Below are 115,343 nucleotides of genomic sequence, written 5' to 3' on the forward strand. Positions count from 1 at the left end.
AGAAGATAAATGGGATCAAACGGTCATCGACTTACTGAAAGATGAAGATTATCGTGAAGATTTATTTCCAGTTGGTCGATTAGATAAAGATACAGAAGGGTTACTGTTATTGACAAATGATGGTCAGCTTGCACATCAATTATTATCACCCAAAAAGCATGTTGATAAAGAATATTTTGCAAAAGTTCAAGGAATCGTGACGGAAGAAGACGTTCGTCATTTTGCAGCAGGATTTGCTCTAACAAATAAGGAGCAAGTCAAACCAAGTCAGTTAATGATTGAATCCGCGGATGAAACAAATGAAATCTCAGAAATTCGCCTGATTATTCAAGAAGGAAAATTTCATCAAGTCAAACGCATGTTTGAAGCAGTCGGTAAAAAAGTTGTTTACCTGAAACGATTGCGGATGGGAAATTTATGGTTAGATGAAGAACTAGCTTTAGGAGAATATCGAATTTTGACTGAAGAAGAGCATGAAAAATTGAAGAAAAATCAATAAGAAAATGGAATGGAAGCTATTGTTTTTTTTAAACCAAGGTTTCCGTTACATTTTCTTTGACTCTTCAGTCAAGATAGCGATATACTTTGATTGACTAACTAGTCAATGAGGAGGAAGCGTACAATGAATGCCATTGAACTTAAAGGATTGACCAAATTATATAAAAAACAGCCAGCCATCGATCAAGTAGATCTTTCAGTAGAAAAAGGCGAAATCTACGGTTTTATCGGTCCAAATGGTGCTGGGAAATCAACAACGATCAAAGCGATGTTGAATTTTATTTACCCAGATCAAGGAACCGCTTCTTTACTTGGTTTGGATAGTATTAAAGATGCTAAAGAAATTCGCAAACGAACGGGTTATGTCTCAAGTGATGTCCGCTTTTATCCAAACATGACAACGGTTGAGGTGCTTAAATATGTGGCAGAATTTCATCAGTTAAAAGACAGTAAAAAGCAAATCGATTATTTTATCGAGTTATTCGATATCGATGCTCAGAAAAAAATGTCCGATTTGTCTTTAGGGAACAAAAAGAAAATCGCCATCACTGCAGGAATTTTACCAAATCCGGAGTTGTTGATTTTAGATGAACCGACGAATGGCTTGGATCCCCTAATGCAACATCGTTTATTTGAAGAGTTGGAAAAGTACAATAAAAAAGGCATGACGATCTTTTTGTCCAGTCATGATTTAAATGAGGTCCAACAACACGCACACCGAGCAGCGTTTATTCGACAAGGAAAAATTATTACGGTTCAAGATATTACAAAAGAAAAATCATTAGGCAAAGTCATTACATTGATTGGCGATCATATCCCGCTTTCGATAGTTGAAAAAATGGGTGCGGCTATTTTAAAACATCAAGGGAACGAAACACGTTTATTATATGAAGGAAACCTACAGGAGATATTACCGTTATTAGGAGATTCCTCAATTCAAGATTTTACAATCACAAATCCTGAATTGGAAGATCAGTTTATGGCATTGTATGAAGGAGGGGATGGAAAATGATTACAGCTAAAATTGAAAGTAAGTCTTTGGTAAAAGGATTGATCATTTGGACTATTTTATTTGCTGTTATTATTTTTGGCTTTAGTGCGGTGTATCCTCAGATGCACAGTTCAGCGATGGAAGATCTTTTAGGTGCGAAACTAGATGGGCTATCTCCGTCCTTATTAAAAACATTTAATATTAGCGTAAATGGACAAACAAGCTTTTTAGTCGCAACTGGTTTCTTCGGTTATTATTTTCAATATATGTTTTTGGCAGCATCAATTTATGCTATGATGCTCGGTAGTCAAGCGCTGATTAAAGAAGAGACAGATGGTACGATTGAGTTTTTATACGCGCAACCAGTAACACGTAGAGAAATCATTACGAGCAAATTTGCAGGAAATTTATTTATTTTAGCGATATTCTGGTTGATTTCATTGGGTGTTTCGGTGGGCTCCACATTACTTTATCGTCAGTCGACGGATTCAGCGGCGACGATCACTAGAGAAATTAGTAAGATATTTATGCAAGAAAGTTTGATTTTGCTATTTTTCCTAACGCTGGGCTTTTTTGTTTCAACCTTTTTAAAATCTAGTAAACAAAGTACCAGTATTTCTTTAGGTATTGTTTTTGGTTTTTATTTGATTGGGGTTTTTTCCGATTTGAATGACTCGTTTAGCTGGGCCAAAAATATTTCTCCCACACATATGGGCATTCCAGGTAACTTGTTGGATAAGGGATTATCCGCTGGCAATGTTATTTTATTAAGCATCCTGATTGCTTTATTCCTAGGCGGAACGTATATGGTTTATCAACGGAAGGATTTGAAGGTTTAGTGAAAGAAATCAACATCGATCGACAAAAATACGAACGAATTTTACAGGCGGCACTAAAGCAATTCGCAACGTTTGGTTACCAAAAGACAAATACAGACGATATAGCGCGTGATGCAGAGGTTTCTAAAGGATTGATCTTCCATTATTTTGGTAAAAAACAAGTGTTGTATGAGCGTACGATCAGTAGTGTGATTGATTTTCTAAATGAACGATCAAACAATTTATTTACAAAGAAATATACGGACTTGGTAGAAGTCGTTGTCGTATCGACTCGGTATAAAATGAAATTAGAACAGCAATATCCTGATCATGTTCATTTACTAATTGCAGCGTATGCGCAAAAACATAGCTTACCTAAGGAAATTCAAGCAAAGTTAGCAAAATATTTGGATGAAAATATGAAAATCGTACATCAGTTTTTGACTGATATTGTAATGAAGTTACCGATCAAAAAAGAGATTGCACATCAAGATGTTGTTCAGCTAGTATTGGGTGTTTTTAATCAAATTTCTGTGGAGAGCGTGCAGTTTTTGAAAGCTCATCCAGAAGTGACAGAGGTCAAACAGATGCAGTTTCTAGCAGAACGAGCAGAGATTTATATGAAGATTTTACAGACAGGATTTTTAAAAAATGAATAAGATAAGTCGACATCATCAAATAGAAAAAATAAACGTGTTTAACTTAAAAAGGAACCTAAAAGGATTATTATTTGTATAGGCTTGCTAATTTGCCTTGCATGGCTTATCGCCCAGCTTTTTTCCGATAGTGAATGAAAAACGGTGCAATAAAACCAATGCCAAACTGCAATTGCCAGAAAGTTTATTTTATGATAAGATGTAAGTGCTTTAATAAGGGAATAAAATGGCATAGTGATTGTTTATATAAATAAAACAAGCTAGACCCATTTGTCAACGAACAACGTGAGAGAGACACGTTTGTTTAGTTGTACAAGTGAGTCTTTTTTCTATGCACTAAGGAGGCCGAATAATGGGATTATCAAAGAATTTTTTATGGGGCGGTGCTACAGCTGCAAATCAGGTGGAAGGAGGCTATAATGAAGGCAATCGTGGGTTAGCTAATGTAGATTTACTACCTTTTGGATCTGATCGCGATGCAGTAATGAGTGGGGAACAGAAAAGTTTGTCCTTTGAAGATGGATATTATTATCCAGCGCAAAAAGGCATTGATATGTATCATCGTTTCAAAGAAGATATTGCGTTATTTGCTGAAATGGGCTTTAAAGTCTATCGCTTTTCGATTGCTTGGACACGGATTTTTCCAAAAGGGGACGAAGCTGTTCCAAATGAAGAAGGCTTGGCATTTTATGAAGCGATGATTGATGAGTGCTTGAAGTATGGCATTCAGCCATTGGTGACAATCTGTCATTTTGACTGTCCTATTCATTTAGTAGAAAAATTTGGCGGATGGAAAAATCGAAAGATGATCGATTATTATGTTCGCTATGCTGAGACGTTATTTACTCGTTTCAAAGGCAAGGTTCGTTATTGGATCACATTTAATGAAATAAATATGCTCTTGCATGCGCCTTTTATGGCAGCGGGATTAGTTTTTGAACCAAGAGAAGATCGTGAGCAAGTGAAATATACGGCAGCGCATTATGAGCTTGTGGCAAGTGCAAAAGCAATAGCTATAGCGAAACAAATAGATCCTGAAAATAAGATTGGCTGTATGTTAGCAGCAGGAGATAATTATCCTAATACGCCTAATCCAACTGACGTCTTAGCAGCCAAAATGGTTGATCGTGAAAGTTTCTTTTTCACAGATGTTCAAGTACGCGGTTATTATCCTGCTTATGCTTTAAAAACCCTGTCACAACAGAATATCCAATTGGATCTAACAGAAGAAGATACGAAATGCTTAGCTGCACATACAGTGGACTACTTGGCATTTTCTTATTACTCTTCCTCTGTAGCCAGTGGTGACCCAAAAGTCAATGAATTACGGGAAGGAAACTTGTTTCCTACGTTAAAAAACCCTTATTTGGAAGCAAGCGAATGGGGATGGCAAATCGATCCAGTAGGACTCAGAGTTACGATGAATACTTTATACGACCGCTACCAATGTCCGCTGTTTATTGTAGAAAATGGGTTAGGTGCCATCGATGAGCCTAATGAACAAGGAATCGTGACAGATACGTATCGAATTGATTATCTATCGCAACATATTAAAGAGATGATGAAAGCAGTCGAATTAGATGGTGTTGAATTGCTGGGCTATACAACATGGGGATGCATTGACCTGATCAGCGCAAGCACGGGTGAAATGAAAAAACGATACGGTTTTATTTACGTGGATGCTAATAATCAAGGTCAAGGCTCGTTTGATCGTATTAAAAAGCAGTCTTTTGAGTGGTATCGTCAGGTCATTACTACCAATGGTGAGTGTCTAAAAAATAGCTAGTTAAGGGATAACAACTAAACGAGAGGAGAAAACGGTGAAAATCAAACGATTATTTAATAATAATGCTGCATTGACTGTGGATCAATCAGGTTCAGAAATCATTGTTTTAGGCAAAGGCATTGCGTTTCAAAAGAAACAAGGGGATGTGATCGAAGAGGAAAAGATCGAGAAAATTTTTCATTTATCCAATACGGACGCATTTCTAAAATTTCAGGAACTATTAACAGAAATCCCGCTTCCTTATATGGAATTAAGCGATGAGATTATCACGATGGCAAAATCCCAATTAGGAAAAAAATTAAATGATAGTATTTATGTTTCTCTAAGTGATCATTTGTATAATTCAATGAAACGTTTTAAAGAAGGTATCAGTATTAAAAACGCATTATTGTGGGATATTCGCCGTTTTTATCCAATCGAGTATAAAGTAGCTATGGAAGCATTGGGATTGATTCACGAACAATTTGATTTGCAACTGCCTGAAGATGAGGCTGGATTTATCGCGTTGCACTTTGTAAATGCAGAAGACTTGGAAGAAAATCAAGACTCCTATCAGGTAACAAAAATAATGCAGGAAATCAGTAATATTGTCCGTTATTATTTCCAGATAGAGTTTGATGAGGAATCAGTTTACTACTATCGATTCGTCTCACATCTCAAATTTTTTGCGCAACGTTTGACTAGTAATAAACTACACAGTGACAAGTATGAAGAAGGATTGCTGGACGTAGTGAAGATTCGTTTTCAAAGTGCTTTTCGATGTGTTGAAAAAATTAGTGAACACATCGAACGTAATTATCAGTATACGTTGACCGATGAAGAAAAATTGTATTTAACGATCCACATTCATCGTGTTGTTTATAAAGATTAATTTAATGAGAAGGAGGAGCAAGAAACACAGTTCTTTTGGATAGTGACATTCAGTTGGCTAGACCTTCATTTTATATAATAATGGAGGAAAAAAACATGGGAAAATATCAACAATTAGCAGAAACAATCGTCACCGAAGTAGGTGGGAAAGAAAATATTATTAGTTTAACACATTGTGTGACACGTCTTCGTTTTAAATTGAAAGACGAAAGCAAAGCAAACGATGAAACAATCAAACAATTGGAGGGTGTCGTCACAGTAATGAAAAGTGGCGGCCAATATCAAGTAGTGATAGGTAATCATGTATCTGACGTATATGAAGACGTTATACCGTTGATTGGGGAAGTGAACGCTACGGCGCAAACGGACACAGGGAAAAAAGAATCATTATTTGATCGTTTCATCAATGTTATTTCAGGAATCTTCCAACCTGTACTAGGACTGATGTCTGCGGCAGGTATGCTAAAGGGACTAAATATTTTGTTTAGCATTTTAGGTCTATATTCTGAAACGAGTGGGGTTTACATTTTTTTAGCAGGTATCTCAGACGCATTATTTATGTATTTACCAGTGATTTTAGGGTATACTGCTGCAAAAAAATTCAATTTGAAACCACTCATGGGTGTATTATTGGGCTTAGCATTATGCTATCCAGCTTTGCAATTATCGACATTATCTGAGGTCGGAAAACCGTTGTATACGTTATTTGAGGGGTCAATGTTTAGTTCGCCTGTGTATTTGGATATTTTTGGTATTCCATTGATCAGTGTCGACTATACATCAACAGTGATTCCTGTTATTTTGATCGTCTATTTTGCCTCTTTCTGCCAACGTCTATTTGATCGGGTGATCCCGGATGTTGTCAAATTCTTTATTGCACCTATGTTGACGATGGTCGTGGCTTTGACGATTGGTTTCTTGGTGATTGGCCCAATCGCTACTTTTGGATCAAACTTGATTGCTGAAGGTGTACTAGCTGTACGTAATTTTAGTCCGATGCTCTCTGGCGCTTTGGTCGGTTTTTTCTGGCAAATACTTGTTATATTCGGGTTACACTGGGGGATCATCCCAATTTATGTGAACAATATTGCAACTTTAGGCTACGATAATGTAATGATGCCCTTTTTTGCAGCTACTTTTGCTCAGACGGCAGTCGTATTCGCTATGATGTTGAAGACCAAAGATAAACAATTAAAAAGAATGGCTTTTCCATCTGTGATTTCAGGGATTTTTGGTATTACTGAACCAGCAATTTATGGAATCACATTACCGCGAAAAACGCCTTTTATCATAAGCTGTATCGCATCAGGAGTTGCTGGAGCGTACTATGGTTTTGCTAACTTACGTGAATATATATTTGGTGGAATGGGGATTTTTGAGTTTCCAGCAATGATCAATCCTGAAACACACGGTATGGGAGATATTGTGGTTGGGGTGATTGGCTTGGCCATTGCGATTCCAATTGCTTTGATTTTAACGTTTATTTTTTATAAAGATCCAGAAGAAGTACACGAAGTAACAGCGGTACAAGATAACGCTGGGGCTGTTGAAACAACAATCAAACAGACAACAGTCTTTAGTCCGTTGACTGGAACCATTATTCCACAAGAAGAAATCAAAGATACTGCTTTCTCACAAGGATTACTGGGAAGTGGTGTAGGTATTTATCCGATGATAGGAGAAGTGGTAGCGCCTTTTGATGGAACCATTGTAACACTATTTCCGACTAAACATGCGTTAGGGATTGTTTCAGAAGAAGGGCTAGAATTATTGATCCATGTGGGGTTGGATACCGTCCAATTAGAAGGGAAATATTTTACTAGTCATATAGAACAAGGTCAGACTGTTAAAAAAGGACAAAAATTAGTGTCCTTTGATATTGCTGAAATCGAAGCAGCGGGCTTTAGTGTGGAAGTTCCGATCATTGTTACTAATACAGCGGACTATGAAGATATTGTTCTAACCACAGAAAAAGACCTTCAGCAGCAAGACTTTCTCTTATCTGCTTTGACCTAGTAAGGATAAGTTGAAAAGATAAATTTTTAATCAGTCGCTAAAGTGATTGGGTTGACCATGGATGATTACACTAATAATAGTTTAATATGTTCGAGGTTGAGGCAAACAGTTCATTTCTAAAAAGAGAACAGATCCGGTTTTGATACGTCAGGTCAAAATCGGGTCCGTTTTTTCTATGAAACACCAGAAAAGCATTGTCCAAGCCTCTCATTGTTCAAATTTTTTCATGTAATAAGGCAAATTCTTGCTAATTTCAGTTGGTAATACGACATACTGTTCTTTACCCAATTCTTCTCCAATTAAACTATGAAGATAAACCGCTGTACAAAGAGCCGCTTCTTTATCTTGAAATTGAGCTAGAAAACCAGTAATCATTCCAGCTAATGTATCACCCATTCCTCCAGTTGCCATAGCTGGAGTTCCTAGTGGATTTCTATATTGAAAAGAAGGAGTATAAATTTCTGTTCGATGGCTTTTTAAAACAATCGTTGCACCTAACAGCTTTTGTGCATTTTGATTGTTTACAACCGTTTGGGCAGTGATTTTGAGTCCGCTTAGACGTTCCCACTCCATTTGATGCGGCGTGAATACAACTTGTTGTGGATACTTCAAAGAATAATGATTTTGAGCAAATAATGTGATGGCAGACCCATCGATCACGAGCCACTGTGATGATTTTTGCTTTTGTAAGACGTTGTCTAAAATTTGCTGACTATGCGTAGCTAACCCTAAACCTGGTCCAATCAAAATCACATCCGCTGTATCGAGCAAATCATTGCATTCTTTGGTGAGCGTCCAATCAAGTACCATCGCCTCAGGTAAACGAGCATGAAGCGCCGTATGATTTTTTTCCGCAGTCACGACCGAAACCAAACCACTGCCTGCTTTGACACAAGCTTCAGCACTCATGATGATTGCTCCGCCATACAGGTTATTTCCGCCAATCAAAACAGAACGCCCAAAAGTTCCTTTGTGAGAATTTTGTGGACGAGTCTTGATCACAGCGGTCAACTCTTCTTGTGATAGTTCTTTCATCTGAGTCCCCTCCTTTAATGATTTAACTTTAGTATAAATCTATTTTGAATGAAGAGCAAAATACTACGGAAGATAGTTTTCACCTTTTTCTTTTAAGCCAGTTAGTGGTATGATGGAAAGGTAGAATAATGAATTGGAGTGACTAAAAAATGACAATTGATTGGCAAAAAGAAGTAGACGCGCGGAAAGATGCGCTATTAGAAGATTTACAAAATTTATTACGCATCAACAGTGAGCGTGATGATTCAAAAGTAACCCCTGACGCACCATTTGGACCTGGTCCGGTAGCAGGCTTAAAACATATGTTAGCGTATGGCGAACGTGATGGTTTTGTTGTGAAAAACGTGGATAACTATGCTGGACATATCGAATATGGGCAAGGCGATGAAACATTAGGCATTTTCGGACACATGGACGTTGTTCCTGCTGGTGACGGTTGGGATACGGATCCTTACGAGCCTGTCATCAAAGACGGTAAAATCTTTGCGCGTGGTTCAAGTGATGATAAAGGCCCAAGTATGGCGGCTTATTATGCATTAAGAATTATCAAAGATTTAGGGTTGCCATTATCTAAAAAAGTTCGTTTTGTTGTTGGTAGTGACGAAGAAAGCGGCTGGGGCGATATGGATTACTACTTCAAACATGAAGAAAAACCAGATTTTGGTTTCTCTCCAGATGCCGAATTCCCAATTATCAATGGTGAAAAAGGAAATGTCTCTTTATACGCTCGTTTTGGCGGATCAAGCGCAGGCGAGTATGATTTAGAAAGCTTTAATGCTGGTTTACGTGAAAACATGGTTCCAGGTACAGCAACTGCTGTGATCTCAGTTCCGACTGCCGAAGCGGCAGAAAAAATGCAAGGTGCATTTAGTGTTTTTGTGGATGAAGAACCAATTTCTGGGACCTTAGAAGCGAATGGTACATCCGTTACGATCCAAGTTATTGGGAAAGGTGCACACGGCGCTAGCCCACAATCTGGAATCAATGCGGCAACCTTCTTAGCAGTCTTCTTAAACAGCTATGCATTTGCTGGTGCAGCGAAAGAATTTATCCGAGTTGCAGCAACACTTGTTCATGAAGATTTCTATGGTGAAAAATTAGGTGTAGCCTTTGAAGATCCTAAAATGGGTAAATTAACAATGAACGCTGGTTTATTCGTCTTCAAGAAAGATGCTGAAGAAGGCAACTTTATGAGTTTGAATTTCCGTTACCCTAAAGGAACAACGGCCGCTGATCTAGAAGCGGGTGTGAATGCTACAGCAGGTGCGATCGGTGCAGAAATCGTCCAAGGAGGACGCAATCAAGAACCGCATTACGTGCCAGCAGATGATCCATTGGTTGAAACACTATTACAAGTTTACGAAGATCACACTGGTCAAAAAGGCCATGAACAAATCATCGGCGGTGGAACTTACGGACGTTTACTAAAACGTGGTGTGGCGTATGGCGCAATGTTCCCAGGTTACACAGATACAATGCACCAAGCCAATGAATTTATGGCATTGGATGATTTATTCCGTGCGACAGCTATTTATGCAGATGCGATTTACCGTTTGGCGAAATAATAAAAAATCATATTTATTTGGACTCAATCATGGTTTTTTTACATCGCTTTGAGTAAACGGGAAAAAATGAATAAAATGATGTTAAGTAGGGAACTTGACGGGACATTTCCATTAAAAATAGGAAATATCTCGTCAATTTTTTTATTTGATTACTCGGTTCCTTGATATTAAATATGTTGGAGGTTATTTTGTGTGTAATTCTTTGTAATAATGATGCTTTTTTATTTGGAATGGGATTTCCAGAATCATTGTTTTAGTTGTAAAGTTGTGTGAAGTATCACCTACATAGTTGTTTCTTTTAAAAATTAAAAAATTCATGATTTGCTTGAAATATATTAAACGAATATTTTGAAGGGACGCTTATTGTGAAATTTAACTTGGCAACTCGTGAAATGGAATTGAAGAATATAATTTTAAAATTGATACATAAAGGTTAACAAATTTTTCGAGCTAATATAGTTAGTATAATCTTATTGGGTATTTATTTATAATTGATATTGTGTTGGAATTTAATTTCAATATGTATTTTTTAGTTTATTAATTATAATTAGGTAGAAGGAGAGTAATACAATGCAATTAAGAGAACTGAAGATTAAAAATTTTGGATGTATTGGCGAGAATGAACTTATTATTAAGATTGATACAATTGTTGTTTTAATAGGCTCTAACAATGTTGGTAAGACAACTGTACTTGAGGCTTTTAGCAATAGATTCATTTCATCAATATGATAAAAATAATAGTATAGAAATTACTGGGAAATTCTCTGACATTACTGAGGATGATAAAATATTGATTGGAGAAAAATGGATACATGATGACACTGAGTATGGGGATTGCATAAAATACAGGTATATTTGGTTGACTCCTAATGCCAAAGGACAGAAACAGTTATAATAAGGAAAATAATGAATGGACGGATGGGACTCTAAAATACAAAGCTGTATACCAACATCATTGATAATTAATCCTTTGGACAATCCTGAGACTTTAGAAAAAACTATTATAGAGATTTTATCTTCAGCAGTTAAAGAGAGCTCAAAAATCTCTGGTTCGAAAATTAACGCATTAACAGATAGTCTTAATAAAACATTGCTGAAGAAATTCAAACGGAGATAAAATGCGAGCTAGATGAGGCTACAAGTGGGATTGAATTAAATATAAGGAGCATTTTTCCACATACTATTGAAGAACCCGAATCTTTTTTACATCCGCCAGCTATTAGGGAAGCAAGAGAGGCTTTGTATGATATAGCTAAGGCGGATAGTTGGCAAGTCATGATTACTACACATTCTCCAATATTTATTGATGTTTCTAAAGAACATACAACAATTATTAGAGTAGATAAAACAGAAACTGGTGAAACTAAAAAATTCTCTACAGAAATAGCTGAATTTAATGTAGAAGAACGTGAAAGACTAAAAATGATTAGAAATTGCAATCCAGAAGTTAATGAATTCTTTTTTGCTGATAAAATATTATTAGTTGAGGGTGAAACGGAATATTCTATTTTTAACGAATTAAAAAAAGATAATAGTGTCCACATAGTAAATTGCTTTGGTAAAGGTAATATTCTAACGTTTCAAAAAATACTAAATCATTTTGGTGTAACTTATATAGCTCTACACGATACTGATTGTCCTAAAGTTAAAAGAGTAGTAGACAAAAAAACTAAATGGTATAAAAATAGCGTTTGGACAATAAATGAGAAGATACTAGAAGAATCTTTAAAAAATGAGGGGAATATTATTTTAGCTAGTGTACCAGATTTAGAAATTAATTATTTTGGAAAACTACAAAAAGAAGATAAACCCTATCAAGCGATAAAAAAAATAAAAGATAAAGAATTTCAAAAAACGGATGCCTATTCTAAGTTAGTTCAAATCGCTAATGTAGAAGTGGAGTATTTCAAAAAAAACAAATTGAATTTAGAGTCTAAAGAGCAGTACAAAGAACAAGTAGAGGAATATGTTGAAAAACATGGACTAACTGATGAAAAGTGGATATTTGATTAAAAAAATGTAATTCATATAAGTAGCTTTTAGCAAAATAAAACTAAACCTTGACAGACAGTTGTCAGGTTTTTTTCTGTACAATAGAAACAAGTCGTTAGAAACATCGGACATTTTCAAGTATACTTATAAACATACTTAAAGATAATGAAAGATTACCTAAAAATAAATAGCATATGCATATAAGAAAAAAATGAGGTGAATAGATGATTAATTTTCAAAACGTATCAAAAAAATACAATGACCAATTAGTCTTAGAAGATTTCGACGTCTCGATTGAAGACGGTGAATTTTTTGTATTAGTCGGTCCAAGCGGCAGCGGGAAAACGACCACCTTAAAAATGATCAATCGTTTGATCGAACCAACAGATGGTGATATCTATTTTAACGAGCAAAGACTAATTGACTATAATCTAAAAGAGCTACGCTTAACGATCGGTTATGTCCTTCAACAAATTGCTCTTTTCCCAAATCTAACGGTTGCTGAAAACATTGAATTAATTCCAGAAATGAAACATTGGAGTAAAGCTAAAAGACGGGAAAGAACAGAAGAACTATTAAGAAAAGTCAGTTTATCACCCGAAGAATATCTACACCGAAAACCAGCTGAATTATCTGGGGGAGAGCAACAACGTATCGGAATTTTAAGAGCGATCGCAGCCAAACCAGATATCATTTTAATGGACGAACCATTCAGTGCATTAGATCCTATTTCTAAAGGTCAGCTGCAACAATTGATCAAAGAATTGCATAGAGAATTAGCTAGTACCGTCGTTTTCGTAACACATGACATGAATGAAGCGCTATTTTTGGGCGACAGAATTTGTGTTATGAAGGAGGGAAAAATTGTTCAAACGGACACACCCGAACAAATCAGAAGCAATCCAGTCAATGATTTTGTGGCACAATTTTTCCAACAAGATCATTCTAGTTTGGAAAATTATTGTGCAAAAGATTTGATAGAGTCTGGTTTTGTTGAAGACGGTCAAGTAGACAGCGAAATAAAGATCACCCTAGAAACGCCATTGCCGGCAATCATTCGTCTCCTTGTAGCTGGGGAAAAGGTCGTATTAACAGACGGAACCGGTCCAATCGGTGAAATTACGGATCGAACGATTTTACGTTTCTTAGAGACAAAGATAGAAGGTGATCAATAATATGGGAAAACTGATAGAAACATTCGTTGCCCGCAAAGAAGACTTTATTCAAGCGGTCGTAGAGCATATTCAATTATCGTTGCTGTCTCTATTGATTGCGATTCTTATAGCGATTCCATTAGCGATTTTATTGACGAATTATAAGAAAGCCGCTGAATTTGTATTGCAAATCACAGGTATTTTCCAAACAATACCGTCGTTAGCGCTACTTGGTTTATTGATTCCAGTGATCGGTATCGGCAGTCCCCCAGCAATCGTTGCCTTGGTGATTTATGCACTATTTCCGATTTTGCAAAATACCTACACAGGGTTGACTGAAATCGATCCTTCCTTAGAAGAAGCAGCCGAAGCATTTGGGATGAATAAACGAGAAAAACTAATCAAATTTGAACTACAATTAGCTTTACCTTATATCATTTCAGGGATTCGTACGGCGACAGTTATGATCATCGGAACAGCTACGCTTGCAGCTTTGATCGGTGCAGGAGGCCTCGGAACGTTCATCTTACTGGGAATCGACCGAAACAATGTCTACCTGATCTTGATCGGTGCCATATCTTCTGCTGTCTTGGCGGTCTTGTTTAACTTTGGGATTCATTTACTCGAAAAAGCTACAGTGAAACGCATCGTAGCGGCATTTATGGTCTTACTTGCGTTATTAGTGGGATCGTTTGTCTACACCCACCAAGAAGCAGAACAAAAAGAAATCACTGTTGCAGGGAAACTAGGTGCGGAACCGGATATCTTGATCAACATGTATAAACATTTGATTGAAGCAAATAGTGATATCCATGTAAACTTAAAATCAAATTTTGGGAAAACCAGTTTTCTATTTAATGCACTAAAATCTGGTGAAGTCGATGTCTATCCTGAATTTACTGGAACGGTTCTTGAAACATTTTTAAAGGACAATAAGAACACGTCGAAAGACCCAAGAGAAGTGTACGAATATGCACGAGATCAAATCAAAAAGCAAGAAAATATGGATTATCTAGAACCAATGCGTTATCAAAATACCTATGCTGTTGCGGTTAAACGATCATTTGCAAAAGAAAATGATTTGAAAACAATCGAAGATTTGAAAAAAGTTGAAAGCCAGTTGAAAGCTGGTTTTACGCTAGAATTTATTGACCGTGAAGATGGCTATAAAGGGTTACAAAAATTATATAATCTGAATTTAGATGTGAAGTCGATGGAGCCTTCTTTACGTTACCAAGCAATCAACAATGATGATGTCAATGTGGTGGATGCTTATTCGACAGATAGTGAATTGAAGCAGTATGATTTGGTGATTTTAGAAGATAATAAACAACTATTTCCACCTTATCAAGGAGCGCCATTGCTGAAAGCTGAAACGCTTGAGAAATATCCAGAATTAAAAGAATTATTACAGCCTTTAGTTGGTAAGATCACGGAAGAAGAAATGAGTGAGATGAATTACCAAGTCAACGTTGAGCAAAAAGATCCAGCGACCGTTGCACATGATTATTTGGTGGAGCATAAGATGTTGGAAAAATAGTAGTTGATAAATGAACAGGTAAAACGAGGAAGATGGATCGCTATCTTCCTTGTTTTACCTGTTCGGACTATCATAAGTTATTTTTTGTATGCTTTATAAGGTATAATAAAAAAGAAGGTAATCATTATTCATTATGATTACAAAAAAAGCCAGTGCGGATACACTGACTATGTTGAGTTTTGACTAAAGCTCGATAGTTTGTTGCAACGCCACTATCTTACTTTAGCGGGTCAGATAGTGGTCTTTTTTTACCTAAAAATCAAAGTGATAAAAAGTTTAATCCCTTCGACAATATAGTAAGCCACCAATGTAACAACTATTTTCGAAGCGATATCTTTTAACAAATCTTTCAAGGACCGCTTTTCCTATAAAATAAAGTAGTACAAAAGCGATAAAGACATATCTTTATGGCATCAACTCCTTTTTCAGAGCCTCAGCCGTTATTCAACTATTTATAGTATATCAAAGATTGTAGCGGTAATGTATTAAATGTTTTACAAAAATCAGTATGATAAGTTGCTTTTCAGAGACTTTATAAGGTATAATTGATGAGAAAGTAATCGATAATCATTACGATTACAAAAAAGTCAGTGCTGATAACACTGACTCTTTAGTTGAATATTGACTAAAGATTGATAAGACGAATTGCCACTATCTTACTTTAGTTGAGCAGATAGTGGTCTTTTTTTACTCAAAAATCAAAGTGATAAAAAATTTAACCACTTCGACAATATAGTAAGCCACCAGTGTGACGACTATTTTCGAAGCGATATCTTTTAACAAATCTTTCAAGGACCGCTTTTCCTATAAAATAAAGCAGTACGAAAGCGATAAAGACATATCTTTATGGCATCAACTCCTTCTTCAGAGCCTCAGCCGTTATTCAACTATTTATAGTGTGTCAAATATTATATCGATAATGTATTAAATATTTAATAAAAAAACGCACAAAGAGCATCAAGTCTGTTTTTCTTTCAACAGATTTGATGCTCTTTAACTTTTTAACCAGCTTTATCACAGCAGATAAAAGAACCACCTTCAATCCAAACGATTACGTTGTTTGCCCCTGAATTAATTTTACAGGCAACAGATAATTCTTCTCCAATTTTTTTTCAGGATTTTGTATCCTCTGCAATAACAGATCAACTAAAATATCCGCATAATCAGCCATCGGTTGAGCAATCGTCGATAATTGAGGAAAATAATTTTGAACGAATTTTGTCCCGTCATAGCCAATGATCTTGAGCTGTTCAGGTACGTTTATCTGTAATTGCTGGCATTGATTATAGGCAAGAATAGCGGTTAGATCATCTGTACAAAATAAACTGTCAATGTCTTCTGTCTCTAAAATATGCTTGATCTCTAAGTTTTTTAGCGTCGTTGATCGAGCCGTCGTTTGAATATGAAAAATTTTAGGTTCCAATTCATGTTCTTCTAAAAATTTTAAATACCCGTTTAAACGAAAATTTGTTGGGGAGTTCGATTCATGTGAACCTGTCAGGATCGCAATTTTTCTTGCTCCTCTAACGTATAAGGTCTCGGTCGCTAAATACCCACCTTGGAAATTGTCACTGCCGATAATGGGAATAGTATTCCCTAAAAATCGGTCAAAAGAAACAATCGGAAGTTCAACATCCTCATATTCAGTGATTCCTAAGTTGTGGGCACCAGCAATAATGCCATCAACTTTGTTTGCTGCAAGCATATTTATATAATGACGTTCTTTTTCCTTATTATTGGCACTATCACACAAAATGACCCGATACCCCAAATCAAAGAGTTTTTGCTCGATTCTTTCCACCAACTCACCAAAAAACGGGTTCGCAACAGTTGGGAAAATAAGCCCGATTAATTGTGTGTTTTTTCCTTGTAGTGAACGAGCTAAAGAGTTTGGTTGGTAATTAAGCTCTTTCATCGCACGATTTACCTTATCAATTGTCTTTTTGCTTAATGAGCCGTAATTATTAATAACACGGGAAACAGTCGTAGGAGAAACACCAGCTTTTTTTGCTACATCTGTTAATTTGACGACCATACAATTCCATCCTTTATCGGTTAGTTTTCCGCAGTTGCCAAAATTGTCCTTGATAGTCTCCGTCACACGTTAAATGAAATCCTGTGTGTCCTTTTTCTGGGAATACTCGCATGGTTGCCACTTTTTCACCATCGTTGATGAAAAGTTCAACAACGGAAGAATCGACAAAAATTTGTAAATTCAATGGTCTTTGCTCGATAGAAAATGATCGTATAACGCCATATTCTTCTCCAAAAGGAACACCAGCATGACTGCGGTCTATTGTCATTTTACCACGTTGGGAATCAAAATGAATCGTTAATCCTTGATTCTGTTCTTTATCTGCATATAAGGTAAGTGTTCCAGTGGATAGGGAATGAAAGGATAGTGCTAATTCATATTGATTTGTTGTCGTCTCATGAAAAGAATCCTTGCTGTTATCAAAATAAACCGCTTCGTCGATGCGTAGTTGCTTCATCTCTTCAACAGGACGTTGATATAATTTTTTATCCGTTACAATCAATTCCTTCACGATGCTTAAACAATGTGCCCATTCTTCTTGATCAGTGGGATAATCGATTTCAGGTAAACCAATCCAGCTGATCGATAATAAACGCTCGTCGGGTGCTTTAAATGCTTGTGTAGCGTAAACGTCAAAGCCTTCATCTAAGTTTTTCAAGCTAGAAGGATTTGTTAAACTGTTTGATTCAGACTGATAAGAGTCGCCAATGATATACATATTTGGATAGATATTTTGGTAAGGGCAAATATCAGGATCTAACCCTTGTGGACAAAAAATAAGTAGAGCAAATTCTTCCGTTAAAAGTAAATTGGGGCATTCGATCATAAACCCCATGTCCTGATCAGTAAACCCTAATTCACCTATACATTGCCAAGAAAGTAAGTCAGAACTTTGGTAGGTTAGAATTTTTCCTTTTTCTGCTTCATTTTGCGCTCCGATGGTCATTAGATAGCCAGACTTATAACGAAAGACCTGAGGATCTCTGAACTCAGACGTATAGCCGACTGGCGGTGCAGTAATAAGCGGTTGTTCGATTTTTTTAATGCTACCTGATTTATCCATCCAGGCGCCTAATTGATAAGAATGACGAGTCCAATCATCATCACGAACGTTACCTGTATAAGCAAGAAATAACTGATCAGAAATCGGCAGAGCAGTTCCTGAATAAACGCCATGGCTATCGTATAGGCTATCTGGGAATACTTTTGTTCCCTCTTCCTTCCAATCAATCAAATTATCAGAGGTCATGTGGTACCAAGATTTTATCCCATGAACTGGGCCCATTGGATAAGATTGATAAAAAACGTGCCACTGATCATTGAAAAATGAAAAACCGTTTGGATCGTTTAGCAACCCTGTAGCAGGTTGAATATGATAGCCTAAACGCCAAGTTGAGATGTCGATCTTCTGTTTTAGTGAGGCAAGGTGTTCAGGTCCCCATTCTTGATAAGGCTGATAACGTTCTTCTTTAGACCAAACTTTTTTTACGGACATATATATTCTCCTCGTAAGCGTATTCTCAGATATAGTGTAACTATTTTTTATTTAAATGTCAAACGTATGACAATTCAAGCGTTTTAATTTTATTTTCATTTGTTTGGTTATGATTAAAATTGATATACGTTTGACAATCGGTTGAAATCATGGCATACTTTGTAGGTGAAAAAGCGATTACATTTTTTGAAACACAGAATAGTTTCTTCTATTTCAGTAGCGCTTAAATGACAATTAGGGGGAAAGAAGATGGATTACAAAAAAGTAGCAAAGGAAATCAACGAAGCACTTGGTGAAGACAATATTCAAGCGGCCGCGCATTGTGCAACTCGTCTAAGGCTCGTTCTAAAGGATTCAAGTAAAGTGGATCAGAAAGCTTTAGATAATAATGAGGCTGTGAAAGGAACGTTTGAAGCCAATGACCAATTCCAAATTATCATCGGTGCTGGAGATGTAAATAATGTGTACGATGAACTTATAAAAATCACCAATGTTAAAGAAGCATCTACAGCTGACCTAAAAGCAGTCGCATCGAATGGTAAAAAAAATAATCCCATTATGGCCTTTATTAAGGTATTATCTGATATTTTTGTTCCGATTGTCCCAGCATTAGTTGCGGGTGGATTATTAATGGCTTTAAACAATGTATTGACTGCTCAGGATTTATTTGGTCCTCAATCAGTCGTGGAACTATTTCCGAATGTAAAAGACTTTGCGAGTATCATCAATCTATTAGCGTCTGCTCCATTTGCTTTCCTACCGATCTTGGTCGGTTTTTCTGCTACTAAGCGCTTTGGTGGAAATCCTTATTTAGGGGCTGCAATGGCAATGGCGATGGTTATGCCTGATTTAGTTAATGGCTATGGTGTGGCAAATGCAATCGCAGATGGAAGTATGCCGTATTGGCATATTTTTGGAATGGATGTTGCACAAGCCGGCTATCAAGGTTCCGTATTGCCTGTATTAGCGGTTTCGTGGCTTTTAGCGTCTTTAGAAAAATTTTTCCACAAACGGATTCCCAATGCATTTGATTTTACATTTACACCTATGCTGGCGATCATTATTACTGGATTTTTAACATTTATTGTTGTGGGTCCAATGATGAGAATTGTATCAGATGGTCTGACGAATGGGCTTGTTTGGTTGTATGATACAACAGGAGCAGTCGGCTTAGGAGTGTTCGGTCTATTTTATTCACCCATTGTAATCACTGGATTGCATCAAAGCTTCCCAGCTATTGAAACGACTCTGTTAGCAGATGTCGCACGAACTGGCGGATCATTTATTTTCCCAGTCGCGTCTATGGCCAATGTGGGTCAAGGAGGAGCGACGCTTGCGATCATGTTATTAACAAAAAATAAAAAGCAAAAAAGCTTAGCAACATCAGCAAGTATTTCTGCTATGCTAGGCATTACTGAACCGGCGATTTTCGGGGTCAATTTAAAGCTTAAATTTCCATTTATTTGTGGAATGATTGCGTCAGCTGTAGCCTGTTTATTTATCGGTGCTTTCCATGTACTTTCAGTAGCGATGGGACCAGCAAGTGTCATCGGATTTATTTCGATTGCACCAAAATCGATTTCATATTTCATGATCGGTATTGTTATCAGTATCTGTGTAGGCTTCGTGACAACTTATGTATACGGAAAACGTCATATGGCCATTTTTGTAGACGAAGATGAAACAGCTGGAGAAGTTGCCGTTGAAATCAACGAAGATCCTGAAGCAGGTGTGACAGCTGTCCAAGATGAAGTATTGGTTTCGCCTGTAAGTGGTACACCTATTTCCTTGAAAAAAGTAAATGATCCTGTATTTGCACAAGAAATGATGGGAAAAGGGATTGCAGTGATTCCTGAAAAAGGTATTATTTATGCACCTGCTGATGGAGAATTGACTGTTGTTTATGATTCAAAGCATGCCTATGGACTTAGAACAACAAATGGCGCAGAGGTATTGATCCATATCGGAATCGATACAGTTCAATTAAAAGGCGAAGGTTTTGAAACAAATAGAAAATACGGTGAATTAGTAAAAAAAGGTGATATTTTAGGTACAGTTGATTTAGAGAAAATCAAAGAGGCTGGTTTAGATAGCACCGTAATGATGATTATTACAAATACGGATGACTACGCTGCTGTAGAAGCGATTGATCTACCAAAAGTGGATGGAGGCCAAGCTCTATTGGCGATAAGTGCACATTATGAAAACTAATTGGTGGAAAAAAGCAACGATTTACCAAATCTATCCACGTAGCTTTCAAGATACAAATGCTGATGGTATCGGGGACTTAAAAGGGATCATTCAGCGTTTGGACTATCTGTCCCTTTTAGGGATAGAGGCCATTTGGCTGAGTCCTGTTTACCAATCGCCCAATGAAGATAATGGCTATGATATTAGTGATTATGAAGCAATTGGCTCAGAATATGGCACCATGGAAGATATGGATAATCTAATCGCTGAAGCACAGAAAAGAAAAATCAAGATTATTATGGATCTGGTCGTAAATCATACGTCATCAGAACATCCGTGGTTTCAGTCAGCACTTCAAAATCCTACGAGTGAGTATCATGATTTTTATATCTGGAGAAAAGGAAATGAAAGTGAAAAACCGAATGAACTTCAATCAAATTTTGGTGGTTCTGCGTGGACCTTTGTTCCAGCACTAGGGGAATATTATTTTCATTTACATGCAAAAGAACAGCCAGATTTAAATTGGGAAAACCCTGTGATGCGTCAAGAAATTTATCGTATGATGAATTATTGGATTGAAAAAGGGGTTGGCGGCTTTCGCTTAGATGTCATTGATTTGATTGGAAAAGAACCTGATCAGTTGATTACTAAAAACGGACCAAAGCTACATGAACTACTACAAGAAATGAATCGAAATACGTTTGGAGAATATGATTTAGTTACAGTCGGTGAAACCTGGGGGGCAACACCAGAAATCGCTCAGCTTTATTCCGATGAGAGCAGAGAAGAGCTATCAATGGTTTTTCAGTTTGAACATATCAATTTAGACAAGCAGGCAGGCAAAAGAAAATGGGATATCAAAAAATTAGATCCTAAAGAGTTGCATCAAGTGTTTTCTAAGTGGCAAACGGAATTAGCGGGGAAAGGGTGGAACTCACTGTTCTGGAATAATCATGATCTACCTCGAATCATCTCTCGTTGGGGAGAGGATCAGAAGTATCGAGTGATTAGTGGAAAAATGCTGGCTATCTATCTGTACTTCCTTCAAGGAACACCTTACATTTATCAGGGAGAAGAGATTGGCATGATCAACTACCCGATTAAAACGATCGATGAAGTTGATGATATCGAGAGTCGTAGAATGTATGATGAACGTATCAATTCAGGTTATACGAAAGAAGAAATTATAACATCGATCAATGCAAAAGGGCGGGATAACGCACGTCATCCGATGCAGTGGGATGATTCTGAACAAGCAGGTTTCACAAAGGGGATTCCATGGCTTCCAGTAGGGAACTCGAATGAAATCAATGTAGAAACGGCCTTAAATGATCCGAACTCTTTATTTTATACGTATCAAAAACTTATTCAGCTGCGTAAAGAAATGCCGATTATTATAGAAGGAACATTTGAAAGCATTCCAACTAATGATGCAACAGTTTTAGCCTATATTCGCGAGTATCAAGGTGAAAGAGTGCTCGTTGTCGTCAATTTCTCTGATCAACCAGCACATTTTGCTTTAGGAAAAATAGGAGTAATAAAAGAAATGATCATCCATAATGATGAAAAAGAGATCACAGATGAGCTACTAGCTTATGAAGCATATGCAGTCTATTTAAAGTAAGCAAAAGAGAAAAGCATATAGCCCAGAAAAATAGATGACCTCTACAAAGGATAGAAAAACGATTTTTGTAGAGAATATCTTATTTTTCTGGGCTGTTTTGATTCTGAAAAATTAGTATAGAAACTAGTTAGCTAATGAATCAAGAACGGTCCAATGTTTATAAAAGCATTGGAAATCTCCTTTTATTCTTGGAACTAGTATTCCGGCATGATTTAATTCACTACCACTGAATATGTTTCCCGTTTCCGTGTCTTTATAATGTGCAGATTCGTCTAAATAGTTTGTTTTTAAGTATTGAATAGGTTGAGCGGGCTTGGCAAGACCATTGGAATAAACAAGCAAAGCGTCTGTTTCATTTTTAAATAACCATGCAGTAGCATACGTTGAATCAATTTCTTTGATACGGTAGAATTGCCCAAATTGCAATAATCTCCGATGTTTTTTATAAAATGTAATTTGGTCTTTTATTTCAGCTAATGCTTGTGGAGACTGTTTTTCTATTGCTAGTTCGTAGCCGAAATTTCCACTCATAGCAATTAGAAAGCGACTTTCTAAGGGTGTATTTCGGCCTAGTTGATGGTTTGGGGTATCTGAAACATGCGCGCCCATCATGATAGGTGGATAAAGATAGCTGTATCCGTATTGGATTTTCGTCCGACATAACGCATCGGTGTTGTCACTTGCCCATGTTTGAGGCATATAAGCGACCATCCCCGGATCGAATCGTCCTCCGCCGCTCGAACAATTTTCAAATAATACGTGTGGAAATTGTTTTGTGATCTCAGATAAAATATGATACAACCCTAAAACATACCGATGACTCACTTCTTTTTGTTGATCATCCGGTAAAATAAAGCTGCCAACTTCAGTTAAGTGTCGGTTCATGTCCCATTTTATATAATCGATTTTATTTGAAGAAAGATAATTGCTTAATACCTGAATAAGATACTCTTGGACTTCAGGTAAGCTTAAATTTAAGACAAGCTGTTGCCTTCCTTGAGTTTGAGGATAGTCAGGGACTTGTAAACTCCATTCAGGATGTGCTTCAAATAAACGACTTTTCACAGAAATCATTTCTGGTTCAAACCACAACCCAAATTTCATATTCTGTTGATGTAGAATATCTGCAAACTGTTCAATGCCATTAGGTAGTTTGGTTTTATTGACAACCCAATCCCCCAAAGAGGTGGTATCATCTTCTCGTTGCCCAAACCAGCCATCATCTAAAACAAACAACTCTATTCCTAAATCTCGTGCCTGTTTTGCTTGGCTGATTAAGTCCTCTTCTGTAAAATCAAAATAATTTCCTTCCCATGAATTAAGCAAAATTGGCCGTTCCTGTTCTTGCCAATATTCTGGTATTAAATATGATTGGTACAGTTTATGAAATGTTTGAGAAAGGGCGTTGAATCCCTGATTGCTAAAATTCAACACGACTTCAGGTGTTTGGAAACTAGACTCAGGCATCAATTTCCACTCAAAAGTTTCTGGGTTGATCCCTATCTGAATTCGTGTACTGCCGTATTGTTCTACTTCGGCTTGGGCAACGAAATTTCCACTGTAAATGAAATGAAATCCGTAAACCTGTCCTTGGTCTTCATTTGTATAGTGATCGGCAAGTCCTAAAAACGGATGATGCTGTGGACTGCTCGTCCCTCTGGTCGAACTTATTTTTTGGCTACCTGGATGAAGTGGCTGCCGATGAATCGTTGCTTCATTTGTGTGTGAACCATTAAGTGTTATTAGATCAAAATCAGACCGCGGCAAGTCTAATAACATGGAGCCAGCATTTTCTAAATAAATAGGCTGTAAGCCATTATTTCGATACTCAACACTGCGTGTTATGACTGGAAGATCATCATAAATGGTATAGCGAAGAACCATCTCAAGAGATTGGATCGGATCGATAAGGTAGATTTCTAACGTTTGCTGCGTTTCCCCACGTAATGAAGGTAATTCTTTCAACGGACATTTACTTTGCAAAATTTCAAAGCGATCATACACAAAATCAGTGATTCGAAAACCATCTAAATTTCGAAACTGATAATTACTTACCCGATAATCTAAACTTCCTTGTGTACTCGTTTCAAGAGGCAAAGCGTTTAAAGAAAATGTTCGTTCTTCACTGATCGGATTCGTGGCAAAACCACGATCGATATACTGCAATTGATTGACTTGATGGTAATTGTTTAAATAGGGGCCAAAATATCTATGGGTAAGATATTTTTCTTTTTCAATGCCGATGATATAGCTTATTTTATTATTGCTTAGGTGGAAAATGTTTTGTGAATCATCGAAATAAATCGTCATATCAATCATTCCTTTTCGTTTATTATGTACATAGTATCGAGTATAATAGGAAGAGACAAGACAAAATAATTTTAAGGAGGGTAATAAATTGCGGAATTTTGTTCGGCAATTCCATTATACAGATGATCAACATTTGCCGATCATTCGTGGAGTTGGGATAAGTGAGGGCAGTAGTACATATAATTGGGATGCTCGTGTTCGAAAAGAACAGCTGATTGTTTTACAGGTGACATTAGCCGGGGAAGGTTTCTTAGAAATAGGCGGAAGAAGAATTTCTCTAACGAAAAACAAAGCCTTTTTTGCAAAAATACCTGGGAATTATCGCTATTTTGGTGAGGAGTGGCGTTTTTTATTTATCGAATTTTCAGCGATAATGACGCAATGGCTAGATACCTCACTTTCTATTATCGAATTATCAACGGATTTGATTGAAAGACTTAGAAGTATAGTCATTGATTTAAAAGAGCGTGAGTTGAGTGCAATGCAAAATGCTAAAATGGCATTTGCTCTTTTTTTAGATATTAAAGAAGCAATCCAAAACGAAATTCAACAAAAAACGGAGGGGATCCAGGCAGTAAAAAAATACATTGATACTTATTATTTTGAAGACATAAGTTTAGATTTCCTATCTGAAAGATACATGATGTCAAAGTATACATTGATTCGTCAGTTTGAAGAAGCCTACAAATCATCCCCCATAAACTATTTAAAACAGGTACGAATTATTCAGTCTCTTTCTTTATTATGGGAAGAAGAGGAAATTGGTGAGGTGGCAAGAAAAGTTGGCTTTTCAACGGGAAATTATTTTAGTAAAGTGTTTAAAAAAGAGATGGGGATGTCTCCTAGCGAATACAGAAATCAAAAAGAAATTTATTTTCCACACTAACCCACAAATCGAAAAGTGAATTCTGTAAAAGTAGAGTATTGAGAAATATTTTAGAGAAAAGTGGTGAATGATTGTCTGATAATCGCTGATTTTTTATAGATAAAGTAATTTTTACCAAAAAGAAATGCAAATTTTTCAAAATTTCGCTATAATAAACAACTTCCATAAAACAAGTTTTGCCATACTAAAAAATAATAAAATTTAAACTCAGTGAAAGACGAGCTTTTACAAAATAAGACGGATTGAGTAATTTCCTGATATAATAGAATTAAACGAAAGAAAAACATGCCCAAATTAACCGCACTTTATAGTCGCTCGGCGACTGACAACAAACAAGCTATAGATAACCAAATGGCTGAACTAAACAATTACTGTGAAGAAAAAAATATCCAAAATTTTAAGCATTACATAGATAATAACGAAAGTGGAGCTAATTTGAATCGTCTAGCTTTTAAAGAATTAATATAAGATTTAAAAACTGGAAAAATAGACAAAATTATCGTCACAAACAGCACTCGAATAAGTCGGAGCGTTCTAGAAGTAGCACAGATCATTCATTGTCAAATTAAACCTAATCAGGCAAAACTAATCACATTAGATAGTGGCGAATATTGGCTAGATGATTACAATCCAGAACAAGGATTTTTTACAGGTTTTACAAACAGTTTAAGAAAAAATTTAAAGCTCGGTGAGTGATGAACTTTTTTAATTGAGTAATTGCAAAATATGATAGTATTGAATCCTTCTAGAAATTCCTGAGATCAATAAAAAAACAAAGATTGTATGTGTACTGCAATCTTTGTTAATATTTGAAAGTTCTTGTATAAAAAATTAATATAGCCAACAGCCTATTCGTTATACCATTCCTTTTTTTCAAATTCATATTTTTTTCGAAAGTCTTCTGAATATCTCTGTAGAATTAATCCATCAGCGAGGATTTCTGAGTTCAAAAGAAGTGTGGGCAGTAATGTAATCGTACTTAATAAAAATATACCTATAAATACTGAAATGACAGATAATATATTTCCAATTACGGAACCATTTAATCCAGAAAGGAAATTAAAATCATTGTTATTTATCCACCATTTATTAAATCGGTAAAACTGTATTACGATAATTAATATAGCGATAAACGAAACTAATGTTGCTGAAAATACTCTTACAATTTTTATAATTCTTTTTTTAGATAACTTCTCATTTTTAGATAAATATTTGTCTTGTATACTATCAATTAGTTTTATTTTTACTATATAAAGTGACAGTGAGTAGCTCAGTATAATGTAAATTATAGACAGAGACCTGTTCAGAAGAACACTACTCGATATTTCTAAAGAACATATATAAAAAATAAACATATTTTGTGTGAAAAGGTAGATTACACTGTTGTAAGCTGCTTTTTTAAAGTATAGAGGGCTCTTAAAATAGAGCACTATCCCATAAATAATAATTAACAATGATAAAATAGGAAATATAAACCAATTTATACCTGAGAATAAGCTGATGCTCCAAGAAATACTTGCCAGTATTAGAACTTTAAGAGTTTTAGGAAATAACTCTTTTTTGGAATCATTTATAGTTTCATATACTTTATGAAGCGCATTTTTTTCTAAGGCATTTGAAAAAGATATGGTGTCTATTAATTTAGAAATATTTTTCATCTATTTATTCCCCCAATTATTTACAAAAGCCTTATTTTTAGATTGCTACTATCATTCACTGTACCATTCTTTTTTGGTATAGTTATACTGTTCCCTAAATTCTTCAGCATATTGCGAAATAACTTTCCCTTGAACATAATGCTTTGCATTAAATAAAAAATAGGTCGGTATCAAAGAGATGAGTAGAAGTAACGGAATTCCTACAAATATTCCTATAAGGTCATCCATTAAACTATTTTGAGCTAGTGGATTTTCGGCTATAGCATTGTTTAACCACCACTTATTTAATCGATACACTTGCATACCTATCAAAATCAATATAGCAACAACACCAGATACTTTTAACATGATGTTCATTACTTTTGACGTCTTATAATTCCTATTAAATGTTTTATTCATTTCTTCTAAAATCATATTTTGTTCTACTCTATAATAAAGAAACAAGAGCACTAATATACAGAAAGAAAATATAACGAACGTAACTTTATAGTCACCCTGATTCATTCCAAATCCTACAACAAAGTAGGAAATGTACGCTAACTTAGCGCTTGTATAACAATATTTTTTATAGCCCCAATTACGTAAAAAAATATTATATGGTTTTAAAAATTGATATACTATTGAACCGATAATTAGTAGTTCTAATACGATAACAATTACTTTAGGGTAAAAAGAATTATTTGTCGTGGTAACTTCTTGAATGAAGACTAGCTCCATAAAAACAGGAAAAAATAGTGCAGCGATTAAAATTAATAATTTCTTTATTCCCATAGAAAATTTCTGATCTTTCTTCCCATTCATAACTAAATCAACATCTTCCAAATTAATATATTTATTTGCTTCGTCTAAAGATATAGAATTTAAACATTCCTCTATTTTGTGATTTAACTTTTTATTCATATAATTTAATTCACTCCGTTCGGGAATATATTTCCACTATTGATATTAGGATTTGAATTAGGACTTCCTGAGTGTGAGGGAATACCTGGCTTATAGTCACTGTTGGGTATTTCAAAACCTGAATAATCACCAGTTTTTAATCCCTCATGTCTTTTGTCATAAATTTCATACTGTTCTTTTATCCAGTTTTCTTTGTCTTTTTCACTAATAAATGTGTGTTTTTCATCTATCTAATTTAGAGCATCCTTTATATAGGGAATTTTATTTACTCCAGGAACATCAGATAAACCACCGCCTTGACCAAAGTAATTTAGCGTCCCAGCTACTGCACCTATAGCGCCGCCATACTGAGCTCCTTCCAGAGGTCCACTATTTACTAAAAACTTATTAATACCACCATATAATGCTTTACTTTCATTTCCATAAGCAGGACTTTTAGGATTGGTATATTCTTCATAAGCATATCCAGTGATTGTTAATGCATCCCCACCATATAAGAGTCCCTCTCTTGCAGCTGGATGTGCTTTTATAAACTTAGAAACCGGTTCTAGTTTTTTAAACAATGTTAATCCAACTTTAGAGCCTGCAATCACTTTTGCACCAGCTTTTGATTTAGATAAAACACTTGTTACGTATCCTAGGGGAGCTAATACGTCCCAGCCTTTGTCACTTAAATGCAATAAATTACCATAAACTTTAGCTTGATTATCTAAAGATAATTTACTAACGTACAAACCAAATTTCGGATTATTTAATACCTTCTTCGCAATATTTTTAGGAAGTTGATTCCAACTTTCTTGCATAATAAATAGATTCAACGCAGCATCTTGAATTCCTTCTGGAAACTGATCTAGTGCCGCAATGACGTAACCAAATAAACGGTCATTATTTTTAATTTTTTCGATTGCAGCCGCTGGGTTTTTAGCAAACAAATCATTCAGCTCTTTAATTGCTAAATTCTTTTCTTTTTCTTCCATCTCTTTTAGCTTAGCTGTATTTTTAAGAGAATTAAACCAACTTCTATCTACCCCAGCAGGTAAAGTATATGAGCCATCAGGGTTTACAATCGTACCATTCAAGACTAGAACACCTTGCATTGCTATCTTTAAATCATTAAGACTGTTATTGAATAGCCCATTTGTTTGAGAAGAAAAGGTGTGCAACTTTTCTAATTTTTTTTGAAGTTGATCAATATCATCTTGAATACTATCTGACATCCGATTTAAATTCTTCTGAAAATCAAGTAAAGCATCTAGTACTGCTGCAACTGGATTATTGCTTGAAGCTGTTCTTGCGACAGATGAGGCAAAGTTTACAGAAGCTTTCATTGCTTTTTTTGTCGCAATTTGTTGATTTAAATTGTCTTCATTTAAATAGCCCTCACCTGAAATAGCTTGATCAGCTGATTGATATTTTTGTAATTCCTGTTCGATTGCTTCACAAGCGGTCGTTGCTCGTGTAATCGTTGGGATAATCAGATCGCTAAATAATCCTTTTCCAGCAGTATAAGCAGCTCCTGCTAGAGTGCGTCCATCCACGGCTGAAACTATTTTTTGACTGCCAGTTTTTAATTGATTGACTGCTTCTTTTCCACTCGCCAAATTACTGGTCAAGGCTTGAATCAATTCTGCAGACTCACCACTTGAATAAACTAATCCCAAGGAACATCACTCCGTTTCTTATAAAGCATTTCTCGTTCTTCATCCATCTTTTTTGTTTCTTTCTTATAAGCTAATACAATTTGTTCATTGGATTCGCGTAGTAATTGACGAAATGATCGCTCTTGTTCTTCGTTATTACATTGTAACCAACCAGTTTTGGAACCACTAAATCTTGAGTTTTCATCATTTAAACTATTTAGTTCCTGAAAACCTCTATGAAAGTCTTCTTCTAAGGTATAAATAGATTCTTCTATTTTTCTTTTTCCGTTATTAAGCTCATCAGTTAACTCTTCATTTTCTAAAATTAGACGATCATATTTCACACGTTCTTGTTCATTTGTCTTATTTTCCAATTCTTTCACCTCTTAAAACTTAATCTGGCTATCTCGAAGTGCAATAAGTTCTGCAATTTTTGGGAATTTTTCACTTTGAGTTGTTACACATTCAACTAATTGAGCTAAATCTGATAACAATTGGTTATTGACTTCCATTCCAGTTTTCATACTAGCTATTGTACTTTGCCCCAAAGAGACTTGTTGTCCTTTATTGATAGTGACCGATTTAACACCTGAAACAGCAGCGGTTGCTAAGCTAGTACTAGAAGCAATCTTGCTCATAAAAAAGCCTCCTCTCGTCATTTATTCTAAAGTTTCGTCTAATTTATTATAAAATTAGTATATCAAAAAAAGCTACATAATGTAAAAAAACTAAAGAATTTTTTTCTAGATGATTCATGATTTACCATATATAAGTAACACAAACTAATATATGGAGGTTTTTCAAATAATCAACTCCATAAAATAACTTCTATCAATAAAAGTAAGCTAAATAATACAGGGTATGGTGTAAATATAAAAATTTTATAATATACTTCAAACTTTTTTCTTTATCTGGATACAAGTTTATAACCAAGTTAACTCTATATCACCAATAGTTTTTCTATCAGTCCAATAGCTCCCCTTTAGAGTATTTTTTTCGATTTCCAATATTACACTTCCATAATGGATAGCGCTTCTATTACGGTGAACAGACTTTGGGATATTTATATAAGTATAAGTTAATTTGTTTTGTTGATTATCTTCATCAATAATATAATTACAGGAAATACTTTCACTTTTACTTTCATCAGTAGTCATAACACAGCTAATTTTAAATAAAGACTGTTTAATTTTTAAGGTTATACCAATAGGTTTAGAATCTTCCCAAGTAGGAATTAAAGTTCCTTCCCATGTTCCGTTCAGATTTGGAATTTGCACAAACCAGCTTTTGAAAATTTTTAATTTCCATAAATATGAACAAAATAAAACGGAAACTAAGCTACAGATAGTAACAGATGCAGAAAAACAGTCTAACAAAAAAGTAAAATTTCTTTCATTAGGATTTGTCATTAAAAATTTGAATATACATGTAAGAATCACCAATCCCACCAAAATATTGAATGCTACTGAACTTTTTATTGGTTTCATTTTAATACTCCATGAACATCCATAAAGAATTTATAAAGCTTTGAACATCATTAATGGTCCACTTTCTGCCACTGTGAAACATATATAGCATTTCGCTAACTTCGCCCCATTTTTCGTATGAGCTATCTTTAATTGATTCATTTAAGAATATTAGCGTTTGTTTAATTGTTTCGTCCCATGTATCGTAATTGTTAATATACTTATTAGGAACATTCCAAATAAGACATTCAATTAAGAACGATGTAATATTTTCATTATTAAAATAATTGTCTAAAGCCATTTTATTTCTCAAGCGTTTAATTACCCTAACTAATCTCTTATAGTTTCTACCTGTTTGTGTATTTTTTGCAATTCCATTTTTAATATGAACTTTAGGGTAATTAACCACAGAAGTATGGTCTGATGCGAAATACTTTATACCTTCAACAAAATTACGTTCTGAGGAACTACTATTATATTTATAATTTCTATATTGAAAACTTGGTATACAGTCAGCTTCAACTCTATAAGAATTTGAGTCAATCTTGATTGATTTATTGCCAACCGATAATTTGTCTGATCCAAACTTATTAATAAGTGCAGTAAGTACTAATTGCTTGTACTCATCATAAGATATACTTCCGTTGGTAAAACCATAGTTGGAGCCATCCTTACCTTCAGAATATTCAGGAAAAAAGGTACTGGTAAGCATGATATTCACATCAATATCACTGTTAACTCTAACATTAGTATTGTTTCCATAAGAACCTTGTACAAAAACTTCGTAGCTTAAATTATCAAAATTCGTGTCATTCTTGATGGCAGACTTTATCATACTAATCGCATTGTTAATCTTATCTTCTTCAGTGGTACTTGCTGGTTTTGTCCAACTACTTAATGTAGTTTCACTAAATTTGCTCAATATAATCTCTCCTTACATATTATTATTCTGATACTATCTAAATGTTGTTAGTGTTATTGAATCAGTTACATTTTTATTTTAGCAACACAAGCTTCACCTTTTTTCTACAACTAGCAACTAGAGAAATTATTTATTATTCATACGTTTTTAGCTTAATTCGCTTGCAGCCACAGATACCATGGCGTCTTTTCTGTAGTCTTCTTTAGTTTGAGTTTTCCCATATAAAATCCGATCGATAAGTTTTTGTATTTCCAGATTTCTATTTTTCCCAGAGAATAAGAGTATATTTTTCCCGTATTCTAAAAATTCTTCTTTCGTTATTCGGTGGATGTTATTTGTGCTACTGTTGTAATAATCAATATAAGGGTGCTTATATTTTCTATAGTCTATAATTTTATCTTTTAGATTATGCAACTCCCAAAAATATTTATCTTCATCAAAATATTTCAATCTTAATATTCTGTTTAGCTCATTCCTTAAAGTGATTGAATTGCTATAATTTTCATCTTTTATAATATCACTAATAGCTTTAGCAATCTGTTTATGTCCTAAAAACACATAATTTTCAATTATTTCTTCAAACTTTGATAGATTATCGTTCCTTGTTTTATATAGTTTTCTTATATTGGGTATGGCATATTTTAAAGGTATATAGAATAGAAAATCAGGATATTCACCTCTAGAAAAGAGCTTATATCGAATAGAAATATTATTATTGTAGCGGGCAATACTGCTCCAATTGATTGAGATTAAACGTTCTAGTTCATCTATTTTTTCCTTGGATGTCATTTTTCTTTCAAGTTTTTTTATTTGATTTTTTATCGAATTATTTAATTGACTATTTTTTTTCGAATACCAGGGAAAATATGTTGTATATCTTCTAAATTCCAGCGCTCACGATTATTTGTCACTAATTTTTTACTGCTTCTTGATATTTCGTCACCCAGTGTATCTATACATGTCGTACCTACATTAATTATTTTTTTCGTTTTCTTATTTTCAGCAATACACATTATATGATGTTTCTTATTGCATAAGTCGCAAGGGATTTTGTCTGGTTTTTTAAAAACATCAACTTGTTTCCATTGGTTTCTGGCCTCTTTTAGCCAAATATCCTTATTGTTTTTTATAAACTCTATATCACCATTAGAAAATCCACGTTTTTCGAGAATTTTTTTATTCAAAGCTAAGTTTCTTTTCTCGTTTAATATTTCTAATATCCAATAATCTCTGTCTTTATCAAAAATAGAACTATGTTGTAGCAGCCTGTACTCATTTAACTTCAAAATTGTTCCCACATATATACCTCTTTTCATAAATTTAGATTATTCTACTATTAGATAATTTTCAAAAAAGTCTAGAGATAGTCATTATATATTAAGTTTACCATTTTTTACATTTTGCTACAAACTGAACTTTTCCACTAGTTTTTTTAATTTTTCTATTTTCGTCTTACCATATATAGGTAACACAAACTAATGTATGGAGGATTTTTAAATGAAGAAACAGCAACAGGACAAGCAAATCAATTTAGAGAAGATGGAAAAAGTAAAGATTGGCTATACAAGAGTTTCTAGCCAAGTAGACAAACAACGTCTTGGAATGGAGGTTCAAAAATCCGCTTGAGCGACTGTGATGTTCTATTTACAGAAAAAGAAAGTGGTGGTAAAGATAATCGGCGGGAGCTCACAAGCGCTATTACATTAGCTAAGGAACTAGCAAGTAAAAAAATAGACGTTTCAATATGTGTTTATCGACTAGGCCGATTAACTAGAAGAATATTTACTCTAATATCTCTAATAGAAGAATTTAATGAACATAACATTCGACTTATCAGCTTACAAGAAAACTTAGAGTTGGTAAAATGCTTGTGTAGAGAGGTTTACTAACCTTCAAGGGTTTTGTTGTTTTACGGAAGATGCTATAATAAAGAAAATAACCAAAACAGGAAGTGGAAACATGAAAAAAACAGACCGACAACGGTTGATCAAACAATTGATCACAGAAAATGAAATAGAAACCCAAGACGACCTGATTGCACTTCTTGAAAAATCTGGCGTCAAAGCAACCCAAGCAACGGTTTCAAGAGACGTTCGTGAGATGAGCATCGTTAAAACGCACGGCTCAGATGGTCGAGTGAAATATGCGTTATTCTCTCAACAACAAGCATCCAGCAGTGAAGAAAAACTAAAAGAATCCGTGAAAGATTCAGTGATTCGCATGGAACGCGTGCAATTTATGGTGATCGTCCGCACAGACATGGGTGCAGCAGATGTAGTGACAAATTTTTTAGATGAAGTCAGTTATGAAGAAATTGCGGGAACAGTCGCGGGAGTTGATACGATCATTATCATTGCTCGTTCAGAAGATGACGCAATAACGGTAGTTGAACGTTTTGAAGCGATGATGGATTAAGCATAACCAATCAAAAAATGAAGGGAGATTTGGTTACATGGATTTGAAAGCGTTACAAAATGGGTCAGACATAAGAGGGATTGCGGTAGAGCATGAAGAGAAGACAGCGAACTTAACACCAGCGCAAGTCGGGAAAATTGCAGTAGGAATGGTTCATTGGCTTCGGGATGAAAAGAATTTAGTAGAAAAACATCAATCGAGAAAATTAAAAATCGGTATCGGTCATGATAGCCGTATTTCAGCTGATAGCTTGAAACAAGCATTGATCGACAGCTTCGTGGAACAAAACGTTGAAGTTTTAGATTTTGGTTTAGCTACAACGCCAGCAATGTTTATGGCTACTCAATTTCCTCAATACGATTGTGATGCAACGATTATGATCACAGCAAGTCATTTGCCGTATTATTTTAATGGACTAAAATTATTCACTAAATCTGGTGGTGCAGAAAAAGCGGACATTGCGTATATCTTAGAACACGCTGAACGACCAGCACTTAAAGCAAAAGGATCAGTAACCAAAACCTCGATTTTAGAGGATTATTCCGCTGACTTAACGGATAAAATTCGTAAAGGTATGAAAACAACAGAAGAAAAGCCTCTAAAAGGGTTTCATATTATAGTAGATGCTGGTAATGGCGCAGGTGGTTTCTTTGCTGAAAAAGTCTTAGAAAAGCTTGGCGCGGATATCACGGGTTCGCAATTTTTAGAACCTGACGGTATGTTCCCAAATCACATTCCAAATCCAGATAATAAAGAAGCCATGGCAAGTATTCAACAAGCCGTCTTAAAAAATAGAGCTGATCTCGGAGTGATTTTTGATACGGATGTGGATCGCTCGGCTGTAGTGGATGCATCTGGTGAAGTGATCAATCGAAATAATTTGATCGCTGTCCTGGCAACGATCGTTTTGGCAGAATATCCAGGTAGTAGCATCGTGACGAACTCACCAACGTCAAGTCACTTGAAGGAATTCATTGAGTCAAAAGGCGGCAAACAAGTGCGCTATATTTCTGGTTATCGTAATGTGATCAATAAAATGATCGAGCTCAATGAAGAAGATATCGATACCCAATTAGCAATTGAAACAAGCGGACATGCAGCCTTTAAAGAAAACTACTATTTAGATGACGGTGCCTATGTGATTGCCAAAATCCTAATGTTGTTGCCTAAATTAAAAAAAGAAAACGCCACTCTTGGTGACTTGATAAGTTCATTAAAACAACCAACAGAAACTCAAGAGCTGCGCTTTGAAATTCTAGCTGAAAAAGTCCGCGATTATGGTGAGCAAGTAATTCGAGATTTAAGTGGTTTTGTTTTAAGTCAAAGAGGGATGAAAGTTGACTCTGAAAATCATGAAGGAATTCGGGTGAATGTATACGAGGATTATGGAAGTGGTTGGTTTTTACTGCGGATGAGTTTACATGAGCCATTATTAGTTTTACAAGTAGAAAATGATCGATCTGGCATGAATCAGAATGTTTTAGAAGTCTTATCTGGTTTCTTTGAGGGGTACAAACAATTAGATTTAGCTAAATTAAATGAAGTATTGAATAAATAATAAAAGCTAGGAAAGAACAGAAAAGTTCTCTCCTAGCTTTTTTAGCTTACCATAGACTTGGAGAAGCAATTGCCACAATCGTTTGTCCAGTAAATGGATGAGTCAGATGTAGTTCATAGGCATGAAGCATCAAACGTCCTACAGGCTTTGAATGGTACAACGGATCACCAACGATTGGATGGCCAATACTTGCTAAATGAACACGGATCTGATGGGTTCGCCCAGTTTCTAAAACGCAGTATATAGTTGTTTTATTGGTTTTTTTCAAATAATTCGCAACATCAACATGAGTAACAGCCACGTCTCCGCGCTGTTCATCAATTACTCGTTTTCGGCGATCATGGCGATCACGTCCAATTTTTTTACGAATGGACAAAGACTCTTTTAAATGACCTGAAACTACCGCTTGATAGCGCCGATAGATTTCTTTACGCTCCAATAATCGACCTAAAATCGGCAATACAAAAGGATTTTTAGCAAATAAAATCGCACCACTTGTCTCTTTATCTAATCGATGAACCACATACGGAATTTGATCTTTAGCTGCTAGGTAAGCAGCTAAATGGTTAAGTAACGTATCATTTTCATCGGGTTGATTAGGGTGAGTTTTCATTCCAATTGGTTTATTCAAAATAATCAAGTGTTCGTCTTCAAATAATACATCAATAGTAGAAGCATCCCCTAAAAGAATCGCTGGTGTGGGGTAATCTTCTGGTTCAAACTGTAACGTAACAATATCACCACTCTTCACAGGAAAATGAAATAAAGCAGGCTCTCCATTGATCAAAACATTTTTTCGAGTTCTTAAAAAGTGACGTACTTTACGAGGAACTAACCATTCTTGTTCGAGTAATTCTCGGACGGTTTGTTCTTCAAAATTCTTAGGTAACTGGATGGATACTTCCATTTGTTTTCCACCTTTTCAATAGCATTCTATCTTAGTTTAACAAATGAAAGGATAAGTTCAAGTCGTTAGCTACAATTAAAGTGATAGAGGAGGAAGTTCGCTTGCTTTTTGAGATGTATGGTCACTTTGTACTGTAGCTTTCAGTTATTTGTGAAAAGGAAACGTCGCTCGCTATGTTGGCTAAATATTGTTCATCATTTGTTCTAACGGAGCTGCTACGGGTAGTGACAGGACACAAAGAACCCGTCCTTTGGGGAAGGACGGGAAAGGAGTTGAAAATGAAAAAGTGTTTTGTTAGGGTTGTTTGTTGGTATACATATATAATACAAATCAAATATGAATTTTTTGTGTACTAATTTATTCGAAACTGTAAAGCTTTTCTAAAGAAGTGTTTAAGTTTTACACGAAATTTCACTAACTAGTTGTTTTTCATTGAATTGATTAAACGGTTGGTCCAGCTAAAATCAGTTTTTGTGATCGTATCATCCCCGAATTGTTTGCCATCTCGATCGATCGCATAAACGAACATGCCGCCTTTTGGGCCATCTTTTGGATTCCATTTCGCATAAGAATATGCCCGACTTGTTTCATAAGGTTCTACAGTATCATTCCAACGATTACGATCTTGTTCTTCTGGGAAAGAGACTCCAGGAAGAATTTGTTGCGGTGTAATCGAAGTTTTATAAGTGTTCCATGTATTATCTAAAGAACTAGCTGACCGGCCGTATGCTTGGATAAATAGATAGTCAACATAAGAAGCAACTTTTTTAAATAAAGAATGATTATCTTTATTCGTATCATAAATCAACAACTTCCCAGTATTGGAATTTGGACCTAATTTTTTAGATAATGCTTTGAATGTACCAGCAGCCATTTCCTCTTGTTTAGCAGTTAAACTAGATTCCATATCAATATCCAGTCCGTCTAAGTTCCATGGAGTCAGATAAGTATCGATCAAGTGTTGTGCATATTTATCATATTCTGCAGCTGTTGGTGTTTGGCCGGTATGAGGGACAGCCCAAACTTCTCTAATATCAATCGTCCGAATGACACGAGTTCCTCTAGCATGTAATGTCGGAACATAAGTATCTTTTAATGTATCCCAAAATTTTTGTTGATTTGTCCCAGGATTGACATAATGGAAAACTGAGACAATATCTACGTCTTCAGGAATATCTGTCATCGCAGTAACATTTTGATCAGGTAATGTAGAATTTGCATTGTGAGGCATCGTAACGTCTCGCCATGTGCGATAATAAGCCATCATGATCGGATCTGGCGTTGTTTGCGCTGCATCTGACTGATCAGGTAGTAAACTAAAACTTAGTAAAAAGAAAACCGGAATAAGTAAAAGTGGAAGCTTTTTTAACATAAGAATTCTCCTTCTCTATTTTTTGTAAAGCGGTTACATTCTAAGGGAAGTGTACCATAAAAAAATCTATAATAGCAACTTGAAATGTTCTGACAGATGAGTTGAAAAGAAGTTTTATAACTAATTATAGCTGGAAATTTTCGCAGAACAAAAAGATGAGGCTAAACGGTGGGAGCAGAAGCAACTCCCTCTTATTTCTCGGAGTTAAGCACTTCTGTCCCAACCTCGAAAAGGAGTTAGAAAATGAAAAAGTGTTTTGTTAGGGTTGTTTGTTGGTATACTTGTATAATAAAGGGAAAATATGATTTTTTTTATGATCAAAGGATTGCTAAATCAGCATTTTTTTCAAGAAAAATAAGAATTTATCGTTCAAAACACGATTTTACTCTATACTACCATTGATTTCTTGAGGGATTCTTAAACTTTTCTACATAAAAATAAAAGAAAAGCATGGTAAAATAAGCAAAACAAAATTTATGTGCATTATTCATGCTAAAGCCGTATGAATAATAGTTACGATATATGTTAAAATGGCTTAGAAACTTTTATATAAAGAGGGAGCACTATGGACTTTAAAACAATTATGGGAAAAATAAAATCCGGTTTTCAGAGCTTTTGGGCTTGGATCAAACCGTATCTTGTTCGTTTTCATCACTGGAGAAAACGAATTTGGAAGAAATATCAAGTCAATAAAATCATTTTACTGCTAGGTATGGTCGTTATTTTAGTGACGAGTATCTATTTATTTACATTAGCGAAGTCAGCGAATGTGGGGTCGTTAAAAAAAGGACTGGAAGAATCAACTGTCATCTATGATAAAAATGGAGAGGTAGCAGGCAAGCTGTTTGGGCAAAAAGGAACCTTTGTGACTATAGACCAAATTTCTCCATATGTTAAAGATGCATTGATTTCAACCGAGGATCGAAATTTTGAGACGCATCATGGATATGATATCAAAGGGCTTTTACGGGCAGTCGTTGGAAAAGTAAGTCTTGGTATGATTGGCGGAGGCGGTGGTGGTAGTACGATTACTCAACAACTAGCTAAAAATGCCTATCTTACACAAGAACAAACGATGACGCGTAAAGCAAGAGAGCTATTTCTAGCAATTGAAATCGAGAAAAAATATGACAAACAACAAATTCTTGAAATGTATTTGAATAATTCATACTTTGGAAATGGTGTTTGGGGGATTGAAGATGCATCTCATAAATACTTTGGAGTCAGTGCAAGTGAGTTATCGGTTGGTGAAGCAGCGACTTTAGTTGGTATGTTAAAAGGACCAGGTATCTACAATCCGCTCGATTATATCGAAAATTCGGTCAATCGCCGCAATACGGTCTTACAATTAATGGTAGATAATGGCAAATTATCTCAAGGAGAAGCAGATGCTCAAGCAGGTGTCGATATGGCAAGCATCTTGGCGGACAATTATTCGGATCAAAATTCAGATTACAGATATCCTTACTATTTTGATGCGGTCATTGATGAAGCCGTAAATAAATATGGACTAAAAGAAGAAGATCTACTAAACAAAGGGTATAAAATATACACAGCATTAGATCAAAACTATCAAAAAGCGATGGAAGAAACGTATGCTAATGACGCATTATTTCCACCAAATGCAGAAGATGGCGCAATGGTTCAAAGTGGTTCTGTTGCACTTGATCCAAAAACTGGTGGTGTACAAGGTGTAGTTGGCGGTCGTGGCGAACATGTGTATCGTGGTTTTAACTTTGCGACCCAAACCAAACGTTCACCAGGATCATCTTTAAAACCAATTTCAGTTTATACACCTGCCTTAGAATCAGGAATGAAACCAAATAGTATCTTAGAAGACAAACCGCAAGATTATTACCCTGCTGAAAACTACAGCCGTACGAATAGTGGGGAAGTGCCGATGTACCAAGCGTTAGGTGAAAGTTTGAATTTACCAGCTGTTTGGACGCTGCATAAAATTGGTCTAGATAAAGGGTTTGAAAAAACAGAAAAATTTGGAATTCCTTTAGACAAAGAAGATAAATATTATGGATTAGCTTTAGGTGGTTTGAAAACAGGCGTATCTCCTTTAACGATGGCGAATGCATACAGCCCATTTGCGACTGGCGGTTCTCAGTCAGAAGCTCATTTGATTACGAAAATCGTTGACTCTACAGGAGCGGTAATCGAAGATAATACCAAGGCTAAAACAAAGCAAATTATTACAAACGATACTGCAGAACAAATGACAAGTATGCTTTTAGGTGTATTTAGTTCAGGAACAGGGATCAACGCTGATCCAGCAGGATATGTGATGGCAGGTAAAACAGGAACCACAGAAACCAATTTTGATACAGATAAAACAAATGATCAATGGGTCGTTGGCTACACACCAGATGTCGTTGTCGCAACTTGGTTAGGATTTGAACAAACGAGCGAAAATCATTATTTGCAAGGTAGTAGTGCGACACATGCGTCTACCGTTTTCAGCAGCCAAACCCAAGGGATTTTACCGTATACTGCACAAACACCATTTACGGTAGCTGATGCGTATGCAACAGGGGGCGTAGTACAACCGGCTGGAGAGGTTCCATCTACTGAAACGAACGAAGCTTGGAAAGATAGTGTCAAAGATATCGGTGGTCAAGTCACAGAGGGAGCCAAAGATATCGGCGGTAAAATAAAAGAAGGTTGGGATAATACCAAAAATGGACTGAAAAACTTCTTTGGTGGTTTAACAGGCGAATAATCGGTTTGAAAACCAATCAAAGAATGGTACAATCAAAGAGAAGAATTTATAGAAACGAGGGAGATTGCATGAGTAATATTTATGATACAGCCAATCAAGTAGAGCGTGAAATTCGTGATTTAGAGGAATTTAAAGCATTAGAACAAGCTTACGATGAAGTAAAAGCAGACGAAGAAGCGTATAAATTATTCAAAGAATTTCAAACGTTCCAACAAGGATTACAAGAAAAACAAATGCGTGGAGAAGAATTCTCAGAAGAAGATGCTGAAAAAGCTCAAGCTTTAGCAACAGAAGTTCAAAAAGCAGAAGTGATCAATCAATTGATGCAAAAAGAACAAGCTTTTAGCATGATTGTGAATGATTTGAATCGTATTATTATGACACCGATTCGTGATTTGTATAACGATTAATAGGCCAATATATAAGCTTTTAGAGACAATTGATAGGAAGTATCGTCAATTGTGTTTAAAGGCTTTTTTTATATACTTTAATCGTTGGTTTTAGGTGAAGGAAAGAATGATACATTTTATATTAAGTTAGTAAGTAGTTAAAAGTGATTTTGCGCAGATGCAGCGAGATCTCTTTTTTTTAATTTATATGTATGTGACTGATCAGTATTTACAAAAGTATGTTAAATCAGATTTTCTTAATTAGATGAGTCCTAAAAACAGTCATATTAGTAGAATTGAGAGTCATTGTCGGTTAAATGAATGATACAACATTATCAGTTTTAAAAAGAATTAGTAATTGTTGACAATAGGTTAGTCGATCAATTATTAATAAGGTATCTGTTGTTCTGTAGATAAGTAATTAATTAATATATAAAACAGAAAAATTATATTTTTATTCACAAAAAGTTGTGTATTTCGAATCATATCTTTTGACGTATAAAAATATAAGCTGTTATCTTTATATTAGAAATATAAATTAAATTGACAATAAAAGGAGAAAATTCAATGATTAAAAAATATTTTTTAGTTACTTTGTTAGGGACACTGCTGATTTCTACTTCAGTCATAAATATGACTACACAGGCTAATGCTGAAGAAGATTTTACTGGTTCAGGAAGAGCAACAACAGTAGTACCAGGTACGCAAGAAAGTCAGATTGAAACGGCTTTTAGAAACCCATCAACTTATTTTGATCCTACGGAAGGTATGGTTACAATAAGCAATTTTAATATACAAGGATATACGGATCGTTTAGTTGTTTCATTCGATCCTATTACTGAGAACTTGTATGGGATGAGAGTAAGTGCAGATGGTACAGTCCAGTCTAGAAATATTGTTGATAAAGCGAATACCAGTACATATGGTGAAAGTATTTTTGGTTTTAATACTAGGGCTCAGATTAAGTATAATAGGACTACTAACCAGTTTAATGTAAATACTAATAATAACGGAAATCATATTGCAAGAGCCTACACATTCACTGGTGCTGGTTCTACAAATTATGTTGGTATTGTAAATAATGCGATTCCCAAAATTCAAAAAGTTACTGTAAAATACGTTAATGTTGATACAAATGAAGAAATTAAGACTGAAACTGTTTTTAATGAATATGGTGCTCAAGACTACACAATAACTGTACCGCAAACAGTAAACAATTTAAGATATATAAAAACTGAGGACACCGGGAACGGCTATATATCAACAAAAGATATAGTAATCACAAATTATTATTCAGATTTAGCAATTAATCAACCAACAGAAGGCGAGTCTAACGTCACGGGAGTTGCTACACCGGAAGATACAATTAGGGTAACTGATGCAGATGGTAATACAATCGGTCAAGGAGTAGTAGATAGTGATGGGAACTATGCTATTACACCAACACGACCTCTCGTTGTTGGAGAAACTATAACAGTTACTTCATATGACCCTGATAACAATGAAGGACCTTCAAAAAATGCTACGGTTATTGCGTTCGATGCGAATGCACACAAACCAACAATCAATCAACCCAGTGCAGGAAGTGATCCAATTACAGGAACTGGTACACCTGGAGATACGGTTGTCATCACAGATGCGGATGGGAATACAATCGGTACAGGCACAGTAGATGGGGATGGCAACTACTCAATTACACCAACGCGACCAGTGGTAGAGGGAGAAACCGTTACGGCAACTCCAACAGATCCAAACGGGAACGAAGGAACGTCTACAAACACCAATGTAGGAACAGGTGATTTTGATGCGGATGCACATAAACCAACAATCAATCAACCCGGTGCAGGAAGTGATCCAATTACAGGAACTGGTACACCTGGAGATACGGTTGTCATCACAGATGCGGATGGGAATACAATCGGTACAGGCACAGTAGATGGGGATGGCAACTACTCAATTACACCAACGCGACCAGTGGTAGAGGGAGAAACCGTTACGGCAACTCCAACAGATCCAAACGGGAACGAAGGAACGTCTACAAACACCAATGTAGGAACAGGTGATTTTGATGCGGATGCACATAAACCAACAATCAATCAACCCGGTGCAGGAAGTGATCCAATTACAGGAACTGGTACACCTGGAGATACGGTTGTCATCACAGATGCGGATGGGAATACAATCGGTACAGGCACAGTAGATGGGGATGGCAACTACTCAATTACACCAACGCGACCAGTGGTAGAGGGAGAAACCCTTACAGCAACTCCAACAGATCCAAACGGGAACGAAGGAACGTCTACAAACACCAATGTAGGAACAGGTGATTTTGATGCGGATGCACACAAACCAACAATCAATCAACCCGGTGCAGGAAGTGATCCAATTACAGGAACTGGTACACCTGGAGATACGGTTGTCATCACAGATGCGGATGGGAATACAATCGGTACAGGCACAGTAGATGGGGATGGCAACTACTCAATTACACCAACGCGACCAGTGGTAGAGGGAGAAACCGTTACGGCAACTCCAACAGATCCAAACGGGAACGAAGGAACGTCTACAAACGCCAATGTAGGAGCAGGTGATTTTGATGCGAATGCACACAAACCAACAATCAATCAACCTAGTGCAGGAAGTGATCCAATTACAGGAACTGGTACACCTGGAGATACGGTTGTCATCACAGATGCGGATGGGAATACAATCGGTACAGGCACAGTAGATGGGGATGGCAACTACTCAATTACACCAACGCGACCAGTGGTAGAGGGAGAAACCGTTACGGCAACTCCAACAGATCCAAACGGGAACGAAGGAACGTCTACAAACACCAATGTAGGAACAGGTGATTTTGATGCGGATGCACATAAACCAACAATCAATCAACCCGGTGCAGGAAGTGATCCAATTACAGGAACTGGTACACCTGGAGATACGGTTGTCATCACAGATGCGGATGGGAATACAATCGGTACAGGCACAGTGGATGGGGATGGCAACTACTCAATTACACCAACGCGACCAGTGGTAGAGGGAGAAACCCTTACAGCAACTCCAACAGATCCAAACGGGAACGAAGGAACGTCTACAAACACCAATGTAGGAACAGGTGATTTTGATGCGGATGCACACAAACCAACAATCAATCAACCCGGTGCAGGAAGTGATCCAATTACAGGAACTGGTACACCTGGAGATACGGTTGTCATCACAGATGCGGATGGGAATACAATCGGTACAGGCACAGTGGATGGGGATGGCAACTACTCAATTACACCAACGCGACCAGTGGTAGAGGGAGAAACCCTTACAGCAACCCCTACAGACCCAAACGGGAATGAAGGGACGTCTACAAACACCAATGTAGGAACAGGTGATTTCGATGCGAATGCACACAAACCAACAATCAATCAACCCGGTGCAGGAAGTGATCCGATCACAGGGACAGGGACACCCGGAGATACGATTGTCATCACAGATGCGGATGGGAATACAATCGGTACAGGCACAGTAGATGAGGATGGCAACTACTCAATTAAACCAACGCGACCATTGGTAGCGGGAGAAACCCTTACAGCAACTCCGACAGATCCAAACGGGAATGTAGGAACTTCAGCGAGTATCGTTGTTGGCAAACTGAAAGCTAACAGTGAAAATGGTACAGGGAATATCAAAGAAAATCAATCTTCAAAAAATGGTTTGAATCAAAAAAGACTGTTAAATGCGGGTACTACTGAATCATTAGGTTTATTTTTAATAGGTGCCATTTTGATTTCTTTATCTGGATATTTATTTTTAAGAAATAAAGGTAAAAGGAAAGTTTTATAAACTATCATTGAAAAGTGATTATGGTGATACCAAATAAAAATGTAGTATCGACAATACAGTGAAAGAATTTATAATATATAAAACCAAGGGTATTAGGTACCCTTGGTTACAGTATGGGTCAGAATAAATTATTCTGACTTTATTCATGTCCAGTAAAGTACACTTTTAAAGTACAAAAGCAATTATTGTTTTTGCAATTGTAATAGCGTGAATTTTAATTGAACAGTAATTAATCAAAAACATTGGTTTTAGGTTAAGTAAAAACGATACATGGACTACTTGGGGTAATTTAATTTATGTTACGTTTGACGATTCTTAGAAGCAGCTCTTGAAAGTAGTTAAAAGCTCTCAAAATGTTCTGAGAGCTTTCTCTGCGAGTAATCGAAAAATAGGTTGAATAACTATTTCAATTTGATATAACTGTATAAATACGCCTGAAATAGAGAAATGTATTAATTATTTAGATGTTTTTTTAACTTCTCAATAGTATTATTTTCCTCAGAAGGTATATTGATAAATAGAGTTAATTCCTCCCCTATATTATTCATATATGAAAAGCTTAGAAATTCAAAAGAAAGAGCTTCCAAATCAGGATGAATAATTAATTTATTTAAAGTATTTATATTCATCACTTCATGTTTATCCCAGCACGCTTTAAAAAAATCACTTCTTGTTTTCATTGATTCGATAAAGTTTAATAAATCATCGTTTTTAAATTCTTTAGAAAAAGTTAGGCGAAACTGTGCTAAAAGTTCTTTGGCTTTTGCTTGCCAATCAGAAAAAAGAATTTGGTAATGTTTATCTAAGAAAATTAATTCAATCAAATTTTCATAAGCTAAATCTTGACCACTATCATAAACATATGAAGCAATCTCATTAGCAAGAATAATATTCCAATGTCTATCTAAAATCATCGACGGAGCTAACTCAAGTGAATCTAAAACAAACTTTAGAGAAGGTGGTAATTTTGTTCTTATTCCTTGGCTTGATTTAATAGAGGCATAACCAGCTAATCCTAAAGCGTATTTTTTTTCGGTTAATGAACATTGCAAAGTAGATAATATACTTGATAATAAGTGTTGTGAGACTTGGATATCTCGACCTTGTTCAAGCGAAGTATACCAGCTTAAACCTACACCAGATAGTTCAGCAACTTCTTCCCGTCTTAATCCACTAGTTCTTCTGACACCTTGAACTATGATACCTACATATTCTGGGAGAGTAGCGTCTCTTTTTCTTTTTAAAAAATCTCCAAGTTCTTTTTTAGAGTTATAAGTCATTCGTTTTATCTCCCTAGTACTAATTATCCTATGATAATTTCAATTCTATCTATATTAGTATAGCAAGGTTACAATGTAAAAGTAAACTTAGAGACAAATTAAACGATAGAGAGTAGGATAGCCAAATGAAACAACTAATATATACAACTGAAAAGAAAAAAGCATTTAACTTGGTCGGTTATAAAGATGAATTATCTTTAGTTAATGGTAAAGAAAATTACGAAAAGATTATTTCTAAATGGCGAAGTTTAACTGAAACTCAAATGGGAAAATTATTTCCTTTAATGGATGGTTTTATTCCTACATTAGTGGGAGTTTCTGAAAAAATAAGTGCTACCAAATTTAACTATTCTATAGCAGTTACTACGAAAGAAAGTAATGTAGATCAGTTATATACTTATAAAATTCCTGAATTAGAGTGGATTATAATTCCATGTGTTGGTGCTATTTTTAATACTGAATTAAGCTCTATGGTTAAACTGAAAGAGCAAGTGTTACATGGCTGGTTGGAACAAGAAGGTTATATCGAAGATAAGTATCCACGAGTTGAGGTGTACCCTCAAGGTGATATGGCAAGTTCTGATTATGAGTCAGAGATCTGGATACCTATAGCAAAATAATTGATAATACCTTACAAAAATGTAAGAGATAGTTATAAATGAACTGAGAGGAGATATACATGGAAGTAACAGATGTTCCCAGTATTTATAGTGATTATTCCCAGAATGAACAAGATAAAATACAAGAAATAATTGGTGTTATTGTATCAGTATCAGAAGATTTAAATATAGAGTTAACTACTAGTATAAAATGGAATCAACTATCTTTTTCTTGCCAAAATGGAACCCCCATTCGAGTAGACCGTTTTTCAGAAGGTGTTATTGGCATTTTTGTACATTGTCAAACTACATTAGTTGAAGAATGGAGAGAAATATTTGGAGGAACAATGCTTTATTCTAAAACAAGGGCTATCTTATTAGATTCTAATAAACTATTACCTGAAAAAGAATTAGAAATGTGTATACAAATGGCATTAAATTATAAAAAAAGAACTTAGTATAATACAACTTATAGATATTTTATTTATGAGCTTGGGACGTAAGTCCCAAAAACCTTAAAATAAAAGACCGAAAATCGTAAAAAATGATTTTCAGTCTTTTATTTTTTAGATTATGGGGAGAATCCTTCATGTTTTCTAGCTTACTTAGCCTATATTTCCTTAAATTTACTGCCATTAACGCGAATCCAATTTCATTGTGTGCCTGTTGTTTCCCTCGAACAGAGAACCGAGTGAACCCTAAACAAGCCTTCAAATGTCCGAAAGCTGGTTCGACGTCAATTTTTCGTTGACGATAGAGTTTACCTGTTTCTTCTTCTGAAAGCAGCTGTTGAATTCTTGCTTTAAAGTATTCCCAATTCATGTTCTTTTGAATCTCACGATTCTTGTCACTCTTCGCTTTTGTACACTGGCTTCGAAGAGGACAATTCGAGCAGTCTTCACATTCATACCGTTTTAAATAACGTTTAAAGCCATATTTATCTGTACGAATAGAATAGTTTCGAAAATTCATTTTTCGTCCGTTTGGACAAAGAAACGTATCATCTAATTCCTGATACGACCAGTTTGCTGGAAGGAACGGATTTTGTTTAAACTTTTTCTTCTGTTCTTTATGGTACATGGCATAAGTGATGAGTGGTGTTCGCTCGTGATCCTCTAAAACCGCTTGATAGTTTTCTTCTCCTCCATAGCCGGCATCTGCGACAATATAGTTTGGCAGATCAAAGAAACGCTCTTTTAAAGTGGTTAAAAAAGGGCGCAATGTTCGTGTATCTGTTGGATTTGAGAAAAGATCATAGCCTAAAATATACTGACTGTTCGTGACGATTTGAAGATTATAACCTGCTTTCAACTGACCATTTTTCATATGATCGTCTTTCATGCGCATAAAAGTGGCATCTAGATCAGTTCTAGAGTAACTGTTTCGTTGCCCTAAAATCTGTCTATGTTTTTGATAAGCGAGTTTTCGCTCTTTAAAGTCCTTGAAAAGTGTCCTTAATTTTTTAGGAATTTTTCGTTTAGAACGGATTGATTTGCGCGTAATTCCATCCTCTGCTTGTTCGATTTTTTCTGTAAACTTTTCGACAACATGCGCGAGATTTTCTTCAATCTTACCTAATTCAGTGACAGATAATTCTTTTGAGGACTCTCGCTCAATTTCAGGAATAATTTGATTCTTTAACAATTCATCGTAGAGAAAATTTGATTTTTCAGTAAGCTTTTTATCAAAGTTATCAATGGATTTTCTCCAAACAAAGGTGTATTTATTGGCGTTGGCTTCAATCTTTGTACCATCGATAAAAATGGCTTCTTCATCGATTAATTGTTCCTTGACTAATTGGCTACGGAACTGGACGAAGCACTCCCGAAGGAGTGCATTCACTAAAGGATTCACTCGAAAACGATTGATGGTTCGATAACTAGGTTGATAACTTTGAGTAAGCCACATCATGCGAATACTGTCTTTCGTCAAGGCTTCAATCTTGCGACCAGAAAATACAGATTGTGTGTAGGCACATAAAATCATCTTCATCATCATTTTCGGATGATAAGAAGAAGGCCCCATTTGATGATGAAAAGGAAGAAAGCGTTCCTCCGGAATACTTTCAACTAATTGATCAATGACAAACGCAATATCGTTTTTTTCTAACTGAAAACTAAAATCTAGAGGAAGAACGACTTGATTTGTGGTATAATTTTTAAACATAAGAACACCTCGCTGACTTATTTGTTTAGTCACTTTTATTTTAGCAAAGGTGTTCTTATTTTTGTACAAAAAAACAATCCAGATGCCAATCAATTTGACTGGTATCTGGATTTTTCGTTAGTACTTACGTCCCAAGCTCTATACTTCACTTATTAATTAAAAGAGCTATTTCAACCTAATAGATTAGAAGTAGCTCATCATTAGAAGATATAGGTAAAATTATTCTCCACCCTATCTGCACCATAATAATCTTGTTCAGCCTTTCCTATAGCTATTATCTCTTCCTTTATAACGGCAGTATCAAGTGAATATTCAGTAATAACGTCTTGATACAGCTCAAAAATATAGTATTCCGAAAATTTTTGATAAGGCAGTCCTAAGCAAGCGATGTAGAATTTCTCTTGTGACCATTTGTTAATGTCTTCTCCAAGATATTTAGTCATATTTGAGAAAACAGTTCCGTTGATATTAGTTCTGATATTACAAATGTAGATACTTAATAAATACTCGCTGAATCGATTGCTATTTACATAGTTATTTTTATTGTAGTATTCCTGCATACTATCAAAAATAATGTTTGTATATAGAATTTCAAATACCTTTCTTGAAAGTATCTTATTGTAACCTGATTCAAGAGAAACACTCCGTAACAACTGCATTTCTAGAGTCGAATAGCCACGAATAATTTGTGGAATATTACTATACCTTTTTAGTGTGTTTCTGATGCCTATATCCTTGAGTGATTTCCAAAAAGTCTTCATTTTAGATGAAAGTAATTCGAATGAAACAGAATGCCCGTTTTTGGTTCTGGAAAGATAAGTTTTGTCTTCCATACATACCAAAATTTGAAAGTATTCTTTGTACGGATCTAAATCACTTTCATTTATAGGTGGGATAAACACTTCCTTGAGTAAGGAATGGAAACTCTTTACTTTAAACTTTTCTTGTGACATTTTAAATATTGCTATGAAAAAAAAGATTATCGATAACCCTTGAACTAAAGAATTACTGAGAGTAAAAGGAAAGAAGTTTATTTTTGAAATATAAGTTTGAAATCTGGTGCTAGCAAAGACAAAGGAAATTAACAAAAGTATGAACTGATACTGAAAGACCATTAAAAACAAGAAATCTAGAACCTTGTATCTTAGCTTTGTAATAAATTTAATTTTTTCCGAATCCTCAGTTAAAAATTCAAGATAGAGAAATGAAACAATAAATAAAAACAATAGACTTTCTTTAATACTTATAATTTTTAGTATGACTAAACCAAATGTCATTAAATAAAATAATATCATTTTTTGAGTTTCAGACATTCTGGAATAATTCATAATTGTTATACAAGCAAAAAGAAAAAGAAAGAATATGTTATCACCAAACAATCCATTCATTAAATACGACCTCCTATACAGTCTTTGTATATTATATCACTCAATTTATTTGATTTGTTAAAATTAGTAAAAATAGAAAGTTATTTGGGAGAGAAATGAAAGTAAGTAGATGTAAAACTTCAATCTGAAACTATCAAAACTTAAAAGTATCGATCGAATAAAATCAAGCAATAGGAGTCAGGATACTAAGCTATCAAAAGATACGATCATAATTTAAACAATAATAGGGCTTGCACAAAAAAAGTGTATCAGTTTCTCTAAAATTTGCGCTTCCCAAAAACATTAGAAAAAGGGATCTTCTATGACTGCAATCAAAAAAACAAAATCTAAAAAAATTTCCCAAATTATGTTACTTTAATGCTATAGTAATATTAAAAGAAAAAGGATTGGGGAACAAAAGGTATGATTGGTATTTACGATTACACGGTTATTTTAACTTATGGGAATGCAATGTTTTCTATTGTTGGTATGTATTTAGCCCTTACGCAGCATGTTGTCGAAGCTATTTTTTGTTTAATGCTCTCGGGTATTTGTGATATGTTTGACGGATTCGTGGCTAACCTTAAAGAGCGTACAAAAAATGAAATGTGCTATGGTATTCAAATCGATTCATTAGCAGATTTGATTAGTTTTGGGGTTTTTCCAACTGTTATCGGCTACGCATCTGGACTCACACAGGGAATTTATTTTCCCTTATTTGTATTTTATATATTAGCCGCATTGATCCGTTTAGCTTACTATAACGTGACTGAGATGGAAAGAAAAGAATGCACGGAAGGGTGCCGTGAATATTATGAAGGACTGCCAGTAACTAGTAGTGCCGTGTTGATTCCACTGTTATTTTTTATTGCAGGTCGTTTCAACATCGCTATTACATTAGTCTATCCAGCAGTATTATTAATGATTGGACTTTTATTTATTTCAAAGATAAAAATCAAAAAAGTTGACCCTAGAAAATTAGCTATTGGGGCATTTTTAGGAGCAGTTGTTGCTTTTTTTGTTCGCTAAATTTTTCAAAGGGGTAAATGCATGGAGAAGTATTTTAAAACAAAGCCTATCAGTGAAAAGGATAGTTGGTCGTTACATTTTTTATATAAAAATCCAATTGGCCGCATTATTTTAAAAGGAATCATTCAACCACCATTCACAAAAGCTGCAGGTGTTTATTTAAATAGCTCGTTGTCAAAAGGCATGATCAAGCGTTTCATCAAGAAAAACAATCTTCAAATGGGCGAATATGAACCTGCGACATATACGTCATTCAATCATTTTTTTATGCGTGAAATCAAACCAGAAGCGCGTTTATTAACTCAAAATAAAGCATTTTTGAATGCACCTTGTGATAGTAAGGTCACAGCATATCCAATCGATGAAAATCAACTGTTTAAAGTAAAACATTCTGAATATAATCTTGCAGAATTACTTGGTAGTACAAGTCTTGCGGAAGAGTGGCAAGCAGGTTGTGCTGTCATTTTTCGTTTAACGCCTGATGATTATCATCATTATTATTTTATCGACAAAGGAACGATTATTGAGCATCAGAAAATAGCTGGTATTTTTCATACAGTTCAACCGATCGCAATCCACAATGAGCCAGTCTTTTCTAGAAATGCAAGAGAAGTTACAGTGATTGAGACTGAGAATTTTGGGAAAGTTGCGCAAATCGAAGTGGGTGCGTTAATGGTAGGGAAAATCAAAAATCTGAAAAATTTAGGTAGTTGTCAGCGATTTGAGAAAAAAGGTTGGTTTGAATTTGGCGGCTCTACCGTGATTTTATTATTTCAAAAAAACCAAGTAAAGATTGATTCAGAAATAGAGCGAAATACTGAGAATAATCTTGAAACGATTGTGAAATTTGGACAAATTATTGGTGAAAAACTGGAGGAAACTCATGAATAAGTTGGCATTTTTGATTATTGGAGTATTGTTTCTTTTAGGTAATTTTTACATTGGTAGAAAGCTTATATTCATAGTAGAACAGTTTTCCTTTTTTAAGAATCCATTGATTTTATGGGTGTTGATCGGCCTATTAGCAATCGCATCGATGCTGACAATGCTATTGTTTGATACGAATGTAGGTAGTTTGATTGGCAAAATTGGTAGCTACTGGTTATCATTCTGGTTTATATCTTTAGCCATTTTTGGGCTAACAGACTTGATCATGAAAATTGCAGGAAAAATCACAACGATCCACTCAAGAACAGAATTTGTGCTGTGGTTGGGCGCAACTGTTTTAATTGTTGTTCTATTCTGTTATGGCACATGGCAAGCACAGCAAATTAGAACCGTTAAGTATCAAGTAGTAATGGGAAAATTAGTAAATAACAAATAAAAAAAATTAAATGCTGTATTGATCAGTGATTTACATTTAGGCTATGTGAATGACGTAAATAAGTTGAAAAAAATTGTAAGTAAAATCAATCAACTGACCCCAGATATTGTATTTATCTCAGGAGATTTGTTTGATGGGAATTATAATGCATTGCAGGATGTAGAAGGGATGAAAGAACAATTCAAACGACTTTCTTCTACTTGTGGAACGTATATGTGCTGGGGAAATCATGACGCTGGAGAAACATTTGAAAAGATGAAGACGCTAGTTGAAGCATCGGATATTACATTACTGGAAGATGAAATGACGATTGTTGGTGAAGAGATTTTAGTTGTTGGCAGAAAAGACAGTCGTCCAATTGGTTCACAAGATGGCACTAGAAAAAGTATGCAAGACCCATTCAAAAAGGTCGGCAATCAATTGCCTAAAATCATCTTAGATCATCAGCCATCAACAATTGATGAATATAAGCAAGCAAATGAACTGATTCTTTCGGGTCATACTCATCAAGGGCAAATTTTTCCGTTTAACTTAGTAACAAAAGCTTATTTTACTGTTGATTATGGCTATTATCGCAAAAATGAACATAGTCCTCAAGTGATCGTTTCTTCAGGTGTTGGAACGTGGGGACCACCGATGAGGATTAGTACTCAAAGTGAGATTGTTCAAATCGAGATCATAACTGAATAGATACAATGATTAGAAGCTAGAATGAAACTCACAGAGTCGAATAGTAGCTTCTTTTATTTTATCATAATAAAAAAATGAAAAACGAACAAATTTTCGTATGTTTTTACTGACCGCTTCTGAATAAAATGATATGATTAAAGAAAACAATTAGGACGAATAGGAGGATCTAATGAAAGTATTGCATACAGCAGATCTACATCTGGATCGGTCTTTTGAAGGCTTAAAAAAGAGCCCAAAACAAATCATTGAAAAATTACAAGATGCGAACCATGAAGTAGTGACTTCGATTGTTGATATAGCGCTGGAAAATCAAGTGGATGCGGTTATTTTTGCTGGAGATACCTTTCATCAAAGTCGGACATCAATCAGAACACAAGCGTACTTTATCGAGGAAATGAAACGTTTAGATCAAGCGGGAATTCCTGTAATCATGACATTTGGGAATCATGATTATTATGTAGCTGAACGTTACTGGTTCGATTTTCCTAAAAATATGTTTCTTTTTCAGCAAGAACATGTTGAGACGCATTATTTTATGACCAAGAATCAAGAAAAGGTAGCAGTCTCAGCCTTTAGTTATGAGCATTCTTGGATCAATGATAACAAACTATCTGCTTTTCCTGCAAAAGATCCGGCAGCGGATATACATATCGGAATTTATCATGGAGATACGGTAAATAATGGTCAGCAAAATTATGCACCGTTCTCCTTTAATGAGATGAAAACTAAAGGCTATGATTATTGGGCTTTAGGCCATATTCATCAACCTCAGGTAGTAAGTGCAGAGCCTTTGATTGTATATCCAGGAACACCGCAAGGACACACTAAAAAAGAACGAGCAGTTCAAGGCGTGGCAATCGTCTCGATAGAATCAGGACATGCAACTGTTCGATTTGAGCCAGTAGCCAAAGTCACTTGGCAGGTGGAGAAGTATTCATTGAGCAATACAAGAAGTTTGCAAGAGTCATTGAGTATACTTACTGAACTTCTTTTAAAAGAGAAGGCAAACAATAAACAAGTAGTCTTAAAGGAAATCAAATTGACAGATATAGAACAACTTGGCGAAGAATTCCAACTAGCATACGAAAATGGTGAACTACTTCAGTATTTACAAACAACCTTACTGCAACAAACAAATCGATCATTGTTTTTATTCAACGTACATATGATGACGGATGATCTTGATAAAAAGATGACGATTACGGCAGCACCGGAATTATTAACTCAATTAGAGAAAAACTTTTTACAGCCAGAAATATTTTCAAATACTTTACAAGAGCTCGTGCAAAACCCGCTATTTTTTTCAATCGTACAAATAAATGAAGAATGGCGCAAGCGCAGTATTGACCATGCGGATCAAAAAATCAAAGAAGATTTTGTCATTCAGGAGGATCGATCATGAAACTCATTGCAATAGAACTTGTAGGATTTGGCAAATGGCAACAGCATAAAATTGAGTTTCTACCAAAAAACCAATTATTATTCGGTGCAAACGAAGCCGGTAAATCAACGATTTATCAGTTTATTCAAGCCATGTTTTTTGGATTTCCTGCTAAGGGCAAACGAAAAAAAGATTACCAGCCGAAAAATGGAGCAGCCTATGGCGGACGATTATGGTTTTCCCATCCTGTTTATGGAGAAGTGCAAGTTGAACGATTCAAAGGGCAAAATAAAGGCCGAGCGAAAGTTTATTTTAATGATCAAATAGGCGATGAAGCAACGCTAGAAAAGATGATTCATCCGCTGACGAAAGAACTATTTCAGTCAGTATTTACCTTTCAGCAAGAGCAACTCAGCCAATTAGAAAAATTAAATGAAGAAGAACTGCAAACATCGTTACTTTCTTTGGGATTGTCTGGAAGTCAACAATTATTAGTGAGTAGAGAAGACTATTTTAAGAGCGCTCAGACAATTTATAAGGGAAAAGGTAGTCAACCACTATTGAATCAAAAGTTGAGTGCATACCAAAGCATACAACAGCGTATCAACGAAAAAGAACAACAGGAACGTCCCTTCCAACAATTAGTTGTTGAACTTTCAAATACTGAGCAATTGATCGCTGAAAATCGCCAAAAAATGCAAGAAGTCAAGAAAAAATTAATGATTGTAGAAAAGCAAGTGATGAACTTGCCTCTATACGAAGAGTTGCAATCTATCGAGCAATCGAAGACAACTATTGTACTAAAACCAGAAGAGCAAGAACATTTACTTTCGATTTATCAGCAGTATCGTTTTTTGAGTGAAGAATTGACTCGTTTGAATCAAAGTATTGCTGAACAAAGTGAGACGGAAGAAGAGACGGATGACTATCAGTTTTACTTAAAAGAAGAAGAACATATCCATCAGTTACTCAATCAACGGTATGATATTGATAAATTGCTATCTGAAATTAGTTGGATGAATCAATCATTACAGCAGAATCAACAAGAAATGTTGGCCTTAGAAAAGAAGTGGGAATGGAACTCAGAGACACCACCACAATTATCCTTTGAAGAGCAAGAGATCAATGCAATGAGAGATGAAATCGTTTCTCGCTCGGTCAAGTTGCAATCTACTCAGACCGACTTACAGTTGTTAGAAGAAGAAATTTTGACACGTGAAGAAAATTTAAGTACCTTTGAAGCGATCAATAAAGAAATGTTTCGAAAAAACGATAGACAAGACAGTAAAACGATTAATCTATTGTTTTGCGGATTTGCAGGAATTATTTTGTTATTGAGCTTCTTTTTACCCGTACCGCTTCGATATGGAATCTTAGTTTTAAGTGTAGGTTTTCTGATTGCAGGTATAGTGCCCCTTTTTTATAAACCAAAAGACACCTATGAAAATGAAAAACGGCAATGGCAGGAAAAGTTATCACAATTAGATTATTTAAATGATCAGCTACTCAAAATAAAAGCTGAAATCAAAAAAATCCGTGAGGAAGAAAAAGAAATGGCTCGATATATCGCTCAAAAGGTAAAAGAAAATCATTTGGGGCGTATGGATCAAGTCGAGATTTGGCTGACGCATCGGGCAGATATTACCCGTTATTTGATTTTATTAAATACGAATCAAGAACTTGAACACCAATTGAAAGCCGATCAAAACCGCGTGACTATTTTAATAGAACAGACAGAGCGCTATACTGCAAGATTACCAATTGCTGGAACTTCATTAGCCCAACGAGTAGGCGCAATCAGTAGTTTTGCTGATAAAATGGAGAAAGTTCGTTTTGCAAAAGAATATCAGGCTGATGCCTATTCACGTCAAACGATTCGAGAAGTCAAAGAAAAACAGCAGCATGTGATCGATCAAGCCAGTCCACTATTGCAGAGATTCCAGATGAATTCAATAAATGAAATTCCAGCAAAAATTCAGGGCTATCAAGAAGCTACGGCAAATCACAAACGAAAGCAAGAATTGCAAACGATGTTGGTTGGACTATTTTCAGACTCGAGTGAGACAAAACAATTACCGTCCAAACAAGCTGAATTGGCACAACAACTTAATGAAATAGAACATACTATCCAACAATTGCAAGAAAAAGAACAAAAAATCCTTTATCAGCGGCAGCAAATGATCTCAGACGGTACATTAGACGAACTGTATCAAGAACAAATGGAACTGAAGACGGAAATCGAAGAACTTGCATTAGATTGGTCAGCGTATCAATTAGCTGGTCAGTTGTTAATGGATCTTTTAACAGAATTGTCAGAAAAACAACTACCTAATTTATTGAAAAAAGCGACAGACTATTTTAAACTCTTGACCCAAAATGCATATCGCGGCATTCAGTTAAATGAAGAACAATTGATTGTTATTCGTGAGGATCAGCAACATTTTATGCTCCATGAGTTATCCACCGGTACAAGAGATCAAGTCATCATGGCAGTTCGTTTTGCATTTCTCTATTTACAAGAACAGCGTAGTTTATGTCCAGTTATAATCGATGATGGCTGGCTGCATTATGACAGTCAAAGAAAAGAGCAATTAGCACAATTATTTGCTGTTTTTTCTGAGCATCAGCAGGTCATTTGTTTTTCTTCTGACCAAGAAATGGTAAGCTATTATAAAGAGTTGAAACAACCGATCATTGAATTAGAAGGAGTGTAAGTATGAAAAAAATCCGTGAATTATCTGTAGATGAAACATTTGAATTATTTCTTTTGATCAAAAATGCTGATGTACGTATGGCAAAAAATGGTAAAAAATTTATCGCGTTTACTTTCCAAGATACATCGGGCACGATCGACGGGAAATATTGGGATGCTTCAGAAGAAGAAATCAGTCGCTTTACAGCAGGGAATGTTATTCTTTTAAACGGTAAAAGAGAAGTGTATCAAGGCAATCCTCAAGTGAAAATCGTTCATATGCGTGTTGCTCGTCCAGATGAGCCTAGTCAGCCTACATTGTATATGGAGCGGGCGCCATTGAAACGAGAAGATATGGTAGAAGAAATCAACCAAACGGTCTTTGAAATCACAAATGCTCATTGGCAACGAATCGTTCGCTATTTATTGACACAATACCAAAAAGAATTTTTCGATTACCCAGCAGCAAAACGGAATCATCATGCATTTGCTAACGGTTTGGCGTATCATACGGTGTCTATGCTTCGTTTAGGAAAAGCTATCTGTAAAGAATATAGTGAACTGAATGCGGCGTTACTTTATTCAGGGATCATTTTACATGATTTAGGGAAGGTAAAAGAACTCTCAGGCGCAATGACGACTGAATACACACTTTCAGGAAATTTGATTGGTCACTTAGTTCTTGTTGATGAAGAAATCACGAAAGCGTGTATTGCGCTAAAAATCGATGAAAATGATGAAGATGTGATTGTGTTGCGTCATATGGTTCTAGCACATCATGGATTATTAGAATATGGTTCCCCTGTTCGACCAAGAATCATGGAAGCTGAAGTACTACATCAAATCGACAACATAGATGCCTCGATCCAAATGATGTTAGGCTCTGTTCGCCAAACAGAACCAGGACAGTACACAGACCGAATTTTTGGGTTAGATAATCGTAGCTTTTATGTGCCGAAAGATATCTAAGTGAATGAGGAGATAACAATGAATCAATCAGCAATAGAATTGTGGGAGAAATTCAAGGATCTACATACAATCACACATGATGAGTACGAAACTTGGGCCTTTGGAAACTCGCCAAAAATGGCAGATGAGCTATTAGCTCATGTTCTTAAAGGAGAAAAGACAGGTACATCCTCATTGCATCTTTTGTATGAACAAGAGTTTGAAGATGAAAAATTGCCAAAAGTTGGCGATTATAGTGTACTTTTGAGTGGCAATGATCAAGCACAAGCGATTATTTGTACAAAAGTCGTTGAGATTCTTCCGTATATTCAACTATCAGAAGTACATGGCTATCTAGAAGGGGAAGGAGATCGCACATTACGCTATTGGCGCAGTGTCCACCAACCCTTTTTTGAGCAAGCATTAGAAAAGTATAACTTAACTTTTTCTGAAGATATGTTGATTGTTTACGAAGTATTTGAATTAGTTTTTCAAAAATAGTACACAAAAAAAGAGATGAATTTCATCTCTTTTTTTTGTGTACTTATTTAGAAGAGTCTTCCGTTTTGCTTGATGATGCTTCTGTCTTGCTTGAAGAATCTTTAGATTTTTCAGAATCGCTTGATTTAGACTCTTTTTCTTCTTTCTTAGAAGAATCACTTGAAGCGGCTGAATCTTTAGATTCAACTAAGCCAGCTAATACTTGATCAAATGCTTTGTCTTTGATTTTAACATTTGCTGCTGTTAAAACTTCAGAAGTTACTTTTTGAGTGAATTCTTGGTCCGTTAATTTTGCTTCTTCAGCAATTTTTGTTAACTCTTTTTTGTAAGGAGCCATGTCATTGCCTTTGTCTTTGTTTTTAATCATTTTTACGATAGTGAATGTTGATTGGTAACCAGTAGAATCAGTTGCTTGGATTGGTTCAGAAACTTCACCGTCTTTTAATTTGAATGCTGCTTCTTTTACAGCCGGTGCAATTGTTTCTGTTTGAGAATCAAATTTCACTTTACCGCCATCATTTTTTGTTGCTGCATCAGTTGATTTCTCTTTAGCGATTTTTGCAAAGTCGCCACCATCATCTAATTGTTTTTTGATTTCTTTTGCTTCGTCTTCAGTAGCTACTTGGATTACTTGTGCTTCTACTTCTGGGTGGAATGTTTCCCAAGCAGTTTTTAAATCTTTATCTGTAATTTTGATGTGTGCTTTAAGACCTGCTTGATAAGCTAAACTTTGTTTGATTTGTTCTTTGTAGCTTTTTTCTGTCAGACCTGCTTGTTTTAATTGATCTACAAAGTTTCCGCCTTGGTCTTCAATGCTTTTCTTCGATTCATCAAACTTAGCTTGAACGTCTTTTTCAGAAACGTCTTTGCCGTATTGTTGATCGAATACTTTAAAGATGATCATTTGTTGAACAAGTTGTTGACTTTGTTGACTTGTTTTTGTTTGATTGTAAAAATCGTCAACAGTGATTGTTCCACCTTTCATTGTTGCGATGTCTTGTGAACCGCCTGAACAAGCAGCTAGTGTAAAAATACTGAATATGCCTGCTGCAGCTAAAATTAGTTTTTTCTTCATTTTCGTAAGCACTCCTAGGGTTATTTTATTTTTTATTATGTAGAAATTAATTCTCACGGTTATAACTATACCACACTCTGTTTCATAAAAGAAACACGTAATTCATTCTTTCAAAGAATTTTCGAATTTAGGACACAATTTCCTCTATAAATTTAGTGAATTTAGCGTAAATGATGAAACTAATTGGTGAATTAAATGAGTTGCATCCACTAAAAAATGTAATTAATTGAATTAAAAGAAAAAATGCCTACCTATCAAATAGTAAAAGTTACGGTTACGTTACAGCTAAAATGCAGATGAAAGACAGACGAAGAAACTTCTTTTGGAATAGGCTGGAGTTCACAATAATTTACAGAATGCAGTTAATCATTCAACAGTGAAATTGAAAACTCCGTGTTTCTTGCCAATTTTGTAAATTGCTTCTTATTTTTTCGAGAGTAATTATTTTTGCCACAGGTTCTAATAATCATTCGTTTTCTGAGGGCATCTCGGGTAGTTCAGTTTGTATCTTTTCAACTTGTTCTTGAATTTGTTCTATTCTTGGCTCTGCTTGAAACATAAAGTTTTCAACATCCTGATTAACGCCATCAATAAAAGGCTCAATATACATGTCAGCCGCCGCTTGTAATGCGTGTGCGGATTCCTTGAACTGGTCTAATTTCTCAGTGAAATCTTCTTTTAAATCGGACCACTCTTCCAATTCATCTACAAATTTTTGACGAGTAGCTTTACCACTTCTTGGTGCAAAAAGTAAACCACCGGCAGCCCCTACGACAGCACCAAACAAAATTCCTTTAGAAAATTTTCCCATTATTGTTCCACCTGCTTCATGATTTTTTCAGCGATATCTTGCATTTCCTCTGGCGAATAGACACCTTGATTATTACCAAAGTGAATGGAAAAGTCATCTGTTTTACCGTAACGAGGGATTAAATGGATATGAGAATGAAAAACAGATTGATAGGCTAATTCTTTATTATTATTGATAATATTCAATCCCTGCATATCAGGAAATGCTTTTTCAAGAGCACGTGCTACTTTAGGTACACATGCAAAAACCTCTCCTGCAAGTGTTGGATCGTACTCAAAAATGTCGGTGACATGTTCTTTAGGCACAAGGAGTGTATGACCTTTCGTTACTTGAGTAATATCTAAAAAGGCATAAACCTTGTCGTCCTCATAAACTTTATAACTTGGAATTTCTTGATCGATGATTTTACAAAAAATACAATCTGTCATGGTTTCCCCTCTTTCATTATGCTGTTTCTTCTACTTTACCATATCTTGAAATTTATTTGGTAAGAAAAGTTCATGAAACCTTCAAAAAGTTCGTGGTATAATAGATTTACGATAAAAATAGTTGGAGGTACATTAATGAGTTTAATAATTGAACATTTAACAGGAGGATATGGCCATATTCCTGTATTAAAAGATATTAATTTTGACGTAAAATCGGGTGAAATGGTTGGTTTGATCGGTTTAAATGGGGCTGGTAAGAGTACAACCATAAAAAATGTGATTGGCTTGCTAACGCCACAAAAAGGGAAAGTCTCTATTGATGGTGAGACATTAAAGCAACAGCCGGAAAGTTACCGCAAGAAAATCGGCTATATCCCTGAAACACCTTCTTTATATGAAGAATTAACTTTAAGAGAGCATATCGAAATTACAGCAATGGCATATGATATTCCGATTGAAGAAGCTTTTAAGCGCGCAGATGCATTGTTGAAGACATTCCGTTTAGAAAATAAATTGGATTGGTTTCCAGCTAATTTTTCAAAAGGAATGAAACAAAAAGTGATGGTTTTATGTGCCTTTTTAATTGAACCAAGTTTATATATTATCGATGAACCGTTTTTAGGATTAGATCCCTTGGCCATCCACGCGTTATTAGAATTGATGGATGATATGCGCAATCAAGGTGCGGCAATTTTAATGTCGACGCATATTTTAGCTACGGCTGAACGTTACTGTGATCGTTTTGTTGTTTTACATGATGGGGAAGTTCGAGCTGTAGGTTCGATGGAGGAGCTAAGGGAAGAATTTAGTTTACCAGGTTCTTCTCTAGATGATATTTATATCGCATTAACAAAAGAAGAAAAGGTGGGTTAGTATGTCTGGATTTTTTGGCATTCGTTTAGCACGCCATTTAAAAAAAATGATGAAGTATATGCGATATGTTTTTAACGATCATTTTATTTTGGTTTGTGTGTTTTTATTGGGTGGCTTAGGTTTTTACTATTCTCAAGTATTAAAAACATTGCCTGCAAATTTTGTTTGGGGCAGACCAATCGTCATAGTTCTTTGGTTGGTGTTACTTCAAATCGGTCGTATTGCTACTTTGGCTGAAGAAGCAGATAAAGTTTTTATCTTACCCAAAGAACCTGAAATGAATAGTTATTTAAATCGTGCCATTCGTTATTCTATGTGGTTGCCACTAGTAGCATTGTTTTTAATGGGCGGTATGTCGATGCCGTTAGTAGTCGTTTCCACAGGTTGGGCTTTTTCAACATTTTTCTACTTTATTGTGATGTTGGGAATTTTAAAGGCGAGTCATTTGCGTTTACAAAAATATGAGTTATATCAAATTTCTTCAAAAGAGCATTATTTGTGGTTTACATTGTGGTTCGTGACAAGTTTTGCCGCAATCGCTCTTAGTTTATATGTTGCGCCTTTGGTAGGCCCTCTTGTTGCAGCAGTCCAAGCTGTCGTTTTCTATGTTAGTTTGAATAAAAAAGAACAACTAGTATCGTTAGACTGGGAAGGGATGGTTCAAAAAGAAAAAAATCGGATGCATCGGATTTATCAATTCATCCATTTATTTACAGATGTTCCAGAAATTTCTAGTAGTGTGAAACGTCGGAAATATCTTGATCCATTCCTGAGTAAAATCAAGAAAAAAAGCCAAAATACGTATTTATATTTGTACGCTCGTAGTTTTTTAAGAGGTTCTGAGTATAGCGGATTGTTTATTCGTTTAGTATTAGTTGGCGGAGTGATTTTGTTTTTCCTAAAAGAGTTTTGGATCTCAATGGGTGTGTCTGTATTATTTGTTTATCTGATCGGATTTCAGTTGATCCCAATCTATACACAGTTTGATTATATGGTGATGACGCATTTGTATCCTGTGTCAGATGGACAAAAGAAACAGGCTGTGAGTAAGCTTGTGACGGTTCTATTGTTTATTGCAGCGGTTTTGTTTAGTATATTTGTTTTGATCGCTCTACCTGATTTTAAAGAAGGATTGATGATCGTAGGGGCGTTGATTATTGAAGTATTACTGTTTGCTAAGTTTTATGTTCCGCATCGTTTGAAGAAGATGGAGGGGTAAGGATGCATATTTTATGGAATGATCAAATCGTTAAACGTGAAGAAGTAAAAATAGATATTGAAGATCGCGGCTATCAGTATGGTGACGGTCTGTATGAAGTGGTTCGGGTGTACAATGGCCGTTTGTACATGGTGGAAGAACATTTGACTCGATTGTGGAGTGGTGCTGAAAAAATCAGAATGCATTTACCGTTCACAAAAGAAGAATTGACAGCTAATTTAAAAAAATTAGTGAAACTAGAAGGAATCAATGAAGGCAAACTTTATTTTCAAATAACAAGAGGAATCGATTCACCAAGAAACCATGCACTGCCAAATCCAGATAAAGTCAAAGGTGTTTTAACAGCCAATATCAGCTCCTATGAACGACCTTTGAAAAAAATGGAAGAAGGGATTACAGTAGCTGTAGTACCTGATACACGTTGGTTGCATTGCGATATCAAGTCATTGAGTTTAATGGGAAATATTTTGTCATTGGATGAAGCTCGTCGTCAAGGGTTTGATGATGCAGTACTTGTCAGAGACGGCAAAGTGACAGAAGCATCCGCAGCGAATTTCTGGGTCGTTAAAGACGGTACTGTCTATACGCATCCAGATGGTAATTTGGTTTTACCAGGAATCACTAAAATGAATATTATCGAATTAGCAAAAGAATTGAACATTCCAGTGAAAGAAGAAGCCGTTTGTGAAGAAGATTTATTTACAGCAGATGAATGTTTTGTATCAGGGTCTTTAACAGAAATCGTACCCGTCGTAAAAATAAATGAGCACATCGTTGGAACCGGAAAACCCGGTAAAATTACGAAACAGTTGCTAAATGCTTATATTAAAGGTGTTGATGCAGTATGTGGAACATCCAAACATTAGTTTAAATGTCAAAAGAATAAGAGAGATGCTTGACGTTGAACGCTATGGAAGCTAAAATGATACTTACTGTAATTAATTATTAGAAGTTGTTAGGATAGGAGATAATTTCCATGGCATTTCAGTTGGATAAGGAATGGCGCTTGCAGCCAATAAAAGGTGCAACTGGCCAAACTTTCATGGGTATACGTGCGACTGAAAGAGTATTTATTAAACGAAATACTTCTCCTCTTTTAGCTGCACTGTCTAAAGAAGGAATTGCCCCTAAGCTTGTTTGGACGAAACGAACGGTGACAGGCGATATTTTAACAGCACAAGAGTGGCTAGATGGTCAAGTACTCAAGGCCCAAGAAATTGGTCAAAGAAATGATGTTGTGGATGTTCTTTATCATTTGCATCATTCACATATGCTGAAAAGTATGCTGGGAAAAATCGGCGGTCAGATCCATTCGCCTGCGATGATGCTTCAAGCATATGGACAGCGATTGCCTAAGGAGCTTCAAAATAATTCATATCTTGCTAGAGTCTATCGCTATCTACAAAAAAATATACCAAATTATTCTGTTCATAATTATATGGTCGTTCATGGTGATGTGAATCATCGTAATTGGATCGTATCGAATAATTATCTCTATTTAGTTGACTGGGACTCAGTTATGATAGCCGATCCAGCATTAGATCTGGGCATGTTGCTCGGACATTATGTTCCACAAGCAAGCTGGAATAAATGGCTGTTATCTTACGGGATGCGTCCTAGTGAAGAAGCAATGACGCGGATTAAGTGGTATGCATTATTCAATTTCCTGCAAGAAATTCTACGCCATCATCAATCAGGAGAAAAAAGAGACATGAATGCAGAAATTTTAAAATTAAAACAAGCATTTGGGTATTAGAAGATGTAGAACGATTGTTTACTAAAATAATAGAGGGCAACAAGGTTGGGACAGAAGCGTTTAACTCCGAGAAATAAGAGGACATTCACGAAAATTGCATTTCAAATTTTTGTGAATGTCAACTTACTTTAAGAAGGATTCCTTAAGAGCTTGGGACGAGTCCTAAGAACCCTACCCTTTGAAACGTTGTTATAAAGAGAGGAAACATAAAACATGCGAATGAGAAAAAGACCTGGAGCAGCCGAGCTTTTGGCGAGTCATCCTGAATTAGTTGTTGATGAGCCAGCTAAATGGCAAGGACGTTGGGCGGAACGTTTTGGGAATGATCATCCTATTCATATCGAAATTGGCTCTGGTAAAGGACAATTTGTAGTAGGGATGGCAAAAGCCAATCCAGAAATAAATTATATTGGGATCGATATGCAATTAAGTGTTCTTTCGATCGCTTTAGAAAAAGCGTTGGAAGAAGAGCTACCTAACTTACAACTGCTTCATGTCAATGGGGAAGAATTGACACAATATTTTGCAGAAAATGAAGTAGATCAAATCTACTTGAACTTTTCTGATCCATGGCCGAAAACACGTCATGAAAAACGTCGTTTAACCTTTAAAACATTTTTAGAGACGGATGAAAAAATTCTAAAACCAAATGGCGAAATTCATTTTAAAACCGATAATCGCGGTTTATTTGAATACTCATTAAGTAGTTTTTCAAAATATGGAATGGTTTTGGAACAAGTCTGGTTAGATTTGCATGCTAGTAATTATGAAGACAATGTTATGACGGAGTATGAAGAAAAATTTTCAGCTAAAGGACAGCCGATTTATCGCGTTGAGGCGAGATTTCAGGCTGAGAAAATGAATAAGTAAGACTTGTTTGATTGAGAAGAATTCAGCAGTTCAGGTATCCTTTATCGCGTGAGTTTTAATAAAGTATAGAAAAATAGATAGTTACAAAAAACAGTTGAAACCACTCTGCTACAATGTGGTTTCAACTGTTTTTTTTATCTTACTCTTTAATTCGCTTCACATCAATTACAGTTCCTGTAAAAGCATCGGCAATAAATGCATACTGAACCATAGTCCCATCTTCTAAACGTGAAATCCCACCATTATAAGTTTTAGAATGAACTGCGAATTTTCGTAATGGTTTTTTCTCAAACTCAATCCAAGAGCCTTCAATCGGGCCTTCTTTCAAAAAGGCTTCTTTCACATTTTCTAAAACCCAATCAGCATCTAACGTACGTTTTTTCTGATACCATAATGTTGAAGCGATACCGCTTAATATACCAAGACTGACACCAAGCGCTAAGCCGCCTTTAAAATAGCTTAATTCATTTTCTTCATTCATGGGGAATAACCTCCGCGTATTTTCAAATGTTTGCCAAAATTACTCAGCTTTAAGTCTATTCTAACACAATGTGTGAAAATATCGAAAAACAAAAAACGTGGGAAATTAAAATAATTTGCGTTATAATGAATGTGAAATCATATGAAAGGAGTATCTGCTATTTTTGCTTTAAAAGAGTGTTATTTTTTAGCCAAAATGAACGGCTTGTTCTGATTAGAAGAGCTGGCAGATAATACAACGATGGAAGAAAAAACATTTCAACGCATCAAAGAATTAACTGAATTACAAGGAACAAGTGGATTTGAAGATGATATTCGTGCGTATATGAAAAAAAATATGGCACCATTAGTAGACGAGATTCAATATGATGGTTTAGGTGGGATTTTTGGACTTAAAAGAGCTAAAGAGCAAGATGCACCACGTGTTATGGTAGCAGCTCATATGGATGAAGTCGGGTTTATGCTAACACAAATCAAAGACAATGGATTATTCCAAGTCGTTCCTTTAGGTGGTTGGAACCCTTATGTTGTCTCTGCCCAACGTTTCACACTAAAAACAAGTAAAGGCAATTATCCATGTATCTCTTCTTCAGTTCCTCCACATTTATTACGTGGAACGGGCGGCCAAAAGCAATTAGAAGTGGCAGATGTACTATTCGATGCTGGTTTTGAATCAAAAGAAGAAGCGGAAAGCTTTGGCGTACGCCCAGGGGATTCAATCGTACCGCAAACTGAAACGATCAAAACGGCTAACGGTAAAAATATCATCAGTAAATCATGGGACAATCGTTATGGTTGTACGTTAGTGTTAGAAGCATTAGAGGCCTTTCAAAATGAACAATTAGGTCATACATTGATTGCTGGTGCTAATGTGCAAGAAGAAGTAGGATTACGTGGTTCTAAGCCTTCAGTGCATAAATTTAATCCAGATTTATTCTTTGCGGTAGATTGTTCAGCAGCAGATGATATCCAAACGAAAAAAGGAACATATGGACATCTAGGTGAAGGAACATTGTTACGTATTTACGATCCAGGTATGATCACATTACCTCGTGTACGAGAATACTTATTAGATATAGCTGCAACGCATAACATTCCTTATCAATACTTTGTATCTAAAGGTGGGACTGACGCAGGTGCTGCACATACAACCAACAATGGTGTACCAAGTACCGTGATCGGTGTTTGCGGACGTTATATCCATACACATCAAACGATGTTCAATATCAAAGACTTTGAAGCAGCCCGTGAAATGTTGATCCAGGTGTTAAAAGGATTAGATAAAACAACAGTGAATACCATTATTTACGGAAAGTAGGAGGCAAATTATGATTATTCCAACTTCTTATGAAGAGCTAGCTAGTTTTGTGTCTGAAGGGAAAAGTGTTTTCTTTTTCACTGCAGATTGGTGCGGGGATTGCCGTTTTATCAAACCCGTAATGCCTGAAATCGAAGCTGAATTTCCAGAATTTCGTTTTATAGAAGTTGACCGAGATAAGTTTATGGAACTGGCTTCTGAATGGAATATTTTCGGAATTCCAAGTTTTGTTGTAACAAACCAAGGCAAAGAGTTAGGTCGTTTGGTCAATAAAAATCGCAAAACGAAAGAAGAAATTACTACATTTTTGAAAAGCATCAGTTGATGTATTAATTAAAAAAGTGAGTCTATTCAAGAAATAAAATAGATCAATCGGGAGATGAGTCTTATGTTGGCACAAACCTATAAAAATATTTTAGTTGGCGTAGATGGTAGTGATCAAGGGAATTTAGCGTATCACCAAGCAATTGAGGTAGCTAAAAGAAATAATGGCCGTGTAATTGTTACTCATGTAATCGAAAATAAAGTCTATACGATGATGGGCTATTCCTCGTTGAATGATAGTTTACTAGATCAAGAAACTGAAAGCGGGAAAGAAATACTAGCTGATTGTAAAGAATATGCCAAAAGTGTTTCATTTGATCAAGTAGAAACGGTTTTAACATATGGTTTGGCAAAAGAAGTGATGTGCCAAGATTTACCGAAGAAATATGATATTGATTTGATTATGGTAGGACAGTCTGGTTTAAACGCAGTGGAACGTTTGATGATCGGAAGCGTGAGTAGTTACATTATTCGTCATGCCCCTTGTGATGTCTTGACTGTTCATCCTGAGAAAACTAAAAAATAAATAGATCGTGTAAAATAGGTGAAGCAAGGCGTAACCGTTTTGTTTCACTTTTTTTTCTGAGATAATCAATCGATAAAAAAATAACATGCAGTTTATCTATTTATTTGTTAAGATAAGACAATGAATATAGTATCTTTTAAAATGATAAAAGTGGAGTGAGAGAAATAATGATTTTTGCTTATAATAAAGAGCATGTGGGTGATGTCTTAATGGTCATCGCAGCAGATGATAAAGGACTAGAAAACCGTGTAGAACGTAAAGGAAATGTGGCACGCGTGACTGTAGCAGAAGATGGACAAGTCGTTGCGTGGAATATCTTTGATGCATCAACGATTTTAGGCGAAATAGCAGGAACGGGTCAAGTGGACTTGACTGAAGAACAATTAGCTAAAGTAAATGAAGCGTTGACTAAATCAGGATTCTCAGAAACACTCGTTAAAGTGAGTGCACCAAAAATCGTGGTGGGCTTTGTCAAATCATGTAAGAAACATCCTGATTCGGATCACTTATCGATCACTCAAACAGAAGTGGACAATGGTGAAGTCTTGCAAATCGTTTGTGGTGCACCAAATATCAAAGCCGGACAAAAAGTCGTTGTAGCAAAACCAGGTGCGATGATGCCGGACGGATTGATGATTTGGCCTGGTGTTTTACGCGGTGTAGAAAGTTTTGGCATGATTTGTTCAGCTGGAGAATTACGTTTGCCAAATGCACCAGCGAAAAAAGGGATTTTAGAATTACCTTTCGATGCTGTTATTGGTGAAGCATTTCCCGTTGGAAAATAAAAAGTTAAATTTAAAGCCCTAAACAAAACCATTTTTCAGTTTTATTTAGGGCTTATTTTTGTGATTAGTCACCGTTATATTCAGCAAAACTTGGACCGTCAGATCGAACTTGATTTTGCTCTTCTTCTTCTAAGGCAGTAAATAGAGTACTATCATTTAAATAAGTATTCCAGTCAGCATACATCATTGCATTTAAAGAATCTACAGAACTATGCCCCAAAACATCAGTATTTACACCTTCATCTGTGACGAAATGTCCATTTTCATCGTGTTTCGCTTTTTTTAGTTCGTTCAAATCATGTGTCTTACCAAATAATTTATCCCATTCTTCACGTAATTTATGAGCCATAGTACATCCCTCTTTCTAAAGTTTTGTCTCTCTTTATTCTACAATAATACGTGATTTATAGCTCGTAAAAAGGTGTATAGATAAAGAAAAAAAACTAGGTCAACAGCTTCCTTGTAAGGAAGCGTAACCTAGCTTTTCGAGTGTATCTATTTAAGGATTTTGAGAATTTTCTGAGTTAGATGAATTTTGTTTAAGTGCAGATTGATCGATCGTCAAATCAATATCAACACTTTGTTCTTTTCCATCACGATAGAAAGTAACCTTCATTTTATCACCGACTTTTTTCTTGTATAGAGCGCTTTGTAAATCAGTAACAGAGCTGATATCTTCGCCATCGATTTTAGTGATGACGTCATATCTTTCAAGTCCTGCTTTATCAGCTGGAGTAGCTGTTTGAACACTACGAACAAGTACACCCATTTGGACTGATTCAGGAAGTTTTAAAATTTCTTTTCGTTGTTGTGTGGATACATTCGTTAATTCTTCCATCGTAATTCCTAAGGCTGGACGAGTGACTTTACCATCTTTTTCTAGTTGGTTAATGATATTTACAACGTCATTACTTGGAATCGCAAAGCCCATTCCTTCAACACTTACTTGGCTTTCAGATTGAACGATTTTAACAGAGTTGATCCCGATCACTTGTCCTTCGATATTTACTAATGGACCACCAGAGTTACCAGGATTGATTGCAGCGTCTGTTTGGATCGCATTGATATTGATTGCTTGTCCATTATTTTCATTTTGGATATTTCTATTTAATGAAGAAATGATCCCTTGTGTTACAGAGTTAGCATATGCTGATCCTAATGGAGAGCCAATTGCTAATGCTGGTTCGCCAATTTTTAATTTATCAGAGTTACCAAATTCGGCGATCGAATCTACTTTATCAGATGAAATTTTGATCACAGCAAGGTCAGTATAAGAATCTGTACCAACTAATTCACCTTGAACTTTCGTGCCATCATGTAAAACAACTTCTAATCCTTTTGCTTTGTCAACTACGTGATTATTCGTCACAACATAAGCCGTTTTACCATCTTTTTTATAAATCACGCCACTACCTTCACTTGCAGCTTCTAGCTCACTATCATTCGATTCGGCTCCGCTAGCGTCATTTTCATCATTGCCGCCGAAGATGCTGCCAAAGCTTCCAGTTTCAGTATTTTGACTAGGGCTTTGTAAATTGATAACTGAAACGACAGAATCTTTTACTTTATCCACGGCTTTAGTAACGTCACTACTTACATCTAAATTAACATTTGTTACTTTCGTATCCCCTTTGTTATCTTTTACAGAGTTTGTTGTTGTAGGCGAATTAGATGAAGACGGGTTTTGCCCCATGATAGCATAAGCCCCACCAAAAGCGAGTGCACCTCCCAGTAATCCTCCAACTAAACCAATTCCAAATTTTTTGAATACGCCATTTTGTTTTTTATCTGAATTAGGTGTAACATCTTTTTTTTGCATATAAGCAACCTCCTATTTAATTTTCATTATTTATTATATTTAGTATAGTCTTTCAACGTACCTTTAGTCTACCCAAGAGCTTTGAATTTTTTATGAATAAGTTAGGGAGAAAAACAGATACAAATAATGAAAAAATGTGAGTATTGAAATACTTATACACAATAAAGTGTGAAAAACTTTTGAAAAATAGAGGAAAACTTCTGTGAAAAAGTTATCCACAAAATGTGGATAATGTGGATAAATGAACGGGAATATGTGTTTGTATCTTAAAATACTGTAAAATAAAGGATGATAAGACATTCATCTGTGGATAAGTCTGTGCATATGTGTATAACTTTGTGGGAAAGTATGTGGAAGAGTCAAAACATTCATGATAAAATTGTGAACAAGTAGAATGTTATAAATAGGAAGAGACGTGAAATGAATGAAAATAAAGATTATTACTGTGGGTAAGTTGAAAGAGAAATATTTGGTTCAAGGAATCAATGAGTATTTAAAACGCCTGCAAAGCTATGCAAAAGTCGAAATTATTGAGGTAGCGGATGAAAAAGCACCAGAGAATTTAAGCAATGCAGAGATGTTACAGGTTAAAGGGAAAGAAGGAGAACGAATTTTAGCTAAAATTGGGGATCAAGATCATGTTTTTGTGTTGGCGATCAATGGAAAGCAGTTCAGCAGTGAAGAGTTTTCAAAAGAGATCGAGCAGTTAGGAATCAATGGGAAGAGTCAGCTGGCTTTTGTGATTGGTGGTTCGTTGGGATTGAGTGATGAAGTATTGAAAAGAAGCCAACAGCAGATGTCATTTGGAAAGTCGACTTATCCACATCAGTTGATGCGGTTAATTTTGGTGGAGCAGATTTATCGAGGGTTTAGGATAATGCGAGGGGAACCGTATCATAAGTAGGGATATTTTTTTTAACGTATAATGGCAGGAGCCGAACGAAAGAATGTCCTGTAAAGGGGAGTAAACTTTTGTTAAAATAAATGTATTGTGTGTTTTTTTAATGATGCTAGTGGAGGAGAAAAATGAAGAAAAAAAGTTTGGTTGTAGGTATAGTTCTTTTTTTAAGTATTTTTGTTAGTGGATGTACAAGCAAGGAAGAAGCAGAACAGTCTGAAAATAAAGAAAAACTGATCAAAAAAGCAGAAAAATCAATAGCTAAGCGTCCAATTATTTATATGTCTAACAATTTTATGGGATTAATGGATGTTGACGGAACTGTTTTAATGGATGGAAAGAAAGAACGAATAAAAGAAATTGATGCATTTTCTAATAGTACATTGTTGCAATATACTACAACTATGCATGATGTGTTTTATTTTAATACAGATAGTTATCAAATTTTCCCTGAAAATCCAGAATTTAGAATTCACAATAGTACATTTGAAAATAGTAAATATGGTAGGTATGAGGATACCAACCTAAATAAATTGGGACTTATTTTGAATGATGGAACACTTGTGAAGGAAGCCAAAGATATGCCAGATGGTATATCAGAATTTATTTTTAGAAATGATAGTTTCGCTCATGTTCATTTCAAAGATGGTACCGAAGGGTTAATGAATAATGAAGGTAAGTTGTTATTAAAAGATATTGAAAGCTTTGATTATCTGGAAGAAGAAGGAACCGATAGCATGTTAGCGGTTGTTAAAATCGATGGAGATTATGGAATTGTTCACGAGGAGAAAGGATTGATTTTTTCTCCGGAAGAAGTAAAGAAGCTCGAAATAACAGAGATTTTTCCGTACGTACAACGTTCAGCAGCCATTTATAAAACAGAAGAAGGTAAGTATGGTTTAATTAATCAAGAAGGTAAAGTAATCTATGAGGATGAAGAACCTTTATTGTTTAAACATATTTCGTCTTTTTCTGAAAAAGGTCTTGCTTTAGCTACTTCATATGGGGATGATCTTGTCATTAATGAAGCTGGTGAAGTTGTGACCAAAGTTGCTGATGAAGCAGAAGAGGGGATTTCTGTTGTTGACGGCTTTTTGAAAGATGATACTATTTTAGTTAGAATTGGGAAACTGCATGATGAAAAGTATGGCTTGACGAATGAAAAATTCGAAGTAATCAAAAAGTTTCCAGATAGTTACGAAAGAGCCCCTTTTTATCTTGGTAATGGGTTGTTTTCTATTCAAAGACTGGGTGAAGAGGCTTTTCCAGCCATTATAAACAGTTCTGGAAAGAAGATTTTCTCTGAAACAGAAAGCCAAACAAAGGAGATTTATACGTTTAGTGAATTTACAGATTCTGGATTATCTATTTTTGACACAAAGAATCACGATCAAGGTTTAGTGAATCAAAAAGGTAAGATTCTTATTGAAGCAAGCGATGGCTCGGAAATTGAGATAGAGAAAATGCAAAATGTCTATCAAGTATCTAAAAGTTTGCCAGGGAAAATGCCAACGAAGTACTATTATGACAAGGATGGAGAGTTATTCTACCAATTAAAAGAAAACGAACAGATATTTTTATCCAAAGGACTAATTATGATTGTAAAACCAAACGGAAAGACTAGTGTCCATGATGAAAATGGCTATTTAATCAAAACAATCGAAGCGAAAACAGATAAAGGAGAATAAATTCAAAATATATTTATCTCAATCAAGATCAATCATCTTAATCGGTGATTGATCTATTTTTGTATTAAAAAAAATCATCTTTTCGCTAACAAAGAAAAAGCTATATTGAGAGCAACGAACCTTGTAAAAAATGTGAAGTAAATTTAAAACCAGTACCAGTGTAGGGAGGATTGATAATCAAAAATCAATTTATACTATAATAGAACTAAAAAATAATAAGGAAAAGGCTATATGTACGTTGATTGACACAGTAGTGCTTGAGGGTCAGATATTCTTTTTTGATTTAGCGGAGCGCTGGAAAGTTAAGCCAAATAAAAAATCATTAGTACAAGACATTGCAACAAGTTCTTGAAAAGAATTGTCATATAAAAAAGTAAGCGTTACCGATATAATCAAAAGTATAAAAGATGGTAGTGCTTACATTTTGGATTTCAGAGATGAATTAACCTAAGAACGGAGGGAAAGTATGGAATTGATACAGAGACAATCACTTCTTGCGTCATTACTAATAAAACAGAATGGTTTTCAAACAGTTAAGTACTATGCAAACCAATTAAACATTTCTGAAAGAACGATACATTCTGATTTAAAAGTTGTAGAGAGGTATCTCTTGCAAGAAGGGTATCAAATAGAAAAAAGACCTGGTATTGGGATTAGCATAAAAAGAAGTGTTGAAATCCCGCAGAAAAAAAATGAGGTGTTAGAAAAAAACATATACTCTACAGCAGGTAGGCGAGAAAAAATCATTCAATTACTACTATTTGAAAATCAAACGGTGACGTTTGAATTATTATCAGAGATGTTTTTGATCAGTAGAAGTTCTATCAATAATGATTTTAAGTTTATAAAACATCTACTTACAACTGGAAACACAGTAAAAATTGTTAGTGACTCAAAGGGAACGAGATTGTCTGGACCAGAAAAAGAGCTGCAAAAAGCCTATCTTGAGTTTAATCGTTATTTAACAGAGGGGGAAAATAATTTATTTGAACCAAATGATGAAAAGAAAGAGGCATTGCTTACTCAGTACTATGGAGAGGATATCGTTCGAGTGTGTACACGGGTTCTTTATGGCTATATCAAAAATGATGTCACAGTAATAGCGGAGCATTATGTTTCAAATGTATTAAATATGATGATTATTTTAGTCTATCGAGTTAAAGCGGGGCATCATATTGAAGGATTAGAAGAACCTGAGCCTGAAAATGAGCATATCTTTTTTGAAAAAAGTGCGCAAGAGATGTTGAATAAAATATCATTGCGACTAAATCTTCAATTTACTCGCAATGATAGTGAATATTTATCAACGTATTTAATTTCAAATCGTTTTGAACCTTTACCAACGAAAAAAAAATACCATAGGATTGTGTCAACTATTATTGAAAAGGTAAGTAAGTCGCTCAAAATAGATTTTATTAAAGATCAGAAATTAAAGGAGCAGTTAATGCTGCACATACCTCCGATGATTTATAGATTACGAGAAGGCGTTCAAACCAATAACCCTTTTATTTACCAAATAAAGAATGAGTTTACGGTTATGTTTAACTCGATATGGGTCATTTTAAGTGAATATGAAGAAGAATTGGAAGTCACTTTTAACGAGGATGAAATAGGGTTTTTAACGATTTATTTTCAGTCTGCAATTGAGCGAGCAAAACTAAGTAAGAAAATTTTGATTGTATGTCCAACGGGAATAGCCACCTCAGAGTTACTTTTAAATCGAATCAAAAATATTCTGCCTTCTTTTGACATGATTGAAGTCGCATCAATTAAAGAAGTAGACGCACTTGATTTGGCACAAATAGATTTTATTATCTCCACAGTGCAGTTAAATCGATTGGATAAAAAGGTTGTTGTTGTTTCACCACTGTTGAGTGATCAAGATATAAAGAACATTACAGCAGCTTATAATGAACAGTTTATTTTCTTAAAGGAGTATGAGGATGGAGCGATAAAGGAATTAAATAATCTTAGTCCTTATTTATTAGAAGAATTTATCTTTTGGAATGAGAATTTCAAGACAAAAAATGAGCTGCTAAAAGAGATTGGCAAGAGACTTAAAGAAGCGGATATTGTCACAGAAAAATTTGTTGAAAGTACGATGAACCGAGAAAGACTTGGTGGGACGGACTTGTCGACAGGAGCTGCTATACCTCATGGTAATCCTAAGTATGTTAACAAAACAGTGATTGTGGTTGTGAAAAATAAAAAGTATATCAAATGGAATGAACACTCTGTAAAACTAGTCATGATTGTTTGTATTGCCGAAAAAGATATACAAGAAATTAAAGGAATATTATCTGATATCTACCAAATAGTAGAAAGTAAAGAACGATTGAATCAGTTTGAAGAATTTACAAAAAAAGAAGTGTTAAGTCAAAAGATAGGATGTGAGACTCTTGAAGGATAGTGCAAGTGATGTGATTAGAAAAGACATGATTTTACTGCAGACAAATTTTGACACAAGGGATGATGCATTACGTGCATTAGTCCAAATGGCAGATGAAACTGGATTGATTTCGGAAAAGGAAGTTTTTCTAAAATCAGTATTGAATAGGGAAGAAGAAATGCCTACTGCAATTGGGTATCAAATTGCTATTCCACATGGGAAAAGTGAGGTAGTGAGAACGCCTTTTATTGGTTTTTTACAGACAAAAGAGGAATTTGTTTGGACTGATGGGCATGAGGAACAAGTGAAACTTGTCTTTCTAATCGGTGTACCAGCTGAGAATGAAAACAATATCCATTTAAAATTTATCTCACAGCTCAGTAAAAAACTGTTAGATGAGGAATTTAGAAAACAATTACTAGAAGAAAAAAATCAACAAAATGTCTTTAAGCTGCTACGTTCAATTAAAGCAGCAAGCTGAAAAAGAATAGGAGGAAATAGGATGAAAGTTGTAGCAGTAACCGCATGTCCAACAGGAGTAGCGCACACATATATGGCACAAGAGGCAATTGAAAAAGAATGTAAAAAAAGAGGGTATGAGGTACAAGTAGAAACACAAGGAAGTATGGGGATCGAAAATGAGTTAGAGCAAGAAGATGTTGATGCTGCAGATGTGGTCATTTTAGCCGTTGCAATAGGAATTGAAGGGGAAGAACGTTTCGATGAAAAAACAGATGAAGGAAAAGTATTGCAAATAGATCCATCAGACGCAATCAAACATCCTGTTGAGGTGCTAGACAAGGCTGAAAAATTATTTAAAGCATCTGAATAAATCAAAATAGAGGAGATGACTCGGAATGAAAAAGGAAAATAAGTTTTTTAAAGATCTACAAAAAGCTTTTAATACGGGTGTATCATTCATGCTGCCTGCTGTTGTCGTTGGTGGAATTTTCTTAGCAGTGGCATTAGCGACAGGGAAAGCGACAGATTCAGGAATGGAGATCACCAACCCCTTTATGCAAAATCTAAATGATTTGGGTGCTGCTGGTTTTGCCATGATGATTCCATTACTTTCTGGTTATATTGCAAATTCACTTGCAGGAAAACCAGCCTTAGCACCAGCGATGATCTTAGGATTTGTTGCAAACAATCCAATTGGAGAAGTTCAAGTGAAGACGGGTTTCTTGGGTGCCATGATCATGGGGGTAGCGGTTGGTTATTTTGTTCGTTGGTGTAAAACGTGGAAAGTTCCAGCAACGATTCGAACCATTATGCCGATTTTGATTGTGCCAGTTCTAACAACATTTGTTTTAGGAATGATCTATATCTATATTATTGCAGTGCCAATTGGTGCTGGGATGGATTGGTTAGTAAAAGTATTAGGAGAAATGCAAGGTGGTAGTGCGATTATTCTAGGTCTTATTATTGGTGCGATGACCGCAATAGATATGGGAGGACCAATCAATAAAACAGCAACTGCTTTTACGTTGGCATTAATGTCTGAAGGGATTTATGGGCCTAATGGCGCACATCGAATTGCCGTAGCAATTCCTCCTTTGGCGATGGCTATCTCTACGTTTATTGATCGTAAGAAATATACAGCAGAAGATAAAGATCTTGGGATTTCTGCCTTTTTTATGGGACTGATTGGTATTACAGAAGGAGCAATTCCTTTCGCTGTAAAAGATATAAAACGAGTACTGCCAGCAATTATTATCGGTAGTGCAGTTGGTGGTGCATTGGGTATGGCCAATGGTGTAGAAGCGTTGGTTCCTCACGGAGGTTTAATTATTTTACCAGTTGTTAATGGAAAACTTTGGTATGTTTTATCCATGCTGATTGGGACCTTGATATCTGTAGCAATTCTACATTTTACAAAACCAAATTTAGATGAAGAAGACAAAATGAAAACAGAAAAATAGTACAAACTAAAAGAATGGAATTGGAGATGGCAAATATAATGGGAAAATTACCAATAAAAAAAGTAGTAGAAAGCTTGTTAGAACTGCAAAAAACAGGTGAAAGTGCAACGCTGTTAGGAATTGGACCTATGTCAAAAAATTGTGTTCAAGCAACACTTGAGCTATCCAAAGAAGATGATTATCCAGTGATGTTTATTGCCAGTCGAAATCAGGTCGATGCAGATGAACTTGGCGGGGGCTATGTTAATGGCTGGAACCAGTTTACCTTTGCCAAAGCAGTAGAAGAGGTAGCGGAAGAAATTGGCTATGATAACTTCTATTACATGTGTCGTGATCATGGTGGACCTTGGCAGCGAGATCAGGAAAGAAATGACCACTTACCAACAGAAAAAGCAATGGAGTTAGGAAGAAAATCCTATGTAGCAGATATTGAAGCAGGCTTTGATTTACTGATGATCGATCCTACAAAAGATCCTTTTGAAGTGGGGAAAGTTATTCCATTAGAAACAGTCTTAAATCGTACAGTAGAATTGATTGAATTTTGTGAAACTGAACGAAAAGTGCGAAATTTACCAGAAATTGGTTATGAAGTAGGAACAGAGGAGACCAATGGAGGATTAACCTCTACAGAAACATACGAAACCTTCATTCTACAATTGAAAGAAGCGTTAGAAAAACGTGGATTACCAATGCCGACATTTATAGTTGGACAAACAGGAACACTGACAAGAAAAACGGAACAAGTTGGTACGTTCAATTTTAAAAACGCTTATGATTTAGCACAAATGGCAAAAGGTTATGGTGTTGGGTTGAAGGAACATAATGGTGACTATCTAGATGATGTAACCTTGTTAGAGCATATTCCTTCTGAAATTACCGCAACAAATGTTGCGCCACAATATGGAACAGAAGAAACGCGTGCCTATTTAAATCTTGCAGCAGTAGAAGCAAAATTAGTGGAAAATGGTCTTGTAACAGAGCCGTCTAAGACAAGAGAGGTTTTACTTGTACATGCAATTAAGAGTGAACGCTGGAGAAAGTGGATGGTAGGGGATCAAAAAGAATTGACTGTTGACGAAATTATGCAAGATACGGCACTGTCAGATGAAATTCTTGATATCGCTGGACATTACACATTCAATGATGATGAGGTGAAAAACGAAATCGTAACACTTTACGCAAATCTTGAAAAACATAATATTCATGGACAACGCTATGTTATTGATCATATCAAGCGTCCGATTAGAGACTATGCGGAATGTTACAATCTAAAAGGGGTAACGACTCGGATTAAACAATTAGGCTAAAAGAATAAGACTAGCTAAAAAATACTTTTGTATAAGGTAGATTCGTTTTTGGATAAAGCAAAATGTGTCCTGTTTTGTTTTATCCTTTTTTGCCTATTTTAGAATCAACACGTAACAGAGTTAGGAGGAAGAACGTGTATAATTTTATTTTTGATGTGGATGATACGTTATATGATCAATTAGAGCCGTTTAAGAGGGCGTTTCAAGAAAATTTTTCACCTAAGAAAGTCATTTCTATAGAAGCATTGTATCGTTATAGCCGTAAATTCAGTGATGAGGTTTTTGAACAATCGCAACAAGGAAGGATTTCTATGGATGAAATGTATATCTACCGTCTTACAAAGGCTTTTAATGAGTTTGATATTTCAATTCAGCCAAAACAAGCCTTAGCTTTTCAAAAAGATTATGCCGCTTTTCAAGATGAAATCACTTTACTTCCAGATATGGAGAAAACACTAAATTACTGTACAAGGAAGCAACTGGTCGTTGGAATTATTACGAATGGCACCTCTAAGCATCAACGAAATAAAATAAAAAATTTAAATCTGACTCATTGGATAATCCCCAAGCATATATTCGTTTCGGGAGAGGTGAAAATGGCAAAGCCGGATAAAAAGCTTTTTCATTACGTTGAGAACCAGATGAAATTAGAACCCCAAAATACATTTTACATTGGCGATTCCTATAGAAATGATGTACTTGGAGCGAAAGAGGCAGGATGGAAAACGATTTGGTACAATCGACGTGGTTATTCTATAAAAAATAAGGAAAGTCAGTCTGATTTTATTGTGGGAAAAGAGCAGAAAATCTATGATTTAGTGAGAAGTTTAGTAGAATAATTTAGGATGAATAGAGCGATACTTGTGAAAATCTTTCTAAGTTAAAAAGCTTGTTCGGCAACTTTACTGGCTAGTGAAAGATAACAAAAAAATATTTTGCCCAGAATCTCTTGATGAAAGAATATTATGTAATAAGTATGTTTATTATCCTGCTATTACGAATAACGATCACTATTGCCGTTCCTTAATTTAAATAGTCCCTTGCATCAATAAAGATACAAGGGACTATTTCTAAAATAACTAGACAGTTATTCTAGGTGAGTGTTACTTAATAAAAATTAAACATTAACCCAAATAAAAACTGAAATAGCAACCGCAGTAGCAACTGTAATCATGGCAATCCCTCCTTTCAATAATAGAATATTTCAAACATTTTATATGTAATAATGTGCTATACTTAGACAAAAAGGGAGTGGAATTATAATGAATGTAGAAGAAGCACTTTATTTTTTTAGAAAAAATAAAAATTTAAAGCAAAAAGATATTCTTACCTATACGGATACTTCCGTCTATTCCAAAATTGAGACAGGAAAAAAAGTGTTAAGATTTTCTGAACTAAGAGATATTTTAGAACGCTTCTCTGTTCCACTAGAAGAATTTTCAGAATATTTAGAAGACAGTATGGAACAAAAAAAGTTTCGTAAATTGTTTAGACAATGTGCTAATAATCCTATAGATGAATCCAATAAAAAGAAGCTACTTAACTACTACAACCAATTAACCTTTTCTAAGGATATGCATCTTAGAGAAATGGCAAATTTTATCGGGATAAAAACATTGTTCTCCAATTTTTGGAAAGAGATTTCTCCAGTAAGCCAAGAAGAGTTAAATCAAATCTATGAACTTCTCATGGAAAAAGAGTATTTTTTTCAGTATGATTACGCCGTATTATCCAATACAATTTTTCTATTTAATGACAATCAAATCAAGCGCCTAGCTAAAAAAGCGTTATCTGTTAAAGATATCGAAGTCAGAAATGTGGAGACAACAGAATTTATTAAAAATATGATCAACAATTTAATCACAACTTTACTACGTAAAAAAGAATATGAGGCAAGTCGTTATTATTTAAGATTAGCCGCTACAAAAGAAGGCAATCTTACGTTTGATTACAAATTAGTTATTCAGTACTTGGATAATTTAACAAGCTATTTAATTACTGGTGACGATTGTTATAAAGAAAATATTTACGACTATATCCACTTATTAACGAAGCTTGGAGAGCAAAATTTTGCGAAAAGTATTGAGCGAGAAGTTCGCTCGATCCTTTCAGAAAGCAAAGATGTTCCGATCTTTATTCAAGCGGATATGTAACCTACGTACTGCTATAGTAACTATAAACTACTACTAGCATACCACATTATTTGCAGTTGTTTTACTCAAATTGTAAATAATACTAATTTTATAATCATACGCTGTTTTATTTCTCACGAGAGATTATTTTTTACTAAATGGTCTGTATTCTTACTCTTTATTTTGTTAAACTATACTTATTGGAAATAATAAGAGAGTAAACTAATAGGAGGAGTTCTTCAATGTCAGAAACAAAAAATGATCCGCAACAAGCTAGTATATTTGCTAGTGGGCTTGTGATGCCATTCATGAATGCTTATTCTGGTAGCAGTGAAGCATTATCTATATCGGATGGTGCTGCATCAAAAGATGTTAATACTATTCTTACACAAACAAAAGCAATCATGAGTACGTTCGAGAGTAGTTTAAAAGCCGATGCAGACAATCTTTTATCTATTAGTAACACATATGAGGCTGCCAATCAGGCGATGGTGGATGTGGTGACGCATGGATAAGAAGAAAAGTGTGATAGAAGTATCTAATCAGTTATCTGCATTAGAAGATGAAAAACTTTCCATTCATAAAAAGAAAAATCTGTGGGAAGAATACCAAGAACATTGGGCCTACTTACAAAAAGAAGAACAATCTATATTAGAGGAAGTGGCCTATCTCAGTCAGGGAACAGAATCGCTGAACCATGCCACGCAACAATTAATCTATTTTGAAGAAGAACAACGAGCTGTTGCCCAAGCATTTGATTCAATTGAAGAAGGATTTGAACAAAAAGAAAAAGAATTTTACAACAGAGAAGATCATCTTAACACTGCTTATTATGAAGCAAAGAAGCAGGAGGAATTAAGCGATGACGAAATTTAATTATTCCGAAGTTCAAGGTGTTTTTACTAGTTCTCAATCCGATCGGGTCGCGTGTTTATCTAGTTTTTCTACAGTTGAAACAAACATTGCGCAATTTACAGCGTCAAGTGCATTAACAGGTCCTGGTTGGGATTCTGCTAAGCAAGCATTATCGCCCTATTCCGTTGTCACAAAAGCCTTATATAACTACCATTGTGATTTCGGTGAAACCTACACAGCCTTTTTAGCGAGTTTTGAAGGAGAAGTAGGGGAAACAGGTAAAACACTAGACACAGAAGAATTACGAGAACTTCAAGAGAAGTTAAATCGAATTCAACGAGAAAAACAAGATCTTCTAAACAAAATAGCTGGAAATATCGCCTTAGAAATTATCGGTGGTTATGGTGTGATGGCAAAGGATTTTCAGCTTGGTGAGACGCAAAAGAAAATTGATTTACTAGAGAAATATGAAACATTTGAAAATGGTCATGCAGGTGATTTTTCAGCGATTGTTTCAACTGGCGGTGATTTGACCTCTGCATTGAGCGATCTAGGGAAAAGTAAATCCTTTAACGCCGCAACAGGAACCTATACGTATTCAGATTTAAAAACAAAAAACTGGTATACTAATTTAAAGACTTATAATGACTCTTGTCCATCGCAACGAATAGAAATTGTGAAAACCGATAAATATGGGTATGGTTTGAAAGTATACATTAATGGAAAGTATAGTGAAGTAGCGTCAACTAATTTGATGTATGCCCAATCGAAAGAAGGCATGAAAGAATTAGGAATTACAATGAAAGATATGGCTGGGGAAATGACAGGGCTATATAGTTTGTATCGTCTGTTTAATGGGAAAGACCCAGTGACAGGGGAACAAGCCAGCCGATTAGAAGCAGGTCTTTGGGCAGCATTGTTATTATTGCCACAGGCAAAAATGATCAGTGCGGCAAGAGAACTGCGAGCAGGGAATCGTTTATTAACAGGTGCTAATTTGACCGCAAAGGACTTACAAATTTTAAATAAAGCTGGGTATTTTGATGATGTTGGCAAGATAGGTAAACTTGAGAAAACTGGTGGACTTACTAAAGCGCAAAAAGTTGAGAACTTCCAAAATAGAATTGATAATATTAGGAATAGAATGCCAAATTCGAAGCTGAAAAATCAAGGAAATATGGCTGTCGCTGATGTTAAAATAAAAGGTTTGCCAGACGAGTTTATGGCACATAGTAAAATTCACGGACCAAGTAGCAAAGGTGCAGATTTAGGCAATTTCTCACCTGCATCAGAAAATAGGATTTTCGAATCATATACAATAGATAAGTTCCCAAGGTATAATGATACTGAGGTTAAAATTCTGGAGGATATAGCATCTAAAATTAAAGATCCAAAACTTTCTGGTAAGATAGATTTATATACAGAACTACCAGCTTGCCAAAGCTGTACAAATGTTATATTAGAGTTTAGAAAAAAATTTCCAAATATAGAACTTAATATATTTACGAAGTAGGTGGAAAAAATGAGTGAAATTAGTTATTTAGAAGCAAAAGAATTAACTTTAGAAGACTATGAAGATTTTATTGAAGATGAAGGGTTTAGCCCCAACCAAGCAGTAGCCGCAACTTTTGAAGATTCTGTATTAATGATGAAAAAAAGTCATAAAGTTTATGTATCAGTTATGGTAAATCTCTCGATTTTGAGTTTAAAACAAGATTTTTTACCAGATTATCTATTAGAGAAGCAAGAAAGTTTGAAAATGGTTAATGGTTTAAATGAAGAAGAACAGTCTGTTTATGATTCAGATATAAGTACTTTGAATCAGTTGTTAAGCAATCAAAAATTTGAGATAGATAAAGATGAAGAATATAAGCTAAGAGTTAACATGTTATTAGAGTAGTACTGATTATAGAATAATAAAAAGGTGCACTATTCTATAATGGTAACCGGATAGTAAAAATTCGATTAGTAAGCTAAACTTACTATTTAAGTTGCCAATGAGGCTAGTGTAGTCTGAGGTAAGTCATGTTTTAATTGCATAAAAAAAAGGGACCAATTATTTCATCCATTAGATATTTTATCTAGAATACACGCTATTAAGACGTACTAGGAGAAAAAATAATTATATATTATATCTATGAAGATCAATCATCTTAAATGGTGGTTGGTCTATTTTTGTGTTTTAAGGAGGGAATAAAATGTTCGATAACAAAGAAAATCGTTACGTCACGAGAGGAGTGGACGAACAAGTACCAAAAAAAATCCAATTATATTGCTGGAATTTAATTGACAAAAAAAGAAGTGAAACTGAAACAGAATTAGACTACTTACAAATCTTTGAATTCAATCCAGATAATCAACGCCAAGCAATTGAAGTGATTCATCGACAAGAAGAACCATTTTTCATTGAGTATCATACCTACACCATAAAGGGAAAGATGCCTGATTTCCAAATTAAAAAGTTATGGGTGATCGATGATCGTAGTCATCAAACGATGTTATTACCAGAAGATTATTAACTGCATTTTTCTAAGAACCAACTACAACAATCAGTAAGGAGAAAGACATGAAAACAAACCAACCGAGAAAACGTGTAGCTATTGTCAGTCTTGAACTGGTGAAAGAAGCCTCCACTTTTTACGCCGCTAGAACCTGTACTAGTCCACAAGCAGTCTACGAGTTATTCGCCCCGTTTATTGAAACAAAAGATCGAGAACATTTGGTGGTCGCTGGTTTAAACGTAAAAAATGAACCAACGGCTATTCAAGTGGTTCATATAGGAACCATCAATCAGTCTTTAGCTTTTCCTAGAGATATCTTAAAGATGGCACTGTTGTCAAACAGTGTGTCTATTTGTGTTGGGCATAATCATCCTTCAGGTAGTGTGACCGCTTCATTAGCGGATATTGAATTTACTGCGAAGTTAGAAAAAGCCTGTCGATTGCTTCAAATCAATTTACAAGATCATCTGATTATTGGTAGTGGAGGAAAATATCTGTCTATGAAAGCAGAAGGGTATATAACCGATAGTAAGTAATGAAGCCTTATGAGGGAAGCTCATAAGGTTATTTTTATACCATAGAAAGGAAAAAAGCCATGTTAAATGAAGCAATGAACATTTTACAAAAACAAATGCAGCTTGTAACAGTACAAGAGGAATGGAGCTATGAATCTGTCACATTGGAAAGGGAAGAACTAGACGAAGCTACTCTTCCAGAAGGAGCCAAAAAACAATTACCAAAACTAGTTATGACCCATTTGTATTTACATGTAGATAATCAAGACAATGAATATGTTGTGTATTTTCTTACTGATGGTACTAGCCAAACCACGTATATCAAAGGTTTATTAAAGAATAATACACGACTCTATTCCAAACTTTTACCAATGAAGGATGGAGCTGAATGACCAAAGAGGAATTTTTAGAATTGATTTGTCACTGTATGATGCAAATAGTAGAAGCAATAAGAGAGGGGCAAGAGTAAATGGGTTTATGGATTCGTTTAATTTGTTTAGTTGCTACCACGATCATTACGGAATGTTTTAAATGGTCAGCAGCATAGAAAGGGAGAAAAGGAATGATAAACAAACAATTGATAACCATAAAGAGTGAGGCTTGGACAAACGAGAGAAATACGCACCGCTATGTGCTAAGAAGAGAATGGATAGAAGGTACTGAAGATAAAAAGGGAGATTTAGCGGCAGTTATTACGATTCGTCCTAGTAGTACAAGTCCCTACACAGAAGATTTAACCATGATGTTAATTGAGAAGCATGTCCGTCAGTTAGGTTTTTCTGGTTTTATTGCAGTAAATCTTTTCTCTTCTATTGAGGCAAAAGATAGAGCTTCTTTTTTAAAAGGTGTTGATGATCAAACATTAGAAGTATTTACTACTGTTTTGGCAGAGAAGCGAATTAGTCAAATTGTATTTGCCGTGGGTTCGATTGTGACGACTAGCTCAGTAGCTATGGATCAAGCAGAAAAATGTTATGACTTATTGACCCCTAAACAAAAGAAAATGACACAAGTGTTGGTTAATTCAAAAGGAGCTATTGCCCACCCCTTAAGTGTGCAGGTAAGAAAAGTGTGGAAATTGGAGAATGCAAAACTGCTATTTTCAAAAAAGAAGATGGAAAAATGAAAAAATAAATGTTTCTCAGATCGTTAGTTATTTCTAAAATTGCTAGTAGCGACAAAAAAATAACTTTGTCGATGAAAATGACGCAAGATAAGTCTAAAGGGAATCGTTATTATTGTAGTAGAAATTGAAAGGAGGAGAAAGAGTGAATGAACCAGAGGTGCAAGGGTGGAATAAAGTGTATCGTGATTTGGAACGAGTAGTAGGCAAACAAAGCACTCTGGCTATCTATCAGGAGTTTCGAGGACTGCAGGTGAATTTTCCTATTCGATTAATCAGTCGTGCTTACATGAAAGATTTATTAAGAACGGAGTACACGGGAAAAAATAAACAAAAGATAGCGACCCACTATGGGTATAGTCAACGTTCAATTGAAAGAATGTTGAAGGAATTAGAAAGGGAAAATCCAAACCAAGTGAAAGAAGCGACATACCCTTATATTGCACAATGGAAGAATCGAGCACATTGAAGAACAAACATGTCCTTATATATCCAAATAGCTATAGGTACAGAAAATGGAGGGAAAAAGATGGAGAATAGTTGTTATTGTACGAATTGCGGGAAAGAGATAAATAAAGAAGCAGAGATATGTACATCCTGTGGCGTGCGTCAAGGAAAAGTGATTCATTATTGTTACAACTGTGGAAATGAGATCCAACCCAATCAGGAATTGTGTCTGGGATGTGGCGTTAATCCTAGAAAAATAAAGCGACAATCCATAGGGAAAAGTCTAGGTAATACAGGGACAGGTTCAGTGAATGTTGTACTAGCAGCTATTTTAGGCTTCTTTATTCCAGGATTGCCGTCCCTATTATGGTATAACCAGAAAACAAAAGGCATTGTGATGATTGTGTCTGCTATACTAGTGACCATGATTCTTCCTTTGCTTGGGTTGATTGTTGTAATTGTTGGTGCCGTAGATGCCTATCAAATAGGACAACGTGTAAATAATGGTGAAACGCTAGATGAATGGACGTTTTTCTGGTCTAAGTAAACAAAATAAAAAGGCGAGCAGATACTCAAATGTCTCTCGTCTTTCACTTTATTAGGAGGGATACAGATGAAAAATTTGTTTAAAGCGTTCATTATTTTAGGCTGTACGGTTAGCTTATCCGCTTGTTCTACACAATCAAAAGAAGGAAAAAAAGTAAATGAAACGCAAGCTACTTCTTCAATATCGAGTCAAGAAACACAACGAAAGGAAAACGCTCCAGAAGTAAATCAATCAAAAGATGCTTCTTATTTTGAGGTGGATAGTAGTCGCCAGTCTGCATTAGAAGATCGAATAGAGCGGAAATATAAAAAAGCATACGGACTTGGTTATGAAGGAAATCCCACAACAAAGCAAGTAACAGAGCTGAAAACGTTAGAAGATATTCAACAATTTTTACAAGAAAAGTACGAAATGAGCTTTCCGAATAATCAAACAAAAACAGGGGAGTATTATTTTGCGTTTAACCTAGATTATTTATATGGGTTAGTTATGGACGATGATTATTTTAGTTTGTATACAGAGGTATATGAGAAAGGGGAAGTAGAAGGTTACCAAGAACAAGTTATTGCGCTAAATCAGGCAGCGTTTCGTTTATTGAACCAGTTAGACATAGATCATTATTTCCGTTTAGTGGTAGAAGCAGGTGAGCAAAGCGAGTCATTTACTGAACAACAGATAACAGATACCTTAAAAACAATGAAACAAAAATTGGTTGATAGAGAGGAGGTTGTAAAAGAAGATGCTCGTTACTTAGGTATCGCATATGATACAAGCAGTCTTTCCTATAAAGAACAAAATCCACACAATCTATTTATGACCGAGAGAAAATGGGAAGTGATCCGTATTCACAAGTGTTTAGTGATTTAGGTGGTTGGTATCAAATTATGTATGTCTTAACGGATAAAGAGATTACTCAAAGAGGAACAAAGGTAGGGCAAGGTAAAAATCTGTATGAGGGATTCTTGAAAAATTGAATCATCTGAATAAATCTAAATAATGGTAGGTTGACTATATGAGGGATGCTCGTCTTGGATTTTAACTACCATTGTTTCTCATTAGAATAAAAAGTTATATTAGTTCCAGTAGTTCCAAAGAAATAAAATAGTAAGAATAAATGATGAGAGAGTTATATTAAAGTGTCTTGCTTGGAACTGCTGGAACTATTGCCATTTGTTTGTTAGAATTAATGCTAATAAACGAATGGGGAGCGAATATTATTGAGTGAAAAATATTATAATCAAAAAGATTTGTTCAACAAAATTCCAAATATGAAAAGAACAGCATTAATGAATAAATTTGAAAATATTTTGAGGAGCTATTCGTTAAAATATGATGAAGATGAGTATGATGAAGCAAAAAAGAATGATAAAAATACTAGCTACATTTATATAAAAGATGTTGATCAAAAAGAATTTGAATTTACCAAAGAGGAACTAGAACTATTCGCTATATTATTAAAAGTATCGAATGATTTCCCCTTTAAAATCACAAAATCTTGGGAAAATGAAGCAGATTTTAGCAAAAAGACATTGAACGAGTATCTTGATTATTATTCTGGATTGATAACGGAGATTGAGTTAGTAGATGATCTTGAGTTAAAGTACCTTATAATGAGCTCGCTTCCATACAGTGTGACAAAATTAGAAGTAGAAAATTTAACCCTTTTTAATGAGAGCATCAGCAATTATTTAAATAAGGTGTCAACATTAACAAGTGAGTCAAGAAATAGAATGTACACAATTCAGCGCAGGCTGTTTCAGTATTTAGATGCGGAAATGTTTTTAGAAAAAGAAAAAGTACAATTACGCGTAGCTAATGACAAAAAGAAGTATGAAGAAGAACTAACGGGTTTTAATAATCAATCTGAAAATTATGCACAAGAAAAATAGAACAACTTTCTTTGGATTATTTTAGTAGTTATGAAAATACACAAGTAGACCAATACATAATTGAGTTAATTTCTTATTTTAATTATAGAAAAAGAATCAAGGAGTTAGATACCTTAAGAAAGTCTGGAGTACCAATAACAAAACTTAGTAAACGTTTAGAAATGTATCCCAATAAAAAAAATGAGCCACTTGCAAAGTATTTAAAGCATTTTCAACAAACCAAAAAAAATATGAGAGAGGATACCCCGATAGTTCAACATATGTCAACAATGTTTGCGGACGGAGAAGATTTGTATACACATTCTCTTAAGGAACGATTGACATTACTGGAAAATAGATTTGAACACTACAAGTTGAAGGAAGTACCATTAATACCAACAGATATAGACGATGTTCTTTACCAGCTCGAATCGTTGCAAATGGCTTTACATTTTTTAATTCGCTTGGTTAAGAAAAAAATCTTTCCTTCGATAGCAGACAATAACGAAAAGGAAGTACAATGGGTTCCGTATTTAAGAGATAAAATGGAAGAGCTTAATCATTATGTGTATGAAATAGCTAATTGGGGGGATCGATACTTTGAGTTAAGGCATGGTTATTCAATAGAAATCCAGTATATAATAACAGATATTCGTTATTTTACTAGTTCGTCATCTGGTTATTTAAACTATATGATGTTTAAAATAGATGAATTGGCTATTCTATTAAATAAATCAATGCCTACTGAAGTTGAAGAAGTTGAACAAGTATTAAACGGCGGTAATGATTTGTTAAACGAATCAGTGTTAGTTAAAGCTGAAGAAGCATTAAAAGAAATAGATAATAATTTGAGGAATATTAATTTTAGTGCTAGAGCAATTATAATAAATATATGGGGACAAGAGTTCCCAAGTCAAAAAAATGAAAACCACGTCAATGATTTATCTGGTGAATTTTTGATTCAGTCAATTAATAAGCAAAGAAAAAAATAATTTTTTATTTAGAGACAGTTCATTATGAACTGTCTTTTTGTTATTTTTTAATTGCTAAATACTACTAAAAAAGCGTCATTTATGATTTTTTGTCCTTTTGTTCGTTATTATGTCTAAACTTAAAAACATTTTAGACACAAAATGCAGTCCCAAAACTAATGGTTTAAACTAAGGTTATCGATAAATAAATTTATGCAGCGCTGCGTAAGAAAGAGGAATACAATGGAATTTGACTTAAACTTTAAAGATTTTTATGAAGAAGGTTTTGCTACAAAGTGGATAATAGCTACGCTAACTAATTTTTCAACTCGTGAAGTTAATTTCGGACCAGAGCCGATAGGAACTGATTTTCTACTAACGTTTAACGTTGAAAAATATATTGGTTTTAAAAAATCAGAATTTTTTGAGGATCATCAATACATTCATGGTTTTCAACTTAAATATGGTACACAGGTTAATCGTAGTTATTTTGCAAAAATCATGAGAAACACAGGATTTTATTTCCAAAAAGGGCGTCAATCTATGAACACGAAAGAGATGGAAGGAAAAATATTTATCATTGGATTACAAGACAATCAGTCAGAAAAGACACAGAGGGTATTTCGTAATATAGATACAATGTTCCCCATCTCTGAAGACTTTTTACAAACATTACAAGAATTTGAAGTGACGAATGAATGACCTATTTACGAAAAATGAAACCCCATCAATTATTAGATCAATACCTATATATATTAAATGTTGAGAATGGTTTGATAAAATTGAAAAAAAATCGGATTTATAGTTTTAAGGAGCTATCGATTGAAGAAGCTAAATCAATCATTAGCTCGGAATCATGGATAGCAAATGAGCAGTTTATCTCTTTTTTAGTGGAAGAAACAGACATTTCAAAAAGTAGAACATGTATTAAGCGAAAGATTCCTGAATACTTAAAACAATTGGTTTTTGAAACGTATTCTTTGTTTATATTGGCGCTGTTTGAGTTTGATGATAGGAACTATAAGCAGTCCGAATTGATTTCTAAGGTAGCGGTGTTCTTCCATAAAGCTTCAAAATTAATAATAGTAAAAGAGATTAACGAGATGCGTATCTATAACAAAGTAACAGGCGTTTATGAATCTGCGGAAAAAGTGTTACCACAAATAATTGCTATTTTCTTGGAAAATTTTTTAACTGTTTCTTGGAATAGCAATACAATTAATGAGATAATCCTACGAATTAAAGCGAAAACAGCTATAGTGAATTGGAATGAATTTGATGTACAAGGCTTTGCGTTTGCAAATAAAACGCTGCTATTGAATACTATGGAACCATACTTCGTTAATCACTCGCCAAATTTTTATCTAACAAAAAAATCAACTGTTCATGTGGATGAAACAGCCAACTGTCCAATGTTTTATCATTTTTTAGAAGAAATCATTCCAGATGAGATTAAATTTATTCAAGAGTATGGCGGTTATATGTTGGATCAAACAAATCGAGCGCAAAAACTATTGATTGCTTTCGGTGGTGGACGAAATGGAAAAAGCGTGTTGTTTGATGTGTTTACCCAAATTATAGGGGTTGAAAATTCAGCTTCAGCAAGTATGGACGAGTTATCTTCACGCTTCGGGAAGGAAGTAATGTTGAATAAAAAAGTGAATATCTCCAATGAGGGAGCAACTTTTTCATATAATCCAGATACGTTAAAAGCTCTTGTATCAGGTGACCCGTTGAATGTAGACAGAAAAAATAAACCAGCTATAACCACCTCTTTGTACGCAAAACATGTATTCATCACAAATAAACTACCTCCAATTTATGACCAATCATTTGGTTATAAACGGCGACTGTTGCTGCTGAAATTTATGAAACAAGTGTCAGAAACAAAGGTGGATCCTTTTTTAACAGAAAAATTGTTACAAGAGTCTTCTGGAATACTAAATTTTTTAGTGAAAGGGTTAACACGTTTGCGTCAGAACAAGTATCATTTTTCTGAATCAGAAGGAATGCTTCAAGCAAAGCGAAACTATTTTAATTCAGCCAATCCATTGTCAAGCTTTATATCAAAAAAAATAGAGATCCGTGTTGGCAAACGATTATACAGAAATGAAGTTATTAACTGTTATCAAGAATGGTTAGTTAGTAATAGCCTTTATGACCGTGTTGCGACAAATACCCAATTGTTCTGGAAAAAATTTGAAGAAGAGTATTATGACCAATTTGATCATTTGCCTATCGTAAAAAAGAATAAACAAGGGCGTTTTATAGAAAATGTAAGGTTCAAAACTAGCTAAGAAAAAAATCACGAAGGAGATTCGCGAATGATGAATGATAATTTTATTGATGACACGGAAGAGTACTGGAATTCACTGTTGGAACATGAACCATGTGATTACTCTTCAAAGATTGGAAAATTGATTGTTAGACCTGAAGATATTGATTTTTAAATAAGGTAGGTCATTTTACCTTGTGAAACAAAAAATAAAAAGTATTTTATCAAAAGTGTACAAGCTGTAGATAATTGCTACGTTAAAATGCATTTTACGAGGAGGAAACAATATGAAGAAACAGACAGCTCATCACTTGCCTATGGATAATGAGTCACAGGATCAATTTGAACTACTAGCTAAGTCATTGGCGAAAGGGTTACTGCATTACCTGTATTAAACATAGAATGAACGAAGAGCTATTAGTAGTTCTTCGTTCTATTTTGTAGGAGGAGGGAGAAAATTGAATGTCATTTATGGACGAACCTCAGAGTGGACGGCTGGAAAAGTATCATTAAGATCGCAGAGAGCACAGTGTCAACGAAACGCATCAAGAATGAATCTATCTATTCTTGATGAACATATACTTTTGGACTATGGGCAATCTGGGCGGAATTTAAAACGACCTAGAATGAAAACGTTACTTGAATGGATTGAAGCTGGGAAACTTGATAATGGGCACTTATTTATTGCTAGTTATGACCGATTAACAAGAGAACTAAGTGATCTAACATACTTACTGGAATTGTTTGATAGACACTCAATCAATGTCCATTCCGCAAAAGAGAAGATTCCAGAAAGTATGGCACCGTCTGTCCGTACGTTTTATATCTATTCGCTAGGAGCAATAGCGCAAGTCTACTTAGAAACAAGTCGCCAACATGCACTATCAGCGATTGAAAAGAGAAGAGAAGAAGGTAAACCGCTAGGCGCAGCTCCCTTTGGTTACCGTTATACAAAAGAAAGATTGGTTCTAATTCCAGAAGAAGGAAAAGTTGTTTGCCTTATCTTTTCGTTGTATTTGTCTGGTTTGGGCTATAAAAAAATCTGTCAAAAATTAACTAGAGAAGGTGTAACGATCTATGGAAGAAAAATAAGAGAGACTGATATTTACCGTATTTTAGGAAATCAAACTTACGCTGGTTGGCTAGGTAAAGGAATAAACGTATACAAAGGAAATCATCAAGCAATCATCACAATAGCGGAATATGAACAAGTCCAACAGCTTCGAAAAAGTAAAACACAAGAGAAAAAACATTTTGTAGAGTACCCACTAAAAAATAAACTACGTTGTTCTTGTGGTTGGGTATTGAGTTGTCATATGTATGCACCGAAAAAAAGAAAAAAGCGCCGTTATTATGTTTGTTCAAACCCCATCCATCGAGAAAACAGTTGCCCAGCAAAATTACCAGCGGACCGAATGGAGACAGAGGTACTGGCGAGGATAAAGAAATTTTTGACCAATCGCTCGTTTATTCATCAATTAGTTCAACAAGTTCATCACCAACAAAAAGCCCATACCGTGCTTGAACAGAAGCGGACCGCATCTATCGAGAAGAAAAAGCAACAGCTCTTCGTTCTGTACGAACAGAACAAACTAACTGCACCTGAGTTAAAGGAGCAATTAGATCAATTAAAAGAAGAAAGTTTTTATGTTAAGTCACAAAAATTAGTAACAGAAGAAGAACTATCCGAACTTATACTTACGGATACGCAAATAGAAGATTCATTTTTTTACACGTTAATTCAATGCATTGAGTTAAACAAAACTGATGAAATCATAAGTATCTATTTGCAAAAAGTTCCCACATATAATCTAATGAAGTTGGAGGAATGAACATGTCGCAAGAAATCATTTTACCTGATATTAACAAGTTAACGAGAAAACAACGACGAGAAAAAGGAGTCAAAGTAGCTGTCGGGTATACTCGTGTTTCTACTCAAGGGCAAGTAGACGATGGTCTGAGTCTAGCAACACAAGCGGAAAAAATAGAAGAAAAAGCTGCATCATTAAGCTTGACCTATCACATGACGTACACAGACAGTGGTATTTCTGGCGGAGATATTGCACATCGCTCAGGAATGATTCAATTATTGGAAGATGCCAAGAGCGGATTATTTGATGCCGTAATTATTTATTCTGTTTCCCGTGTAAGTCGTGATTTGGATGATTTTTTGACAATTGTCCGTACGTTAGAGCGTTACGACATTGAACTAATCAGTATTTCAGAATTGATTGATGCCAGTAATCCAGCAGGAACGATGTCCCGAAATTTAATGGCAGTTGTTGCACAATTTGAACGGGAACGAACAAGTGAATTAGTGGCTGAAAGTATGAAAACTGTCGCAAAAGAAGGCCGATTTACTGGTGGTCGTATGTTAGGGTATTATTGTGGGGTAGATGAAGAAGGACGTAAAACACTGCTTATAGAACCGAAAGGAGCGGCTATCGTTCGGACCATTTTTGCCAAGTATGCATCAGGCGAAGGCTATCGAGCCATTGCGAATTACTTAAATAGAAAAGGAGATACAACCATCACTGGTAAGTCGTTTACTGCAGGTGGGATAAAAACAATCTTATCGAATCAAAAATATGGTGGCATTATTGAGTACGGAAAATATCAACAATGGAAAAAGAAGCGGAGACGAGGAGTGAATCCTACGCCAATTGTACAGAAAGGCATCCACGAACCGATTATTGACGAGGCATTATTTTTAAAAGTGAGGGAACGGTTGGAAATGGAAAAAAGGCAACCTAATTGGAATCATCGTGGTGAAAATGTGTTAACAGGATTACTCACTTGTCCAGTATGTCATGGACCGATGGCCGCATCTAACGTGACTAACACGCTAAAAGATGGGACAAAAAAGAGAATTCGGTATTATTCTTGTGCTAACTTTAGGAATAAAGGTGCTTCTGTGTGTGGAGCCAATTCCATCCGAGCGGATTATGCAGAAAAGTTTGTCTCTGACCGATTGCGGGAACTTGTGACGATCCCTGAGTTCCTCCCTGTACTTGTCAAAGAAATGAACCAAAAAATAGAGGAAGAGCTCCAACCATTGGAACAGGAGCTTGCAGTTCTTCTAGTCAATATGACTGACATTGAGAAAAAAGTAGAAGTATATCACCAATTTGAAGAACTAACAGATGAACACCAAGAAGATATCTCCTCTCAAAAAGAAAAGCTAAAAGAACAACTTATTTATAGCAAACAAAGAGAGCATGAAATTCTTTCTGTATTGAATCATCAGCATGAAAAAATTACTGTTGATAATGTATCACAGATATTTACTGCACTCGATCATTTTCTGAATAAAGCAGATAAGGCAATGATTAAGTCAGTTTACCGCACGTTTATTCAGAAGATTACGTTTGATCCATTAACGAAAGACGCAATTCAACTGACAATGACATTTAACGAAGAAATTATTCATCAACTAAATCAACTCTATCAAGAGACTCTATCCAATCAAACGGATGGGGTCCTTTTTGTGTTGAAGCGTCCATTTACTTTGGTGTTGTAAATAAGCACAATAAATCAGTCGTTTTCAATTCGTTTCATTCTATCCGTAAGAAAAGTCTCGTGTACTTCATCTCCAGCAATTAAGCTACTTTAGCGAGGTAAAAGCGGTGAATCATTGTAGACTTGATAGGAGAATAGGGTGAATGAAGAAATAGCAATAGGAAAAGTGTGTGGCGTAACAAAATCCCAGCTATTTCAAATAGCTGGGTCCGTTGTTATGGAGGTGCGTAACATCTAAATGATTTAATATATAATTCGATTTTTATTATACATGCAAATAAAAAAATAAGAGTATTTAATTAACTTCTGACATCATGGTATAATAACATTGACATCGATTAATGGAAGTGTAAGCAAGTGACTCGTGGAAATTATATGAATTATGAAGCTGACTACGTTGTATCATGAAATAAAAGTAAATTAAAATCTGAGGTTTCTTGATGCATAAGAATTTACAATGATTTTTGATTATTTGTGAGACGTTGAACTAAAATATGATGAAGCGTACAAATCTTACCAAGATAAAACGGTGATTACGTAAATATAGATATCCACCAGAAGGTATGGAAGATGCTATTTACACTTTGATTGGTCAATGTAAATCTAGGTAGATGCAGGGGAATATAAAAATTATAGAGGCATAAATAAATGTCTACTAAACATGTTTCTCAGATATTAGCCCAAATCCATCCATGATGGATGCAAAAAAGCATCACTATTGATTGTGATTTAAGATTATTATAAAGGAGTTGTATAGATTTGATATTTTATAAGAATGTACAAGAAGTACCTGAAAATATTAGTTTTCCCGTATGCATACTAAGTGAGTATGGTTCTTGGAATGATAGAGGCATGATAACGAGCTTTAAATTAGAATATATTGATTCTTTAGATGACTTAAATAATGATAATATAATTAGTATAGGTGAAGTGAAGATTTCTGAAAAAGGTTTTCGTCACGATGATTCGAAAGCGTTCTTGGAAGATATAGTACATATAAAGTTGCCTGAAAGTCCATATGATAAATTAGAAGATAAGTATTTTTCATTGGGACAAAGTCAACTTTATTATGAAAAATTAATGGAGTTGCCGAATGAAGTTTCGAAAGAGATTTTAAAAAGTTTGAATGATGTTGTTTTTAATGAAGATTTATACGATAAATATTCTAATGAACATTCAATGATATATTCACTTCAAAGAGAGGTTTCGATATTATCTATTAAAGGGCAATTTAAAAGAATTATTACTGGAGAATCACTATTAACAGAATTTGACTTTTCATATATACCTAAGCATTCATACAATGATGGGATTATGAATTTTATTGTCAAACCGAATAGCTATCCACCGACTAATATTCAAGTGGTAATAGGAAAAAACGGTGTTGGAAAAACTTATTTATTAAATGGTCTATTAAAAACAATAGTTTTTAAATCAAGAGATGAAAAGGATGGCACTTTTATTGGTGTTAACAATTCTGCAACAGATACGTTTTCTAGTGTAATAGCTATGTCATTTAGTGCTTTTGATAAAGTATTAGAAGCAAATTTGAATAAAAAAACAATAATACCTTTTTATTATGTAGGATTGAATGATGAAAATAAAAAAAATACACACAAAATTTCTGAAGGACTTTTAGATATAGTAAAGAAATGCGTTCAAAATGGAGAAATAGACGAAAAAGATTTTCGAAAAAAAATAGAAGGGGAATTAGAAAAAGTAGAAAGAAAAAATAACATTCCATCATATTTTATTGATAGTCTAATAAATATAAAAAAAAATAGTTTTAAATTTGAACAATGGAAAAAAAGTGTGAATATTTTAGAAGATGATGAGGCGTTTGAGAGATTAAATATTCGAAGAACTGCTTCTTTTAATTTAGATGATATAAAAAAAAGAGAAGAGGCTGAAGAGTATTTCGATACTAAATTAAGTTCAGGTCATAAGATTGTATTACTGATTATTACGAAGTTATCTGAGCTAACTGAAGAAAAAACATTAGTACTTTTTGATGAACCCGAAAATCATTTACATCCACCTCTTTTATCATTAATGTTTAAGGCAATGAATGAATTATTAATCTATAGGAATGCTGTTGCAATAGTAACTACACATTCTCCTGTAGTATTGCAAGAAGTTCCTAAAAATTGCACTTGGATTCTGAAAAGAATAGGAACTGAAATGAGGTTTAGAAGACCTAGAATAGAAACTTATGGAGAGAATACAGGCACATTGAATAGAGAAGTTTTTCGATTAGATGTTCTCAAATCGGGCTACCATACATCTATTATGGATGCTATAAAGGGCGATGATACTTTAGAAGATGTTTACAATAAGTATAATAATAACTTAGGTAGTGAAGCAAAAGAGTTAATTAAGGCTCAATTATTTGAAATGAGAACGGGAGAAGAATAATAATGAATTATCGTGTAGTCCCATACAATCAAGATATAATAGAGATAATAAGTGACTCAATTTCCAATTATGAGAGTGATTTAAAGAAGGAACGATTAAAATATTATTCACCCCAAGTTTGTAAAAGTGAATTGAACTTTAAAGAGTTTATGGAAAATGGTCAAGTGGAAAAATTTGAAGAAATTTTTACATATAAAATAATATATTCAATGGATAAATTTAATCCAATATACAATAGTAATATAAAAGACTTGCAAGATTTTTTATATTTTAAGAATTTCAACGAAAACATTGTGTATAAGTTAAATAACTCTAAAGAACTAATGAAACAAGATATGATAGAGTTATATAACTCGAAATTTTCGAAAATAGGGCAACCTGGAAGAACACATTATGATAGGATAAGAAATTTAATAGATTATTGTCCTTATTGCCAAGAAAATGATGTGAAACATTTAGATCACTTTCTTCCTAAGACTCAATTCCCATCATTATCAGTCTCTCCTATAAATTTAGTTCCATTATGTAGTGATTGTAACACTGCAAAAAAAGCAACAACAGGATTTTTTAATCCTTATTTTGAAGATGTTGATTCTGAACAGTATTTATTTTGTGATATCTCATTTCAAAATGATGATTACATTATAAAATTTAAATCAGAACAACCATCTAGTTGGAGTAAGCAAAAGTATAGTAGAGTCGAGAGTATCTTTACTAAGATGACAAAAGGACATGAGATTTTAGTATTATTTAATAAGTGGGCACGTACTACCATAAACGAATCTAAAAGGCGTCTAGTTAGGTCAGCATTAAGAGGACAAAAAGATTTTCGAGAAACATTGTTAGATGATTATAAGGATTCAGTTGAAGAACAAGGTATTAATTATTGGAAATCGACACTATATCAATGTTTGTTAAATAATCTGGAAGATACACATAAATACTTTTCCTCCATAGTAATTCAGGACTAAAAAATTCTTATTTATGATGAAGATTTGGAGTGAAAATCAAAAAAATGAGGGCTACTATAGACTTCTCCTAATATCATTCACTTCCGATACGCAGAGTACTATCATAAGTAAAATTGGGCTATGAAGGATAAAATTCACGAATACATTTCATTTAAGCTATATGGCAAGGTTTTATAGTTTATTTAATGAATTAATATTTATTTTTTTACAAATTGGTTTGATGAAGTTGTGAATTTTATGTTATCAGTAGACCTTAAAAATAACAGGATTGAATGATATTTTTAAGGTCTTATTATGTGGAGATACACGTGCTTTTTATATGATATGAATAATATAATTATATTTTCTGACTATTCATTTATTTGTTAAAAATTTGTTTTGAAATATTTAACAACTTGCTATACTTAAAAGTAGATATTTTTTTATTTCAAAACTACTCATTAACTTCTTCGGAGATAGTTCTTATCTGCTCAAGCTGTTTTTCAAAAAACGAATACATTTTTTTGTCTTCTTGTGTGATTAAAAAGTTAATTCTTTCTCTTAGAGGGACGGCGTAAGTGTATAGTTCAACATGTATTTTTGATCTTTTTTTGTCTAAATCACTAGCAATTATAGAGTAAGGAGGAACTGTATCATATAAAAAAATTTGTATACTGTTTGGAAATTCGCTTTTTAGAGTTAAAAATCTGTTTAATGTTTCTTTAATCTTTCTATTATAAGAGTTTTCATTTTGAGATTCATGTACAACATTTTTACCTAGCAACTTTGAGGCTTCGGTATAGGGTCTAATCATATAGATTTGAATAGTACATCCATTACTCAATTTTTCTCTGAAAAAAGGAAGATATTCCTCTCCTAAACGTGATAAAGAACCTCCAGTGATAATAAGTGATGAAAAATTATTAAATCTATCTTCTAATGGAGCAGATTCAGTTTTCCTACGATTCGAAATTAATCCATCAATACCATTACTGTTAAAACTATTGGATAAAATAGTTAGCTTCTTCTCGATCTTTCTTCCTTGAAAAAAGCGATCAGTTAGGTTTGAAACGGAAATTCCAAGTAATAGGAGGAGTATTATATCCAATTTTTCTGTATTCGATTTTGTATTGACTACTGAGAACCAACTAGCTATCAATAATGTAATAATTAGAGGGAGATACTCAAGGATAAATCTTATTGCTTTTTCAACAATTATACTCATACTATTCTTTTTCATTTTTGTTCTCCATTTTTCTCACAAATAAAAGCAACCCATTTTTTATCTCTATCCACTTCATTCGTATAAAGTTTCTCTTTAATAGAGAATCCATTTAGACATACGAAATTTTCGAAACTCATTTCTGTCCAATATCTTCTAAATCTTTTTTTTGATCCTAAGTAATCGTTTTTTCTGAAAAAGCCTTCAATTTCAACTGAATTACAAGTAGTGTTAATAAACAAAATGCCTTTTTCTTTTAACCACCTTCTGACATCCTGCATCAATTTCATTGCATCTTCTATAGGGAATAAATGTATTAATGCTCCCATATAAATTATGTCGAATGAGCCGTTGAGAAATTCTGCATCATTAATATCTAAATTCAAAATAGTCGATGTTGGAGAAGTTTTCTTAGCTATTTTTGCCATGTTACTAGAAAGTTCAATCCCAACAGTTTTATAACCGTTATTCTCAAAAAATGATAGCATTTGACCAGCTCCAGGTCCGATTTCGAGTACTAAACTGTTTGTTTTTTTCTTAGTAACATGATTTAAAACGGAATTACCTAGTACTTCTGTTTTTTCTTCGAATTTTGATATATGTTGCCTTCTGTTATCATATTCAAGTGCTAATAAATCATATGTTTGTTTATTTATTTTAATATATTCTCTCATGAAAATCACATCCTAAATTATTTTCTTAAAATATGTTTTTTCAAAAATAAAATTTTTGTCTAGGTATGGCACATAGTGCTTTTTTTCAAAAAAAGTCGATACTTTCTTCTTTTTATGTAATATACGGATGTAAATTATTTTATACTGATTTAATTTAGCATATTCTTCTAATTCAGATAATAAAGTAGTCCCAAAACCTAAACCAGAGTATTCAGGACAAATATAGAAATAGCCAATCTTTAACACATGGGTTTTTGAATTCTCTTTCAAAATGCAACACCCTACATTCTTTTCTTTAAAAGATACAATTAAAGAAGGCCTTTTCTCTAGTTTACATTTTTTTATCCAAAGTAAGTGTTTGGGATAATCAGATAGAATATCTTTAGGCATCAATAGATTTTTATTTATATTATCAGCTGTAACTATTTGTAGTTTTATCATGATAAACTGTTCTCCTTAAACTATAATAATAGTAACATGATACTATTTCTATAGTAATATGAACTTGTCGAATAGTAAATATAAAATTCTAACTATTTTTTTGCTTACTATATGAATTTATTCTTAGTTCTAAACATGCACAATTTCCAAATACAGATTAACTAATATTGAGTGGAGCATAATACTTTCAATTATGAGAATTAAAGCTACCGATGTATAGAATGAATTTATAGGTAGTGCTACCTATAAAATGAAATACTTAATTTTAATGATGAAAAAGCATTTTATGAATATCATCTCCTTCCGATACGCAGAACCATATCATAAATAGGGATATTTTTTTAATTGTTCTCTTTAATCTGTATTAAGATTAATTATTCTAAATAATAGTTGCTCTTTTTTCATATTCTAAAAGTACCTAGTGTGATAAAAAATACCTTCAAAACTAAAGATGAAGTTTTGAAGGTATTTTAGCTATAGTTACTTTTTATACTTATCAAGAAACTTAATTATTATTATCCTAGTTCTTGATTCTTTTGATAGCCAATCGTCCAAGTTAATCCAAAAGATACTCCAAATGCTACAAGATTAACTAAAATGTAAAGTGGTAATTGCTCATTAAGATACAACAATGTTCCTGGAATTCCTGTAAGAGCCATACCGCTAGCTCTCAATTTAAAAATAGAAGCTAGAAATCCACCAACGCCTCCACCGATCATCGACATGATAAATGGCTTAACTAAACGCAACGTAACGCCAAAAACTGCTGGTTCAGTAATTCCTAGAGTTGCTGATAGAGCGGATGGATAGGCAATTTGCTTCATCTTAGGCGAAGTAGATTTCATAGCAACTGCTAATACTGCCCCTGCTTGTGCGATGTTTCCACAAGTACCAATTGGATTTAAATAATTCCAACCATCTTGTCCCAACATACTAATCTCTAAAAAGTTAAGAACATGATGAATACCAAAAATTCCCAACAATTGTCCAAAACTACCGTAGATTAAGCCGCCAATTCCAAGAGGAAGATTTAATAGAAACTCTACTCCGTGTAAAACACCTATTTCCACTTCATGAAAAATAGGTCCAATAATAAACAGTGCAAGCGTAAGGCCAGTTAATAGTGTTAAGAATGGTGTCAAAATTAAATCTAATGAATCAGGAATTCGTTTTCTCAAGAATAGTTCAATTTTAGAGCCTAAAATTCCAGTTACAAAGGCAGGTAATACCGAACCTTGATAACCAACAACTTTGATAAATCCAAAAAATACTAGTGGTTTGGCTGTTTGCTGTCCTACTTCATACGCATTTGGCAGTACTGAACTTACCAGCATTAATCCTAAAACAATCCCTAGAATGGGTGTTCCACCAAATATTCTAAAAGTAGACCAAGCTACTAAGGCAGGTAAAAAAGCAAACGCCGTATCCGTTAAAATCTGAGTGAACATCAGAAATTGTTGTGGGATGTCATCTGGCGTGAGTCCGATGACACCTAAAACTGCTTCTTGTGTGAACAATCCTCGCAGTCCCATAAATAAACCAGTAGCTACCAAAACTGGAATAATTGGAACAAAAACGTCCCCAAATATTCTGATTGCTCGCTGGAAAGTTATCTTTTGTTTCACTGTAGAATCCTCAGAAATGTTTCTCCTAGAACCGTCGATCAGCGGAATGAACTCGTCGTATACCTTGTTCACTAACCCTGTACCTAAAATGACTTGATATTGACCTGAATTGAAGAAACTACCCTTTACTTTATCAATATTTTCTACGCCCTTAATATCAATTTTATCTTTATCATTAACGATAATTCTAAGTCTCGTCGCACAGTGTGTCACCGATTGAACATTTTCATTTCCGCCAACTAGTTCTAAAATTTGTATTGCGATATCTTTGTTATTCATTCGTTATCCTCCTCAATAATTATAAAACATAACTGATCCGTTGTGACCTAAATTCTGATAATATGCATCTCTGTTGAAATGATTGCTAAATGTTCTCATTGAAAAAACGTATTCTCCATCATTGATAAATATTTCCATCGTTGAATTATCATTAAAAATCTGAAGTTTAAAAAGTGAGCTTATCTCAATTTCCTTCGATTCGCATTCTCCTGAAACCCAATTAATTCGGCTAATTTCTAATCGTCCATTAGTATAGTTAATCGAATTCATATCTGAATTTAAGGTGATTGAAAAGTGATTGATCCATTCAGTAAAGTCAATCATTATCTCATATGTGTTGTTTTGATTTTTGATCAAATGACAACAGTTTTTATATTCTCTTTTTTCTTTTCGTAGTACTTGATACTCTTCTAAAGGTAATTGGTAAAGGCAATCGTTTTTCCACTTCAACTCTCTTGGCATTGTTAAGCAATGGATATACCCATCTGTAACAGTCGGACAACAAGCTTCTTCTTCCTCTTCCATTCGAGACATCCAAGCGGTTAGAATACGCCGTCCTTTGTCATCTTCAAACGTTTGTGCAGCGTAGAAATCAAACCCATAGTCTAATTTTTGAATCTCTTCTTTTACGACAAATTTCTTTTGTTCGTAGTCCACTTTCCCAACTAAATATCCCGCATAACTAGACAATGATAAGTCAGTATCTTCAATAGGGGTTCTTTTTTGAGGACATAAGGTTAATATATCCACATCATGACTTAAAGAAAATACATCCGGACACTCACACATCTGATCCAATGATTGATCTGAATAAAACTCACCTTGAAATTGCCAATTGCTCAAATTACTCGATTCAAATAATGTGATAGCGCCTATATTTTCTTCCGACTGTGCTCCTACAATCATCCACCATTTACCGTTCTTTTCCCAAACCTTAGGATCACGATGATGCTCAGTAAAACCAACTGGGGTTTCGATAGCTTGTTCCTTTTTAATAAAGGTTTTTCCATCTTCAGAATAAGCAATTTTTTGATAGCTTTTTCTTTTCCCATACTTTTTACTATTTCCAGTATAGAAAAGATACATTACTCCATCTTTTTCAACAGCACTTCCCGAATACACGCCATCTTTATCACTCGCTAAATCTGGTAAAATAGCAGATCCTGGGTTTTCCCATGTTACTAAATCCTTTGAAATAAATAATCCCCACTCTTTATAAGAGTGATTAGTTTCAAATCGATTCCATTGATGAAAAAAATAATATTTCCCTTGAAACTGGATCAATCCGTTAGGATCATTTAATAATCCTTTTGCCGGCTCTATATGGAAAGAATTCCTATATTTATTCTCCAAATTCTATAAACCCTCCTTAAGATAGTCTAAATTAATGCGTTTTCATAACCTTGGTTGATGAAATCTTAACATCCTTTATTACATTTCGAATATGGAAAAAGTTAATGGATATATGGGAATTTCTAAGATAGACATCTTTTGTTAAGCGTTCCCATGTATAATAAGTACATGAATAATAATTTGAGAGAATATACAGATAAATTTACTGACTTTTCGAAAAAGAGTATATCAGACTTCATTTTGTACAACTGCGGAATTGAATATTGTGAACCTAATTATAGTTATGGTCCCAAAAGAAGAGACTATCATTTTATTCACTTTGTTAAGGAGGGCAAGGGGCTGTTAGAAATAGAAAATCAGCAAATTGAAGTTCATGAGAATCAACTCTTCATCGTTCCTGCAAACGTCGTTTCAACATACACAGCAAATAAACAAGACCCTTGGAAGTACTCATGGATTGGATTTACCGGGATAGAATCAGTAAATTTTGTTCAAACGTTGATTAAATCGAGCACATCTGGTTTTGTCATGGATTGTTCAGATGCTTCTTTTTATGAAAAAAGAATCGAAGAAATTATTGAACTAAATCAAAACACACTTGCTTCATACTTTAGAATTAATGGTATTATGTATGACATTGTCGGTACCCTTTTAGGAGAATGCGGTATAGAAGCTGTGAATAATCATGAAACCTCACCTTCATTTCAAGCAATGAGATATATGGAGCTACATTATCATGATGATATTCAAATTTCTGATATAGCCTATTCCGTAGGTATCCATCCTAATTACTTATCCGCAATGTTTAAAGAAGAAATTGGCATTTCACCCAAGAAATATTTAACTAGCTTAAAGATCAATAAGGCGAAAAAATTACTGACGGAAAGTGATGACCCAATTAACTTAATTGCAGGCTCTGTTGGCTTTACTGACGCACTTTCCTTCTCCAAATTTTTTAGAAAAGAACTGGGACTCTCTCCTACAAAATACAGAAAGGATCACAACTAATCATGCAGGAATTCATTCGCTTCAACTCAGAAAATAATATGTTTACTTTATCGAATAACCATATTACTTATATTATGGAAATTGTTGAACACTCATACTTAGTTCATCGTTATTGGGGTAAAAAATTAGCAGGCTATCATTTTAGCAATCGACCACTTTTGAATAAAAGAACTTTTGCAGCGACACCTAACAATGAGAAGACTGAAATATCTCCGGAATTTCTACCATTCGAGTTACCTTTTTCTCACCAAGGAGACTACAGAAGTTCTGCTATACAGATACAGCAAGAAAATGCCGATGAGATTACTAGATTTTGCTACAAGAGCTATGAAATCCAAAATGGGGCAATTGAATTAACAGATTTACCTCATGCTAGAAACACTGAGGAACAAGCCCAAACCCTGATTATTTATTTATATGATCAGATTGCTGAAATCGAGCTGGCTTTGTATTATACAATTTTTGAAGATTCACCTGTGATCGTCCGTTCATCCAGAGTAAAAAATGTTGGCACTCAGTCTCTAAAAGTAACTAAATTATTGAGCGCTTCAATTGATACTAGATATGATCAACAGCTTGCTACGACTTTCTACGGTACTCATCAGAAAGAATTTCAGTTGAATCGTAGCAAGATTCAACATGGCTTATTTAAAATTGGAAGTTCCAGAGGGGCGAGTGGCCCACAATATCCGCCGTTTATTGCTTTATCAAAAGATGCAAACGAATTTCAAGGGGAAGTCCATGCAATCACATTGATTTATAGTGGTAATCACGAAATTGCTTTAGAAAGAGACCAATACAATCATTTGCGAATACAAATTGGTTTAAATAGTGAGACTTTTTCATGGAGATTAGAGGCTGGAGAAACTTTCTATAGCCCTCAAGCACTTCTATCATACAGCGATCAAGGATTTAACGGCAGTTCTCAAAGTTTCCATCAATTCTTCACTAATCATTTAATTCATCCTGCTTGGAAAAGTAAAGATCGCCCTATTCTTATTAATAGTTGGGAAATGACTTATTATGATGTGAATGACAAATTAATAAGAAAATTGATTGATGCTGCTAGTGATTTAGGTTTTGAAACGGTAGTATTAGACGACGGTTGGTATGGACAGAGAAATAGCAGTAAAACATCTTTAGGTGATTGGAATGTAGACACAGAAAAATTTCCCGAGGGGATCAAACCATTGGTTGATTACGCAAAACAAAAGAATGTTGGATTTGGCATTTGGTTTGAACCTGAAATGATTTCTCCAAATACGGAATTAATTCAAAAACATCCCGACTGGGTCATGAGAAGTAAAAACTACGAGCCATTGCTTGGTAGAAGTCAGTATGTATTGGATCTTACAAACGTTGACGTCCAAGAATTTATTATCATAACATTATCAAAGGCAATCGCTGAATGGGGTGTAAATTATATTAAATGGGATATGAATAGGCATATGACGGACCCTTTTTCACAGAGCCAAACTTTTGAATCTTCCGAATACAGTCATCGTTACATGATAGGTTTTTACCGCATTGTCAACGAGCTAACGAATGCTTACCCTGAGGTTCTTTTTGAGAATTGTTCTAGTGGTGGAGGTAGGTTAGATCCAGGAATGCTCTTTTATTTTCCACAAACATGGATCAGTGATAATACCGACGGTTTAGATAGGCAGCAAATTCAATATGGTGCTAGTTACTTATTTCCGATTTCATCTATAACAGGTCATGTTTCTGATGTACCTAATCATCAAACAAATCGTGTCGTCTCCTTTAAAACCAGAGCAGCTCTGGCTTCTTCCACAAATATGGGCTATGAAATGGATATTATTCAGATGTCAAACGAGGAAAAAAAATCCATTCGTAAACATTTGAAAGACTACAAACAGGAAAGAGCGCTTATTATGAAAGGAACTTTTTATAGGGTGCACTCTCCTTTTGAGAGCAATACTTGTGTTTGGATGTTCGCGAATAAAAAACAAGCCATTATTTATGTATTCCGCAATGTGTATCAAGTATATGATTTGAGTTTATTAATCAAAATCCCTGCTCTTGATAGTCAAAGTCTTTACCAAGAGCAAAGGACCAAGCAAGTGTACTCAGGTTCAGAGTTAGCAAACTGCGGTCTAGCTTTGGAAAATACCAAAGGTGATATTATTGTTCAGAAGATAAATTTGAAAAAATTAGAAGAGTAACGTTTTAGGATCTGGAATCAAAGTTAAGCTGATATATAAGATAAAAAAGTATTTTTATTTATGTTTTGAAATAAATACGTAATTGTAGCCACTAAAAAATACTATATAGTTTTGGTGGCTTTTTTACTTCTGCAAGTAAAGGTACTCAAAGATGTTCAAAGTATCTGTCTTATGTTATTAAAAATAACTATACATTATACCTGTGAAGAACAATCATCGCTACTCGGAGATTGATCTATTTTTGTGCATCAAGGGGGAATTAGAATAATTGATAATAGGGGAGGGCTCTGTATCATGAAGGAAGTGAATGAGTAAATTATAAGGAGAAGATGGTAGGTTATCAATAAAAAAGTAAGTTGGCAGAAATGAAACTGAGCTACTTACAAATCAATGGATTTAATCAAGGAAATCAATGCTAAACAATTATGTATAGTCATCAATATGAAAAATCATTTTTATTATTGTGATTGTCCAATCTAAAAGAATAGACTTGGATCTCAAATTAGAATTTAATATTAGACATTACTTAATTAAAATAACCCTTGTATCAAGAAAAGATACAAGAGTCCACTTATGAAATAGCTAAACAGCTATCTCAGATAATTACGGTTTAATCAAATTAAACATTAACCCAAATAAAAACTGAAATAGCAACCGCAGTAGCAACTGTAATCATGGCAATCCCTCCTTTCAATAATAGTATATTTCAAACATTTTATATGTAATAATGTGCTATACTTATACAAAAGGAAGTGAAACTAGAATGAATGTAGAAGAAGCACTTTATTTTTTTAGAAAAAATAAAAATTTAAAGCAAAAAGATATTCTTACCTATACGGATACTTCCGTCTATTCCAAAATCGAGACAGGAAAAAAAGTGTTAAGATTTTCTGAACTAAGAGATATTTTAGAACGCTTCTCTGTTCCACTAGAAGAATTTTCAGAATATTTAGAAGACAGTATGGAACAAAAAAAGTTTCGTAAATTATTTAGACAATGTGCGAATAGTCCAATAGATGAATCAAATAAAAAGAAGTTACTTAACTACTACAATCAATTAACCTTTTCTAAAGAAATGCATCTTAGGGAAATGGCAAATTTTATCGGGATAAAAACATTGTTCTCCAATTTTTGGAAAGAGGTTTCTCCTGTAAGTCAAGAAGAGTTAAATCAAATCTACGAACTTCTAATAGAAAAAGAGTATTTTTTTCAGTATGATTACGCTGTATTATCCAATACAATTTTTCTATTTAACAATAAGCAAATCAAGCGCCTAGCTAAAAAAGCGTTACCTGTTAAAGATATCGAAGTCAGAAATGTGGAGACAACAGAATTTATAAAAAACATGATTAACAATTTAATCACGACTTTACTACGTAAAAAAGAATATGAGGCAAGTCGTTATTATTTAAGATTAGCCGCTACAAAAGAAGGCAATCTTACGTTTGATTATAAGTTAGTCATTCAGTACTTGGATAATTTAACAAGCTATTTAATTACGGGTGACGATTGTTATAAAGAAAATATTTACGACTATATCCACTTATTAACGAAGCTTGGAGAACGGAATTTTGCGAAAAGTATTGAGCGAGAAGTTCACTCGATCCTTTCAGAAAGCAAAGATATTCCGATCTTTATTCAAGCTGATCTGTAACCTATATTCGGATAGAAAAACCATCAACCATTATTAGCATACCACATTATTTATAGTCTTTTCACTCAAATTGTAAATAATGTTAGTTTTATAGTCATACGCTGTTTTATTTCTCATGAGAAATTACTTTTTACCAAATGGTCTGTATTCTTACTCTTTATTCTGTCAAACTATACTTATTGGAAAACAATGATTGAGTAAACTAAACGAAGGAGTTCTTCAGTATCAGAAACAAAAAAACGATTCACAACTTGTCAAGGAACTTTACTGAGTGTCTGACAGACGCTTTTCAGCTAAATTTATCAAGTAAAAACTTGTATTTAATAGGGGCTACAGACGCTGCTGTGGTTAATCGGGATTATGTCTACCTAGATGTTTAATAACATTACTTTTAAATTTTAGATACAGTTATTACATGGTTTTATGAATTAAATGACTATGTTATAGTTAGCTTACTCTTACTTTAAGGAGAAAAAGATGAAAAGAAAAACTCTCATAGCGTTAAGTATAATCATTTTAGTAGTCATTGGAGGAGCATGGTACATGAAAAAAGAAAAAGATTTAGCAGAATTACATGATATTCAAACAGATTTAGCTAATTATTTGTATAACAACTATCGACTTTACACGTTTAACAAAGAAGAATTAGATCAATTAGATAAAGATTATGACAATGGAAAAATGACGTTTCCTGAATATTCTAAACGTGTAGATGATATAGCTAAATACTCGGATATCGAAAAAGTGGAATTTACTAAATTTTCTGTTGGACCAATGAAAGATTTAGTCGTTGATTTTAAAATCAATGATGTGTACTCAGATGATACGTCATTAAGTACCATTTCTGCAGAAACAGGGAAATGGTTGTACAGCTTCAATTCTATGAATAACCGAAATGGGTATGTTTTAGAACGAAAAGAAAAAAGCACTGACAAAAAAATGGCTGAAGAAAACATTATCTACAACAATAAAGGGGTGGAATAACTATGGCTAATATAGGAAAACCACCACAAAAAGAGTTAGACGATTATAACAAATTATCGAAAGAGTCTTATCAAGTGGAAAGTAATAACGTTCAGACTGGTGACCGATTAGTAGAGGATAAGTATTTAGTTTTGGACACCATTAACACAAACAAAGATACCTTAAAAGCAGAATATACCCCAAGAGAAAATTAGTTTGGCGAATCAGATGGGGAGTAAGTTCACCACGCTATCGAAAGAAATTATGGTCAAAATAGGCGAGTTAGGCCAACTAGACCAAGACTTAGAGAAACAACTCGCTTAAATTCAAAGGGAGTGAACCCAACATGAGGAATGAAGCAGAGTACCACCAAACAAGGCGACAACTTGTTAACGGTTATTATTACGTGGTTTTATGAATCTTATCGCTATGTTATGATTATCTTACTTTTACTTTAAGGAGAAACGAATGAAACCAAAAAAAAACATAGTTCTAGCTATAATAATTTTAGTAGTAATTGGAGGAGCATGGTACATGAAAAGAGAAAAAGATTTAGCAAAATTACATGATATTCAAACAGATTTAGCCAATTATTTGTACAACAACTATCGTCTATATACTGTAGATAAAGATAAAGATGACAAATTAAATGCAGAATATAATAAAGGGGAAGGGAATTTAACTACTGAAGAGTTTTTAAAAAAATCAGATGAACTCAAAGAATACTCCGATATACAAAAAATAAAATTTAAAGGATTTTCTGTAGGCCCAATGAACAGTTTAGAGGTGAAGTTAATTATTAACGATGTTTATACTCTTGAAGCATCATCAAATACAATATCGGCAGAATCAGGAAAATATATATTTGATTTCAATACTGGAGAAAGCCAAAACGAGTATTTTTTAGAAGAATCAGAGGAAAGCAGAACAAATAAATTACCTGAACAAAATATTATTTATGATAATAAAGGAGTAAAATAGCATGCCTAAAAAGAAAGAATTAAATGATTTCAATAGCCTATCAAAAGATTCTTATCAGGTAGAATCGGGGAAAATTCAAGTGGGTAGTAAGGTTGGGCAAAAAAAATATTTAGTTTTAGACACTATCGACACAAATAAAGATACCTTAAAAGCAGAACATACCCCAAGAAAAAATAGTATGCAAGCTATGACTGTAGCGGAAATTAAAGATGAGTATAAGCCGTATAGCGATGGCAAATTAAAAGAAGTTAAAGGCTATCCACAATCGATTGTAAAAAAAGACATCACAATCGTCTATGCTGGCACAAGTGGTTTGAAGGATTGGACATCAGATTTCATAGAGATTGGACTAGACGCTAAATATGAGAATGGAGCGTTCTCTTCTGCGATAGATTACGCTAAGGAAATTGAACGGAAGTATCCAAAAGAAAATGGCTTTAACATCGGAACAACAGGTCATTCATTAGGTGGGGCAGAAGCGATTTATGTTGCGGTATTATTAGGCTACAATGCCTTCACTTATGGTGCTGCTGGTTCAGGCTTAACAGCCGAACAGATTAAACAGTACAAAGGAACGATTGTGAATCTGTTCGATACAAGGGATGCCGTGACGAGTGGTGTGTTGACTGGTGGTCGGAAAAAAATACCTTTTTTGAGTATGGGTATCGACAATCCATGGTGGAGAACCGCTGGTCATTCATTAGATCAGTTTCAAGTAGATAAAAAAGGAAACTATATCAACAAATACGGCGATATAGTGGTTTATTCTGACATGAATGGCGGTATTTCGATTGAACAAACTCTTTTAGCGCAAAGTATCGTTGAAAATAAGATGCAAATGCGCAGATTAGAACAATATGGTGTACATAAAAGTAGCAGTAAAAAAGAGTACCAACAATTAAAAAAGGAAAATGAGTGGCTTCAAACCCAAATTGATAGTTTTACCAAATTGAACGTCTTACGTAAAAAATTTACTGCTAGTGGTGGCGGTTTATCTGGAAATGAACAAATCTATTTAGACGATAGTCAGGCGCTAACCATTGTAAATCTTGCGTCTTCAAAATTTGATCTAGCAATGGAGAACGTCGTAAAGCTCTATAAAGATGCGATTAGGGAGTTAGAAGAATTGTGGCAAGAAGGGCTTTCAACGATTCAAGGAAATTGTTCTGAATTGTCGTATGGAGAAGTTCTGGATGCAATGCAAGTAATGGGGTGTACGGAACAAACAATGGTGACGATCCCTTCACAAGAATTTCAAGAAAAACTAAGTTTAGCACATCAAATGAGTAGTAAATTTAGTACCCTAACCAAAGATATTACTGCAAAAATAGGTGAATTAGTTCAACGAGACCAAGAATTAGCGAAACAACTCGCCTAAAAAAGGGAGAGATACGAGTATGGATCAAGAAGAGCAAGCATTAGCGGATTATCAACAAACGAGACGACAACTTGAAGAAGAATCTGACGCATTGACGAGAATTAGGCGACAAGCGGAACAAGCAACGAATGATACCTATTCTGAAATGCAGCGGCAGGTACAACGATTTGGTGAAACAAATGAGCCTATGGAATGGGCAAGACGTGAGCTATCACGTCTTGAAGAAGATTTTTTCTCAGAATTAGACAGAGAGAAACGGACCCTTTCGTTAAAAGAAGACGAAGCGGAACAAGTCTATCGTAAAAAACTTCAAGAACAAACTAAATCGTAAAAGGAGTATGATTACGTGTTAGAAGCAATCGAAAAACTATTAAAAGAATATAAAAAGAATTTACAAAAAATGAGCGCTCAAGCCACTGCAATGGCACTTGTTCAAAAAAAAGATAGTTTTGTGAAAAAAACAAAAAAATCTGGAGAAACGGAATCAGAAAGTGCAAAAAGTTCGATTACTTCTGCAACAAGTGGTCTAGGGGAGACAGTAAAAGGGCAGTTTGGAAAGAAAGTAACACAAGTTTTAGATGAACAAGGAAAAATGCTAGATAAATTTTAATTGAAATAGAAAAAGGTGTGTTTCTAGTGGATGATAAAGAATTAGAACTGCGCAAGGAAGAACAACAAGTCCAGAGAAAATAGGCAGTCATGCTGGAGAAGTGAAGCGGGATTGGTGGAACAACAACAAACAAATTTTAAATAATATTGAGAAAAGTTTTAAGAAGCTTAATACTATATTCGATCCGACAAAAAAAATTACAAGTATATTATAGATTACTTATGAAAAATGATTTTGAGGTGTCTTAGATGAAAAATGATAAAAAAGAGAATGAACGAGCACTATCTGAGGTAAAAAAAATCAAAACAAGGACGTTTTATTCTATTTTAGGAATATTTTTATTGATTGTTATAGGAATCGGAGGAAAAGTGTATATGGATAACAAACGATTCAATGATGAAATGGTGAATGTGGTAAAAAGCGGGCAAACAAAAAGGGAGATAGAAATAGGGTTAAAAAACTTGGATTCAAAAGCTTTAACGCCAGAGGGAATTATCAAATCCTATGAAATAGATTATGAGAGTATAGAACACAATCCTATGGGTGGGATTATGTATGAGGTTGTTGTTAATCAGGATAAGGATTTAACAATAGAATTTGATATAAGTAAAGACTCAGATGGCTTAAAAAATGGTGGTGCAGTAATTTCAGAAAAATTGAGTGATCTTTTGGAAAAATAAGGAGGAATAATATGGCTAATTTTACAGATGAACAAAGAGTAGAAATTGCAAAACAAGAATATAAAGATTTAAAAATTAATAAGAAAGTAACAATAAATAATAATGATACTACAATCGGCTATGTATCAAAAGTAGTAAATGATAAAAAAACTGGAGAACAAGCCTATATTATCACAGATGGCGATCCGAAAGTACAAAAACCGTCTGAAGTGAACAATGTAACGGTGCTGTATCAAGGCTCCACAAGTCCAGAGAAAATAGGCAGTCAAGCTGGAGAAGTGAAGCGGGATTGGTGGAACAACAACAAACAAATCTTAAATAATATCGAGAAAAGTTATAAGAAACCGAATACTATATTTGATCCGACAAAACAAATGAAATCTTCTGCTGAAACGCTGAATAATGCGATGGATAAGTATTCAAATGCTCGTTTTGATGTATATGGTCATTCCCAAG

The 115,343-nt window shown here is 34.7% G+C and carries 110 protein-coding genes and 1 pseudogene (2 of these 111 cut by a window edge); 82 read left to right on the forward strand and 29 right to left on the reverse strand.

Going from position 1 to position 115,343, the window contains the following annotated elements:
- The 7 genes from IGI43_RS11975 to IGI43_RS12005 form a co-directional block, all read left to right on the forward strand.
- A protein-coding gene (locus IGI43_RS11975) for a pseudouridine synthase (RefSeq protein WP_438758016.1) crosses the window boundary here: on the forward strand, positions 1-499 show its 3' portion. Its footprint begins 224 nt before the window's first position; the window shows 499 of its 723 coding nt (coding positions 225-723); its start codon lies off the left edge, out of view; its stop codon occupies positions 497-499.
- 123 nt (positions 500-622) lie between these two features.
- Entirely contained in the window at positions 623-1,510 is an 888-nt protein-coding gene (locus IGI43_RS11980) for an ABC transporter ATP-binding protein (RefSeq protein ID WP_438758017.1), read from the forward strand.
- Positions 1,507-2,328, forward strand: a complete 822-nt coding sequence (locus IGI43_RS11985; protein WP_438758018.1) for an ABC transporter permease subunit — start codon at positions 1,507-1,509, stop codon at positions 2,326-2,328. Before IGI43_RS11980 ends, IGI43_RS11985 begins: the two co-directional genes overlap by 4 nt.
- Positions 2,328-2,966, forward strand: a complete 639-nt coding sequence (locus tag IGI43_RS11990; protein WP_438758019.1) for a TetR/AcrR family transcriptional regulator — start codon at positions 2,328-2,330, stop codon at positions 2,964-2,966. The genes IGI43_RS11985 and IGI43_RS11990 overlap by 1 nt, the downstream gene beginning before the upstream one ends.
- Positions 2,967-3,315: 349 nt before the next feature.
- The gene (locus IGI43_RS11995) at positions 3,316-4,749 is read left to right on the forward strand and encodes a 6-phospho-beta-glucosidase (protein ID WP_438758020.1); all 1,434 of its coding nucleotides are present in this window, start codon (positions 3,316-3,318) and stop codon (positions 4,747-4,749) included.
- Between the two features lie 34 nt (positions 4,750-4,783).
- Positions 4,784-5,620, forward strand: a complete 837-nt coding sequence (licT, locus tag IGI43_RS12000; RefSeq protein WP_438758021.1) for a BglG family transcription antiterminator LicT — start codon at positions 4,784-4,786, stop codon at positions 5,618-5,620.
- A gap of 95 nt (positions 5,621-5,715) precedes the next feature.
- Positions 5,716-7,635 (forward strand): beta-glucoside-specific PTS transporter subunit IIABC, encoded by a 1,920-nt coding sequence (locus tag IGI43_RS12005; protein ID WP_438758022.1) that lies wholly within the window; start codon positions 5,716-5,718, stop codon positions 7,633-7,635.
- Between the two features lie 207 nt (positions 7,636-7,842).
- Here the strand turns inward: IGI43_RS12005 and IGI43_RS12010 are convergent, their stop codons facing one another.
- On the reverse strand, positions 7,843-8,670 hold the full coding sequence (locus IGI43_RS12010; RefSeq protein WP_438758023.1) for an NAD(P)H-hydrate dehydratase: 828 nt from the start codon (positions 8,668-8,670) through the stop codon (positions 7,843-7,845).
- 149 nt (positions 8,671-8,819) lie between these two features.
- Here IGI43_RS12010 and pepV point away from each other — a divergent pair, with 149 nt between their 5' ends.
- The 5 genes from pepV (at position 8,820) to IGI43_RS12035 (ending at position 14,921) form a co-directional block, all read left to right on the forward strand.
- Positions 8,820-10,235 (forward strand): dipeptidase PepV, encoded by a 1,416-nt coding sequence (gene pepV / locus IGI43_RS12015; RefSeq protein WP_438758024.1) that lies wholly within the window; start codon positions 8,820-8,822, stop codon positions 10,233-10,235.
- A 570-nt stretch (positions 10,236-10,805) separates the two neighbouring features.
- Entirely contained in the window at positions 10,806-10,964 is a 159-nt protein-coding gene (locus IGI43_RS12020) for an AAA family ATPase (RefSeq protein ID WP_438758025.1), read from the forward strand.
- Positions 10,965-11,417: 453 nt separating this feature from the next.
- The gene (locus IGI43_RS12025; protein WP_438758854.1) at positions 11,418-12,248 is read left to right on the forward strand and encodes an ATP-dependent nuclease; all 831 of its coding nucleotides are present in this window, start codon (positions 11,418-11,420) and stop codon (positions 12,246-12,248) included.
- A gap of 203 nt (positions 12,249-12,451) precedes the next feature.
- Entirely contained in the window at positions 12,452-13,402 is a 951-nt protein-coding gene (locus IGI43_RS12030; RefSeq protein WP_438758026.1) for an ABC transporter ATP-binding protein, read from the forward strand.
- Position 13,403: 1 nt separating this feature from the next.
- Positions 13,404-14,921, forward strand: coding sequence for an ABC transporter permease/substrate-binding protein (locus IGI43_RS12035; RefSeq protein ID WP_438758027.1), 1,518 nt, complete (start codon positions 13,404-13,406; stop codon positions 14,919-14,921).
- Positions 14,922-15,972: 1,051 nt separating this feature from the next.
- Here the strand turns inward: IGI43_RS12035 and IGI43_RS12040 are convergent.
- Together IGI43_RS12040 and IGI43_RS12045 are read right to left on the reverse strand one after the other, a co-directional pair.
- Positions 15,973-16,956 carry a LacI family DNA-binding transcriptional regulator gene (locus tag IGI43_RS12040; protein ID WP_438758028.1) on the reverse strand — a complete coding sequence of 328 codons (984 nt, stop codon included), beginning with the start codon at positions 16,954-16,956 and terminating at the stop codon, positions 15,973-15,975.
- A gap of 13 nt (positions 16,957-16,969) precedes the next feature.
- Positions 16,970-18,451, reverse strand: coding sequence for a sucrose-6-phosphate hydrolase (locus IGI43_RS12045; RefSeq protein WP_438758029.1), 1,482 nt, complete (start codon positions 18,449-18,451; stop codon positions 16,970-16,972).
- Between the two features lie 249 nt (positions 18,452-18,700).
- Between IGI43_RS12045 and IGI43_RS12050 the strand changes: the two genes are divergently transcribed.
- On the forward strand, positions 18,701-20,662 hold the full coding sequence (locus IGI43_RS12050; RefSeq protein ID WP_438758030.1) for a sucrose-specific PTS transporter subunit IIBC: 1,962 nt from the start codon (positions 18,701-18,703) through the stop codon (positions 20,660-20,662).
- Entirely contained in the window at positions 20,652-22,265 is a 1,614-nt protein-coding gene (locus IGI43_RS12055; RefSeq protein ID WP_438758031.1) for a glycoside hydrolase family 13 protein, read from the forward strand. Before IGI43_RS12050 ends, IGI43_RS12055 begins: the two co-directional genes overlap by 11 nt.
- A 123-nt stretch (positions 22,266-22,388) precedes the next feature.
- Here IGI43_RS12055 and IGI43_RS12060 read toward each other — a convergent pair whose 3' ends face one another.
- Positions 22,389-24,575 (reverse strand): alpha-galactosidase, encoded by a 2,187-nt coding sequence (locus tag IGI43_RS12060; protein ID WP_438758032.1) that lies wholly within the window; start codon positions 24,573-24,575, stop codon positions 22,389-22,391.
- An 88-nt stretch (positions 24,576-24,663) separates the two neighbouring features.
- On the opposite strand from IGI43_RS12060, the gene IGI43_RS12065 reads away from it, so the two are divergent.
- Positions 24,664-25,461, forward strand: a complete 798-nt coding sequence (locus IGI43_RS12065; protein ID WP_438758033.1) for a helix-turn-helix transcriptional regulator — start codon at positions 24,664-24,666, stop codon at positions 25,459-25,461.
- Between the two features lie 285 nt (positions 25,462-25,746).
- A pseudogene (locus IGI43_RS12070) lies at positions 25,747-26,157 on the forward strand (recombinase family protein).
- 152 nt (positions 26,158-26,309) lie between these two features.
- Here IGI43_RS12070 and IGI43_RS12075 read toward each other — a convergent pair.
- From IGI43_RS12075 to IGI43_RS12115, 9 genes are all read right to left on the reverse strand, one after another.
- On the reverse strand, positions 26,310-27,119 hold the full coding sequence (locus tag IGI43_RS12075; RefSeq protein WP_438758034.1) for a hypothetical protein: 810 nt from the start codon (positions 27,117-27,119) through the stop codon (positions 26,310-26,312).
- Positions 27,120-27,170: 51 nt separating this feature from the next.
- Positions 27,171-28,019 carry a hypothetical protein gene (locus tag IGI43_RS12080; protein ID WP_438758035.1) on the reverse strand — a complete coding sequence of 283 codons (849 nt, stop codon included), beginning with the start codon at positions 28,017-28,019 and terminating at the stop codon, positions 27,171-27,173.
- A 230-nt stretch (positions 28,020-28,249) separates the two neighbouring features.
- On the reverse strand, positions 28,250-29,680 hold the full coding sequence (locus IGI43_RS12085) for a T7SS effector LXG polymorphic toxin (protein ID WP_438758036.1): 1,431 nt from the start codon (positions 29,678-29,680) through the stop codon (positions 28,250-28,252).
- Positions 29,671-30,033, reverse strand: a complete 363-nt coding sequence (locus IGI43_RS12090) for a hypothetical protein (RefSeq protein ID WP_438758037.1) — start codon at positions 30,031-30,033, stop codon at positions 29,671-29,673. Before IGI43_RS12090 ends, IGI43_RS12085 begins: the two co-directional genes overlap by 10 nt.
- 12 nt (positions 30,034-30,045) lie before the next feature.
- Positions 30,046-30,297, reverse strand: a complete 252-nt coding sequence (locus tag IGI43_RS12095) for a hypothetical protein (protein ID WP_069634023.1) — start codon at positions 30,295-30,297, stop codon at positions 30,046-30,048.
- 285 nt (positions 30,298-30,582) lie between these two features.
- A complete protein-coding gene (locus IGI43_RS12100) occupies positions 30,583-31,146 on the reverse strand; it encodes a hypothetical protein (RefSeq protein ID WP_438758038.1) in 564 nt (187 codons plus the stop codon).
- A 1-nt stretch (position 31,147) separates the two neighbouring features.
- Positions 31,148-32,047, reverse strand: coding sequence for a nucleotidyltransferase domain-containing protein (locus tag IGI43_RS12105; protein ID WP_438758039.1), 900 nt, complete (start codon positions 32,045-32,047; stop codon positions 31,148-31,150).
- A gap of 147 nt (positions 32,048-32,194) precedes the next feature.
- Positions 32,195-32,836 carry a hypothetical protein gene (locus IGI43_RS12110; RefSeq protein WP_438758040.1) on the reverse strand — a complete coding sequence of 214 codons (642 nt, stop codon included), beginning with the start codon at positions 32,834-32,836 and terminating at the stop codon, positions 32,195-32,197.
- Between the two features lie 41 nt (positions 32,837-32,877).
- Positions 32,878-33,345 carry a hypothetical protein gene (locus tag IGI43_RS12115; protein WP_438758041.1) on the reverse strand — a complete coding sequence of 156 codons (468 nt, stop codon included), beginning with the start codon at positions 33,343-33,345 and terminating at the stop codon, positions 32,878-32,880.
- A gap of 199 nt (positions 33,346-33,544) precedes the next feature.
- Here IGI43_RS12115 and IGI43_RS12120 point away from each other — a divergent pair, with 199 nt between their 5' ends.
- The 4 genes from IGI43_RS12120 to IGI43_RS12135 all read left to right on the forward strand — a co-directional run bounded on the left by IGI43_RS12120 (position 33,545) and on the right by IGI43_RS12135 (position 36,020).
- Entirely contained in the window at positions 33,545-33,673 is a 129-nt protein-coding gene (locus tag IGI43_RS12120) for a hypothetical protein (RefSeq protein WP_438758042.1), read from the forward strand.
- Entirely contained in the window at positions 33,670-33,936 is a 267-nt protein-coding gene (locus tag IGI43_RS12125; RefSeq protein ID WP_438758043.1) for a recombinase family protein, read from the forward strand. The genes IGI43_RS12120 and IGI43_RS12125 overlap by 4 nt, the downstream gene beginning before the upstream one ends.
- A 70-nt stretch (positions 33,937-34,006) precedes the next feature.
- Complete coding sequence (argR, locus tag IGI43_RS12130) at positions 34,007-34,462, forward strand: arginine repressor (protein WP_438758044.1); 456 nt, start codon at positions 34,007-34,009, stop codon at positions 34,460-34,462.
- A 37-nt stretch (positions 34,463-34,499) separates the two neighbouring features.
- Positions 34,500-36,020, forward strand: a complete 1,521-nt coding sequence (locus IGI43_RS12135) for a phosphomannomutase/phosphoglucomutase (protein WP_438758045.1) — start codon at positions 34,500-34,502, stop codon at positions 36,018-36,020.
- A 46-nt stretch (positions 36,021-36,066) separates the two neighbouring features.
- Here IGI43_RS12135 and IGI43_RS12140 read toward each other — a convergent pair whose 3' ends face one another.
- Complete coding sequence (locus tag IGI43_RS12140; protein ID WP_438758046.1) at positions 36,067-36,927, reverse strand: RluA family pseudouridine synthase; 861 nt, start codon at positions 36,925-36,927, stop codon at positions 36,067-36,069.
- A 418-nt stretch (positions 36,928-37,345) separates the two neighbouring features.
- Positions 37,346-38,299 carry an endo-beta-N-acetylglucosaminidase family protein gene (locus IGI43_RS12145; RefSeq protein WP_438758047.1) on the reverse strand — a complete coding sequence of 318 codons (954 nt, stop codon included), beginning with the start codon at positions 38,297-38,299 and terminating at the stop codon, positions 37,346-37,348.
- A gap of 565 nt (positions 38,300-38,864) precedes the next feature.
- On the opposite strand from IGI43_RS12145, the gene IGI43_RS12150 reads away from it, so the two are divergent.
- From IGI43_RS12150 to IGI43_RS12160, 3 genes are all read left to right on the forward strand, one after another.
- A complete protein-coding gene (locus IGI43_RS12150) occupies positions 38,865-41,027 on the forward strand; it encodes a PBP1A family penicillin-binding protein (protein WP_438758048.1) in 2,163 nt (720 codons plus the stop codon).
- A 68-nt stretch (positions 41,028-41,095) separates the two neighbouring features.
- On the forward strand, positions 41,096-41,437 hold the full coding sequence (locus tag IGI43_RS12155; protein WP_438758049.1) for a YlbF family regulator: 342 nt from the start codon (positions 41,096-41,098) through the stop codon (positions 41,435-41,437).
- 546 nt (positions 41,438-41,983) lie between these two features.
- Entirely contained in the window at positions 41,984-45,250 is a 3,267-nt protein-coding gene (locus tag IGI43_RS12160) for an Ig-like domain-containing protein (RefSeq protein ID WP_438758050.1), read from the forward strand.
- A 452-nt stretch (positions 45,251-45,702) separates the two neighbouring features.
- Here IGI43_RS12160 and IGI43_RS12165 read toward each other — a convergent pair whose 3' ends face one another.
- The gene (locus IGI43_RS12165; RefSeq protein ID WP_438758051.1) at positions 45,703-46,530 is read right to left on the reverse strand and encodes a helix-turn-helix transcriptional regulator; all 828 of its coding nucleotides are present in this window, start codon (positions 46,528-46,530) and stop codon (positions 45,703-45,705) included.
- 125 nt (positions 46,531-46,655) lie between these two features.
- On the opposite strand from IGI43_RS12165, the gene IGI43_RS12170 reads away from it, so the two are divergent.
- Together IGI43_RS12170 and IGI43_RS12175 are read left to right on the forward strand one after the other, a co-directional pair.
- The gene (locus IGI43_RS12170) at positions 46,656-47,150 is read left to right on the forward strand and encodes a GyrI-like domain-containing protein (RefSeq protein ID WP_438758052.1); all 495 of its coding nucleotides are present in this window, start codon (positions 46,656-46,658) and stop codon (positions 47,148-47,150) included.
- Between the two features lie 59 nt (positions 47,151-47,209).
- Positions 47,210-47,587 carry a DUF1801 domain-containing protein gene (locus tag IGI43_RS12175; protein ID WP_438758053.1) on the forward strand — a complete coding sequence of 126 codons (378 nt, stop codon included), beginning with the start codon at positions 47,210-47,212 and terminating at the stop codon, positions 47,585-47,587.
- Between the two features lie 22 nt (positions 47,588-47,609).
- Here the strand turns inward: IGI43_RS12175 and IGI43_RS12180 are convergent, their stop codons facing one another.
- Both IGI43_RS12180 and IGI43_RS12185 read right to left on the reverse strand, forming a co-directional pair.
- Positions 47,610-49,295, reverse strand: a complete 1,686-nt coding sequence (locus IGI43_RS12180; protein WP_438758054.1) for an IS1182 family transposase — start codon at positions 49,293-49,295, stop codon at positions 47,610-47,612.
- A gap of 200 nt (positions 49,296-49,495) precedes the next feature.
- Complete coding sequence (locus tag IGI43_RS12185; protein ID WP_438758055.1) at positions 49,496-50,683, reverse strand: hypothetical protein; 1,188 nt, start codon at positions 50,681-50,683, stop codon at positions 49,496-49,498.
- Between the two features lie 402 nt (positions 50,684-51,085).
- Between IGI43_RS12185 and IGI43_RS12190 the strand changes: the two genes are divergently transcribed.
- The 8 genes from IGI43_RS12190 to IGI43_RS12225 all read left to right on the forward strand — a co-directional run bounded on the left by IGI43_RS12190 (position 51,086) and on the right by IGI43_RS12225 (position 59,227).
- A complete protein-coding gene (locus IGI43_RS12190) occupies positions 51,086-51,691 on the forward strand; it encodes a CDP-alcohol phosphatidyltransferase family protein (protein ID WP_438758056.1) in 606 nt (201 codons plus the stop codon).
- A gap of 21 nt (positions 51,692-51,712) precedes the next feature.
- Complete coding sequence (locus IGI43_RS12195) at positions 51,713-52,582, forward strand: phosphatidylserine decarboxylase (RefSeq protein WP_438758057.1); 870 nt, start codon at positions 51,713-51,715, stop codon at positions 52,580-52,582.
- Entirely contained in the window at positions 52,575-53,015 is a 441-nt protein-coding gene (locus IGI43_RS12200) for a hypothetical protein (RefSeq protein ID WP_438758058.1), read from the forward strand. Before IGI43_RS12195 ends, IGI43_RS12200 begins: the two co-directional genes overlap by 8 nt.
- 18 nt (positions 53,016-53,033) lie before the next feature.
- Positions 53,034-53,705, forward strand: coding sequence for a metallophosphoesterase (locus IGI43_RS12205; RefSeq protein ID WP_438758059.1), 672 nt, complete (start codon positions 53,034-53,036; stop codon positions 53,703-53,705).
- A 169-nt stretch (positions 53,706-53,874) separates the two neighbouring features.
- Positions 53,875-55,107: a metallophosphoesterase family protein gene (locus IGI43_RS12210; protein ID WP_438758060.1), complete on the forward strand. Its 1,233-nt coding sequence runs from the start codon at positions 53,875-53,877 to the stop codon at positions 55,105-55,107.
- Complete coding sequence (locus tag IGI43_RS12215) at positions 55,104-57,800, forward strand: AAA family ATPase (RefSeq protein ID WP_438758061.1); 2,697 nt, start codon at positions 55,104-55,106, stop codon at positions 57,798-57,800. Before IGI43_RS12210 ends, IGI43_RS12215 begins: the two co-directional genes overlap by 4 nt.
- Before the next feature lie 2 nt (positions 57,801-57,802).
- Complete coding sequence (locus tag IGI43_RS12220) at positions 57,803-58,747, forward strand: 3'-5' exoribonuclease YhaM family protein (protein WP_438758062.1); 945 nt, start codon at positions 57,803-57,805, stop codon at positions 58,745-58,747.
- A gap of 18 nt (positions 58,748-58,765) precedes the next feature.
- A complete protein-coding gene (locus IGI43_RS12225) occupies positions 58,766-59,227 on the forward strand; it encodes an ASCH domain-containing protein (protein ID WP_438758063.1) in 462 nt (153 codons plus the stop codon).
- 43 nt (positions 59,228-59,270) lie between these two features.
- On the opposite strand, the gene IGI43_RS12230 is transcribed toward IGI43_RS12225, so the two are convergent.
- The 3 genes from IGI43_RS12230 to IGI43_RS12240 all read right to left on the reverse strand — a co-directional run bounded on the left by IGI43_RS12230 (position 59,271) and on the right by IGI43_RS12240 (position 61,541).
- Positions 59,271-60,302, reverse strand: a complete 1,032-nt coding sequence (locus tag IGI43_RS12230; protein WP_438758064.1) for a peptidylprolyl isomerase — start codon at positions 60,300-60,302, stop codon at positions 59,271-59,273.
- A 466-nt stretch (positions 60,303-60,768) separates the two neighbouring features.
- Positions 60,769-61,113 carry a YtxH domain-containing protein gene (locus tag IGI43_RS12235; RefSeq protein ID WP_438758065.1) on the reverse strand — a complete coding sequence of 115 codons (345 nt, stop codon included), beginning with the start codon at positions 61,111-61,113 and terminating at the stop codon, positions 60,769-60,771.
- On the reverse strand, positions 61,113-61,541 hold the full coding sequence (locus IGI43_RS12240; RefSeq protein WP_438758066.1) for an HIT family protein: 429 nt from the start codon (positions 61,539-61,541) through the stop codon (positions 61,113-61,115). Before IGI43_RS12240 ends, IGI43_RS12235 begins: the two co-directional genes overlap by 1 nt.
- Positions 61,542-61,676: 135 nt before the next feature.
- Between IGI43_RS12240 and IGI43_RS12245 the strand changes: the two genes are divergently transcribed.
- From IGI43_RS12245 to trmB, 5 genes are all read left to right on the forward strand, one after another.
- Positions 61,677-62,414, forward strand: coding sequence for an ABC transporter ATP-binding protein (locus IGI43_RS12245; protein ID WP_438758067.1), 738 nt, complete (start codon positions 61,677-61,679; stop codon positions 62,412-62,414).
- A gap of 1 nt (position 62,415) precedes the next feature.
- Positions 62,416-63,633 carry an ABC transporter permease gene (locus tag IGI43_RS12250; protein ID WP_438758068.1) on the forward strand — a complete coding sequence of 406 codons (1,218 nt, stop codon included), beginning with the start codon at positions 62,416-62,418 and terminating at the stop codon, positions 63,631-63,633.
- Positions 63,634-63,635: 2 nt separating this feature from the next.
- The gene (gene dat, locus IGI43_RS12255) at positions 63,636-64,499 is read left to right on the forward strand and encodes a D-amino-acid transaminase (protein WP_438758069.1); all 864 of its coding nucleotides are present in this window, start codon (positions 63,636-63,638) and stop codon (positions 64,497-64,499) included.
- A gap of 110 nt (positions 64,500-64,609) precedes the next feature.
- Positions 64,610-65,389, forward strand: a complete 780-nt coding sequence (locus IGI43_RS12260; protein WP_438758070.1) for a phosphotransferase family protein — start codon at positions 64,610-64,612, stop codon at positions 65,387-65,389.
- 213 nt (positions 65,390-65,602) lie between these two features.
- Positions 65,603-66,259 (forward strand): tRNA (guanosine(46)-N7)-methyltransferase TrmB, encoded by a 657-nt coding sequence (gene trmB / locus IGI43_RS12265; RefSeq protein ID WP_438758071.1) that lies wholly within the window; start codon positions 65,603-65,605, stop codon positions 66,257-66,259.
- Positions 66,260-66,398: 139 nt separating this feature from the next.
- Here the strand turns inward: trmB and IGI43_RS12270 are convergent, their stop codons facing one another.
- The gene (locus IGI43_RS12270) at positions 66,399-66,740 is read right to left on the reverse strand and encodes a peptidase (protein WP_438758072.1); all 342 of its coding nucleotides are present in this window, start codon (positions 66,738-66,740) and stop codon (positions 66,399-66,401) included.
- A 240-nt stretch (positions 66,741-66,980) separates the two neighbouring features.
- Here IGI43_RS12270 and pepA point away from each other — a divergent pair, with 240 nt between their 5' ends.
- The 4 genes from pepA to ytpR all read left to right on the forward strand — a co-directional run bounded on the left by pepA (position 66,981) and on the right by ytpR (position 69,692).
- The gene (gene pepA, locus IGI43_RS12275; RefSeq protein WP_438758073.1) at positions 66,981-68,057 is read left to right on the forward strand and encodes a glutamyl aminopeptidase; all 1,077 of its coding nucleotides are present in this window, start codon (positions 66,981-66,983) and stop codon (positions 68,055-68,057) included.
- Between the two features lie 10 nt (positions 68,058-68,067).
- Complete coding sequence (locus tag IGI43_RS12280) at positions 68,068-68,382, forward strand: thioredoxin family protein (RefSeq protein WP_438758074.1); 315 nt, start codon at positions 68,068-68,070, stop codon at positions 68,380-68,382.
- Positions 68,383-68,445: 63 nt separating this feature from the next.
- On the forward strand, positions 68,446-68,907 hold the full coding sequence (locus IGI43_RS12285) for a universal stress protein (protein WP_438758075.1): 462 nt from the start codon (positions 68,446-68,448) through the stop codon (positions 68,905-68,907).
- Between the two features lie 167 nt (positions 68,908-69,074).
- On the forward strand, positions 69,075-69,692 hold the full coding sequence (ytpR, locus tag IGI43_RS12290) for a YtpR family tRNA-binding protein (protein WP_438758076.1): 618 nt from the start codon (positions 69,075-69,077) through the stop codon (positions 69,690-69,692).
- A gap of 64 nt (positions 69,693-69,756) precedes the next feature.
- Here the strand turns inward: ytpR and IGI43_RS12295 are convergent, their stop codons facing one another.
- Positions 69,757-70,041, reverse strand: a complete 285-nt coding sequence (locus IGI43_RS12295) for a hypothetical protein (protein WP_438758077.1) — start codon at positions 70,039-70,041, stop codon at positions 69,757-69,759.
- 150 nt (positions 70,042-70,191) lie between these two features.
- Positions 70,192-71,511, reverse strand: coding sequence for a S1C family serine protease (locus tag IGI43_RS12300; RefSeq protein WP_438758079.1), 1,320 nt, complete (start codon positions 71,509-71,511; stop codon positions 70,192-70,194).
- A gap of 424 nt (positions 71,512-71,935) precedes the next feature.
- Between IGI43_RS12300 and rlmH the strand changes: the two genes are divergently transcribed.
- The 29 genes from rlmH to IGI43_RS12445 all read left to right on the forward strand — a co-directional run bounded on the left by rlmH (position 71,936) and on the right by IGI43_RS12445 (position 99,854).
- Complete coding sequence (gene rlmH, locus IGI43_RS12305) at positions 71,936-72,415, forward strand: 23S rRNA (pseudouridine(1915)-N(3))-methyltransferase RlmH (protein ID WP_438758080.1); 480 nt, start codon at positions 71,936-71,938, stop codon at positions 72,413-72,415.
- A gap of 122 nt (positions 72,416-72,537) precedes the next feature.
- Complete coding sequence (locus IGI43_RS12310; RefSeq protein ID WP_438758081.1) at positions 72,538-74,097, forward strand: hypothetical protein; 1,560 nt, start codon at positions 72,538-72,540, stop codon at positions 74,095-74,097.
- A gap of 466 nt (positions 74,098-74,563) precedes the next feature.
- Positions 74,564-76,507 (forward strand): BglG family transcription antiterminator, encoded by a 1,944-nt coding sequence (locus IGI43_RS12315; RefSeq protein ID WP_438758082.1) that lies wholly within the window; start codon positions 74,564-74,566, stop codon positions 76,505-76,507.
- Entirely contained in the window at positions 76,488-76,967 is a 480-nt protein-coding gene (locus IGI43_RS12320) for a PTS sugar transporter subunit IIA (protein WP_438758083.1), read from the forward strand. Before IGI43_RS12315 ends, IGI43_RS12320 begins: the two co-directional genes overlap by 20 nt.
- 21 nt (positions 76,968-76,988) lie before the next feature.
- The gene (locus tag IGI43_RS12325) at positions 76,989-77,318 is read left to right on the forward strand and encodes a PTS fructose transporter subunit IIB (RefSeq protein ID WP_438758084.1); all 330 of its coding nucleotides are present in this window, start codon (positions 76,989-76,991) and stop codon (positions 77,316-77,318) included.
- 25 nt (positions 77,319-77,343) lie between these two features.
- Positions 77,344-78,408, forward strand: coding sequence for a PTS fructose transporter subunit IIC (locus IGI43_RS12330; protein WP_438758085.1), 1,065 nt, complete (start codon positions 77,344-77,346; stop codon positions 78,406-78,408).
- A 38-nt stretch (positions 78,409-78,446) separates the two neighbouring features.
- On the forward strand, positions 78,447-79,715 hold the full coding sequence (locus IGI43_RS12335; RefSeq protein WP_438758086.1) for a class II D-tagatose-bisphosphate aldolase non-catalytic subunit: 1,269 nt from the start codon (positions 78,447-78,449) through the stop codon (positions 79,713-79,715).
- Positions 79,716-79,849: 134 nt separating this feature from the next.
- Positions 79,850-80,554: an HAD family hydrolase gene (locus IGI43_RS12340; RefSeq protein ID WP_438758087.1), complete on the forward strand. Its 705-nt coding sequence runs from the start codon at positions 79,850-79,852 to the stop codon at positions 80,552-80,554.
- A gap of 423 nt (positions 80,555-80,977) precedes the next feature.
- Positions 80,978-81,868, forward strand: a complete 891-nt coding sequence (locus tag IGI43_RS12345; protein ID WP_438758088.1) for a hypothetical protein — start codon at positions 80,978-80,980, stop codon at positions 81,866-81,868.
- Between the two features lie 221 nt (positions 81,869-82,089).
- The gene (locus tag IGI43_RS12350) at positions 82,090-82,362 is read left to right on the forward strand and encodes a hypothetical protein (protein ID WP_438758089.1); all 273 of its coding nucleotides are present in this window, start codon (positions 82,090-82,092) and stop codon (positions 82,360-82,362) included.
- Positions 82,355-82,723, forward strand: a complete 369-nt coding sequence (locus IGI43_RS12355) for a hypothetical protein (RefSeq protein ID WP_429953605.1) — start codon at positions 82,355-82,357, stop codon at positions 82,721-82,723. The genes IGI43_RS12350 and IGI43_RS12355 overlap by 8 nt, the downstream gene beginning before the upstream one ends.
- Entirely contained in the window at positions 82,710-84,215 is a 1,506-nt protein-coding gene (locus IGI43_RS12360) for a deaminase domain-containing protein (RefSeq protein WP_438758090.1), read from the forward strand. Before IGI43_RS12355 ends, IGI43_RS12360 begins: the two co-directional genes overlap by 14 nt.
- A gap of 9 nt (positions 84,216-84,224) precedes the next feature.
- Positions 84,225-84,602 (forward strand): hypothetical protein, encoded by a 378-nt coding sequence (locus tag IGI43_RS12365; protein WP_429953601.1) that lies wholly within the window; start codon positions 84,225-84,227, stop codon positions 84,600-84,602.
- A gap of 298 nt (positions 84,603-84,900) precedes the next feature.
- A complete protein-coding gene (locus tag IGI43_RS12370) occupies positions 84,901-85,221 on the forward strand; it encodes a DUF960 family protein (protein ID WP_438758092.1) in 321 nt (106 codons plus the stop codon).
- Between the two features lie 47 nt (positions 85,222-85,268).
- Positions 85,269-85,739: a JAB domain-containing protein gene (locus IGI43_RS12375; protein WP_429953599.1), complete on the forward strand. Its 471-nt coding sequence runs from the start codon at positions 85,269-85,271 to the stop codon at positions 85,737-85,739.
- 59 nt (positions 85,740-85,798) lie between these two features.
- Positions 85,799-86,110 (forward strand): 4'-phosphopantetheinyl transferase, encoded by a 312-nt coding sequence (locus IGI43_RS12380; RefSeq protein ID WP_438758093.1) that lies wholly within the window; start codon positions 85,799-85,801, stop codon positions 86,108-86,110.
- A gap of 170 nt (positions 86,111-86,280) precedes the next feature.
- A complete protein-coding gene (locus IGI43_RS12385) occupies positions 86,281-86,844 on the forward strand; it encodes a DUF1643 domain-containing protein (protein ID WP_438758094.1) in 564 nt (187 codons plus the stop codon).
- Between the two features lie 142 nt (positions 86,845-86,986).
- Positions 86,987-87,310 carry a Mor transcription activator family protein gene (locus tag IGI43_RS12390; protein ID WP_429953596.1) on the forward strand — a complete coding sequence of 108 codons (324 nt, stop codon included), beginning with the start codon at positions 86,987-86,989 and terminating at the stop codon, positions 87,308-87,310.
- A gap of 60 nt (positions 87,311-87,370) precedes the next feature.
- Positions 87,371-87,835, forward strand: coding sequence for a double zinc ribbon domain-containing protein (locus IGI43_RS12395; protein ID WP_438758095.1), 465 nt, complete (start codon positions 87,371-87,373; stop codon positions 87,833-87,835).
- Between the two features lie 66 nt (positions 87,836-87,901).
- Entirely contained in the window at positions 87,902-88,702 is an 801-nt protein-coding gene (locus tag IGI43_RS12400; RefSeq protein WP_438758096.1) for a hypothetical protein, read from the forward strand.
- A gap of 350 nt (positions 88,703-89,052) precedes the next feature.
- The gene (locus tag IGI43_RS12405; protein WP_438758097.1) at positions 89,053-89,724 is read left to right on the forward strand and encodes a hypothetical protein; all 672 of its coding nucleotides are present in this window, start codon (positions 89,053-89,055) and stop codon (positions 89,722-89,724) included.
- 11 nt (positions 89,725-89,735) lie between these two features.
- Positions 89,736-90,695 (forward strand): hypothetical protein, encoded by a 960-nt coding sequence (locus tag IGI43_RS12410; RefSeq protein WP_438758098.1) that lies wholly within the window; start codon positions 89,736-89,738, stop codon positions 90,693-90,695.
- A 222-nt stretch (positions 90,696-90,917) separates the two neighbouring features.
- A complete protein-coding gene (locus tag IGI43_RS12415; protein WP_438758099.1) occupies positions 90,918-91,376 on the forward strand; it encodes a hypothetical protein in 459 nt (152 codons plus the stop codon).
- Entirely contained in the window at positions 91,373-92,971 is a 1,599-nt protein-coding gene (locus IGI43_RS12420; protein ID WP_438758100.1) for a DNA primase family protein, read from the forward strand. Before IGI43_RS12415 ends, IGI43_RS12420 begins: the two co-directional genes overlap by 4 nt.
- Before the next feature lie 27 nt (positions 92,972-92,998).
- Entirely contained in the window at positions 92,999-93,124 is a 126-nt protein-coding gene (locus tag IGI43_RS12425) for a hypothetical protein (protein WP_438758101.1), read from the forward strand.
- Between the two features lie 283 nt (positions 93,125-93,407).
- Positions 93,408-94,781: a recombinase family protein gene (locus IGI43_RS12430; protein WP_438758102.1), complete on the forward strand. Its 1,374-nt coding sequence runs from the start codon at positions 93,408-93,410 to the stop codon at positions 94,779-94,781.
- Positions 94,782-94,783: 2 nt separating this feature from the next.
- On the forward strand, positions 94,784-96,469 hold the full coding sequence (locus tag IGI43_RS12435; RefSeq protein WP_438758103.1) for a recombinase family protein: 1,686 nt from the start codon (positions 94,784-94,786) through the stop codon (positions 96,467-96,469).
- A 758-nt stretch (positions 96,470-97,227) separates the two neighbouring features.
- On the forward strand, positions 97,228-98,883 hold the full coding sequence (locus IGI43_RS12440) for an AAA family ATPase (protein WP_438758104.1): 1,656 nt from the start codon (positions 97,228-97,230) through the stop codon (positions 98,881-98,883).
- A 2-nt stretch (positions 98,884-98,885) separates the two neighbouring features.
- Positions 98,886-99,854, forward strand: coding sequence for an HNH endonuclease (locus tag IGI43_RS12445; protein ID WP_438758105.1), 969 nt, complete (start codon positions 98,886-98,888; stop codon positions 99,852-99,854).
- Positions 99,855-100,287: 433 nt separating this feature from the next.
- Here the strand turns inward: IGI43_RS12445 and IGI43_RS12450 are convergent, their stop codons facing one another.
- From IGI43_RS12450 to IGI43_RS12470, 5 genes are all read right to left on the reverse strand, one after another.
- The gene (locus IGI43_RS12450; RefSeq protein ID WP_438758106.1) at positions 100,288-101,073 is read right to left on the reverse strand and encodes a hypothetical protein; all 786 of its coding nucleotides are present in this window, start codon (positions 101,071-101,073) and stop codon (positions 100,288-100,290) included.
- On the reverse strand, positions 101,070-101,729 hold the full coding sequence (locus tag IGI43_RS12455; RefSeq protein ID WP_438758107.1) for a class I SAM-dependent methyltransferase: 660 nt from the start codon (positions 101,727-101,729) through the stop codon (positions 101,070-101,072). The genes IGI43_RS12450 and IGI43_RS12455 overlap by 4 nt, the downstream gene beginning before the upstream one ends.
- A 12-nt stretch (positions 101,730-101,741) precedes the next feature.
- Positions 101,742-102,170 (reverse strand): GNAT family N-acetyltransferase, encoded by a 429-nt coding sequence (locus tag IGI43_RS12460; protein WP_438758108.1) that lies wholly within the window; start codon positions 102,168-102,170, stop codon positions 101,742-101,744.
- A gap of 515 nt (positions 102,171-102,685) precedes the next feature.
- On the reverse strand, positions 102,686-104,074 hold the full coding sequence (locus IGI43_RS12465; protein ID WP_438758109.1) for a PTS transporter subunit EIIC: 1,389 nt from the start codon (positions 104,072-104,074) through the stop codon (positions 102,686-102,688).
- Between the two features lie 12 nt (positions 104,075-104,086).
- On the reverse strand, positions 104,087-105,427 hold the full coding sequence (locus IGI43_RS12470; RefSeq protein ID WP_438758110.1) for a glycoside hydrolase family 32 protein: 1,341 nt from the start codon (positions 105,425-105,427) through the stop codon (positions 104,087-104,089).
- Between the two features lie 168 nt (positions 105,428-105,595).
- Between IGI43_RS12470 and IGI43_RS12475 the strand changes: the two genes are divergently transcribed.
- The 11 genes from IGI43_RS12475 to IGI43_RS12525 form a co-directional block, all read left to right on the forward strand.
- On the forward strand, positions 105,596-106,435 hold the full coding sequence (locus IGI43_RS12475) for an AraC family transcriptional regulator (protein ID WP_438758111.1): 840 nt from the start codon (positions 105,596-105,598) through the stop codon (positions 106,433-106,435).
- 2 nt (positions 106,436-106,437) lie between these two features.
- Positions 106,438-108,621, forward strand: coding sequence for an alpha-galactosidase (locus tag IGI43_RS12480; RefSeq protein ID WP_438758112.1), 2,184 nt, complete (start codon positions 106,438-106,440; stop codon positions 108,619-108,621).
- Positions 108,622-109,384: 763 nt separating this feature from the next.
- Positions 109,385-110,275 (forward strand): helix-turn-helix domain-containing protein, encoded by an 891-nt coding sequence (locus IGI43_RS12485; RefSeq protein WP_438758113.1) that lies wholly within the window; start codon positions 109,385-109,387, stop codon positions 110,273-110,275.
- Between the two features lie 477 nt (positions 110,276-110,752).
- A complete protein-coding gene (locus IGI43_RS12490; RefSeq protein ID WP_438758114.1) occupies positions 110,753-111,259 on the forward strand; it encodes a hypothetical protein in 507 nt (168 codons plus the stop codon).
- A gap of 2 nt (positions 111,260-111,261) precedes the next feature.
- Positions 111,262-111,453, forward strand: a complete 192-nt coding sequence (locus IGI43_RS12495) for a hypothetical protein (RefSeq protein WP_438758115.1) — start codon at positions 111,262-111,264, stop codon at positions 111,451-111,453.
- Between the two features lie 253 nt (positions 111,454-111,706).
- Positions 111,707-112,219, forward strand: coding sequence for a hypothetical protein (locus IGI43_RS12500; RefSeq protein ID WP_438758116.1), 513 nt, complete (start codon positions 111,707-111,709; stop codon positions 112,217-112,219).
- A 1-nt stretch (position 112,220) separates the two neighbouring features.
- Positions 112,221-113,597: a triacylglycerol lipase gene (locus tag IGI43_RS12505; protein ID WP_438758118.1), complete on the forward strand. Its 1,377-nt coding sequence runs from the start codon at positions 112,221-112,223 to the stop codon at positions 113,595-113,597.
- Positions 113,598-113,616: 19 nt separating this feature from the next.
- The gene (locus IGI43_RS12510; protein WP_438758119.1) at positions 113,617-113,928 is read left to right on the forward strand and encodes a hypothetical protein; all 312 of its coding nucleotides are present in this window, start codon (positions 113,617-113,619) and stop codon (positions 113,926-113,928) included.
- Positions 113,929-113,943: 15 nt separating this feature from the next.
- Positions 113,944-114,207, forward strand: coding sequence for a hypothetical protein (locus tag IGI43_RS12515; RefSeq protein ID WP_069655026.1), 264 nt, complete (start codon positions 113,944-113,946; stop codon positions 114,205-114,207).
- A gap of 248 nt (positions 114,208-114,455) precedes the next feature.
- Positions 114,456-114,887: a DUF1310 family protein gene (locus IGI43_RS12520; RefSeq protein ID WP_438758120.1), complete on the forward strand. Its 432-nt coding sequence runs from the start codon at positions 114,456-114,458 to the stop codon at positions 114,885-114,887.
- Between the two features lie 11 nt (positions 114,888-114,898).
- On the forward strand, positions 114,899-115,343 hold the 5' end (the start) of the coding sequence (locus IGI43_RS12525) for a hypothetical protein (protein WP_438758121.1). 842 nt of this gene lie beyond the right edge of the window; only the first 445 of its 1,287 coding nucleotides appear in the window; it begins with the start codon at positions 114,899-114,901; its stop codon lies beyond the right edge, outside the window.

The organism is Enterococcus sp. AZ126 (assembly GCF_051714545.1).
Lineage (GTDB): Bacteria > Bacillota > Bacilli > Lactobacillales > Enterococcaceae > Enterococcus_L.

What these genes read in the sequence shown, in the direction of transcription:
- IGI43_RS11980 (WP_438758017.1), top strand. Translation starts at nt 623, where the DNA reads ATGAATGCCATTGAACTTAAAGGATTGACCAAATTATATAAAAAACAG.
- IGI43_RS11985 (WP_438758018.1), top strand. Translation starts at nt 1,507, where the DNA reads ATGATTACAGCTAAAATTGAAAGTAAGTCTTTGGTAAAAGGATTGATC.
- IGI43_RS11995 (WP_438758020.1), top strand. Translation starts at nt 3,316, where the DNA reads ATGGGATTATCAAAGAATTTTTTATGGGGCGGTGCTACAGCTGCAAAT.
- IGI43_RS12005 (WP_438758022.1), top strand. Translation starts at nt 5,716, where the DNA reads ATGGGAAAATATCAACAATTAGCAGAAACAATCGTCACCGAAGTAGGT.
- IGI43_RS12010 (WP_438758023.1), bottom strand. Translation starts at nt 8,670, where the DNA reads ATGAAAGAACTATCACAAGAAGAGTTGACCGCTGTGATCAAGACTCGT.
- pepV (WP_438758024.1), top strand. Translation starts at nt 8,820, where the DNA reads ATGACAATTGATTGGCAAAAAGAAGTAGACGCGCGGAAAGATGCGCTA.
- IGI43_RS12020 (WP_438758025.1), top strand. Translation starts at nt 10,806, where the DNA reads ATGCAATTAAGAGAACTGAAGATTAAAAATTTTGGATGTATTGGCGAG.
- IGI43_RS12030 (WP_438758026.1), top strand. Translation starts at nt 12,452, where the DNA reads ATGATTAATTTTCAAAACGTATCAAAAAAATACAATGACCAATTAGTC.
- IGI43_RS12035 (WP_438758027.1), top strand. Translation starts at nt 13,404, where the DNA reads ATGGGAAAACTGATAGAAACATTCGTTGCCCGCAAAGAAGACTTTATT.
- IGI43_RS12040 (WP_438758028.1), bottom strand. Translation starts at nt 16,956, where the DNA reads ATGGTCGTCAAATTAACAGATGTAGCAAAAAAAGCTGGTGTTTCTCCT.
- IGI43_RS12045 (WP_438758029.1), bottom strand. Translation starts at nt 18,451, where the DNA reads ATGTCCGTAAAAAAAGTTTGGTCTAAAGAAGAACGTTATCAGCCTTAT.
- IGI43_RS12050 (WP_438758030.1), top strand. Translation starts at nt 18,701, where the DNA reads ATGGATTACAAAAAAGTAGCAAAGGAAATCAACGAAGCACTTGGTGAA.
- IGI43_RS12055 (WP_438758031.1), top strand. Translation starts at nt 20,652, where the DNA reads ATGAAAACTAATTGGTGGAAAAAAGCAACGATTTACCAAATCTATCCA.
- IGI43_RS12060 (WP_438758032.1), bottom strand. Translation starts at nt 24,575, where the DNA reads ATGACGATTTATTTCGATGATTCACAAAACATTTTCCACCTAAGCAAT.
- IGI43_RS12075 (WP_438758034.1), bottom strand. Translation starts at nt 27,119, where the DNA reads ATGAAAAATATTTCTAAATTAATAGACACCATATCTTTTTCAAATGCC.
- IGI43_RS12080 (WP_438758035.1), bottom strand. Translation starts at nt 28,019, where the DNA reads ATGAATAAAAAGTTAAATCACAAAATAGAGGAATGTTTAAATTCTATA.
- IGI43_RS12095 (WP_069634023.1), bottom strand. Translation starts at nt 30,297, where the DNA reads ATGAGCAAGATTGCTTCTAGTACTAGCTTAGCAACCGCTGCTGTTTCA.
- IGI43_RS12100 (WP_438758038.1), bottom strand. Translation starts at nt 31,146, where the DNA reads ATGAAACCAATAAAAAGTTCAGTAGCATTCAATATTTTGGTGGGATTG.
- IGI43_RS12110 (WP_438758040.1), bottom strand. Translation starts at nt 32,836, where the DNA reads ATGACATCCAAGGAAAAAATAGATGAACTAGAACGTTTAATCTCAATC.
- IGI43_RS12120 (WP_438758042.1), top strand. Translation starts at nt 33,545, where the DNA reads ATGAAGAAACAGCAACAGGACAAGCAAATCAATTTAGAGAAGATGGAA.
- argR (WP_438758044.1), top strand. Translation starts at nt 34,007, where the DNA reads ATGAAAAAAACAGACCGACAACGGTTGATCAAACAATTGATCACAGAA.
- IGI43_RS12135 (WP_438758045.1), top strand. Translation starts at nt 34,500, where the DNA reads ATGGATTTGAAAGCGTTACAAAATGGGTCAGACATAAGAGGGATTGCG.
- IGI43_RS12140 (WP_438758046.1), bottom strand. Translation starts at nt 36,927, where the DNA reads ATGGAAGTATCCATCCAGTTACCTAAGAATTTTGAAGAACAAACCGTC.
- IGI43_RS12145 (WP_438758047.1), bottom strand. Translation starts at nt 38,299, where the DNA reads ATGTTAAAAAAGCTTCCACTTTTACTTATTCCGGTTTTCTTTTTACTA.
- IGI43_RS12150 (WP_438758048.1), top strand. Translation starts at nt 38,865, where the DNA reads ATGGACTTTAAAACAATTATGGGAAAAATAAAATCCGGTTTTCAGAGC.
- IGI43_RS12155 (WP_438758049.1), top strand. Translation starts at nt 41,096, where the DNA reads ATGAGTAATATTTATGATACAGCCAATCAAGTAGAGCGTGAAATTCGT.
- IGI43_RS12160 (WP_438758050.1), top strand. Translation starts at nt 41,984, where the DNA reads ATGATTAAAAAATATTTTTTAGTTACTTTGTTAGGGACACTGCTGATT.
- IGI43_RS12165 (WP_438758051.1), bottom strand. Translation starts at nt 46,530, where the DNA reads ATGACTTATAACTCTAAAAAAGAACTTGGAGATTTTTTAAAAAGAAAA.
- IGI43_RS12170 (WP_438758052.1), top strand. Translation starts at nt 46,656, where the DNA reads ATGAAACAACTAATATATACAACTGAAAAGAAAAAAGCATTTAACTTG.
- IGI43_RS12175 (WP_438758053.1), top strand. Translation starts at nt 47,210, where the DNA reads ATGGAAGTAACAGATGTTCCCAGTATTTATAGTGATTATTCCCAGAAT.
- IGI43_RS12180 (WP_438758054.1), bottom strand. Translation starts at nt 49,295, where the DNA reads ATGTTTAAAAATTATACCACAAATCAAGTCGTTCTTCCTCTAGATTTT.
- IGI43_RS12185 (WP_438758055.1), bottom strand. Translation starts at nt 50,683, where the DNA reads ATGAATGGATTGTTTGGTGATAACATATTCTTTCTTTTTCTTTTTGCT.
- IGI43_RS12190 (WP_438758056.1), top strand. Translation starts at nt 51,086, where the DNA reads ATGATTGGTATTTACGATTACACGGTTATTTTAACTTATGGGAATGCA.
- IGI43_RS12195 (WP_438758057.1), top strand. Translation starts at nt 51,713, where the DNA reads ATGGAGAAGTATTTTAAAACAAAGCCTATCAGTGAAAAGGATAGTTGG.
- IGI43_RS12200 (WP_438758058.1), top strand. Translation starts at nt 52,575, where the DNA reads ATGAATAAGTTGGCATTTTTGATTATTGGAGTATTGTTTCTTTTAGGT.
- IGI43_RS12210 (WP_438758060.1), top strand. Translation starts at nt 53,875, where the DNA reads ATGAAAGTATTGCATACAGCAGATCTACATCTGGATCGGTCTTTTGAA.
- IGI43_RS12215 (WP_438758061.1), top strand. Translation starts at nt 55,104, where the DNA reads ATGAAACTCATTGCAATAGAACTTGTAGGATTTGGCAAATGGCAACAG.
- IGI43_RS12220 (WP_438758062.1), top strand. Translation starts at nt 57,803, where the DNA reads ATGAAAAAAATCCGTGAATTATCTGTAGATGAAACATTTGAATTATTT.
- IGI43_RS12225 (WP_438758063.1), top strand. Translation starts at nt 58,766, where the DNA reads ATGAATCAATCAGCAATAGAATTGTGGGAGAAATTCAAGGATCTACAT.
- IGI43_RS12230 (WP_438758064.1), bottom strand. Translation starts at nt 60,302, where the DNA reads ATGAAGAAAAAACTAATTTTAGCTGCAGCAGGCATATTCAGTATTTTT.
- IGI43_RS12235 (WP_438758065.1), bottom strand. Translation starts at nt 61,113, where the DNA reads ATGGGAAAATTTTCTAAAGGAATTTTGTTTGGTGCTGTCGTAGGGGCT.
- IGI43_RS12240 (WP_438758066.1), bottom strand. Translation starts at nt 61,541, where the DNA reads ATGACAGATTGTATTTTTTGTAAAATCATCGATCAAGAAATTCCAAGT.
- IGI43_RS12245 (WP_438758067.1), top strand. Translation starts at nt 61,677, where the DNA reads ATGAGTTTAATAATTGAACATTTAACAGGAGGATATGGCCATATTCCT.
- IGI43_RS12250 (WP_438758068.1), top strand. Translation starts at nt 62,416, where the DNA reads ATGTCTGGATTTTTTGGCATTCGTTTAGCACGCCATTTAAAAAAAATG.
- dat (WP_438758069.1), top strand. Translation starts at nt 63,636, where the DNA reads ATGCATATTTTATGGAATGATCAAATCGTTAAACGTGAAGAAGTAAAA.
- IGI43_RS12260 (WP_438758070.1), top strand. Translation starts at nt 64,610, where the DNA reads ATGGCATTTCAGTTGGATAAGGAATGGCGCTTGCAGCCAATAAAAGGT.
- trmB (WP_438758071.1), top strand. Translation starts at nt 65,603, where the DNA reads ATGCGAATGAGAAAAAGACCTGGAGCAGCCGAGCTTTTGGCGAGTCAT.
- IGI43_RS12270 (WP_438758072.1), bottom strand. Translation starts at nt 66,740, where the DNA reads ATGAATGAAGAAAATGAATTAAGCTATTTTAAAGGCGGCTTAGCGCTT.
- pepA (WP_438758073.1), top strand. Translation starts at nt 66,981, where the DNA reads ATGGAAGAAAAAACATTTCAACGCATCAAAGAATTAACTGAATTACAA.
- IGI43_RS12280 (WP_438758074.1), top strand. Translation starts at nt 68,068, where the DNA reads ATGATTATTCCAACTTCTTATGAAGAGCTAGCTAGTTTTGTGTCTGAA.
- IGI43_RS12285 (WP_438758075.1), top strand. Translation starts at nt 68,446, where the DNA reads ATGTTGGCACAAACCTATAAAAATATTTTAGTTGGCGTAGATGGTAGT.
- ytpR (WP_438758076.1), top strand. Translation starts at nt 69,075, where the DNA reads ATGATTTTTGCTTATAATAAAGAGCATGTGGGTGATGTCTTAATGGTC.
- IGI43_RS12295 (WP_438758077.1), bottom strand. Translation starts at nt 70,041, where the DNA reads ATGGCTCATAAATTACGTGAAGAATGGGATAAATTATTTGGTAAGACA.
- IGI43_RS12300 (WP_438758079.1), bottom strand. Translation starts at nt 71,511, where the DNA reads ATGCAAAAAAAAGATGTTACACCTAATTCAGATAAAAAACAAAATGGC.
- rlmH (WP_438758080.1), top strand. Translation starts at nt 71,936, where the DNA reads ATGAAAATAAAGATTATTACTGTGGGTAAGTTGAAAGAGAAATATTTG.
- IGI43_RS12310 (WP_438758081.1), top strand. Translation starts at nt 72,538, where the DNA reads ATGAAGAAAAAAAGTTTGGTTGTAGGTATAGTTCTTTTTTTAAGTATT.
- IGI43_RS12315 (WP_438758082.1), top strand. Translation starts at nt 74,564, where the DNA reads ATGGAATTGATACAGAGACAATCACTTCTTGCGTCATTACTAATAAAA.
- IGI43_RS12325 (WP_438758084.1), top strand. Translation starts at nt 76,989, where the DNA reads ATGAAAGTTGTAGCAGTAACCGCATGTCCAACAGGAGTAGCGCACACA.
- IGI43_RS12330 (WP_438758085.1), top strand. Translation starts at nt 77,344, where the DNA reads ATGAAAAAGGAAAATAAGTTTTTTAAAGATCTACAAAAAGCTTTTAAT.
- IGI43_RS12335 (WP_438758086.1), top strand. Translation starts at nt 78,447, where the DNA reads ATGGGAAAATTACCAATAAAAAAAGTAGTAGAAAGCTTGTTAGAACTG.
- IGI43_RS12345 (WP_438758088.1), top strand. Translation starts at nt 80,978, where the DNA reads ATGAATGTAGAAGAAGCACTTTATTTTTTTAGAAAAAATAAAAATTTA.
- IGI43_RS12350 (WP_438758089.1), top strand. Translation starts at nt 82,090, where the DNA reads ATGTCAGAAACAAAAAATGATCCGCAACAAGCTAGTATATTTGCTAGT.
- IGI43_RS12355 (WP_429953605.1), top strand. Translation starts at nt 82,355, where the DNA reads ATGGATAAGAAGAAAAGTGTGATAGAAGTATCTAATCAGTTATCTGCA.
- IGI43_RS12360 (WP_438758090.1), top strand. Translation starts at nt 82,710, where the DNA reads ATGACGAAATTTAATTATTCCGAAGTTCAAGGTGTTTTTACTAGTTCT.
- IGI43_RS12365 (WP_429953601.1), top strand. Translation starts at nt 84,225, where the DNA reads ATGAGTGAAATTAGTTATTTAGAAGCAAAAGAATTAACTTTAGAAGAC.
- IGI43_RS12370 (WP_438758092.1), top strand. Translation starts at nt 84,901, where the DNA reads ATGTTCGATAACAAAGAAAATCGTTACGTCACGAGAGGAGTGGACGAA.
- IGI43_RS12375 (WP_429953599.1), top strand. Translation starts at nt 85,269, where the DNA reads ATGAAAACAAACCAACCGAGAAAACGTGTAGCTATTGTCAGTCTTGAA.
- IGI43_RS12380 (WP_438758093.1), top strand. Translation starts at nt 85,799, where the DNA reads ATGTTAAATGAAGCAATGAACATTTTACAAAAACAAATGCAGCTTGTA.
- IGI43_RS12385 (WP_438758094.1), top strand. Translation starts at nt 86,281, where the DNA reads ATGATAAACAAACAATTGATAACCATAAAGAGTGAGGCTTGGACAAAC.
- IGI43_RS12395 (WP_438758095.1), top strand. Translation starts at nt 87,371, where the DNA reads ATGGAGAATAGTTGTTATTGTACGAATTGCGGGAAAGAGATAAATAAA.
- IGI43_RS12400 (WP_438758096.1), top strand. Translation starts at nt 87,902, where the DNA reads ATGAAAAATTTGTTTAAAGCGTTCATTATTTTAGGCTGTACGGTTAGC.
- IGI43_RS12415 (WP_438758099.1), top strand. Translation starts at nt 90,918, where the DNA reads ATGGAATTTGACTTAAACTTTAAAGATTTTTATGAAGAAGGTTTTGCT.
- IGI43_RS12420 (WP_438758100.1), top strand. Translation starts at nt 91,373, where the DNA reads ATGACCTATTTACGAAAAATGAAACCCCATCAATTATTAGATCAATAC.
- IGI43_RS12425 (WP_438758101.1), top strand. Translation starts at nt 92,999, where the DNA reads ATGATGAATGATAATTTTATTGATGACACGGAAGAGTACTGGAATTCA.
- IGI43_RS12435 (WP_438758103.1), top strand. Translation starts at nt 94,784, where the DNA reads ATGTCGCAAGAAATCATTTTACCTGATATTAACAAGTTAACGAGAAAA.
- IGI43_RS12445 (WP_438758105.1), top strand. Translation starts at nt 98,886, where the DNA reads ATGAATTATCGTGTAGTCCCATACAATCAAGATATAATAGAGATAATA.
- IGI43_RS12450 (WP_438758106.1), bottom strand. Translation starts at nt 101,073, where the DNA reads ATGAAAAAGAATAGTATGAGTATAATTGTTGAAAAAGCAATAAGATTT.
- IGI43_RS12455 (WP_438758107.1), bottom strand. Translation starts at nt 101,729, where the DNA reads ATGAGAGAATATATTAAAATAAATAAACAAACATATGATTTATTAGCA.
- IGI43_RS12460 (WP_438758108.1), bottom strand. Translation starts at nt 102,170, where the DNA reads ATGATAAAACTACAAATAGTTACAGCTGATAATATAAATAAAAATCTA.
- IGI43_RS12465 (WP_438758109.1), bottom strand. Translation starts at nt 104,074, where the DNA reads ATGAATAACAAAGATATCGCAATACAAATTTTAGAACTAGTTGGCGGA.
- IGI43_RS12475 (WP_438758111.1), top strand. Translation starts at nt 105,596, where the DNA reads ATGAATAATAATTTGAGAGAATATACAGATAAATTTACTGACTTTTCG.
- IGI43_RS12480 (WP_438758112.1), top strand. Translation starts at nt 106,438, where the DNA reads ATGCAGGAATTCATTCGCTTCAACTCAGAAAATAATATGTTTACTTTA.
- IGI43_RS12485 (WP_438758113.1), top strand. Translation starts at nt 109,385, where the DNA reads ATGAATGTAGAAGAAGCACTTTATTTTTTTAGAAAAAATAAAAATTTA.
- IGI43_RS12490 (WP_438758114.1), top strand. Translation starts at nt 110,753, where the DNA reads ATGAAAAGAAAAACTCTCATAGCGTTAAGTATAATCATTTTAGTAGTC.
- IGI43_RS12495 (WP_438758115.1), top strand. Translation starts at nt 111,262, where the DNA reads ATGGCTAATATAGGAAAACCACCACAAAAAGAGTTAGACGATTATAAC.
- IGI43_RS12500 (WP_438758116.1), top strand. Translation starts at nt 111,707, where the DNA reads ATGAAACCAAAAAAAAACATAGTTCTAGCTATAATAATTTTAGTAGTA.
- IGI43_RS12505 (WP_438758118.1), top strand. Translation starts at nt 112,221, where the DNA reads ATGCCTAAAAAGAAAGAATTAAATGATTTCAATAGCCTATCAAAAGAT.
- IGI43_RS12510 (WP_438758119.1), top strand. Translation starts at nt 113,617, where the DNA reads ATGGATCAAGAAGAGCAAGCATTAGCGGATTATCAACAAACGAGACGA.
- IGI43_RS12520 (WP_438758120.1), top strand. Translation starts at nt 114,456, where the DNA reads ATGAAAAATGATAAAAAAGAGAATGAACGAGCACTATCTGAGGTAAAA.